General features: G+C 59.9%; 89 protein-coding genes, 3 tRNA genes and 1 pseudogene (1 of these 93 running past the window's edge). 30 read left to right on the top strand and 63 right to left on the bottom strand.

The window, feature by feature from the left end; genetic code table 11:
* Positions 1 to 172: 172 nt before the first annotated feature.
* Together GCT13_RS25145 and GCT13_RS25155 are read right to left on the bottom strand one after the other, a co-directional pair.
* Positions 173 to 1156, bottom strand: a pseudogene (locus tag GCT13_RS25145) (IS3 family transposase); the annotation flags it as partial.
* A gap of 1043 nt (positions 1157 to 2199) precedes the next feature.
* Positions 2200 to 2736, bottom strand: a complete 537-nt coding sequence (locus GCT13_RS25155; RefSeq protein WP_321574608.1) for an OmpA/MotB family protein — start codon at positions 2734 to 2736, stop codon at positions 2200 to 2202.
* Positions 2737 to 2847: 111 nt separating this feature from the next.
* On the opposite strand from GCT13_RS25155, the gene GCT13_RS25160 reads away from it, so the two are divergent.
* Together GCT13_RS25160 and GCT13_RS25170 are read left to right on the top strand one after the other, a co-directional pair.
* The gene (locus GCT13_RS25160) at positions 2848 to 3522 is read left to right on the top strand and encodes a DUF262 domain-containing protein (RefSeq protein WP_321574609.1); all 675 of its coding nucleotides are present in this window, start codon (positions 2848 to 2850) and stop codon (positions 3520 to 3522) included.
* A 206-nt stretch (positions 3523 to 3728) separates the two neighbouring features.
* Entirely contained in the window at positions 3729 to 5411 is a 1683-nt protein-coding gene (locus GCT13_RS25170; protein ID WP_152762723.1) for a site-specific integrase, read from the top strand.
* Positions 5412 to 5584: 173 nt separating this feature from the next.
* Here GCT13_RS25170 and GCT13_RS25175 read toward each other — a convergent pair whose 3' ends face one another.
* From GCT13_RS25175 to GCT13_RS25185, 3 genes are all read right to left on the bottom strand, one after another.
* Positions 5585 to 5920, bottom strand: coding sequence for a hypothetical protein (locus GCT13_RS25175; RefSeq protein ID WP_152762725.1), 336 nt, complete (start codon positions 5918 to 5920; stop codon positions 5585 to 5587).
* A 195-nt stretch (positions 5921 to 6115) separates the two neighbouring features.
* On the bottom strand, positions 6116 to 6292 hold the full coding sequence (locus GCT13_RS51270) for a site-specific integrase (protein WP_193727756.1): 177 nt from the start codon (positions 6290 to 6292) through the stop codon (positions 6116 to 6118).
* Positions 6293 to 7098: 806 nt separating this feature from the next.
* The gene (locus GCT13_RS25185; RefSeq protein ID WP_152762727.1) at positions 7099 to 7479 is read right to left on the bottom strand and encodes a hypothetical protein; all 381 of its coding nucleotides are present in this window, start codon (positions 7477 to 7479) and stop codon (positions 7099 to 7101) included.
* A gap of 437 nt (positions 7480 to 7916) precedes the next feature.
* On the opposite strand from GCT13_RS25185, the gene GCT13_RS25190 reads away from it, so the two are divergent.
* Complete coding sequence (locus GCT13_RS25190; RefSeq protein ID WP_152762729.1) at positions 7917 to 8969, top strand: hypothetical protein; 1053 nt, start codon at positions 7917 to 7919, stop codon at positions 8967 to 8969.
* Positions 8970 to 9306: 337 nt separating this feature from the next.
* Here the strand turns inward: GCT13_RS25190 and GCT13_RS25195 are convergent, their stop codons facing one another.
* From GCT13_RS25195 to def, 11 genes are all read right to left on the bottom strand, one after another.
* A complete protein-coding gene (locus GCT13_RS25195) occupies positions 9307 to 10035 on the bottom strand; it encodes an SIR2 family NAD-dependent protein deacylase (protein ID WP_152762731.1) in 729 nt (242 codons plus the stop codon).
* A gap of 409 nt (positions 10036 to 10444) precedes the next feature.
* On the bottom strand, positions 10445 to 12001 hold the full coding sequence (locus GCT13_RS25200) for a site-specific integrase (RefSeq protein WP_152762733.1): 1557 nt from the start codon (positions 11999 to 12001) through the stop codon (positions 10445 to 10447).
* A 348-nt stretch (positions 12002 to 12349) separates the two neighbouring features.
* A tRNA-Phe gene (locus GCT13_RS25205) sits at positions 12350 to 12425 on the bottom strand.
* 83 nt (positions 12426 to 12508) lie between these two features.
* Positions 12509 to 13198: a response regulator transcription factor EsaR gene (esaR, locus tag GCT13_RS25210; protein ID WP_152762735.1), complete on the bottom strand. Its 690-nt coding sequence runs from the start codon at positions 13196 to 13198 to the stop codon at positions 12509 to 12511.
* Complete coding sequence (locus GCT13_RS25215; protein ID WP_321574610.1) at positions 13199 to 15613, bottom strand: sensor histidine kinase; 2415 nt, start codon at positions 15611 to 15613, stop codon at positions 13199 to 13201. It lies immediately after the preceding gene.
* Positions 15603 to 16193: a DUF4390 domain-containing protein gene (locus tag GCT13_RS25220; RefSeq protein WP_321574612.1), complete on the bottom strand. Its 591-nt coding sequence runs from the start codon at positions 16191 to 16193 to the stop codon at positions 15603 to 15605. Before GCT13_RS25220 ends, GCT13_RS25215 begins: the two co-directional genes overlap by 11 nt.
* On the bottom strand, positions 16190 to 17617 hold the full coding sequence (gene rsmB, locus GCT13_RS25225; protein WP_152762737.1) for a 16S rRNA (cytosine(967)-C(5))-methyltransferase RsmB: 1428 nt from the start codon (positions 17615 to 17617) through the stop codon (positions 16190 to 16192). The genes GCT13_RS25220 and rsmB overlap by 4 nt, the downstream gene beginning before the upstream one ends.
* Positions 17618 to 17854: 237 nt before the next feature.
* Complete coding sequence (gene htpX / locus GCT13_RS25230) at positions 17855 to 18712, bottom strand: zinc metalloprotease HtpX (RefSeq protein ID WP_152762739.1); 858 nt, start codon at positions 18710 to 18712, stop codon at positions 17855 to 17857.
* A gap of 104 nt (positions 18713 to 18816) precedes the next feature.
* Positions 18817 to 19458: a LysE family translocator gene (locus tag GCT13_RS25235; RefSeq protein ID WP_152762741.1), complete on the bottom strand. Its 642-nt coding sequence runs from the start codon at positions 19456 to 19458 to the stop codon at positions 18817 to 18819.
* Positions 19459 to 19559: 101 nt separating this feature from the next.
* Complete coding sequence (gene fmt / locus GCT13_RS25240; protein WP_152762743.1) at positions 19560 to 20543, bottom strand: methionyl-tRNA formyltransferase; 984 nt, start codon at positions 20541 to 20543, stop codon at positions 19560 to 19562.
* 4 nt (positions 20544 to 20547) lie between these two features.
* Entirely contained in the window at positions 20548 to 21051 is a 504-nt protein-coding gene (gene def / locus GCT13_RS25245) for a peptide deformylase (protein WP_152762745.1), read from the bottom strand.
* Between the two features lie 245 nt (positions 21052 to 21296).
* Between def and dprA the strand changes: the two genes are divergently transcribed.
* From dprA to GCT13_RS25260, 3 genes are all read left to right on the top strand, one after another.
* The gene (gene dprA / locus GCT13_RS25250; protein WP_152762747.1) at positions 21297 to 22478 is read left to right on the top strand and encodes a DNA-processing protein DprA; all 1182 of its coding nucleotides are present in this window, start codon (positions 21297 to 21299) and stop codon (positions 22476 to 22478) included.
* Between the two features lie 53 nt (positions 22479 to 22531).
* Positions 22532 to 22909, top strand: coding sequence for a thioredoxin family protein (locus tag GCT13_RS25255; RefSeq protein WP_152762749.1), 378 nt, complete (start codon positions 22532 to 22534; stop codon positions 22907 to 22909).
* A gap of 332 nt (positions 22910 to 23241) precedes the next feature.
* The gene (locus GCT13_RS25260) at positions 23242 to 25902 is read left to right on the top strand and encodes a DNA topoisomerase III (protein WP_152762751.1); all 2661 of its coding nucleotides are present in this window, start codon (positions 23242 to 23244) and stop codon (positions 25900 to 25902) included.
* 145 nt (positions 25903 to 26047) lie between these two features.
* On the opposite strand, the gene GCT13_RS25265 is transcribed toward GCT13_RS25260, so the two are convergent.
* The gene (locus GCT13_RS25265) at positions 26048 to 27139 is read right to left on the bottom strand and encodes a LysR family transcriptional regulator (RefSeq protein WP_152762753.1); all 1092 of its coding nucleotides are present in this window, start codon (positions 27137 to 27139) and stop codon (positions 26048 to 26050) included.
* 47 nt (positions 27140 to 27186) lie between these two features.
* On the opposite strand from GCT13_RS25265, the gene GCT13_RS25270 reads away from it, so the two are divergent.
* Positions 27187 to 27414, top strand: coding sequence for a hypothetical protein (locus GCT13_RS25270; protein WP_152762755.1), 228 nt, complete (start codon positions 27187 to 27189; stop codon positions 27412 to 27414).
* Positions 27415 to 27472: 58 nt separating this feature from the next.
* On the opposite strand, the gene GCT13_RS25275 is transcribed toward GCT13_RS25270, so the two are convergent.
* Positions 27473 to 29329, bottom strand: coding sequence for a phosphoenolpyruvate carboxykinase (GTP) (locus GCT13_RS25275; protein WP_152762757.1), 1857 nt, complete (start codon positions 29327 to 29329; stop codon positions 27473 to 27475).
* Between the two features lie 349 nt (positions 29330 to 29678).
* Between GCT13_RS25275 and GCT13_RS25280 the strand changes: the two genes are divergently transcribed.
* Positions 29679 to 30692 carry a D-2-hydroxyacid dehydrogenase family protein gene (locus GCT13_RS25280; RefSeq protein ID WP_152762759.1) on the top strand — a complete coding sequence of 338 codons (1014 nt, stop codon included), beginning with the start codon at positions 29679 to 29681 and terminating at the stop codon, positions 30690 to 30692.
* Between the two features lie 50 nt (positions 30693 to 30742).
* Here the strand turns inward: GCT13_RS25280 and GCT13_RS25285 are convergent, their stop codons facing one another.
* Together GCT13_RS25285 and GCT13_RS25290 are read right to left on the bottom strand one after the other, a co-directional pair.
* Positions 30743 to 31609 (bottom strand): patatin-like phospholipase family protein, encoded by an 867-nt coding sequence (locus GCT13_RS25285; RefSeq protein ID WP_152762761.1) that lies wholly within the window; start codon positions 31607 to 31609, stop codon positions 30743 to 30745.
* A gap of 71 nt (positions 31610 to 31680) precedes the next feature.
* Positions 31681 to 32085 (bottom strand): PaaI family thioesterase, encoded by a 405-nt coding sequence (locus tag GCT13_RS25290; RefSeq protein ID WP_087732290.1) that lies wholly within the window; start codon positions 32083 to 32085, stop codon positions 31681 to 31683.
* A gap of 213 nt (positions 32086 to 32298) precedes the next feature.
* On the opposite strand from GCT13_RS25290, the gene GCT13_RS25295 reads away from it, so the two are divergent.
* Positions 32299 to 32374: transfer RNA gene (locus GCT13_RS25295), tRNA-Lys, on the top strand.
* 86 nt (positions 32375 to 32460) lie between these two features.
* Here the strand turns inward: GCT13_RS25295 and GCT13_RS25300 are convergent.
* From GCT13_RS25300 to GCT13_RS25345, 10 genes are all read right to left on the bottom strand, one after another.
* Entirely contained in the window at positions 32461 to 32730 is a 270-nt protein-coding gene (locus GCT13_RS25300) for a DUF4148 domain-containing protein (protein WP_152762763.1), read from the bottom strand.
* A gap of 188 nt (positions 32731 to 32918) precedes the next feature.
* The gene (locus tag GCT13_RS25305; protein ID WP_152762765.1) at positions 32919 to 33764 is read right to left on the bottom strand and encodes an anti-sigma factor family protein; all 846 of its coding nucleotides are present in this window, start codon (positions 33762 to 33764) and stop codon (positions 32919 to 32921) included.
* Entirely contained in the window at positions 33761 to 34279 is a 519-nt protein-coding gene (locus tag GCT13_RS25310) for an RNA polymerase sigma factor (RefSeq protein WP_152762767.1), read from the bottom strand. Before GCT13_RS25310 ends, GCT13_RS25305 begins: the two co-directional genes overlap by 4 nt.
* Positions 34280 to 34435: 156 nt before the next feature.
* On the bottom strand, positions 34436 to 35173 hold the full coding sequence (locus GCT13_RS25315) for an anti-sigma factor family protein (RefSeq protein ID WP_152762769.1): 738 nt from the start codon (positions 35171 to 35173) through the stop codon (positions 34436 to 34438).
* 212 nt (positions 35174 to 35385) lie between these two features.
* Positions 35386 to 36177 (bottom strand): ABC transporter substrate-binding protein, encoded by a 792-nt coding sequence (locus GCT13_RS25320; RefSeq protein ID WP_152762771.1) that lies wholly within the window; start codon positions 36175 to 36177, stop codon positions 35386 to 35388.
* A gap of 23 nt (positions 36178 to 36200) precedes the next feature.
* Entirely contained in the window at positions 36201 to 37043 is an 843-nt protein-coding gene (locus GCT13_RS25325; protein WP_152762773.1) for a carbon-nitrogen hydrolase family protein, read from the bottom strand.
* A gap of 10 nt (positions 37044 to 37053) precedes the next feature.
* Complete coding sequence (locus GCT13_RS25330) at positions 37054 to 38208, bottom strand: pyridoxal phosphate-dependent aminotransferase (RefSeq protein ID WP_152762775.1); 1155 nt, start codon at positions 38206 to 38208, stop codon at positions 37054 to 37056.
* Between the two features lie 316 nt (positions 38209 to 38524).
* Positions 38525 to 39916, bottom strand: coding sequence for an ATP-dependent RNA helicase DbpA (gene dbpA / locus GCT13_RS25335; RefSeq protein WP_152762777.1), 1392 nt, complete (start codon positions 39914 to 39916; stop codon positions 38525 to 38527).
* 15 nt (positions 39917 to 39931) lie between these two features.
* A complete protein-coding gene (locus GCT13_RS25340; protein WP_087732256.1) occupies positions 39932 to 40117 on the bottom strand; it encodes a hypothetical protein in 186 nt (61 codons plus the stop codon).
* 217 nt (positions 40118 to 40334) lie between these two features.
* Positions 40335 to 41342: a helix-turn-helix domain-containing protein gene (locus GCT13_RS25345; protein ID WP_152762888.1), complete on the bottom strand. Its 1008-nt coding sequence runs from the start codon at positions 41340 to 41342 to the stop codon at positions 40335 to 40337.
* A 355-nt stretch (positions 41343 to 41697) separates the two neighbouring features.
* Here GCT13_RS25345 and adh point away from each other — a divergent pair, with 355 nt between their 5' ends.
* A complete protein-coding gene (gene adh / locus GCT13_RS25350) occupies positions 41698 to 43218 on the top strand; it encodes an aldehyde dehydrogenase (protein ID WP_152762779.1) in 1521 nt (506 codons plus the stop codon).
* 78 nt (positions 43219 to 43296) lie between these two features.
* Entirely contained in the window at positions 43297 to 43695 is a 399-nt protein-coding gene (locus GCT13_RS25355; protein ID WP_152762781.1) for a DUF779 domain-containing protein, read from the top strand.
* 62 nt (positions 43696 to 43757) lie between these two features.
* On the opposite strand, the gene eutC is transcribed toward GCT13_RS25355, so the two are convergent.
* The 3 genes from eutC to eat form a co-directional block, all read right to left on the bottom strand.
* Entirely contained in the window at positions 43758 to 44549 is a 792-nt protein-coding gene (gene eutC, locus GCT13_RS25360) for an ethanolamine ammonia-lyase subunit EutC (protein WP_152762783.1), read from the bottom strand.
* Positions 44546 to 45940 (bottom strand): ethanolamine ammonia-lyase subunit EutB, encoded by a 1395-nt coding sequence (locus GCT13_RS25365; protein ID WP_152762785.1) that lies wholly within the window; start codon positions 45938 to 45940, stop codon positions 44546 to 44548. Before GCT13_RS25365 ends, eutC begins: the two co-directional genes overlap by 4 nt.
* Before the next feature lie 83 nt (positions 45941 to 46023).
* Positions 46024 to 47427, bottom strand: coding sequence for an ethanolamine permease (gene eat / locus GCT13_RS25370; protein WP_152762787.1), 1404 nt, complete (start codon positions 47425 to 47427; stop codon positions 46024 to 46026).
* Positions 47428 to 47899: 472 nt separating this feature from the next.
* Here eat and GCT13_RS25375 point away from each other — a divergent pair, with 472 nt between their 5' ends.
* Entirely contained in the window at positions 47900 to 48376 is a 477-nt protein-coding gene (locus GCT13_RS25375; protein WP_152762789.1) for an AraC family transcriptional regulator, read from the top strand.
* Between the two features lie 365 nt (positions 48377 to 48741).
* Here GCT13_RS25375 and GCT13_RS25385 read toward each other — a convergent pair whose 3' ends face one another.
* Both GCT13_RS25385 and GCT13_RS25390 read right to left on the bottom strand, forming a co-directional pair.
* A complete protein-coding gene (locus GCT13_RS25385; protein ID WP_152762793.1) occupies positions 48742 to 49644 on the bottom strand; it encodes an SDR family oxidoreductase in 903 nt (300 codons plus the stop codon).
* A gap of 137 nt (positions 49645 to 49781) precedes the next feature.
* Complete coding sequence (locus GCT13_RS25390; RefSeq protein ID WP_152762795.1) at positions 49782 to 50552, bottom strand: glucose 1-dehydrogenase; 771 nt, start codon at positions 50550 to 50552, stop codon at positions 49782 to 49784.
* Between the two features lie 351 nt (positions 50553 to 50903).
* Here GCT13_RS25390 and GCT13_RS25395 point away from each other — a divergent pair, with 351 nt between their 5' ends.
* From GCT13_RS25395 to GCT13_RS25415, 4 genes are all read left to right on the top strand, one after another.
* Entirely contained in the window at positions 50904 to 51242 is a 339-nt protein-coding gene (locus GCT13_RS25395) for a hypothetical protein (RefSeq protein ID WP_227747003.1), read from the top strand.
* Between the two features lie 1203 nt (positions 51243 to 52445).
* Positions 52446 to 54011: a recombinase family protein gene (locus tag GCT13_RS25405; RefSeq protein ID WP_152762797.1), complete on the top strand. Its 1566-nt coding sequence runs from the start codon at positions 52446 to 52448 to the stop codon at positions 54009 to 54011.
* 29 nt (positions 54012 to 54040) lie between these two features.
* A complete protein-coding gene (locus GCT13_RS25410) occupies positions 54041 to 54910 on the top strand; it encodes a plasmid partitioning protein RepB C-terminal domain-containing protein (RefSeq protein WP_152762892.1) in 870 nt (289 codons plus the stop codon).
* Complete coding sequence (locus GCT13_RS25415) at positions 54907 to 55881, top strand: plasmid partitioning protein RepB C-terminal domain-containing protein (RefSeq protein ID WP_152762799.1); 975 nt, start codon at positions 54907 to 54909, stop codon at positions 55879 to 55881. The genes GCT13_RS25410 and GCT13_RS25415 overlap by 4 nt, the downstream gene beginning before the upstream one ends.
* A gap of 740 nt (positions 55882 to 56621) precedes the next feature.
* Here GCT13_RS25415 and GCT13_RS25420 read toward each other — a convergent pair.
* The 6 genes from GCT13_RS25420 to GCT13_RS25445 form a co-directional block, all read right to left on the bottom strand.
* Positions 56622 to 58574, bottom strand: coding sequence for a patatin-like phospholipase domain-containing protein (locus GCT13_RS25420; RefSeq protein WP_321574613.1), 1953 nt, complete (start codon positions 58572 to 58574; stop codon positions 56622 to 56624).
* Positions 58575 to 59026: 452 nt separating this feature from the next.
* Positions 59027 to 60469 (bottom strand): FAD-dependent oxidoreductase, encoded by a 1443-nt coding sequence (locus GCT13_RS25425; RefSeq protein ID WP_152762800.1) that lies wholly within the window; start codon positions 60467 to 60469, stop codon positions 59027 to 59029.
* Positions 60466 to 60927: a hypothetical protein gene (locus GCT13_RS25430; RefSeq protein WP_152762802.1), complete on the bottom strand. Its 462-nt coding sequence runs from the start codon at positions 60925 to 60927 to the stop codon at positions 60466 to 60468. The genes GCT13_RS25425 and GCT13_RS25430 overlap by 4 nt, the downstream gene beginning before the upstream one ends.
* A gap of 128 nt (positions 60928 to 61055) precedes the next feature.
* Positions 61056 to 63683 carry a helicase-related protein gene (locus tag GCT13_RS50925; protein WP_193727757.1) on the bottom strand — a complete coding sequence of 876 codons (2628 nt, stop codon included), beginning with the start codon at positions 63681 to 63683 and terminating at the stop codon, positions 61056 to 61058.
* Complete coding sequence (locus GCT13_RS25440; protein WP_152762806.1) at positions 63680 to 65689, bottom strand: phospholipase D-like domain-containing protein; 2010 nt, start codon at positions 65687 to 65689, stop codon at positions 63680 to 63682. The genes GCT13_RS50925 and GCT13_RS25440 overlap by 4 nt, the downstream gene beginning before the upstream one ends.
* Entirely contained in the window at positions 65686 to 67038 is a 1353-nt protein-coding gene (locus GCT13_RS25445) for a hypothetical protein (protein WP_152762808.1), read from the bottom strand. Before GCT13_RS25445 ends, GCT13_RS25440 begins: the two co-directional genes overlap by 4 nt.
* Before the next feature lie 341 nt (positions 67039 to 67379).
* Here GCT13_RS25445 and GCT13_RS25450 point away from each other — a divergent pair.
* Positions 67380 to 67455 (top strand) — tRNA-Ala (locus tag GCT13_RS25450).
* Positions 67456 to 67661: 206 nt separating this feature from the next.
* Here GCT13_RS25450 and GCT13_RS25455 read toward each other — a convergent pair.
* Positions 67662 to 68777, bottom strand: coding sequence for a tyrosine-type recombinase/integrase (locus GCT13_RS25455; RefSeq protein ID WP_152762810.1), 1116 nt, complete (start codon positions 68775 to 68777; stop codon positions 67662 to 67664).
* Between the two features lie 774 nt (positions 68778 to 69551).
* On the opposite strand from GCT13_RS25455, the gene GCT13_RS51275 reads away from it, so the two are divergent.
* Together GCT13_RS51275 and GCT13_RS25465 are read left to right on the top strand one after the other, a co-directional pair.
* Complete coding sequence (locus tag GCT13_RS51275; RefSeq protein WP_407670855.1) at positions 69552 to 69761, top strand: helix-turn-helix transcriptional regulator; 210 nt, start codon at positions 69552 to 69554, stop codon at positions 69759 to 69761.
* A 105-nt stretch (positions 69762 to 69866) separates the two neighbouring features.
* Positions 69867 to 71045, top strand: coding sequence for a hypothetical protein (locus GCT13_RS25465; protein ID WP_152762812.1), 1179 nt, complete (start codon positions 69867 to 69869; stop codon positions 71043 to 71045).
* 59 nt (positions 71046 to 71104) lie between these two features.
* Here the strand turns inward: GCT13_RS25465 and GCT13_RS25470 are convergent, their stop codons facing one another.
* The 9 genes from GCT13_RS25470 to GCT13_RS25510 all read right to left on the bottom strand — a co-directional run bounded on the left by GCT13_RS25470 (position 71105) and on the right by GCT13_RS25510 (position 80727).
* Entirely contained in the window at positions 71105 to 71605 is a 501-nt protein-coding gene (locus tag GCT13_RS25470) for a phospholipase D-like domain-containing protein (protein WP_152762814.1), read from the bottom strand.
* A gap of 65 nt (positions 71606 to 71670) precedes the next feature.
* Positions 71671 to 72459, bottom strand: a complete 789-nt coding sequence (locus GCT13_RS25475) for a type IV toxin-antitoxin system AbiEi family antitoxin domain-containing protein (RefSeq protein WP_152762816.1) — start codon at positions 72457 to 72459, stop codon at positions 71671 to 71673.
* A gap of 1 nt (position 72460) precedes the next feature.
* Positions 72461 to 72718 (bottom strand): TA system antitoxin ParD family protein, encoded by a 258-nt coding sequence (locus GCT13_RS51280; RefSeq protein ID WP_152762819.1) that lies wholly within the window; start codon positions 72716 to 72718, stop codon positions 72461 to 72463.
* 1 nt (position 72719) lies between these two features.
* Positions 72720 to 74114, bottom strand: a complete 1395-nt coding sequence (locus GCT13_RS25485) for a hypothetical protein (protein WP_152762821.1) — start codon at positions 74112 to 74114, stop codon at positions 72720 to 72722.
* A 658-nt stretch (positions 74115 to 74772) separates the two neighbouring features.
* Complete coding sequence (locus GCT13_RS25490; RefSeq protein ID WP_193727758.1) at positions 74773 to 76278, bottom strand: TniQ family protein; 1506 nt, start codon at positions 76276 to 76278, stop codon at positions 74773 to 74775.
* Between the two features lies 1 nt (position 76279).
* Positions 76280 to 77218, bottom strand: coding sequence for a TniB family NTP-binding protein (locus GCT13_RS25495; RefSeq protein ID WP_152762825.1), 939 nt, complete (start codon positions 77216 to 77218; stop codon positions 76280 to 76282).
* A gap of 12 nt (positions 77219 to 77230) precedes the next feature.
* Entirely contained in the window at positions 77231 to 79147 is a 1917-nt protein-coding gene (locus GCT13_RS25500) for a Mu transposase C-terminal domain-containing protein (protein WP_152762827.1), read from the bottom strand.
* Between the two features lie 11 nt (positions 79148 to 79158).
* Positions 79159 to 79830 (bottom strand): hypothetical protein, encoded by a 672-nt coding sequence (locus tag GCT13_RS25505; RefSeq protein ID WP_152762828.1) that lies wholly within the window; start codon positions 79828 to 79830, stop codon positions 79159 to 79161.
* Between the two features lie 453 nt (positions 79831 to 80283).
* On the bottom strand, positions 80284 to 80727 hold the full coding sequence (locus tag GCT13_RS25510) for a helix-turn-helix domain-containing protein (protein ID WP_152762830.1): 444 nt from the start codon (positions 80725 to 80727) through the stop codon (positions 80284 to 80286).
* Positions 80728 to 81196: 469 nt separating this feature from the next.
* Here GCT13_RS25510 and GCT13_RS25515 point away from each other — a divergent pair, with 469 nt between their 5' ends.
* Genes GCT13_RS25515 through GCT13_RS25540 form a run of 6 tightly spaced genes read left to right on the top strand, consistent with a single transcriptional unit; the run spans position 81197 to position 86782 of the window.
* A complete protein-coding gene (locus GCT13_RS25515; RefSeq protein WP_152762832.1) occupies positions 81197 to 82132 on the top strand; it encodes a hypothetical protein in 936 nt (311 codons plus the stop codon).
* Positions 82133 to 82139: 7 nt separating this feature from the next.
* Positions 82140 to 83261, top strand: coding sequence for a DGQHR domain-containing protein DpdB (gene dbpB, locus GCT13_RS25520; RefSeq protein WP_152762834.1), 1122 nt, complete (start codon positions 82140 to 82142; stop codon positions 83259 to 83261).
* Positions 83258 to 84553 carry a tRNA-guanine transglycosylase DpdA gene (gene dpdA, locus GCT13_RS25525; protein ID WP_152762836.1) on the top strand — a complete coding sequence of 432 codons (1296 nt, stop codon included), beginning with the start codon at positions 83258 to 83260 and terminating at the stop codon, positions 84551 to 84553. The genes dbpB (GCT13_RS25520) and dpdA overlap by 4 nt, the downstream gene beginning before the upstream one ends.
* Positions 84550 to 85626: a DGQHR domain-containing protein DpdB gene (gene dbpB / locus GCT13_RS25530; RefSeq protein ID WP_321574619.1), complete on the top strand. Its 1077-nt coding sequence runs from the start codon at positions 84550 to 84552 to the stop codon at positions 85624 to 85626. The genes dpdA and dbpB (GCT13_RS25530) overlap by 4 nt, the downstream gene beginning before the upstream one ends.
* Positions 85627 to 85639: 13 nt before the next feature.
* On the top strand, positions 85640 to 86374 hold the full coding sequence (gene queC / locus GCT13_RS25535) for a 7-cyano-7-deazaguanine synthase QueC (RefSeq protein ID WP_152762838.1): 735 nt from the start codon (positions 85640 to 85642) through the stop codon (positions 86372 to 86374).
* 33 nt (positions 86375 to 86407) lie between these two features.
* On the top strand, positions 86408 to 86782 hold the full coding sequence (locus GCT13_RS25540) for a 6-pyruvoyl trahydropterin synthase family protein (protein ID WP_152762898.1): 375 nt from the start codon (positions 86408 to 86410) through the stop codon (positions 86780 to 86782).
* Between the two features lie 278 nt (positions 86783 to 87060).
* On the opposite strand, the gene dpdD is transcribed toward GCT13_RS25540, so the two are convergent.
* The 11 genes from dpdD to dnaA all read right to left on the bottom strand — a co-directional run bounded on the left by dpdD (position 87061) and on the right by dnaA (position 110288).
* Positions 87061 to 89199 carry a protein DpdD gene (gene dpdD / locus GCT13_RS25545; protein ID WP_152762840.1) on the bottom strand — a complete coding sequence of 713 codons (2139 nt, stop codon included), beginning with the start codon at positions 89197 to 89199 and terminating at the stop codon, positions 87061 to 87063.
* On the bottom strand, positions 89196 to 89723 hold the full coding sequence (gene dpdK, locus GCT13_RS25550; protein ID WP_152762842.1) for a phospholipase D-like domain-containing protein DpdK: 528 nt from the start codon (positions 89721 to 89723) through the stop codon (positions 89196 to 89198). The genes dpdD and dpdK overlap by 4 nt, the downstream gene beginning before the upstream one ends.
* The gene (gene dpdJ, locus GCT13_RS25555) at positions 89723 to 94258 is read right to left on the bottom strand and encodes a protein DpdJ (RefSeq protein WP_193727759.1); all 4536 of its coding nucleotides are present in this window, start codon (positions 94256 to 94258) and stop codon (positions 89723 to 89725) included. The genes dpdK and dpdJ overlap by 1 nt, the downstream gene beginning before the upstream one ends.
* Positions 94259 to 94262: 4 nt before the next feature.
* Positions 94263 to 94976, bottom strand: coding sequence for a hypothetical protein (locus tag GCT13_RS25560; RefSeq protein ID WP_152762846.1), 714 nt, complete (start codon positions 94974 to 94976; stop codon positions 94263 to 94265).
* Positions 94966 to 97992: a protein DpdH gene (dpdH, locus tag GCT13_RS25565; protein ID WP_152762848.1), complete on the bottom strand. Its 3027-nt coding sequence runs from the start codon at positions 97990 to 97992 to the stop codon at positions 94966 to 94968. Before dpdH ends, GCT13_RS25560 begins: the two co-directional genes overlap by 11 nt.
* Positions 97989 to 98885, bottom strand: a complete 897-nt coding sequence (gene dpdG / locus GCT13_RS25570) for a protein DpdG (protein WP_152762850.1) — start codon at positions 98883 to 98885, stop codon at positions 97989 to 97991. Before dpdG ends, dpdH begins: the two co-directional genes overlap by 4 nt.
* Positions 98882 to 101374 (bottom strand): protein DpdF, encoded by a 2493-nt coding sequence (gene dpdF, locus GCT13_RS25575; RefSeq protein ID WP_152762852.1) that lies wholly within the window; start codon positions 101372 to 101374, stop codon positions 98882 to 98884. Before dpdF ends, dpdG begins: the two co-directional genes overlap by 4 nt.
* Positions 101367 to 104531 (bottom strand): protein DpdE, encoded by a 3165-nt coding sequence (dpdE, locus tag GCT13_RS25580; protein ID WP_193727760.1) that lies wholly within the window; start codon positions 104529 to 104531, stop codon positions 101367 to 101369. The genes dpdF and dpdE overlap by 8 nt, the downstream gene beginning before the upstream one ends.
* Positions 104532 to 104788: 257 nt before the next feature.
* Complete coding sequence (gene gyrB / locus GCT13_RS25585; RefSeq protein WP_152762856.1) at positions 104789 to 107260, bottom strand: DNA topoisomerase (ATP-hydrolyzing) subunit B; 2472 nt, start codon at positions 107258 to 107260, stop codon at positions 104789 to 104791.
* Between the two features lie 113 nt (positions 107261 to 107373).
* Positions 107374 to 108477, bottom strand: a complete 1104-nt coding sequence (dnaN, locus tag GCT13_RS25595; protein ID WP_090873625.1) for a DNA polymerase III subunit beta — start codon at positions 108475 to 108477, stop codon at positions 107374 to 107376.
* Between the two features lie 254 nt (positions 108478 to 108731).
* Positions 108732 to 110288 (bottom strand): chromosomal replication initiator protein DnaA, encoded by a 1557-nt coding sequence (gene dnaA, locus GCT13_RS25600; RefSeq protein ID WP_227747004.1) that lies wholly within the window; start codon positions 110286 to 110288, stop codon positions 108732 to 108734.
* A gap of 384 nt (positions 110289 to 110672) precedes the next feature.
* On the opposite strand from dnaA, the gene rpmH reads away from it, so the two are divergent.
* From rpmH to yidC, 4 genes are all read left to right on the top strand, one after another.
* Positions 110673 to 110807: a 50S ribosomal protein L34 gene (gene rpmH, locus GCT13_RS25605; protein WP_004198824.1), complete on the top strand. Its 135-nt coding sequence runs from the start codon at positions 110673 to 110675 to the stop codon at positions 110805 to 110807.
* Between the two features lie 26 nt (positions 110808 to 110833).
* Entirely contained in the window at positions 110834 to 111334 is a 501-nt protein-coding gene (gene rnpA / locus GCT13_RS25610; RefSeq protein ID WP_407670854.1) for a ribonuclease P protein component, read from the top strand.
* A gap of 73 nt (positions 111335 to 111407) precedes the next feature.
* Positions 111408 to 111638 carry a membrane protein insertion efficiency factor YidD gene (yidD, locus tag GCT13_RS25615; protein WP_090873624.1) on the top strand — a complete coding sequence of 77 codons (231 nt, stop codon included), beginning with the start codon at positions 111408 to 111410 and terminating at the stop codon, positions 111636 to 111638.
* Between the two features lie 30 nt (positions 111639 to 111668).
* The gene (gene yidC, locus GCT13_RS25620) at positions 111669 to 113321 is read left to right on the top strand and encodes a membrane protein insertase YidC (protein ID WP_152762862.1); all 1653 of its coding nucleotides are present in this window, start codon (positions 111669 to 111671) and stop codon (positions 113319 to 113321) included.
* Positions 113322 to 113424: 103 nt separating this feature from the next.
* On the opposite strand, the gene GCT13_RS25625 is transcribed toward yidC, so the two are convergent.
* Positions 113425 to 113847, bottom strand: coding sequence for a transcriptional regulator (locus tag GCT13_RS25625; protein WP_090873622.1), 423 nt, complete (start codon positions 113845 to 113847; stop codon positions 113425 to 113427).
* 358 nt (positions 113848 to 114205) lie between these two features.
* Between GCT13_RS25625 and mnmE the strand changes: the two genes are divergently transcribed.
* Positions 114206 to 115343 carry the 5' portion of a tRNA uridine-5-carboxymethylaminomethyl(34) synthesis GTPase MnmE gene (gene mnmE / locus GCT13_RS25630; RefSeq protein ID WP_152762864.1) on the top strand. 263 nt of this gene lie beyond the right edge of the window, so the window shows 1138 of its 1401 coding nt (coding positions 1-1138); its start codon is at positions 114206 to 114208; its stop codon lies beyond the right edge, outside the window.

Raw genomic sequence — 115343 nt, forward strand, 5'->3', positions numbered from 1 at the left:
TGAGGTTGACCCGGTTCAGCGGACCGATCTGCAGTCAGAGATTGAATGTGATTTAGCCTCCATTGGGCGTTGAGCAGCGGGTTGTCCACGGACGGGCAGCGGGGCGCTTCTCTCGCCCATGACGCTGCCCGGCGGTGGGCAACCCGCGATGCGATGTCGGTTGATGTGGCGCATGCAGGTTTTCAAATTCGAGCGGCGAGCAATAACCGATGCTGCTGTGCAGGCGGCGTATGTTGTACCAGCCTTCCAGGAATGAGAACACACGTCGACGCGCCTGTTCATGCGTTGCGAAGTGCTCGCGCGACAGCAGCTCTGCTTCAAGTGTGCCGAAGAACGACTCACACATCGCGTTGTCATAGGCGTCGCCGGCCGTCCCCATTGACGGTTGCACACCGGCCTCGCGACAACGTCGGCCGAAGGCAATGGAGGTGTACTGACAGCCTTGGTCCGAATGCAGAATCACACCCTCGTGCTGTCGCTGCAGCAGTGCCATGTCGAGCGCACGCAACATCAGTTCCGTGTACAGATGGTTCGACATCGCCCAGCCCACGATGCGCCGGCTAAACACATCGAGTACCACAGCCAGATATAGAAACCCCTCGCCGGTCGGAATGTAGGTGGCATCTGCCACCCACAGCACGTTCGGCGCGTCGGCGCTAAAGTGCCGGCGTACCAGATCGGGCGCACGTCGTGCCCCCGCACGCGGCCGTGTGGTACGTGGCCAGCGCCGTCGGCTGGCGCCACACAGACCAGCCATGCGCATCAGACGCGCTACCCGCTTGCGCCCAACGTGCACGCCTTCGCGCGCGAGTTGCGCATGGATACGTGGTGCCCCGTACGTGCCGCGCGAACTCGCATGCAGCGTGCGGATACGCGCCAGCAGCTGCGCATCACTGCCAGCATGCTGCGATGGCTCGCGTATCAGCCACGCGTAATAGCCGCTCGTCGAGACCCCGAGCAGCCGCGCCATCGTGGCTATGGGCCAACGGGCCTGGTTCGCCCCAGCATCACGTTCGGCTTGCGCAACCCAGTTGGTGATGGTCTGCGCCGTCGGTTCGAACTCGCGAGCGAGCTCCTGCGGTGTGCGCCCGGCCTTGACCAGTTCCACCATCTGCGCCCGGAATTCCGCCGGGTACGGTGTACGAGTCTTGCCCATTTCGGCACCTCCTGTAAAAGGATAGGTGTCCGTTTTGCCGGGTCAACTTCACGGTTAGGAGACGACGTCTCTAGCGGGCGTCGCATCTGTGGGAGCTTCGTAGATACCATTCCAGGTAAAGATTTGAGGAATACTGCCGTAAAGCCGGTTGGCAAACAAAAAAACTTGGCGACGAAAGCATGGCGGTTCTACCGCTGTGTATTCCGATATCGGTCAACGAACGCACGATAATCTGGAAGGCCCTTCATGTGCATGTGGAGAGGTTCGTCGGCGTGGCAACCAATGCATAAAACCTCGAGATTTCCATCACTGTTGTCATGCTTCTGTCCATTTCGATGATGCACATGCAGATACTTGGACTCCGCGCCCGCCAGGACGATGCTGCACTTCTCGCACCTGAATCCGCGGCTGTGACGCGTTCTAGCTGACACCTCGTCCCAGTCCTTGCTGTACACGTTTAGCGGAGCGGTATCGGATGTGTGTTTCGGTGTGACCGCCATCAGGTCCTTCGGATATTTGGCGAAGAACTCCGGGAGCCTGAACTGGTCGACAATCGAAAGGCGGCTCGGCCGCGCCATCTGCATGTCAAATCCCTTCCAGGGAAATGTGAGCAAGGCAATTCTGGCAGACATCCAACCGCACCGACCTAGGCGTTACGCCTCCGTCCGAGACGTTTACCTGAAAGAGACCCGAGTCAGAAATCGCGACCACATACCGCTCCGCCCGTTGGTTCCTGTACATCGTTTCAAGCGTTCGGCAGTGCGCGAAATGGTACTTCGGCATGCCTCCGCGATTTCCGATGGCAGGAACGTCTCGGATATAAACAAGAACACGGTAGCCCCTATACGCGAGCGTGCCGTCATCCAGTACCTGAATCTGGTCAGCAGTAACATCAATGCCAGCGCCTTTCAGCCTGTCGATTACGGGCAGTTCTATCTCGGTAACTTGATGTCTCGCACCGAATCGCTCAACCAATGGTGCACCCATCTTTCGGCGCAACCCGTTAAACGCGGACCAAATCAAGAAATCAGGTAACTTTATGGTCATTTTTGAAGCTTCTGGGCAATGAGGTCCATCTTGTCGCTGGCATTGGTGACAATGCGGAATTCGACGCGTTGATTGGCAGTCTGGGCGGCAGCGGAATGTTCATCCGGCGATATCGGGTGCGAAGACGACAAGCCATTCGCCGTGACATGTTGAATCAACCAGTTCTCCTCCGGCCGCACCTTTTGAAGCGACAGCAAATATTCAAGCGTGCTGCGAGTGCGAGCCTGGGATAGCTCCATGTTCTTGAAGTACGCGGTACGTTCGTCAGTGGTCCCGGTCCAGGCTGCACTGGTATGCCCTTCTATCCGGATTTCCTTGACCGCGCCCTTGAACTGCGGCGACGTAAGCAGGGCCACGTAGCGAGGAAAGAATTGCCCCAGCACTTCCCTGAAGCGTGGGCGAAGCTCCGACGACCCTGTTGCGAACAGCACCGTCGGGTCATTGAACCTGATGGTCATATCGCCAAGAATTTCCGCATTCCACTGCTTGAGGTCCTTCTCAAACTCCCTTTGCAGAGCCAGCTTCGCAGCCACTGCGGCGGCGCTTGAAACCACTTTGAGAGGTCTTGCGCAGCAGCATCAACAGATTGACCAGTCGCAGCATTCAATGGCTGAAGTTCTGCTTCAGATGACATCACTGACCGAGTGGACGCCTTGATTGCGCACAAAAAGGCGCAGGAGAGCGGTCTCCGGCTTGAGAAACTGCAAAGCCATTTCCTCGGCTCCGTCGTCCTGGAGCGCCGTGACGACGACATGAACTTCGGTAGGGTCAATACGTGGGAAGTCATCGACGGCCAGCAACGAACCACCACACTTTATCTCCTGATGCTCGCGCTACGGGACGTTGCTGCTCGTCTGCCAGAGAAAGGTTTTGCGTCCATGCTCGCGATGTCGACGCGAAATGAGGGAGCCTACAGCGACCAGAACGACTGCTTCAAAGTGTGGCCAACTGAAGCCGGACGCGAGGACATCCAAGCACTCACGGAAGCGGGCAGCGCGGACGAAGTCTGCCGACGCTATCCGCTGAGGGCCAAGGATGCTCCGAAACGAGCGCCGAAACAGGACCGGCCGCTCATGGTGCGCAGCTACCTGTATCTGTACCACGCCATCCTTGCATACATGCGTGGCCTCGACTTGACCGACTCGCCGGTCGAAGAGCCAGACGCGACGCTGTCGAACGAGCTGATTAAGCGAATCGATGACCATGAGTGCGTCGAGGAACTGAGTCCGACCATCGAATTCGATGCTACGAGGCTCTATGCAATTCATAAGGCGCTCGACAGCTACCTCCAGCTAGACCGTGTTAGGAACTTTTTATAGAACCTGGTACCCTGGAGGGATGACAAAAGAAAGACGCAAACCCTACCCGACAGACGTGTCCGACGAAGAGTGGAGAATTGGGCGATGATTTTTTAAGCCAATTCAGATATTTTCAGGACGAATACGCCACGCAGGCATCACCGCGAACATGCAAGGACCGGGCTGAGCAGATACTGCTTTGGAAACGACACTACGAAGACTGTCTCTTGATTGACAATCTCCCTGCGTCGTTTACGGCTGCGTTGATTCAGGCCGTGACTCAAAGCGGGCTCACAAAAGCGGAGATTTGCAGGCGCAGTGGTGTGCCAAAGGCGGGCCTGGAAAATTGGCTCAACGGCGATGTGCTTCTCCCGCCCGCCAGCGTCGCCCGATTACCTCCTCTGGAAGACGCGCTGAGTCTGCCTCGTGGTACGCTCTCGAAACGCCTGCCAGCCAAAACGCGCGCACGTTATGAGCGGTCGAAAGGTGCACTCCCGCCTCAGCCCACCACGTTCGGCCAGCGAGTCAGCGAAAACCGCAGGCGTAACCCGATTCCCTCGCTGCCGCCGACGGAACGTTTCAAGGCGCAGTGGATAGATTTGATTCGCTTCAAATCGGATATCACCCGAGCAGAAGCGGACATGCGCAATACGTGGAGAATGAAATCACCTGCGGCAGTCGGACATCACGTGGTGTGGACGATGCTCTGCGACGGGCAAGTTTGTGCGACCGCCGCGGTTCATTACGGATTCATCTCACGCTACCTTGGGTTCCTGGCAGCCCCTGCGCCATTGGGTCGTGGTAAACCGCAAGCATCGTGCGATACGCTCGGGTGGCTCGCATCCGTGCCGAACGTCACCGCTTACACCCAAGTGCTGCGTCGACGTGCCGGCAACATCACGCATCACGGAGTTCTGACATTCATTGCTAATGTGCGTTCGCACCTCAGACCTGTTACCGGATTTGTATGGTGCCGCTCCGACCTCTGTTACGAGCTGGCCTCGGCCGGAGAGCCGTTCGCTCGAGTGTTAGCCGAGCGCGACTGGGGGGCGATGGAAGCAGGCTGGCGAGAACACTGCGAGAAACCGTATAAAGCGCTGGTCGAACTCGAGAAAACCTATCTCCGCACTGCCAATGTCGTACATTCCCGCGACCCGGCTGAGCCTTTGAGCGATATCCTTGCGGAGCCTTCTCCGCTGAAGGTATTAATACAACTCATTGCACGACTGGAAGCAGACGAGCCGCCGATGGCGCACCATCGCGATTATGTCGCGTGGATTCGCGACGTCTGTCTGCTCAAGATGCTCGTCGGCAATCCGCTTCGCGTCAGTCAGCTTTGCTTGATGAGCTTCCGGGGGGCGAAGCCCAACCTGTATTGCAATGCGGAGGGAGAATGGCGCCTGCGATTCGAACCGTCCGATTTCAAAAACGAGAAAGGGGCCGCGCGCGAACGCTACGATTCAAGCGTTGAGCCGTCCTGTTTTCTCTGGATTCGTCGCTATCTGGCGGAGGCGCGTCCGTATATGTGCGGCGCTGAAACGGACCGCTTTTTCCTTCCTTCGGTGAGTGGTCCGAGACGCGGCAATGGCGCACTCAAGGAACAGGGCATCGAAGCGGCCATTCCCTGGACGGGCGATGGGATGACGAAGCGCCTCAAAGTCGTCACGACTCGGTACCTTCCAGAGACTCCCGGCTTCGGTGGCCACGCGTTTCGCCACATCATTGCCACCGACCACCTGAAACGACATCCGAGGGATTACCTGACTGTCGCGCATCTGCTGCACGACACGCTGGCTACCGTGATGAAAGACTATGCGCACCTGGAGGTGGATGATGGTCTTCGGACGCTGCACGCGGGCGTCGCCGAGGCCATGCGCGAGGTCGAACGAGAGCGACAGCCCCGCACCTGAGCGTTCCGCGGAGCGCGCGTCGTGCTTCCGGGCTAGGCAAAGGAAACCGCCCGCGCGTACGCGGGCGGATGCAGATTCGAATGAGCCGCCATCGCTCACTCGCCGCCGGCATCCTTCTTACGATTACCTGAGAGTGCACATGTGCTGCGCCCAGAACCATGCCTGCACGCTTATCAACGGCGTGCCTCGAAACCGAAGTCGAGCATCAATCCGGCAATCAGCCGCTCGCCGTCACCCTCGAAAACGTCGACGAGGTCGCGACGACCTGGCAGGTCGCGAAACCATCGCATCACTGTCATGACATCCTCGAACTGTGCATCGTCGATGTAACCGCTCAACAGGTACATATCCGGACACGCTATCCTGGCGTTGTGCAGGCTCAGCAGAAACGCCGCGACAGGCCGCGTGCTGTATTCGGCAAACCGGGCACAGATTTCGAATAGCCGCCGGGCGGCCTGGGCGCCAGGGTCCGTGGAAAAATCCGGCGACAAAGCGGGGACTTCTTGCATATCGGTTGGAACTCCGTTCGGTGTAGTGACGCTCCTTTTTGGGCGTCGTGTAATGGGCGTACAGGGTCAGGACGTTCGGCGCCCGACTGTCACGGCCCGGTGCGTCATGGGTGATGATGCGTGAGTCTTGCCTGGCGGCGCGCGCGACAAGGCACGCGCTCGCCTGGTTCTCAGCAACTTGCCAATGACCGGCAGTCAGTCATGCATGATTGCTGGATTCTCTTCCGGCTCCGTCCAGAGCCACGTGTTTCTCGCATGGTTGAAAAATGCCCGCAGAATCAAAAGCTCACGCACGATAGTGTGCTCGGACAGGCGCTCCCTTCGCAAGGCGTCCACTAGCTGCCGAATGTCGTCTCGCGTAATGTTCGACACGGTCGTGCAAGCGAGACGTTGGCGCAGCTTGTCTGATTTTCTTTAGCACTCCGTTTTTTTGTATTGAACTTGTTGCAGCTCGCGCGGCTTGAGACAAACGTGAGACCTGAACACCCGCTTCGTCGTACTCGCAACCGTGTCGCGCCCATGGTCGGACTCGAGCGTGTGAAGCAGGACGCGTTCAACGGTGTAAATGGGCAGTTGAGCGTGCCGAAGATAACGGTTGATGTGCCCACACAAGACGGTGCCTGCGCGGAAAGTGACCTGTTGGGGTACAAAGTCAAACAGGGCCGCAGCGAGCGTCGTTTCGCGCGGGCCGGGGCCAAAGGACGTACCCCGCTTCGTCGGCTCCGACCGGGGGCTGGGATGGGTCGCATCAATGGACCGGTGCGCCGACGTGCCGGTTGGGGCACAGAGAACTGCGGGAGAACGAAACTGAAACATGGCAACTCCTGTTAAGTGGAGTTGCGTGTAGTGCGCGTGACGACGGTCGTTTAAAACGTCTCCCGCTTTCTCCAGCCCGCGTTTTTAAATTGAGCGGGGGTTGTCCCGGTTAGCTGGTCTCTCACTGTCGGCAGCCCGCCTTTCCACCGATGACAGGCTTCATTAGGGATGCAGCCAGGGGCGCCTAAAAACCGGTTGGTACGCCCCTACGCCAGGCGGGAAAACCTTTAAAAAGCCGGCTCGTGCCCGGCGGTCGCTACACGTCGTCTCCCACCTTCTTTGAGACGATGACAATGAAGCTGTTGACGAAAGACGAAATCTGCACGCAACTGGGCATTTCCCGCGTTGCCTCGAAAACATGATTAACCGCGGTGAATTTCCCCCACCGACGCGCCTGGGCAAGCGCAACTTCTGGACGGAGGTGGCCCTGGAGGCCTGGCGCCAACGGTACTTTCATGCGCAGGAGATGTGGATGCCGGGCAGTGCCTGACGGTCTCGCGTTCGACGGCCTTCTGCGTGAGCGACACCTCGCGGGCGCCCACCTTCCCGTTCCACAGCTTGGGCACACGGCGCGTCCAGTCGATATCGCGCCATTGCGCCATGACGAGCAGCCCGGACTGGCGCATGGCAGTCGCCAGACAGCAGACAAAGTCCGTCACGCGCTCGCTCAGCACTTCGAGTGCCACTTCGCCCGCCAGCACGCGTGCACGATAGACGGGGGCAAGCGCGAACGTATTCCGCACGCACTGCCGACACATGGGCGCAATCGATTCCCGCTGGTCGAGCCACGACTGTCCGGCGAAACACGCGTTACGCAGGCAGGCTGCCCCTCGCAAGCCCGTCGAGGCCTGCACAGACGAGCGCCACGCCCTTCGAGCGATGTTGCACTGTGCAACATCGTTAGCATTCCAAATATTTTTGATAGGCTCTCACTCCCATTTTGCACCGCGTTGCGTGGTGGGCAGGACGCCTCCCGGCCTGCCAAACGCGCACGACGGACAGCGGACGTCAGCGAGAGGCGCGCGGCGGTGACTCGGACCTTTCGGCCGAACGCCAGAAAAGCGCGCAAACATATAAACATCGATTGATAAACGCAGAGAGTCTTGCGAGCGACCAAATGACCTGGCTGCAAGCGCGGGACACATCTGACCTAATTCAATTTGCATCAGGGACACCTGGCATGTATCAGAGCCGCATCAAGTTCGACCATTTCCTGCACGTCAGCATCGACTCGGGTCACACCTCTCCGGCCCAGTCGGAATCCGTTTCTGAGGAAGTGCGCGCGCATTTCGCTCCGCTGATTTCTTCTGCGCTGGCGAGCGGCAAACCGGTTGCGGTTCCACTTGTTGCGACGGATGCCTTCATGACGATTCGCGAGGAAGACGGCGCCTATCATGCGTGCCTGCTCGCTTCCGCGCGTGGTGCATTCGTGCCGGTGGTCACGTTCGGCGTATCACTCCTGCCGCCTGAAGGGGCACTTCTCTGGCACAAGCTCAATGCAGAGTCACTTCTCAAACGCACGAGTCACGCACCCGCCCCGGTATCACCGTGGATTGCTGCCCGGCTGGAAGTTGCCGCCCTCAGTCATTTCAACATCGTCGCCACCGCAGGTGAGTTTGAACGGAGCGTCGCCTGGACCTTGGCTACCCATATTGCCGAAGTGCGGGCGACCTCTCCGGGCGCAAACCAGTGCCATGCCACGGCGACGCCCGAGGCGGCGATGGTTGAACGTCGGCCGGTTCCGCCGTCCGACGGCCTTGTTTTCAATTGCACAACTGGCACTGGGCCGACGCTGTCGATATTCCTATCCTCACCGTCGGACGAGGAAATCGGTGACATCCGGCGAGGCGATGCACGGTTTGCCCTCGCCGGCCATGAGGCAACGAGTTTCATTCTCGCGAAGTTTGGCAGGCTTCCCTGGATGGATGCACCGTTTCACGCCGGGTTATATGCCGCAGAATCGCGTGGCATGCCAGAACAATGGCGCCCTGGCGTTCGTCTCGCACTTGCTGTGGAAATAGTTGACCGGGATACCGGTCTGCAACGGGGAGCACGCCTGCTGTCACTCAGCGCGCACTTCTGGGAGATGTTGGCAAAGCAGGTCACCCGACAGGCTGCATCGTCCATTTCCAGGCGCGAACATGATTCAGCCGTTGACGCGGCGTATCGGCTTTACCCAACGGCGGAGGCAATGCTGAAACGCGCTTTGGTGACGTCGAAAGCAGGTGACTGAGCAAGCAGCACGAGTCAGTTGAATTTCCGGAGCTGCGAGTCATCCTTCGCGAGGTGCGCTCATAGCAAGCCGTCTCCAACATATCTGCGCGATGTTGATTGGCCCGCCACACCGGCGGGCTCTTTCTTTCATTCCGGTCGAAGCGCAAACTCGTGCCGGCGCACGGTCCGCGCGCGAACGTCACGAGATTCAAGGCTGGGGCGAATGAAAGTTGCGGTGGACGGTAGTGGGTCCCCACTGCCTGGATTGTGCGATGAATTCGTAGCGCATTTGTGCGGACGCGGCCTCAGCATCGCCGCATCCGCCCAGTGCAGGACGCCGGGACAAGGCCGGCAGGCTATCCCATCAGGGCCGCAATCTGCCCTTCAAGGTGCTGCAGGCCTATCGTTGCCGGTTGGGCTTCTACGACGCCGAACATCTCACTTCGGCTCGGCGAGGGGTCGACAAGGAAGTTTCTCGCGTGCCCGTTTTGTCGGTCCCAGGGGAGCATTGCCTCGGGCGGTATGACCTCGAAGGCACTGCCAACCGCGATAAACAGGTCGCACGCACGCATTTCTGCCCGAAGCCGATGCAGGTTGAGATAGGCAGGTGCTGCCTCGCCGAAAAAAATGATGCCTGGTTTGACACTCTCATGATTTCCGCAAATCGGGCAGGCGGCCGCAGGGTCGAAATACAGTCCCTCCTTCGGAAAGGCGAAGTCGCACGCCGTGCAGAGCAACGAGTTCAGGTCGCCGTGCAGGTGAATGACGGCGGTGGCGCCCCCTTTCTCAAGCAGGTCATCCACGTTCTGGGTCAGCAGCTGCACGCGCTCGGCTCCCCAATTGCTCTGCCACTTGGCGAGAAGCTTGTGCGCCGTATTGGGCTCGGCGTCGTGCTTCTCGCGAATGAGGTCGTTGTAGAACTGGAAGACCGCCGGACGGTTTCGACGCCACGTGTCGATGCTACAGACCTCTTCGACGCTGTTGCGAGTCCAGATGCCGTCGCCTGTACGGAACGTTGAGAGACCACTTTCGGCGGACAGTCCTGCACCGGAAAAAACATAGAGCCTAGGTGCGTGGTGATTCATTGCTTGAGGCCGTTGATGCGGCTGGTGGTCAGAAACAAAGTATAACTACGGGCCCGAAAACACCCTCGCAACCCCCTTGTCGCCAAGAGAAGGCACTAAATAATGTCGATTCCCGGAACCATTCGGGTCCGACCGTCCCCTGCTGGGGCGGCACCAAGCTGTGCTGGCGACGCCCCCTGCCTTTTGAGTCAGAGTAGGCATGAACCCGTCTTCCGGTTGACCTTGAAAGACCGGCTTCCGCGCCCGTGACTTTTTCGAGCCTCCTCTGAAAGAAAGCGACGGGCCCGTTAGCGTCCGGCGCTTTCTTTTCATCAACGGCCTTCCGGGCGTCCATCACGCTGCATGACGCGCGCGCCACGCCGCGAACGAGATGACCTGGGCCGCCTCCGGCTCCCGCAGCCGCGCGACGTCATCCTGCTCGGAATCCGGTACATCGACGCAAGCGGAGTCCGACATTGCCGGCACGTCGACTGGTGCGGCCGGCATGTACGATGTCGCGGTAAGTGATGGGTGGCAACGCATCCGCCACCGGCGCGAGCGTGGCCTGTTCACTGGCGCCCGCAGCCGTCACCGGCAGCCACTCGGTGCCCTCATGCGTCGGCATCTTGTCGCTGACCGGGCCAGCCGCTGCCAGCGCATCAGGCGTCTGACGCGTCGACGACGACGCTTCAGACACGTCCAACGCTGCGGCCGCGTCCAGTGCGCTGAGCACATCGCCGGCCGAGGGATGCTTCGTGGGCCCACGGGCGTGCAGTGGTGCCTTCCGGGCCGCCTGTGCCGCATCGACCGCCTGGAGCGCATCCTCGACCTTCGGGTTCACATAGCGCACGAGCTGCGAAAGCGTCTTGTGCCCCGAGAAAACCTTCAGCAGGAAGATGTCGCCCTGCAGCAGCCCGGCGAAACGGGTTACTGCGCAATGCTTGAGGTCATGCTTGTGGAGATTCTCGAGGCCGGCGCGCTCAATCGCGCGATACCACGCGGCATTCAGCGCACTGAGGGTCATCGGAAAGACCCGGTCTTCCGCGGCACCGCGTGGCAGTGCGTTCAGGATGTCGAGCGCGCCCTGCGTGAGGGGGACGTCGCGCCCCCCGCTTTTCGCATCCCACAACCTGAGCACGCGACGGGACCAGTCGACGTCGCGCCATTGCGCCGTGACGAGCAGTTCGGACTGGCGCATCGCCGTCTCCAGCAGCAGACCGATGAAGGGCGCGACGTACGGGTTGCGGCATTCGCGCAGTGCCGCCTCCAGCCGCTCCTGTTCGTCGGGCGTCAGCACGCGGTCGCGGGCATTGTCGATGTCGGGCATCTCCAGCTGCGCCGCCGGATTTTCTGCAGGCGTGACCCAGTTCCACTGGCGCTTCACAAAGTTGAAGAATTCGCGCAGCACGGCCTGCTCGTGCGCGATGGTCTGCGCGGCCTTGCCTTCCTGCTGCAGGGCATGAATGAGCGGCTGGATGTGATGCCGGGTGATGTCGGCCACCTTCGTACACGCCAGCCGTTCGCGCACCCGCTCCGAGGTGTCGCCCTGCCGGGCCTGCGCCGCCCGGTGTGCACCAAGGCCCTGTGGAATCACGCGCACGGGGGTGTAAGGCACGCGTTCGAGCTCAAAATACACGGTCTTCCTGTCGCAGCTGTCGCGGGTCTCGTGGGTGCGTCGGGCCACCGGTATCGTCTGGTACGTCGGCAGGCGGCCGTACCGGATAAAGCGGTTGATACGGCGGCACAGCTGGTCGCCGCTCTTCAGGTACGGCACACGCAAGGGCAGGTAGTCGGCCAGCGCCTGGGCGAGCGTGGTTTTCTCCGGACCAAGCCCGAACGGCCTGCCGCGTTGCTCGATGGCCTTCTCACGCTTGTTAAGCCACGCCTGCGCCTTCGCCCGGGTCGCGAAACCCGCCTGATAGAAGGTGTCGTTGCGGGAGCGGTTGCGCACGGCCCAGCCCGCGCCTTCGGGATAGATGCTCGCCATCACAGCCCCCCGCCGACGATAAGCGCATTGGAAGGGCGCACCGGCGGGCAGGCCGGGGAATGAACGACAGCGGAAACGTGATGCATGGCAACTCCTGGTTGGTGGAGTTGCGTGTAATGACCGCGACCGGCGCGTTTAAAAGCGGCGCTTTTAAATTTTGCGAGGCACCGTGCCCGGTCGCCCGGGTGCGGCGTCGCGCGCCATCAGCCACCGTGGTGCGCAGTCGGGCGCACGCGCCCGCAGCGGCCGCGCCAGATTTTTGCCAGACAAACGCAAAAAAGGCCTCACGGGGAGGCCTTTTCTGTTCCTGCCACTGTGCTATCTGGTTGATAACGCAGCATTTTGTTCTGGTGGCCTGGGGCGGAATCGAACCACCGACACGCGGATTTTCAATCCGCTGCTCTACCAACTGAGCTACCGGGCCAACGAAGAAGCGAGAGTATAGCAAGCGATTTTCTGATTCTCAAGCCCTTCCCGAAAAAAACTCGTGCCAAAAGAGCTTTGCGCTTACTCGCCTTTGTTCTTGCCGAGATCGACGCCCAGCTGCTTGAGCTTGCGATACAGGTGCGTGCGTTCGAGCCCGGTCTTTTCCGCGACGCGCGTCATGCTGCCGTTCTCGCGCGCGAGGTGATACTCGAAGTACGCGCGCTCGAACGCATCGCGTGCGTCACGCAGCGGAATATCGAACGAAATCGACGCCGTCTGCGCCGACAGCATGCCGCCGCCCATGTTGTCCGCGGACATCATCGGCAGCGCCGCCGCCGATGCGACAGCCGACGCATTCCCCGCCATCGCCGGCTTGGCCGCCATGCCGCCCGCAGCGGGCGCTGCGCTGCCGCGCACAAGCCCCTGCTCGACGGCCTTCAGCAGCTTTTGCAGCGCAATCGGTTTTTCGAGGAAGTTGAGCGCGCCGATCTTCGTCGCTTCGACAGCGGTGTCGATGGTCGCGTGGCCCGACATCATGATGACGGGCATCGTCAGAAGCGCTTGCGCGGCCCACTCCTTGAGCAGCGTTACGCCATCGGTATCGGGCATCCAGATGTCGAGCAGCACCAGATCGGGTGCCTGACGAAGCCTGTAGTCACGTGCCTCCTGCGCGTTTTCCGCGACGTCCACGACATGTCCCTCGTCGCTCAGGATCTCCGAGAGCAATTCCCGGATGCCCATTTCATCATCTACCACCAGGATGGTTGCCATTTACGCTGCCCTTGTCTGCACTGTTGCTTTTGTCTTTCCCTGCGACGCACTGCCGTGCGCCGCCTGCGGCCCGCTTCCAGGCGCCGCAGCATTGTTATCTGCGAGTTGAAGGAAGAGGATTGAAATTTGCGCGCCTTCGATTACGTCGCCCGCTTTCAGACGGTTGCGTATATCGATTCGTGCGCCGTGTTCATCGACGATCTTCTTGACCATGGCCAGTCCGAGACCTGTACCTTTGGCCTTGGTCGTCACGTAAGGTTCGAACGCGCGCGTGAGGATGCGCGCGGGGAAGCCCGGACCATTGTCCGACACGGTCAATCGCACCGCGACGCTCACTTTGCCGTCTGCGTCGGGATCGCCATATTCTACTGTCCTCGTCTCGAGCAACACACGGGGGTGCTCGACATCGGCGACAGCATCCTGCGCGTTCTGCAGCAGGTTATGGATCACCTGACGCAATTGCGTTGCGTCTCCGCGTATAACGGGCAAGTCCGCCATTTCGACGACAATCGCGCTCTTGCCTTCTTCGATTCCATACAGCGTGAGCACTTCGCTCACGAGTTCGTTCAACTGCAGATTCGCGAGCACGGCAGGCGGCGTGCGCGCATAGTCGCGGAAATCGTCGACCATCTGCTTCATCGCCGCGACCTGATTCACGATTGTAGTGGCGCCACGTTTCAATACTTCGGCATCCGACGGCGCGAGCTTGTCGGAGAGCTTCATCTGCAAGCGCTCGGCGGAAAGCTGGATCGGCGTCAGCGGATTCTTGATCTCGTGCGCGAGACGCCGCGCGACTTCGCCCCATGCGATCGAGCGCTGCGCGGAGATCACGTCGGAAATATCGTCGAACACAACGACGTAGCCGGACGTCTCTTCATCGTCGCTGTCGCTGCCCGCCGCCGATACGAGCCGAGCGCCGCGTGCAAGCAGCGTCAGCGGATCGGTTTCGCCCGGTATTTGCAGGGCCATCTGCTGCTGCCAGTGGCCCGTATCGTCCTGACCGCCGCCCGCCGCTTCGAGATCGGCAAACGCCTTGCGCACCATCGCGCCGAATTCGCTCAACACGCCGATGCGATCGAGCGACGAGCCGAGCATCGACGCGAACGGCTGACGGAAGATGCGTTCCGCGCCGCGATTGACCGTCATCAAGCGGAACTGCCGGTCGAACACGAACACGCCCGCCGTCAGGTTCGCGAGAATGCTTTCGAGGTAAGCCTTCGAATGTTCGAGCGCGATGCGGTTGGCCTCGACGGCTGCGCGCGCTTCCGACAACTGGCGCGTCATCGCGTTGAACGACTGCGTGAGGAAGCCGAGCTCGTCGCGCGACTTGATTTCGCGCTTCGGCGTGTAGTCGCCTTCCGTCACTTCTTTCGTGCCTTGCGCGAGCAGGAAGAGCGGCCGCGCAAGCTGATTGCCGAGCGCGAGCGCGAGCATCATCGCGATGAAGGTCGCGAGAAAGAGCGCGAGCGTCAGCGTGCCGATGTACATCTTGCGCAAACCCGTGCGCCCGATCGCCTTCTCCTGGTACTCGCGATACGCGCGCTGCACGGCATCCGCATTGCGCGCCAATGTCTGCGAGACCGGCTGCGTGAGTTGCAGGAAGCGCTCGGTCGGCTGGAGCAGCGACGCGTTGCTGTCGGGAATGCGCTGCACGATGCGCAGACGCAATGCGCCCTTTGCGCCGCGCGCTTTCGGATCGCCGTCGACTTCGCCTTCGATCGATGCGAAGCCGCGGCCACGCGCCTGATCGATCATCATCGACGTCGGCAGGTCGCTCGGCACGAGCGATGCATAGTTGCTCGTCGCCTGCGCGACGACGTGCATGTCCGGCGCCGCGCCCGACATGCTGCGCGTCGGCTCGACGATCGTCGCGTCCTGCACGCCGAATTGATCGCGCAGACGCAGCAACGTGAGCGTCGTCCCCGCGGAATCGGCACTCGCAAGTTGCTCGGCCATCAGGCGGCCCTTGGTCTGCAGATCGGACAGCGACGCGTCGAGCATCCCGCGTCCGAGATTCAGCCCCGACGTGAGCGCGGTTTCGACGTTCACGTCGAACCACGACTCGATACTGCGCGACACGAACTGATACGACACGATGTAGATGATGCCGCCCGGCACCACGCCGACGAGCGCGAAGAAGAACGCGAGTTTCGCGAGCAGCCTCGTGCCGAATTTGCCCTTGCGTAATCGCGTGACAATGATCACCACGAGCACCGCGACGATCAGCATGAAGATCAGCGCAACCGCGACATTGGCCGCGTAGAGCCAGCCATAGTAGCGATCGAAGAACTCGGTGTTCGCGCTCGCCGCCGCGAGCAGCACGAGCAGCAGGACGGCCGTGACGGCCACCGTCGACACGAGCAACCGGACGACGATGCTGCTGACGCTGGTGGCGCGGCGCACTTTATTTAGCACGTTCGGTCACCGTGAAAGTAAAACGCTTCCAGTCGGAAGCAAGGTTCCAGTCGCGGTTGTTGACCGCGTCGATCTGGAACGGCTTGGGCATCAGTGCGATATCGAGCTGCATGCGCACCGATGCGTTGTACGTTTCTCCCGCATGAACCTGGTTGCGATCGATCACATGCCACGACGTGACATGCTTGATGACGGCGAGCGCCTCGTTGAGCGAGGCGAAGCCGAGTTGCAGGCCGCCCGTCGATACACGGTACTCGCGCGTGAGGGGCTGGAACGATAGTCGAATGCTTTGCGATACGCTCACCGGCTGTTCATCGAACCAGTACCAGCGCGGCCGGCTCAGTTCGAAGTCCGTTGTGAAGTAAAGCGGTATGCCCTTGTTGACGGCATCTTCGAGATTGCTGTTCAGCTCGAAGTCGAAGCGCGCGTCGAGGCTCCATCCGCTGCCGTCGGATTGCAGGGACGCGCGCTGCACGGCGATCGATTCGGCACTCGCCGGTCCGGCTGCCGTCAGGCAAAGTGCCAGCGCAATCCAGAGCGCGGCCGCAAGCCGTAGCGGAAGAAAGCGTTTGATGATCACCGTTTCTGAAAGCGCGCGTAGAAGAATCCGTCGTGGTCTAAGCTCGAACCAGTGCTTTGTCCGGCGCGGGAACCAGCCGAAACGTCGGCGGGCGCGCGGGCGACTGCTGGGAGCAGTTGCCCCGGCGCGTCCAATCGTACCGCATCCGCGTGTCGGTTTCCAAACCACTGGGCCTGCAACTCGCCTTCTTCGGGAAAGATCGAGCACGTTACGTACAGCAATTCGCCGCCCGGTTTGACGAGCGGCCACAGCGCTTCGAGAATGCGGCGCTGTTCTTCGACGAGCGAGGGAATATCCGACGCGCGGCGCAGCCAGCGAATGTCCGGATGACGGCGCACGATGCCCGACGCTGAGCAAGGCACGTCGGCGAGAATGCGATCGAATGGCTGATCGGCGGCGTCATGCCATTGCGTGGGATTGCCCGCATCGCCGATGCGAACATGAGCGTTCAGCTTCAGACGCTGCAGGTTTTCGCCGATACGCCGCGCGCGCGTCGCATCGCTTTCGAGTGCGATCAGGTCGATGTTCGCGAGTTCGAGCAGATGGCCCGTCTTGCCGCCGGGCGCCGCGCACGCATCGAGCACGCGCATGCCGTCGCGCACGCCGAGCCATTGCGCCGCGAGTTGCGCGCCCGCGTCCTGCACGGAGACGACGCCTTCGTTGAAGCCCGGAATGCGCTCGACGGGCATCGGAGCGTCGAGACGCACGGCGTGATCGCCGACCTGTGTCGCCGGAATCTGATGCTCGCGCAACGTTTGCAGATACGCATCGACCGTCGCGTGACGCGCGTTCACGCGCAGCGTCAGCGGACCCTGGCTGTTGCCAGCGGTGAGGATGTCTTGCCACGCATCGGGCCACGCTTTGCGAACGGCATCGATCCACCAGACGGGGTAGTTCCAGCGAGCGACTTCATCGTTCCGCGTGTCGGCGAGCAGCGTTTCGCGCTCACGCAAAAAGTTGCGCAGCACCGCGTTCACCAGTCCCTTCGCGAACGCAAACTCGCGCCGCGCGCCGATCGCGTCCACAGCCTGATCGACGACCGTGAAGGGCGCATACGCAGCGTTGCTCTCTTCATCGACGAGCAACGCGAGCGCACAGACCAGCACGTGTCCCACATGCGGCGGCGGAGGTTTGCGCACGAGCTTCGCGACCAGCCCCTCGGCCGTGCCGAGCCGGCGCATCGTCCGGTACGCGATGTCTTGCACGGCCCCACGCGACGCAGCCGCGACACCTTCCGGCAGCGACATGAAAATCGAATGCAGGGCTGCAGGCAGCGCAGCGCCCTGGCGAACGGCGCCGACGGCTTGGGCTGCGCAATCGAGCGCGAAGCCGAGCGATTCGGGCGCGAGATGCAACGTCGACAGGCGGGTGTCGCGTGAACGCGGTGGCGGTGAAATGGGACGCTGAGAAGGCTTTCGGGTCATGAACAGGCGGAAAACGAGCGCTTACGGAAAGTGTCGCGCAGACGCCACATTGTAACGTGACGCCGACCGTGGACCGGCGCGCGCGGCCTTCACGGTCTTCGAAAGCGCGTCTTTTCCTGATCGAGCCTTTCCCGAGATGGCGAGGATTTCGAGCCAGAAAGAAAAAGGGGCGAGTCGGTCTCGCCCCTCTTTGGCTGCCATCGCGGGATGCCCCACAGGACGATCCCGGCGTCAGTTTTATTCGAAGCGCCCCGTGTGGGCCATCTCCATCAGACGCGCAATGCGCTCCTCGGTGGACGGGTGCGTCGAGAACAGGTTCTGGATGCCGCCGCCCGACAGCGGATTCATGATCATCATCTGCGCAGTGGCCGGGTGCGCTTCGGCCGTCGGGAACGGGATGCCGTTCGCGTAGCGGTGAATCTTGTCGAGCGCCGACGCGAGCGCCTGCGGATCGCCCGAAATCTGCGCGCCGCCACGATCCGCTTCGAACTCGCGCGCACGCGAAATCGCCATCTGGATCAGTGCGCCCGCGATCGGCGCGAGAAGCGCAACGGCGATGCTCGCGATCGGATTGGCCGGACGGCCATTCTCGTCGCGACCGCCGAAGAACATTGCAAAGTTCGCCAGCGCGGAAATCGCGCCGGCCATCGTCGCCGAAATGGTCGAGATCAGGATGTCGCGGTGCTTCACATGGGCGAGTTCGTGCGCCATCACGCCGCGCATTTCACGCTCGGACAGCGCGCGCAGAATGCCCGTCGTCGCCGCCACGGCCGCGTGTTCGGGATTACGGCCCGTCGCGAACGCGTTGGGCTGGTCTTCGTCGATCAGGTAGACGCGCGGCATCGGCAGATTGGCGCGCGTCGCCAGTTCGCGAACCATCCGGTAGAACTGCGGCGCGCTCGTTTCGTCCACTTCCTGCGCGTTGTACATGCGCAGGACCATCTTGTCCGAAAACCAGTACGAAAAGAAATTCATCCCGAGCGCGATCAGCAACGCGAGCATCATGCCGCGCTGGCCGCCGATCATGCCGCCAATCACGACGAAGAGGGCCGTAATCGCGGCCATCAGCATCGCGGTTTTCACCCAGTTGAACATATCGAGAACTCCTTGCCCGTCACGCGGTTCGTTATTGCTGCCGCCAATTCGCGGCGAATGATTGTAAGCGAATTGTTAGATATGGACGAGCGGGAAAAATTCAATCACCGCGTTGCTGTGGCGAGCTTGATGCCAAGCCCCACGAATGCACTGCCGACGCCTCGGTCCAACCACTTCTTGATGCCCGGCTTACCGGAGAATTTGCGCGTGACGCTGCCCGCAATCCAGGCGACGAAGCTGTTCCAGACCATGCTCATCGCGACGAAGACAACACCGAGCGCCAGGAACGCGAAGGTCTTGTGATCGCTGCCTGCGGACACGAATTGCGGAAAGAACGACACGAAGAACAGCACGACCTTCGGGTTCAGCACGTTGGTCCAGAAGCCTTGCAGGAAAAGCTGGCGCAGCGACTTCGGCGCGCCGGTCGCGCGCGCGGCGCCTGCTGCTTCGGCAGCTTCCGGCTTCGTCAGGATGAGACGCACGCCAAGGTAGATCAGGTAGATCGCGCCGACGAACTTGATCACGGTGAACGCGGTGGCGGACGCGGCCAGCAGCGCCGTCAGCCCGAATGCGCAGGCGAGCGAGTGCACGCAGCAACCCGCCGAGATGCCCAGCGCCGACATCAGCCCCGCGCCGCGCCCTTGCGCGACGCTTCGGCCAACGATGTAAGCGGTGTCGGGACCGGGCGTGACGTTGAGCAGAAAAACGGCGGCGATGAAGAACTCGAAATGGGTAATGCCGAACATGGAAACCTCTTCAGGCAGGGTTGCATTGAAGATTCTAACGCGCCGCGCGAAGCCGGCGTGACCTGGCCGAATGGCAGATTGCGCCGCCGATAACCTGTCGCTTATCGTGGCTGCACGAGGTCGAAATGCTGGCCCGCCGCAAGCGTCGACCCAGCGAGGAAATCGCGCACGGCAAGGCGCTTGCCGCCTGGTTTTTGCAGTTGCGCGATGCGCAGAGCGCCCTCGCCGCACGCCACGACGATGCCTTCCGGCGACACATCGATGATCGTGCCGGGCTCAGCGTTGCGTGGCGCTTCGACGGCGCACGCCGACCAGATTTTCAGCACCGTCCCGTCGAGCGTCGCCGCGCCGCCGGGGAACGGATCGAACGCTCGCACCTGCCGCGCGAGTTCCGCCGCAGGGCGGCGCCAGTCGAGCGCCGCCTCGTGCTTGCCGATCTTCTCGGCATAGGTGGCGCCGTCGGCGGGCTGAGACGTCGAATCGAGCTTGCCGTTGCGCTCCAGTTCGATCAGCGCATCGACGATCAGCTTTGCGCCCGCTTCGGCCAGGCGGTCGTGGAGCGTCGCGGTCGTGTCGGTGTCGTGGATCGGCATGCGCGCTTCGGAAATCATCGCGCCCGTATCGAGGCCCGCGTCCATCTGCATCAGCGTGACACCAGTTTCCGCGTCGCCGACCTCGATCGCGCGATGGATCGGCGCGGCGCCGCGCCAGCGCGGCAGCAACGAAGCATGAATGTTGATGCAGCCGTGCGTCGGAATATCGAGCACTTCCTGCGGCAACAGCAGGCCGTAAGCAGCCACTACCATCACATTGTGCGGCGTGGCGCGCAACTGATCGATGGCAGCCGCGGCTTCAGCCGGAAATTTGCCTGTACGGCGCAACGAAGGCGGCTGCGCGACTTCAATGCCGTGCTCCTGCGCATAGCGCTTCACAGGGCTCGCCTGCAATTTCATGCCGCGGCCCGCCGGACGGTCAGGCTGGGTGAGGACGAGCGGCACCGGGAAGCCCGCCTCGTGAATCGCAGCGAGCGCCGCGGCGGCGAATTCCGGCGTGCCGGCAAAGATGACGCGCAACGAATGGCTCATGGCGTCACATCGCGTGCGCGAGCTTTTTCATCTTGCTCTTGATGCGCGTCTGCTTGAGCGGCGACAGATATTCGACGAACACGCGGCCCATCAGGTGATCCATTTCGTGCTGGATACACACGGCGAGCAGCCCTTCGCAGTCGATCTCGAACGTTTCGCCCTTCTCGTTCAGCGCTCGCACGCGCACTTTCTCGGCGCGCTCGACGTTGTCATAGATGCCCGGCACCGACAGGCAGCCTTCCTCGTTGATCTTCTTTTCGTCGCTCGACCAGAGGATTTCCGGATTGATGAACGCGCGCAGCTCGTCGTGCGCATCGGACACGTCGATCACGATCACGCGCTCGTGCACGTCGACCTGAGTTGCCGCGAGACCCACGCCGGGCGCGGCGTACATCGTCTCGGCCATGTCCGCGACGAGCTTGCGGATACGGTTGTCGACCTTTTCGACGGGCTTCGCGATCTTGTGCAGACGCTTGTCCGGGTAATTGAGGATGTTGAGTAAAGCCATGGTCCTGAAATTGATTGGGCGCCGACGCAGTGAAACACAGTCGCGCAATAGCCATTCGGCCAGGTTGTTCGCCGATCGCGACACGCACAGGATAGATGGTGACCGAACCGAATCGATTCAATGCCCAAACGCATGTCGGCCGGCGCGCGCGAACACCGCGCCGCAGTGGTTTCGGTTTATTTCGGATGATGAAAATTTTAGCATGGCGACCGCCACGCCGGTTGCCGCGCGCGAGGACGCAAGCGATGCAGACTCTTCCCCTCACTGACGACGAACTGTCCGCCTGGCTGCGGCTCTCGATGGCGCCTGGACTGAAGCCGGCGGCGCTGCGTCAGATGCTGACCGCCTTCGGCCTTCCGGACGCGGTGCTCGCGCAATCGTTCGCCGCGCTCGCTCAGGCAACCGACGAAGCCTCCGCCCGCGCCGCCCTCGCGCCGCGCGCACCGGACTTCGCCGCGCAGCTCGATGCGGTACGTGCATGGCGCGAACTGCCCGGCAACGCGCTCATCACGCTCGACGATCCCGTCTACCCGCCCGCGCTCCTCACCATGCCCGATCCGCCGCCGCTGCTATATGTAAAGGGACGCATCGAGTTGCTGCATGCACGCAGCGTCGCGGTCGTCGGCAGCCGAAGCGCGACGCCGCAGGGCCTGGAAGACGCCGCCCGCTTTGCGCGCACCCTGTCCGACGCGGGATTGACGGTAGTGTCAGGGCTGGCCTTGGGCATAGACGGCGCGGCACATCGCGGCGCGCTTCAGGGGCGCGGCAGCACGATCGCCGTCATCGGGACGGGCGCCGATATCGTCTACCCGCCTTCGCATCAGGCTCTCGCACAACAGATCGCCGAGCGCGGCGCGATCATGTCGGAATGGCCACTCGGCACGCCAGCCCGCTCCGCGCATTTTCCGCAACGTAACCGGCTGATTGCGGGGCTCGTGAGCGGCGTGCTGATCGTCGAGGCGGCCATGCGCTCGGGCTCGCTGATCACGGCCCGGCTTGCCAACGAAATGGGCCGTGATGTGTTCGCGATTCCCGGTTCGATCCACGCACCGCTGGCACGCGGCTGCCACCGGATGATCAAACAGGGAGCGAAGCTCGTCGAAACGCCCGAAGATGTGCTCGAAGAATTGGGATTCGCCATACCGCCGCCCGCGCCCGCACCTGTGCCCGCGCGTCGGCTGCGGGCCCTCCGGCAAACGCCTTCCGCCGACGAATCCACACGCCGTGAAGGCGATCACGGATTGACTGCCGAGGCGAGGCGCCTGCTCGACGCGCTGGGCCATTCGCCCGCGACGCTTGAAATTCTGGCCGAGCGCACCGAAATGGACGACACGCTGCTGCAAAGCACGCTGCTGCGTCTCGAGCTGGCCGGCGAACTGTGTGCGCTGCCCGGCGGCCGTTACGTTCGCGCTGCGCACAGTGCGTAACGCGTCGTGCTACATTCGCGCGAAATAACCCATGTCATGCCGAAGGAACCGCCATGCCCGCGTTTAACCTGGACACAGACTCGAAACGGATCGCTGAGCGCGTCAATGACCGCGAGACGCTTTTCGTTGCGTGCCTGTGCGCGGAATGGTGCGGCACCTGCCGGGAGTATCGCTTCGCCTTTGACGCGCTGGCGGACAAGCATCCCGACATTTGCTTTGCGTGGATCGATATCGAAACGCACGCGGACCGTTTTGACGACCTTGATGTTGAAAATTTCCCAACAATTCTTATCGAAGACGGCACGACCACCCGCTTCTTCGGAACGGTCTTACCGCAAGCGTCGATCGTCGAACGGATGCTCGTCGATCTGACGGCGCTGCCGGGCGTCAAAGGCGCGCCGAAAATGCGCCCAGCGTTGCTCGAAGCCTGATTCGTACCCGAAACGCAACAAATCACGCCTGTTTGCGCCACGCGCGGCCGCGGCGGGCGCGGCGGGCGCGGCGGCCGCCGGATCGGCACGGCGATTGCGGAAATCGCTGCCGGACGCGGCAAAAATCGCACGACGCGCCCTCGAAAGGCACGCCCGACAACGGCCGTCACACGCTTGCCCAATCGATCTGCGCGCAATTATGATGACCCGCTTTTTTGGGCCAACCGATTGCCGCTGCTGTGGCGTGTGCTATAAAGCGGTCGTTAATGGGTGCCAAACCCGGGCGGGAAAACCCGAGGTACCAACCCGAATCCACCAATTTATTTTCAGTCATGTCCAAAGCACTGATCATCGCCGAAAAGCCATCCGTCGCGAACGACATCGCGCGGGCTTTGGGCGGTTTTACCAAGCATGACGAGTACTTCGAGAGCGACGATTTCGTCCTCTCGTCAGCGGTCGGCCATCTGCTCGAGATCGCCGCGCCGGAAGAATATGAAGTCAAACGGGGAAAATGGAGTTTCGCCAATCTCCCCGTTATTCCGCCCCATTTCGACCTGAATCCGATTGCAAAAAGTGAATCCAGGCTGAAGGTGCTGAACAAGCTGATCAGGCGAAAAGACGTCGACCGACTGATTAACGCATGCGACGCGGGGCGCGAGGGCGAGCTGATTTTCCGCCTGATCGCGCAGCACGCGAAAGCGAAACAGCCGGTGCAGCGTCTGTGGCTGCAGTCGATGACGCCCGCCGCGATCCGCGAAGGCTTCGCGCAATTGCGCAGCGACGTCGAGATGCAGCCGCTCGCGGACGCCGCGCGGTGCCGCTCGGAAGCGGACTGGCTCGTCGGCATCAACGGTACGCGCGCGATGACCGCGTTCAACAGCAAGGGCGGCGGCTTCTTTCTGACCACGGTCGGACGCGTGCAGACGCCTACGCTGTCGATTGTCGTCGAGCGCGAAGAAAAGATTCGCCGCTTCGTGCCGCGCGATTACTGGGAAGTGAAGGCGGAATTCGTGTGCGGCGCGGGCTTCTACGAAGGCCGCTGGTTCGATCCGAAGTTCAAGAAAGACGAATTCGATCCGGAGAAGCGCGATTCGCGTCTCTGGAGCCTGCCGGCTGCGGAAACGATTGTCGCCGCGTGTCGGGGACAGCTCGGCAATGTGACGGAAGAATCGAAGCCGTCGACGCAGCTGTCGCCGGCTCTCTTCGACCTCACCAGTCTCCAGCGCGAGGCCAACGGCCGTTTCGGCTTCTCGGCGAAGAACACGCTCGGGCTCGCCCAGGCGCTGTACGAAAAGCACAAAGTGCTGACCTATCCGCGTACCGACGCGCGCGCGCTGCCGGAAGACTACCTGGAGACGGTCAAGCACACGATGGAGATGCTCAAGGAGAGCAACAACTATCTGCCGCACGCGAAACAGGTGCTCGACAAAGACTGGGTGAAACCGAACAAGCGCATCTTCGACAACTCGAAGATCAGCGATCACTTCGCCATCATCCCGACGCTGCAGGCACCGAAAGCGCTGTCGGAACCCGAGCAGAAGCTGTACGACCTCGTCGTCAAGCGCTTCCTCGCCGTGTTCTTCCCGGCCGCCGAGTACCGCGTGACCACGCGCATCACGGAGGTCGTCGGCCATCATTTCAAGACCGAAGGCAAGGTGCTCGTCGAAGCCGGCTGGCTTCAGGTGTACGGCCGCGAAACGGGCGGCGAAGACGCAAACCTCGTCCCGGTGAAGAAGGACGAGAAGGTCAAGACGGACAAGATCGCCGCGCAGCAACTCGTCACGAAGCCGCCTGCACGCTACAACGAAGCGACACTGCTCTCGGCAATGGAAGGCGCGGGCAAGCTCGTCGAAGACGACGAACTGCGCGAAGCGATGGCCGCGAAGGGGCTTGGCACGCCGGCCACGCGCGCGGCGATCATCGAAGGTCTGCTCGGCGAAAAGTATCTGGTCCGCGAAGGCCGCGAGCTGATTCCGACCGCGAAGGCTTTCCAGCTGATGACACTCCTGCGCGGCCTTAGCGTGAAGGAGCTGACCGCGCCTGAACTGACGGGCGAATGGGAATACAAGCTGTCGCAGATGGAGCGCGGCAAGCTGCCGCGCGACGCGTTCATGCAGGAAATCGCCCGCATGACGCAGACCATCGTCAAGCGCGCGAAGGAATACGATTCGGACACGATTCCCGGCGACTACGCGACGCTGCAAACGCCTTGCCCGAATTGCGACGGACAGGTGAAGGAAAACTACCGCCGTTTCGCCTGCACGAAATGCGAGTTCTCGATCTCGAAGATTCCGGGCGGCCGGCAATTCGAAATCGAAGAAGTCGAAGAGTTGTTGCAGAAGAAGGAAATCGGGCCGCTGTCGGGTTTCCGCAGCAAGATGGGCCGGCCGTTTTCCGCGATTCTCAAACTTTCGTTCGACGACGAAACGAAAAACTACAAGCTCGAGTTCGACTTCGGTCAGGATCAGGGCGGCGAAGACGGCGAAGCACCGGACTTTTCCGAGCAGGAGTCAGTCGGCGCATGTCCGAAGTGCGGCGGCAAGGTTTTCGAGCACGGCATGAGCTACGTGTGCGAGAACTCGGTCGCGAATCCGAAGACGTGCGATTTCCGTTCAGGCAAGGTCATCCTGCAACAGGAAATCGCGCGTGAGCAGATGGCCAAGCTGCTGCAGGACGGACGCACCGACTTGCTGACGAATTTCAAGTCGTCGCGCACGGGCAGGAACTTCAAGGCTTATCTCGTCAAGCAGAGCGACGGCAAGATCGGCTTCGAGTTCGAAAAGAAGGAACCGAAGGAAGGCGCAGCCAAAAAGGCAGCCGCGAAGTCCGCGGGCAAGGCAGCGTCCGCCGCCGCGGACGCCGATGCGGAGGCCGCGAACGAGGCACCCGTGAAGAAGGCAGCGGCAAAAACGGCCGCCGCCAAGAAAGCGCCTGCAAAGAAGGCCGCCACCAAGACGGCAACGAAGACCGCAACGCGCAAGACTGGCTCATAAGGCCCGCGCGGTTCGCACCGCAACCGTCCGCGCAACAAAAAACGCAGTCAGCCTTAACAGGCGACTGCGTTTTTTTATCTTCCGCGACAGCATGCCGCGCCTTTGCGCGGCATGCTCACTTCAACAAACCCGCACCATTCCTGAGTCAGTGCGTAGACGAGGCGACGCTGCGCGCGCGGTTCATCGTGCGCGTCGACGGCTTCGCTGGAATATCGGCGTCCAGCAGGCTCGACAGCGGCTCGGCGCCATCGAACGCTTCGGGCGGCATCGACATCGCCGCGGACTCCAGCATCGCCGGCGTCCGGTCCACGCCATCCTTGACCCACTGCTCGCCAAGCTGGCTGTTCGGCGTCTGGTTGAAATGCTCGACGAGGTGATCGATGAACGTGCGAACCTTGGCCGGCAAGTGGCGACGGCTCGGATACGCGATATTGATTTCGACCTGCGGCAGACGATAGTCGCTCAACAGACGCACCAGCTTGCCGCGCGTCGTATCGCGGCCGATCAGGTAGCTCGGCAGGATCGCGATGCCCATGCCAAGCAGCGCGAACTGACGCAGCATTTCCGTGTTGTTCGCAACGATCACGTTCGTCGGACGCACGCGCACTTCGCCGTCCGGGCCCGTGAACACGCGCTCGTCGCCCCAGTATTCGGACGGCAGCGACAGGCACGGATGCTCCAGCAACTGCTCCGGCCGCGTCGGCGTGCCGTGCTTCTCCAGATAAGCCGGCGTCGCGCAGACGGTCATGCAGCCAGTCGTCAGACGGCGCGTCACGATGCTCGCGCTGCGCATATGGCGCGCGATGACGACGCCCACATCAAAACCTTCTTCGACGAGATCGACCTGACGATCGACCAGCGTCACATCGGGAATCACCTTGGGATAGCGCTCGGCATACGTCTGTAGCACGGGCGCGAGATTGTGCAGCCCGAACACGACGGGCGCGACGATGCGCAGCGTGCCGACGGGCTCGTGATTGCGCGCGACGACCATCTGTTCGACGTCCTCGAGCTCGTCGAGGATCTGGCGGGCGCGTTCCAGATAAACCTGTCCGGATTCGGTCAGCGAAAGACTACGGGTGGTGCGGTTGAGCAGTCGGGTGCCAAGACGGCCTTCGAGATCGGCGACGTGACGGGTAGCAACTGCGTTTGAAATATCCATCGCGCTAGCCGCGCGGGCGAAACTTCCGAGATCCGCCACCTTGACGAATACTCGCATCGACTGCAAATGATCCATGGACAACTCCTGCCGTATTACAGCTCCCCTCGGAACAGGAAGCACACTTGGAATTTTCCTACGACCAGGGAAATCCTGCAGAAGTTGCCCAAGATTCCGGAAATTTTATAAAAATTCGAGTCAATATCTTCGGGGGCGGAATAGCGAACGGTCGATTGTTCCTCTCCGCGAAACAATTTGCTGCGTTGCGTCGAAAACGTCCAAAAAGTGTGAATAGCGAAAGCGCCACGGCGGCGGCACCAATGAGGTCGAAAGCATCGCTGCGGGCCGCGTGAGGACATGAAAAAGCCGCCCGAAGGCGGCCTGAACGTATGTCAGTGAGCACTCACGTGGCTACGCGACGAACTTTTTCTCCAGCGCGCTCCGCGTATCTTGCAGTGCCGCAGGCAGCCCCTGCTTCAGCTTGTCGAACAGTTCGGCGTGCAACTCCAGTTCCTTGCGCCACGCCGCGTCATCGACGGAAATGACCTTCTCGAACTGCTGGCGGGTGAAATCGAGTCCGCTCCAGTCGATGTCCTCGTAACGCGGCGAGATGCCGAACGCGTGCTCCTCGCCCTGTGCCCGGCCCTCGATCCGGTCCACCATCCAGCGCAACACGCGCATGTTCTCGCCGAAGCCGGGCCACACGAATTTGCCGTCGTCGCCCTTGCGGAACCAGTTGACGCAGAAAATCTTCGGCGCGCGCGCGCTCATCTGCTCGAGTTTCGCGCCCGTTTTCAACCAGTGGCCGAAGTAATCGCTCATGTTGTAGCCGCAGAACGGCAACATCGCGAACGGATCGCGGCGCACGACGCCCTGCTGGCCAGCCGCCGCAGCCGTCGTTTCGGAGCCCATCGTCGCGGCCATGTAGACGCCTTCCACCCAGTCACGCGCCTCCGTGACAAGCGGCACCGTCGTCGAGCGGCGTCCGCCAAAGACGAACGCATCGATCGGCACGCCCTCGGGGTTTTCCCAATCGGCGTCGATCGAAGGACATTGCGAAGCGGACGCGGTGAAGCGCGCATTCGGATGCGCTGCCTTGCGGCCCGTTTCCTTCGCGATCGCCGGCGTCCAGTCCTTGCCCTGCCAGTCGATCAGGTGCGCGGGCGGTTCATCCGTCATGCCTTCCCACCAGACGTCGCCGTCGTCGGTCAGCGCGACGTTCGTGAAGATCACGTTTTCCTTCAGCGTCGCCATCGCGTTGAAGTTCGTTTTCTCGCTCGTGCCCGGCGCAACGCCGAAATAGCCGGCTTCCGGATTGATCGCGTAGAGGCGCCCGTCCTTGCCCGGCTTGATCCACGCGATATCGTCGCCGATCGTCGTGATCTTCCAGCCGTTCATCCCTTCCGGCGGAATCAGCATCGCGAAATTGGTCTTGCCGCACGCCGACGGGAATGCGGCCGCGACGTGATGCTTCTTGCCTTCCGGCGACGTCACGCCGAGCACCAGCATGTGTTCGGCGAGCCAACCCTGGTCGCGGCCCATCGTCGACGCGATGCGCAGCGCAAAGCACTTCTTGCCGAGCAGCGCGTTGCCGCCATAGCCCGAACCGTAGCTCCAGATTTCACGCGCTTCCGGGAAATGGACGATGTACTTCGTGTCGTTGCACGGCCAGGGCACGTCTTTCTGGCCGGCAGCGAGCGGCGCGCCGACGGAGTGCACGCACGGCACGAACTCGCCGTCCCCGCCGAGCACGTCGTACACCTCGCGGCCCATGCGCGTCATGATCCGCATGTTCGTGACGACGTACGGGCTGTCCGTCAGTTCGACGCCGATATGCGCAATCGGCGAACCGAGCGGCCCCATCGAGAACGGCACGACATACATCGTGCGGCCGCGCATCGCGCCATCGAACAGGCCGTCGAGCGTCGCGCGCATTTCGGCGGGCTCGATCCAGTTGTTGGTCGGACCGGCGTCCTCGCGGCGCTTCGAGCAGATGAACGTGCGGTCCTCGACGCGCGCGACGTCGGATGCATCGGAGCACGCGAGGTAGGAATTTGGCCGTTTGGCCGGATTGAGCTTTATGAGGGTGCCGGCTGCGACCATCTGTGCTGACAGGCGGTCGTATTCCTCCTGCGATCCGTCGCACCAGACAATCCGCTCCGGCTTCGCCAGCGCCGCGATGCGCTGCACCCACTCGATCAGTTTTTGGTGTTTGACCCAGGCAGGCGCCTCGACGGTTGATTGGCCTGCAAATGCGGGATGATTCATCGAGCTGTCTCCGTTTTGGTAGAAGAAGAAAAACGGTGCTAGCCCAGCGACGCTGCATGCGAGAGGCGGCAATCCGCGCACGAGATTTTTCTGCGCGCGATAGTGCAGGTCGTAGGGGCCTTTGCAGCCTGTCGCAGGCACGTGAAACCGTGTGTAAAGCGGCTTGCGTGGACATGCAACAAACTGTTAAAAACTGGGGAACTTGCCCTACCATCGTGGCTCCGTCATAGCGGGTCCTTGTACGGTACGGCATTCAATACAAGCATCATGTGGTCCAGGTCACATGATGGGACACCCAAACAGACACTCCGTTCCGCACCTGCGTGGTGCGCCGCAAAACACATACGCCATGAAGATTGCCATCCTTGACGACTATCAAGACGCCGTCCGCAAGCTCGACTGTTTTCAACTGCTCGCCGACCACGAGGTCAAGGTTTTCAACAATACCGTGCGCGGCCTCGGTCAGCTCGCCAGTCGTCTGTCAGAAGTCGACGCGCTGGTCCTGATTCGCGAACGTACCCGCATCAGCTCGCAACTGCTCGACAAGCTTCCGCATCTGCGCATGATCAGCCAGACGGGAAAGGCAGGAAGCCATATCGATATGGCGGCCTGTACGGAACGCGGGATTGCCGTGCTCGAAGGCGTCGGGTCGCCCATCGCTCCTGCCGAACTGACGTGGGCTCTCATCATGGCCGCGCAGAGACGGATTCCGCAATACGTGGCAAACCTTAAGCAGGGGGCATGGCAACAATCGGGCCTGAAAACGTCGGCGCTGCCGCCGAACTTCGGTCTGGGTCAGGTGTTGCGCGGACAGACCCTCGGCATCTGGGGTTACGGCAAGATCGGTCGGCTCGTCGCCGGATACGGCAAGGCGTTCGGCATGAACGTGCTGATCTGGGGCCGCGAGCATACGCGCGAAGCGGCAGTCGCCGATGGCTACGCGGTCGCGGAAAGCCGTGAAGCGCTGTTCGAGCAGAGCGACGTGCTGTCGCTGCATTTGCGTCTGCACGACGACACGCGCGGCATCGTCACACAGGACGATCTGTTGCGCATGAAACCGACCGCGCTCTTCGTCAATACGAGCCGCGCCGAGCTGCTGGAGGAAAACGCGCTGATCGGCGCGCTGTCGCACAACCGGCCGGGCATGGTCGCCATCGACGTCTACGAAAGCGAGCCGATCCTGCAAGGCTACAGCCTGCTGCGGATGGAAAACGTGATCTGCTCGCCGCACATCGGCTACGTCGAAAAGGAAAGCTACGAGCTCTACTTCAGCGCGGCGTTCAAGAACATTCTCGCCTTCGATCAGGGCGACACGTCGAGCGTCGCGAATCCAGAAGCGTTGCAGGGCGGCCGCCGGAAGTGAGTTGCGAGTTGCGCGGTCCGTTCGCGGGCCGCCGCGCTGACGCGAACGCTTCAATCGTGCGCGGCGGCGTCGAGCAGTTCCGGAATCCGTTGTAGAAAATGCTCACCGTCTGCGCGACCGAGATTGTAGGCGTGCTGCATCTGTGACGGACTCGTGTAGTCCCAGCTCGAAATCGGCACCTTGCACGACGGCTGGACATACAGCCGCTGCTGCGCGCCGTTCGGCACGACGAACATCTGCGGGCGCGGATAAAGGCGCGTCACCATCACCAGCACGTTGCCGGGCGTCGGATCGAGCGCGCCGACGGGCACGTTGTCGACCATCCCGCCATCCAGCACAGGCCGCCCGTTGCGGCGCAGAACGGGCGTGAACGGCGGCGTGCAAGACGACTGGAGAATCAGGTCCGCGAGTTCGTCGACGCTCGCGCAATCCTGCGCGCGCACGAATTCCGGATGAAAGCCGAGCGTCTGACCGAGCGTCGGATGCAAGGTCTTGCGGATGTATTTCTCGATGTTGTACGCGATCAGCCCGGCGGCGACGGCGCTGCGCGCGCCCAGCCAGCGCGGCACATGCGACACGCCGATGCGTATTTCAGGCGCCTTCGCCAGCTGCGAAAACTTCTCGCCGTAGATATCGAGCAGCGCCTGACGGTAGATCCGGTAGTGCGGAAACACCGACTCGCCGCGCAGCAGGTTGCCCCAGTAGGCGTTCTTCGTATTGTTGCGCAGCGCGGCTTCGTAATAGCGCATCACCCAGTCGGCGTCGCGCGTGTAGAGCATGCACGCGGTGGCTGCGCCCGCCGAGATGCCCGCGATTACGCGCGGCCTGATGTCCAGTTCCGGCTGCACGATGTCCCAGAAGCCTGCTTGCCACCAGCAGCGGTTGCCGCCGCCGGCGAATACGACCTGATCGAACATCCGTTGATTTCCTTCCGTTGCCGAGGCGCGCGTTCGCGCCGTCGGCGGGCGCGCTGTCGCAATCGAGCAGCTCAGTCGAGCAGCGCGTAAGTCGTGGTGGCATGCACGGCCATTTTGCCGGCCTCGTCGAACAGCTCGACTTCGCCGAAGACGAGATTGCGGCCCATCCGAAGCACGCGCGCCGTGATGACGACATCGCCCTTGCGGACCGCGCGCATGAAGCTGATGTTCAGCGAGACGGTCGTCATCGGCTTGAATCCGCCGAGCGCGGCGGAAATGGCGACGACCATCGCCGTATCGGCGGCCGCCATGAAGACCTGTCCGCAGATCACGCCGCCGCTGTGCCGGAGCTCGCCCGAAAACGGCAGCGTCAGCGTGGCGCTTTCGTCGTCCACTTTTACTGGGGTCATCGACAACGCCCGCACCCACGGCGCGAGCACTCGATCGAGCAACGCCCGGACTTCGTTTTCGTCCATCATGATTTCCCGTTCGGGCCACGCGGAACGCCGCGTGGCATGGTGTCGCGACATGATACCGGGACGAACGCCCGTGCGCTTCGATGGTGCTTGCGGTGGCTTTCGTCCGGTTCGCTCGCTCCCGGCGATCACGAGACCGCGCAATGCTTTTTAAGAAATTTGCGAGATACGCTTGCCAAGCTAAAAAAACTCCTGCATAATTTCTCTTCTGTCGGGGCGTTAGCTCAGTTGGTAGAGCAGCGGACTCTTAATCCGTAGGTCGAGTGTTCGAGTCACTCACGCCCCACCAAGGAATCTGAAAGGCCGGTCTAGCGAAAGCTGACCGGCCTTTTGCTTTTCCAATCGTTTTCAACCGTTCCTCCGAACGGCTTCGATTCAATTCCCAGGTACCGCCGCATCCGAAGCCCCCTTCGCCATCCGGTTCGCGCTTTCGGCTTTCGCCATCGCCTGCTTCTTCAGATACTCGACCGTTCCTTGAAACGCCGGACTCACGTCCGGATACGAAGCGTCCGTGACGAAGTTCAGCCCGTTCTGCTGCGCCTCGATCAATTCCTGATACACCTGCGCGCGCGTCTTGCCTTGCGCGAAGACATTCGTCGAACTGAGGGCTGCGACGGATACGGCCAACATTGCAAGCATCTTCATTGCCAACTCCTTTGAAAAACGTGCGGTACGCACAGTGACAAACCACACGTCACTGCGATCTATTCCCGTCGATCCAAAAGAATCGCCAACCACAACGCACTCGGCCAAATAAATACGGATAGCTAACTATAAAGGCAAAAAACCGGCTGCATTCAACGATACAGCCGTCAGCGAAAACAGCTAAACGATCAACCCGGTGTCGCGCCCGTCAATTGTGCATAGACGTCGTGCGCGATCTGCAGCATCACCTTGCGATCGATGCCGCCCGACACCGCATATCCGAAATCGCCGTCGACCCAATAGAACACATTCACCGGCCCTTCCTGATACAGCTTGAACGCAGTCGTATTCGCACTCGCTTTGCGATGGGAAATGCAAAGCGTCACGCGCTCGCCTTTGGCGTTGTGATACATGAACTGCGCAACGGGCCCGTCGTCGCCCGGCAATACGCGGCCGCCGGCGAGCTGGAATCCGCTCTTGGTGAGCATCGGCGGATGCACATCGGTACCCAGCTTGTTCGCCAGGTACTGCACGAAATCTTCCTCGTGCCCCTCGCCGATATCCGTGGGACGATCGACAGCAGGCATATACACGACATGCGCCAACGCTGCCTTTCGCGCGAAGACTTCGGAAACATCGGCGCTCACTGGCCGCGTATTCGACGAACCCTGCGACGACCCTTGTGACGAACCCGCCCACGGCGCAAGCATGTTCTTGCCCATGTTCGTGCCGACGCCAATGCCGATGCCCAACACCAGCGCCGCCGCCATCCCCGCGAATTGCGGCCAGTTCGCCGCACTCAGCCAGCGACGCTTCTCGTGCACGCGCAGACGCGCAGGCACCGGCTCGTTCAGCACGCGGTCGTAGCGCTCATGGAACATGTTGTTCAGCGAGAAGTAATCGCTGACGCGCGCGGCCAGTGCGGGGTTCATTTCGAGCGCGCGCTCCACTTCTTCACGACGCTCATCGGACAGCGTGCCGTCCACATACGCGTGAATATCTTCTTCGCTGATCGGAGTCTGTTGATCGCTCATCGCACCACCTTCAGTTTTGCGCCGGGCTGAGCGCCCGCCATCAACGCACGCAAACGCTCGCGCCCGCGCGAAAGCCTCGACATCACCGTGCCGACGGGAATATCGAGCGCAATCGCCACTTCGGCGTAACTCATCTCCTCGAGCCCGACGAGCAACACGACTTCGCGCTGATCCGCAGGCAGCCGCTGCAACGCGTAATCGAGGTCGCGCACTTCGAGCGAGCGCGTCTGCTCACCCGACACCGCGAATTCGCTTTCGACAATGCTCTCGTCATCGACGGAAACATGGACCGCGCGCGTCGACGACTTGCGCACCTGATTGATGAACACGTTGTGCATGATCGTGAAAAGCCACGCACGCAAATCCGTGCCGACCTGGAACATTTTTGTGCGCGTCAGCGCGCGTTCGAGCGTGTCCTGCACGAGATCGTCCGCGAGATCGCGATTGCTGATCAGCGCCCTTGCGTAGCGGCGCAATCGCGGCACGTGCTCGATCAACTCGTTACGGATGTCCATTTCCTCTATCCATCAGGTATCGCTCGGCACGCATTCCACCGCGCGCGTCGCCTCTTGATGCAGAGAACACAACCTGTTGCATTTTATTCCGCGCGGTTTTCAATGGCCTCACGCGCGCGTGCAAATCGACAAGCCGTGCGTTTGCTCAACGTGTTGTTAGCGTACCGTCAACGCATCGGCGGCGCGCATCAGTCCGTGCGTCGTTGCGCGTCCTGCCAGCACGTAGCGCTTGCCGTCGGCGGTCCACATCAGAAGCCTCACGTCGCCAACGCGTTGCGCGAACCAAAGCGGCTTGTCGGCTGCGAACGGCGCCCACGACGAAACCAGCACGACGGCATCACCGTCCGCGTTCCGGTAGTCGAGTATCTCGATACGGGCGAATGCGTTCGGACGACGCGTCCTCGCATCGACGAGCCTCAGTCCCAGCGGCGCAAGATCGGCGGCATGCGGGTCCTTGAGAACAGTCACCGCTGCACCTGCATCTCGCTGACCCGACGCTCGCATCAGCGCCATCACGGCCGTCGCATCGAGCATTTCCATCGATACGCGTGACGCAAAAAACCACCCGCTCACCGACGATACAAGCAGCGCGATGCCGAGCAACGCCACGCCAATACGCCGCAGAAAGAACTTGCGCGCCCTCGAACGTAAATCGACAGCCTGCGTACGGTCGGCGTGCTGTGCCCGAAGGCGCTGCGCAAACACGCCCTCGAAGACGTCCCGCATCTGCATGTTCAGATGCCTGTAGAACGCAATCCGCTCGGCCTCGCGCGGCCGCGAGCCCAGATATCTGCGCACGCGCGCCGCCCGTTCGGGCGGCAGATTGCCGTCGGCGAACGCCTGCATGTCCGCTTCGGTAAGCGGCGGGTCGGTCGGCGTATGAGTGCGGGACATAGCGGTTCAGTCGTACAAAACGAGGCTCCTGCTGCGCTAACAGGACCATCGCGGACTTTATTCCAAACGCTTTCAACGATTCATTCGTCAGACGTTAGGCAAAAACAAACGCGCCGCATGACCAAAGCCATGCGGCGCGCAATGCAGAAATACAGCAGAAAAATACAGCAGAAAAATGCAGCAGAAAACCGAAAGCGAAAAACCGAAGCGGCTTACTTCGCCGAAACGTCGATATTGCCGAAGTACTTCTGCGCGAGCGTCTTGACCGTGCCGTCCGCCTGCACCTTTGCGATTGCCGCGTTCAACTGGTCGCGCAGCGCGGTGTCGCCTTTGCGGACGCCGAACGCGATGCCGCTGCCGAGAATCTTGTCGTCACGCACCGCTTGGCCGACGAACGCGAAGTCCTTGCCGTCGGGACGCGAAAGGAAGCCCGTTTGCCCCGCGGGCGCAAGCACGAGCGTTGCATCGAGACGACCCGCGACGAGATCCGCATACACCTGGTTCTGGTCCTGATACGGCACGACCGTCACGCCGGCGCCTTCCCAGTGCGCCTTCGCATACGTTTCCTGAATCGACGCCTGCAACACGCCGACGCGCTTGCCCTTCAGCGATTCGGGCGTCGGCAGCAGGCCGCTGTCCTTGCGCGCGATCAGTTGCGTCGGCACGCGGTAGATCACGTTGGTGAAGTCGATGGCCTGGCGGCGCTTTTCCGTCGCATTCATCGCCGAGTTGATCGCATCGAACTTGCGGCCTTGCAGCGCCGGAATCAAACCGTCGAACGACGTTTCGACCCAGCTGCATTTCAGGTTTGCCGTCTTGCAGACCGCGTTGCCGATATCGATATCGAAGCCCTGCAATTCGCCATTCGAGCCCTTCGATTCGAACGGCGGATATTGCGCTTCGAGTCCGTAGCGCAGCGTCGTCGCATCGGCGGCCATCGCCGACGCCGTCGCAACCGATGCGAACGCGCACGCCAGCATCAGCAGATTCTTCAAAAGCTTCATCGTCGATCTCCTTCCCTTTATGTTCAATGCACGTCAGACGGCGTAGCGATGCGCCGATGCGTCAGCACCGGCAGACGGTTGCGCGCTTCGTCGAGCGCGGCCTGGGTCAGCGTCGCGAGAGCGATGCCGGGTTCGTCGTCGTGACGCGCGAGCACTTCGCCCCACGGCCCGACGATCATACTGTGGCCAAAAGTCCGCCACCCGTTCGAGTGCGTGCCGCACTGCCCGGACGCGAGCACGAAGGCCTGATTTTCGACGGCTCGCGCGCGCAACAACAACTCCCAATGCGCGAGTCCCGTTGTGTGCGTGAACGCAGCGGGCACGGCGATCACGTCGGCATCGGGCGCAGCGCGATACAGCTCGGGAAAGCGCAAGTCGTAGCACACCGACAAACGCAGCGCGCCGAACGGCCCTTGAACAGTGCCGATGCTATCGCCGCCGACCATCGTATCGCCTTCGGCGTGCCGCTCGGCGCCCTGGTTGAAGCTGAACAGATGAATCTTGTCGTAGCGTGCCGCGCACTGCCCCGACGGATCGAACACGAGCGACGTGTTGTACGCATGCGTGCCGACCTGCGGACCCTGCGACGGCCGGATCGGCACCGTGCCGCCGATCAGCCACGCGTTCGTCTCGCGCGCCAGTGCGGATAGCGCGTGTTGAATCGGACCATCGCCGAATGCTTCGGCGAGCGCGACACGCTGCATTTCGTCATCGCCGATCCAGCAGAAGTATTCGGGCAAGCAGATCAGCGTTGCGCCTTCGCGCGCCGCCTCGTGCACCCAACGGCGCGCTTCGCCGAGATTCTGCTGGACGTCCGCGCTGCTGCTCATCTGCACGACGGCTGCCTTGATCGATTCCTGCATCATCGCGTGGTCCTCAAATCGAGCGCAGACGGCGCGCGCCTTCGATCAGCGTATCGTCGTCTTTCGAAAAACTCAGGCGAATGAGGCCGCCATCCGTGCCGTCCGTATAGAACGCCGACAGGGGAATGGTCGCGACCTTCGCATCGCGGATCAGGCGCAGCACGAAGTCGCTGTCCTTTTCGTCAGAGAAGCCGCGAAAACGCGCGAGCATGAAGAAGCTGCCTTCGCTCGGCAACAGTTCGAAGCGTGAGTCGCTCAGTTCGCGCGTCAACAGATCGCGCTTGTGCTGATAGAACTCGGACAGTCCCAGATAGCTCTGCGGATTCGCGAGCGCTTCGACGAACGCGTATTGCATCGGCGTATCGGCGGAAAACACCATGAACTGATGGACCTTGCGAATCTCGTCCATCAGCGCGGCGGGCGCGAGGCAATAGCCTACGCGCCAGCCCGTCACGTGATACGACTTGCCGAACGACGACACGATCACGCTGCGCTCCGCGAGTTCGCGATGACGCGCCATGCTGTGATGCTTCGCGCCGTCGAACACGACGTGCTCGTACACTTCGTCGGACAGAATCACGATATCCGTATTGCGCGTGACCGCTTTCAGGCGTTCGATATCGGCGTCGCTGAAGATCGTCGCGGTCGGATTGTGCGGTGTGTTGACGATGATCATCCGCGTTCTCGGCGTGATTGCGGCGGACACTTCAGCCCAGTTCACGCGGAAATCGTTCGATGAAAGCTTGATCGCGATCGGCTTCGCGCCTTGAAGGCGAACGATAGGCGCATAGCTGTCGAACGACGGCTCGAAGTAGATCACCTCGTCGCCGGGATGCACGAGCGCGCTGATCGTCGAGTACAGCCCTTCGCTCGCGCTCGCGATCACGGTCACTTCCGTCGACGGATCGTAGTGCACGCCGTACAGCGTCTCCACTTTCGCCGAGAGCGCCGCGCGCAATGCGCCGATGCCGGCCATCGGCGCGTACTGGTTGTGACCCGCGCGCATCGCCTTGGCCACACCATCGACCAGCGCTTCGTCGGGCGCGAAATTCGGCGCGCCTTGCGACAGGTTCAGCGCATTGTGTTCGGCGGCCAGTTGGCCGATGACCGTGAAGATCGTTGTGCCGACGTCCGGCAATTTCGAGCGGGCTTGCAAAGCGCTCTGCATGAGATTCCTCCTCCTCGCTGCAAATCGGCGGGCCATGCGTGATGCGTCGGTCCCGTCCAGTTTGAACGATTAGGCAACAACGCGTGCGTGAGAACAATCGAAAGTTTGTCATGCGCGGCATGCGTTTCGCTCATGCGGCGAATGCTGCGGCGCGAAGCGCGAGAGTACGCGAAGGCGCTTGCGCGAACGGAGTAAAGCGGAATGCGGACGACGGCAGGGTAATCCCGCAGGTATGAAACCACGTGATGCTAAGGAGGGTTGGCAGCAGCCTTGCAGAAGAGAGAGGCAGCGCGTGTCGCGCGCTGCCGTCACGCGTTCATTCGTCCATCAGGCGCACTTTCACCTTCTTGCCCTTGACCTTGCCCGCGCTCAGTTTGCGCAGCGCGTCACGGGCGATGCTGCGATCGACGGCGACGTAAGTCGAAAACTCCGTCACGTTGATCTTGCCGATCTGCGAACCGTTGAAGCCCGCTTCGCCCGTCAGCGCGCCGAGCACGTCGCCGGGGCGGATCTTTTCCTTGCGGCCGCCGAGTATCTGCAGCGTCTCCATCGGCGGCAGCAGCGGCTCGTCGCTTGCAGGCTTCAATTCGGCAAGCGGATGCCACTCGACGTCGCGCCCCTGCGCCTCTTCGATGCCGCCCACGCGCCCCATTTCGTTCATGCTCGCGAGGCTCAGCGCCCAGCCGTCCTGATCCGCCCGGCCCGTGCGGCCGATGCGATGCACGTGCACTTCCGGATCGGGCGTCACATCGACGTTGATCACCGCTTCGAGCTGCGCGATGTCGAGGCCGCGCGCGGCGACGTCGGTTGCAACGAGCACGGAGCAGCTGCGATTTGCGAACTGGATCAGCACCTGATCACGTTCGCGCTGCTCGAGCTCGCCATGCAGCGCGAGCGCGTGCAAGCCCTGTGCGCGCAGCACGTCGAGCAGATCGCGGCACTGGTTCTTCGTGTTGCAGAACGCGATCGTGCTCACAGGCCGGTAGTGATTCAGCAGCAGACCGACGGCATGCAGACGCTCGTCCTCCGTCACTTCATAGAAGCGCTGGCGAATCTTGCTGTCGCCGTGACGCTCTTCGAGCTTCACTTCCTTCGGGTTGCGCAGGAATTGCTGGCTCAGTTTCGCGATGCCCTCGGGGTACGTCGCGGAGAACAGCAGCGTCTGCCGTTCCTTTGGACATTGACGCGCGACCTTCGCAATGTCGTCGAAGAAGCCCATGTCGAGCATGCGGTCCGCTTCGTCGAGCACGAGCGTGTTGAGCGCATCGAGCGCGAGGCTGCCGCGCTCCAGATGATCCATGATGCGCCCCGGCGTGCCGACGATGATGTGCGCGCCGTGTTCGAGGCTCGCCGTCTGCGGACGCATCGGCGTGCCGCCGCACAGCGTCAGCACCTTGATGTTCTCTTCGGCGCGCGCCAGACGGCGGATCTCCTGAGTGACCTGATCGGCGAGTTCGCGCGTCGGGCACAGCACCAGCGCCTGCACCGCGTAACGGCGCGCATCGAGCCGCGCGAGCAGCGCGAGCGAGAACGCCGCCGTCTTGCCGCTGCCCGTCTTCGCCTGCGCGATCAGGTCTTGGCCGGCGAGCGCGACAGGCAGGCTCGCGGCCTGGATCGGCGTCATCTCGACGTAGCCGAGTTGTGTGAGATTCGCGAGCGCCGCCGGCGAGAGCGGCAGTTCGCTGAAGGGACGTGCATTGTCTGTCATGTTGTTGTGCGGGCTTCAGTTATACGGGCGGCCTTCGATCTGCTCATAGACGATCGTGCCGTCGTCGGCGTCGAAACGCTCGACATAGTTGCGGGCGCCGCACATCGGGCAGCGAAACAGCAGACCCTGCCCTTCGTTCTTGATGACGACGTCGGACTGTTCCCACTGCGCGCCGCAGCTCTGATTGATGCAAGTAAACACGTTGATTCTCCAGCTTGATCGGTTGAGCGCGTTCCGTCGCGGGCGAAGAACGCGAATGCACGCAAGGCGATGATCGATCGGTCCACGCAATGGAACCGATATAGCGCAGCCTGCTATGTCGTGGATGAGGATTGGTTGATCGGGCGGCGAAGGAAATTCGCGCATTCCGCGATTTTAACGGAAGCGCGCAGGCGAGCCCTGTGAGCGTTCGATGCGCCTAGTGAGTCAGCAGTGCGTTCACGGGCGCATGGACGGTTTTGAGCGTCTCTGAAGGAAGCAAGCCGAACAGCCTGCGATAGTCGGTCGCGAACTGGCTCAGATGCCAGAAGCCCCACGCAGCCGCGACGTCCTGCACCGTGCGCTCGCCAGGTGCGGCATCGCACAGATCGCGGCGCGCGCCATTCAGGCGGATCGCGCGCAGATAGCTCGCGGGCGCGAGACCCAGCACGTCCTGAAAGCAGTACTGCAACGTGCGGCGGCTGACGTGCAGATGCTCGCACAACTCGGGCACGCTGACGGGACGCTCGCGATTCGCGAGCACGTACTCGCGTGCGGCAGAGACGATCCATTGCCTGCGCGGACGCGCGGGAATCGCGGCGGGTTCGACGGATGCGGTCGTGCACAGGTCGAACAGCGACGACAGCACCGACGCTTGCAGGTTGGATCGGGCGCGTGTGGAAAGCGCGGCGCTTGCCGTATCGTCGAGTGCGCTGCGCAACAGCGCGCAGAATCGCGCCTTGTTTTTCGCATCGATCGGAACGACGCCTGTGTGCGTGGCCTGATCGATCATGTCGGCGTGTTCGACGGCGGCTGCATGCCGATGCAGCACGTCACGGCACACGACCACGCCGAAGATCGCGTAGCCGCCCGGCGTCAGCAGTTCGAATTCGACGCCGCCGCGTTGAAACGCGAGCGCATCGTCGCCGATCGCATGCGAGTCGATGCGGCCCGTGCTCGCGTCGTCGGCGGGAATGCCGAACCAGTATGCGTCTGCGGGCACTTCGCACGCCTGGCGCAATGTCTGGCTCGTCGTCTCGCAGAACACGTGCATCGCGTCGAGATGCAAGCCCGTCAGCTTTCCGACGAAGCGCCCTGCTGTGAGCTGGTCGTAAGTCTGCGTCCAGCCGCGAAGATTGCGCGCCTGTTCATCGGCGTCGTGCGCGACGCTCGTTTCGACGCGGCACACGGGCACGCGCGAGAACGGAGAGGAAAGATCGGTCGTCATATGGGCGTCGATGATGAACATGCACCTGCATGTGACATTGAACAAACAAGCGTACACCGACGCAAGTCCCATGCCGAAAGAACCCTCGGCGACTTTCCATTCCAGTGCACGTGCGCTGTTCATTCGATGAACACTCGCTCGTCGAACTGCTCATCGATGCAACGCCTGCTCTGAGCAATCTCTCGTGCATCGCGTGGGTGCATCGCGACAGTGCCGCGTGCACCGGCATCGGCGGCACGCATGCACTCGTTGGCACACTTCTGGCGATATGGACCCGCGGCAGCAGAAGACCGCTCAGCCGGGTGACATGCCCAAACGAATACATCGACTATCCGATCATGTGAGGAGCACGCAGATGAATCACGCAGAGATGAAGTTTCTGACCACCGAGTTTCCGTACAAGAAGCAATACGAGAATTTCATCGGTGGGGAGTGGGTGAAGCCGGCGGGCGGCGAGTACTTCGACAACGTCTCGCCGATTACGGGCGAGCCGTTCACGTCGATTCCGCGCTCACGCGAAGCCGACGTCGAGCTCGCGCTGGACGCCGCGCATCGCGCGAAAACGGCTTGGGGCAAGACCTCGACCACGGAACGCGCGAACATCCTCAACAAGATCGCCGATCGCCTGGAAGCGAACCTGCAACGTATCGCCGTCGCCGAGACGATCGACAACGGCAAGCCACTGCGCGAAACGATGGCCGCCGACATTCCCCTCGCGATCGATCACTTCCGCTATTTCGCCGGCGCGGTCCGCGCGCAGGAAGGCGGCATTTCGGAAATCGATCACGATACGGTCGCCTATCACTTTCATGAGCCGCTCGGCGTGGTCGGCCAGATCATTCCGTGGAATTTCCCGATCCTGATGGCTACGTGGAAACTCGCGCCCGCGCTCGCGGCAGGCAATTGCGTCGTGCTGAAACCCGCCGAGCAAACGCCCGCGTCGATACTCGTGCTGGTCGAACTGATTCAGGATCTGCTGCCTGCGGGCGTGCTGAACGTGGTCAATGGCTTTGGCCTCGAAGCGGGCAAGCCGCTCGCGTCGAGCAAGCGCATCGCAAAGATCGCGTTCACGGGCGAAACGACGACGGGCCGCCTGATCATGCAGTACGCAAGCCAGAACATCATCCCCGTGACGCTGGAACTGGGCGGAAAGAGCCCGAACATCTTCTTCGCCGACGTGCTCGACAAGGACGACAGCTTCTTCGACAAGGCACTCGAAGGCTTTGCGATGTTCGCGTTGAATCAGGGCGAAGTGTGCACGTGCCCGTCGCGCGTGCTGATCGAAGAATCGATTTACGACCGCTTCATGGAGCGCGCGTTGAAGCGCGTCGCCGCCATTCAGCAAGGACACCCGCTCGACGCGAAGACGATGATCGGCGCGCAGGCATCGAAGGAACAGCTCGAAAAGATCCTGTCGTATATCGATCTCGGCAAGCAGGAAGGCGCGCAATGCCTGATCGGCGGCGAGCAGAACAAGCTCGACGGCGAACTCGCGAAAGGCTACTACGTGAAGCCGACGGTATTCCGCGGTCACAACAAGATGCGCATTTTCCAGGAAGAGATCTTCGGGCCGGTCGTCTCCGTGACGACGTTCAAGAACGAAGAAGAAGCGCTCGAGATCGCCAACGATACGCTCTATGGCCTCGGCGCGGGCGTCTGGACACGCGATGGTTCGCGCGCCTATCGCTTCGGCCGCGAAATTCAGGCAGGCCGCGTGTGGACCAACTGCTATCACGCGTATCCGGCGCACGCGGCGTTTGGCGGCTACAAGCAGTCGGGCATCGGGCGCGAGAATCACAAGATGATGCTTGACCACTACCAGCAAACGAAGAACTTGCTCGTCAGCTATAGCGACAAGCCGTTGGGCTTCTTCTGAGCGTCGTGCTCCTGTTGGGCGAATCGCGCGATGCGGTTCGCCCGCTTTTTCAGCGGATCAAATGAAAGAGGAAGCGCGATGAATGAAGAAGAAAGCGTTGCACGTGTCGTGGCAACCGATGCGGCCGTCAAACTGATCCAGCAGTTGAGCGCCGAACACGGACCGATCATTTTTCATCAATCGGGCGGATGTTGCGACGGCAGCGCGCCGATGTGTTTTCCGTCGAACGAGTTCATGGTCGGCGCATCGGATGTATGGCTCGGAACGATTGCAGGCGTGCCGTTCTACATGAGCGAATCGCAATTCGAGTACTGGCAGCACACGCAGTTGATCATCGATGTCGTGCCGGGCAACGGCGGCATGTTTTCGCTGGAGCGGCCGACAGGGCTGCGATTCCTCACGCGCTCGCGTCTTTTCGATGACGAAGAAAACGCGTGGCTGGACAAGCATCCCGTGAGCCGTGCCGATGCGCTCTGATGTTGCGTTGGCGAAGTTGACGCAGTAAGCGCCCAGCCGCGAAATGACGGCTGGACGCTTTGCTACTTTCTTGAAGCGTCCGTGATGACCGATGCGGCTTCGGTCGTTTGAAGCAGCGCATCGCTATCGTCCTTCAGACCGACACCCGTCAGCCCCAAACGGCGCGCATGCGTCAGCAGATAGTGCAGCTTGTGGGCGGCTGCTTCGTAGTCGAGCCCTTCCGGCCGCACGTTCGAAATGCAGTTGCGTTGCGCGTCGCTGCATCCGACTTTCGGCGCATACGTCAGATAGATGCCCAAGCTATCCGGCGAACTGAGCCCCGGCCGCTCGCCGATCAGCATCACGACGAGCTTCGTTCTCAGCAACTCACCGATCTCATCGCCCAACGCGACGCGCGATTGACGCGCGACCACGACGGGGCCGATCTTCCAGTCCGCGAGCCGCTTCGTGATGGCCTGCAACAGAGGCATCGACTGCTTTGAAGCCGCAAACGCGGATAGGCCATCGGCGATGACGAAGACCACTTCGGGCGGATCGTCACTCGCGGCGTTGTTCAATAGATCGCGGCTCTCGTCCGCAAGACGCCGCCCCATATCCGGACGCCGCAAATAGTGCTCGCGATCCGGCGCGGCGCTATGCACGTCGAGCGATGCGAAGCCCTGCGCGCGCAACTGTTCGTGCAACACGTCGGCATCGAGCGGATGATGCACGGCGTCGCGCGCCTGCGCGTGCGAAAGATTGAACGCCAGCAACGGCGCAGTCGGCAGAGAGTTGCCCGCGCGGCCCAACGCAATGCGTGCATTCGTGAATGCACGCAACGCCTGCCACGCGTTCTTTTCGATCGAATCGCTCATGCGATACCCATCCATTCGCTTGCGCCTTCGAGCAACGGCTGACGCGCGGGCGCATTGAGCAACGCGCCGCGCGCATCGGTGATCTGCATCGACTCCAGCCACTCTTCGAACTCGGGCGCGCGGCGCAAACCCAGCACCTCACGCACATACAGCGCATCGTGAAACGACGTGCTCTGGTAGTTAAGCATCACATCGTCCGCGCCGGGAATGCCCATGATGAAGTTAATGCCCGCAACACCGAGCAGCGTCAGCAGATTGTCCATGTCGTCCTGGTCGGCTTCCGCGTGATTCGTGTAGCAGATATCGCAGCCCATCGGCACGCCGAGCAGCTTGCCGCAGAAATGATCTTCGAGACCGGCGCGCGTGATCTGCTTGCCGTCGTACAGATACTCGGGACCGATGAAGCCCACCACCGTATTCGTCAGAAACGGATTGAACTGCCGTGCGACGGCATACGCGCGCACTTCACAGGTTTGCTGGTCGACGCCATGATGCGCATTCGCCGACAACGCACTGCCCTGCCCCGTCTCGAAGTACATCACGTTGTCGCCGACAGTGCCGCGCTTGAGCGACAGCGCCGCTTCATAGGCCTCCTGCAACAGCGCGAGCGAAATGCCGAAGCTCGCATTCGCTTTCTCGGTGCCGGCGATCGACTGGAACACGAGATCGACGGGCGCGCCTTTTTCAATTGCCGCAATCGTATTGGTCACGTGGGTGAGCACGCACGATTGCGTCGGCACCTGATAGCGCGTGCGGAAATCGTCGATCATCACGAGCAGATTCGTGATCGCCGACAGACTGTCCGACGCGGGATTGATGCCGATCACCGCGTCGCCGCAACCGTACATCAGGCCATCGATCATCGATGCGGCGATGCCCTTCACGTCATCCGTCGGGTGATTCGGTTGCAGGCGCACCGACATGTGGCCCGGCAAGCCGACCGTGTTGCGAAAGCGCGTGACGACAGGCCGTTTGCGCGCCGCGAGGATCAGATCCTGATTGCGCATCAGCTTCGACACGGCCGTGACCATCTCGGGCGTGAGGCCTTTCGTGATACGCGTAAGCGCGGCCGTATCCGTCGAAGTGGACAACAGCCAGTTGCGGAATTCGCCCACGGTCAGATGCGCAATTTCCGCGAACGCTTCGGGCGAATGCGTATCGATGACGAGGCGCGTGACTTCGTCGCTCTCATAGGGAATCAACGCTTCGTTGAGGAACGTGCGTAACGGCACGTCGGCGAGCGCCATCTTCGCAGCGACGCGCTCCTCCTCGCTCGCCGCAGCAATGCCGGCAAGCTGGTCACCGGAACGCAACGGGCTCGCCTTCGCCATCAGCGTCTTCAGATCGGCAAACCGATACGTGCGGCTGCCAATTGTCTCCATGTAGCTCATATCGTGCACTCCGTCGCCGCGGCTACTGCGCGGCCTGTTGCGTGTACGTCAGCGTGTCCGCCGAATCTGGTGCTCGCACGCGTTCATTCTTCGAGCAGTACATCAGCCGGCGCGACTTCGCGTTGCTGACGCGTCATCAGGAAGTAGCCGTAACCGAGCGCGACGAACGCAGCGAACACGAGCGCGACGAGCAGATTGAAGTAGATCATCGTCGCGAGCGAAATCACGGCTGCCACGAGTGCGAACGCCGGGAAATACGGAAACAGCGGCGCGCGGAACGGACGCTCCATATCAGGCTCGGTGCGGCGCAGCTTGAACAGCGCGAGCATGCTGATGATGTACATCACGATAGCGCCAAACACCGACATCGTCACGATATTCGCAGTGAGCGTCTGCCCGCCGAACTGGATCAGCTCGTCGCTGTAGATGGCTGCAATGCCGATCACGCCGCCCGCGAGAATCGCGCGATGCGGAGTCTTGAAGCGCGGATGCACTTTCGACAGCCATTCCGGCAGATAGCCCGCGCGCGCGAGCGCGAAGATCTGCCGCGAGTAGCCGAGAATGATGCCGTGAAACGACGCGACGAGGCCGAACAGTCCGAGCCACACGAGCATGTGCATCCAGCCGCTGTTCTCGCCGACGATGTATTTCATCGCTTGCGGCAGCGGGTCGTTGATGTTCGCGAGCTTCGTCCAGTCGCCCGCCGCGCCCGCGAACACCATTACGCCGATCGCGAGCACGACGAGCGTCAGAATGCCAGTGACGTAGGCGATGGGAATCGAGCGCTTCGGGTTCTTCGCTTCCTCGGCGGCCATCGCGACGCCTTCGATCGCGAGGAAGAACCAGATCGCGAACGGAATCGCGGCGAACATGCCGTGGAACGCGCCCATACTGAAGGTATCGGAGCCGGCCCAGCCGCCCTTCGTGAAGTGCGCCCACTGGAAGCCCGGCGACACGACGCCCATGAATACCAGCAGTTCGAAAATCGCGAGCAGTGTCACGCATAGTTCGAACGCCGCCGCAATCTGCACGCCGACGATATTCAGCGCCATGAACACGAGATACGCCCCCATCGCCGCGTGCTTCGGTTCGAGGCCGGGAAACTGGACGTGCAGATACGCGCCGATCGCGAGCGCGATCGCTGGCGGCGCGAACACGAATTCGACGAGTGTCGCCGCGCCCGCGATATAACCGCCCGTGGGCCCGAACGCGTGTCGCGCGTAGGCAAAGGGGCCGCCCGCATGTGGAATCGACGTCGTGAGTTCGGTGAAGCTGAAGATGAACGTCGTGTACATCGCGGCGATGAAAATCGCGGTGATCACGAAGCCAAGCGTGCCCGCGCTCGCCCAGCCGTAGCTCCAGCCGAAATATTCGCCGGAGATCACGAGGCCGACGGCGATGCCCCAAAGCTGCCAGGTGCCGAGCGTCTGCTTCAACTCGTGATGCGTGACGATGCCTTTGTGCTGGGTTGTCGACTCTGCTTTCATCGGAGGCTCCCTTTTCGAAGTTGCCAGTTGATGGACCCGCGTCGTTGGCCTTCGCAGCGGGCCCGTTACCGACGGCATCTGGCGATGGTAGGAAGCCATAAATCGAGGTGTTATCGAAAATCGGCAAAGATGGATGCGATTGAGTGCGCACGCGAGCGGCCTGGGTTAAGTCGTCGCTGAATAACGCGGGGGTGAATGACGCGTCGTCTTGTGTGATCAGCACGCGGCCTGTGCGGAGGATGCGGAAAATCGCTGCGTGCTGTCGTGAACTTTGCCGCGCCTTCTTCTACGATTGATTGCCATGAGCGACCTCGGTCATCGTGCGCGACATGGCGCGCGGCGGGGTATGTCAGTTTTGCAGTCGTTCACGCGGGCGTTCAGCGCCATCTTATGCATGCCGCCCGTGCAGTATCGGAATGCCGGGACGCATCGCCTGTTCCGGCCGTCTCTTGCGGACCCAGGAGGTAATCAAATGACGATGAGAGATGTGGTGATTCGGGATATCGCGGGCTTCGACGTGCTCACCGTCGATCACGTCGGGCCGTATCTGCAGATCGGCAAGGCGTTCGAAACGCTGATGGGCTGGCTGGCATCGCGTGGACCGCTGTCCGGCGAGATGCGGATGATCGGGATCTTCTACGACGATCCGACCGCTGTCGCCGAAAACGAATTGAGGTCGAAAGCCGGCGTGTGGCTGCCTCGGGCCGTCGATGTTTCAAGCGGCGGGCCCGTCAGCGTCACGTCGATCGCTGGCGCCAAGTACGCCGTGTTGCGGCACAAAGGGCCTTACGAAGATATGGCGGCAGCTTATCAGTGGCTCTATGGCGAGTGGCTGGTGAACTCCGAACACGAGGCCGCGGACGCGCCTGTGTTCGAAGAGTATTTGAACAATCCGAAAGAGACCGCGCCGGCAAACCTGCTGACGGATATCTGTTTGCCGCTAGTTTAGGAATGGTTCGTGCTCTGTTGCATCGCGTCTGAGGTTAGACGCGTCGAGCGGGAGGCGAAATGCCGCGATATCGGGATCGGAGTGGCCGATCGGGCGTGGTCGCCTACGAAACCTGTCCGGACGCTATTGTTGTGGGATTCAAGGACGGCAAGGTCTATCTGTACGACTACGCGACCCCGGGTCAGCAAGACGTCGAGAAAATGAAGCGCCTTGCTGTCCGTGGTCGCGGGTTGTCGACGTATATCTCGCAAGTAGTTCGCGATCGGTACGCCAAGAGGTTGCGATGAGGTCACCGGCATTCAGGCGGTCGGTCCATCGCGGGGGCGGCGCCCCTTCATGCGCCGCACGACAAGCCGCAATGCCATTTATCCCTGTAACGTAGCGACCACCTTCGCCCGCATTTCCTGATTTTCGTTGAAAGGATCGTGAGGATTGCGCAAAGCGACGATGTCATCAAACCGCTGACGCACAGTGGAAAGCGTATCCGGATGCGGGCAGATGTAAAAGCGCTGCTCGCGAATACCGTCGAAGGTCTGCTGTGCCACCTGTTCTGCGCTGACCGTGCCCGCCCCTGTGCCCATGTCGAGAATAGCCTGGGCCGCCAGGTGCGAACGATGAAGCGGCCCTTCCGCCCCGAGCTCTGCCGGACGGTTGCGCTGCGATCGGTTGATACCCGTGGCGACGAAAGAAGGACACAAGACCGAGCATTTCACCCTGTCGGTCACAAGGCCCAGATCGTGGTAAAGCGATTCGGTCAGTGCAATCACGGCGTGCTTGGAGACCGTGTACGGGCCAAGCATCGGCGCCGTGACCAGTCCGCCGATCGACGCGGTATTCACGATATGCCCCAGGTAATCGCGATTCTTGTCAGCGGCCGCGAGCATCAACGGCGCGAAGATACGGACGCCGTGGATAACGCCGCGCAGATTGACACCCAACACCCAGTCCCAATCCTTTTCCGAACTCTCCCAGAGCAGTCCGCCAGATGCCACGCCCGCATTGTTGAAAAGCAGGCTGACTTCGCCGAATGCGGCAACGGCGGCGTCGGCCAAGGCCTGGACTTCGTCGGATCTTGAAACATCGGTGCGCCTGCCGATAACCTCGGCACCCGTTGTCTTCAGCTCGTTCACGGTTGCGTCCAGCGCGTCTGCCTGCACGTCGGCCAGCACGAGCTTCATGCCGAGAGAGGCGCCCAGGCGCGCAAATTCTCGACCAAAACCCGACGCGCCGCCCGTAATGACGGCGACTTTCCCTTTGAACTGAAGCATCCTGATCATCTCCTCGTGTGTATGCGATAGGGTGGCAAGAGCAATAAATTCGTATGCTCATCGCTGACCAACACTCCATTGCGTTGATCGTGATCGGCGTGGCTGCAGGGACGCCAGATCAACTATGTCGCCGCGTCTCAGTGGCAGGCGTAGCCGCCGTCGACCACCAGTTCGGTACCGGTGACATACACGGAATCATCGCTGGCAAGATATAGCACCGCACCCGCCACCTCATCAGGCGTGCCGCGACGCTTGAAGGGAATCTCGCCACCGATGCGCGAGCGCACGGTCAGTGCTTCGGCTTCGGACAACCGGCTCGGCGCGCCGGAAAGCAAAGGCGTGTCGATGTAGCCGGGATGCAGGCTGTTGACCCGAATGGCGTAGCCTTTCTCCGCGCAATGCAGCGCGACGGATTTCGACAGGAGCCGCACGCCGGCCTTCGATGCACTGTAGGCCAGTGCCGCCGGTTCGCCGCAAATAGCGGTAATCGACGACATATTGATGATCGATCCGCCGTTTTCTTTCATGAGAGCGAGGCCGTGCTTGCAGCCGAGAAAAACGCTTTTCAGATTGACTCCAAGTACCTTGTCGAAATCCTCTGCAGTGCAATTCTCGATGTTGTGCGACATCACGATGCCGGCGTTGTTGACCAGCACATCGAGGCGGCCTTCGCTGGCGCGGATGTGCTCGAGCACCCGGAGCCAGTCGGCTTCCAGAGTGACATCGTGAGAAAGAAAAATAACCGACAGACCGGTGCGTCGCATTTCGTCCTCGGCCTTTTTGCCGCCGGATTCGTTGACGTCCGTAAAGTAGATCTTCGCGCCTTCCTGCGCGAGGCGCCGCGTGAAGGCGAGTCCCATACCGGAGGCACCGCCCGTAACGAGCCCGATCTTGCCCTGCATTCTCATGGCTGTTCTTTCCCTTGAGTTGTATAGCTGAAGGTGGCGACAGCGAGCAAAATCTTTCTCCGTGCCTCACGGCTAACCAGATGGCGATCGGATCGCGATGTTGTTGCTTGACGAGGCGGAGGATTGTTCTCGCGGACGAGGGCCAATGTTAAGCCGGCGCTTTTGCCTGCGTTATGGCATATCCGGACAGGTTGTTGTCCTATTCGGAGAGTCAGCACTTTCCGGCCGCGAACTCACTCGGACTCGCGCACGCGGTTTCTAAACTCTTTCGGGGTAGTGCCCTTCCATCGTCGGTACACACCGTACAAGACGGCATTCAATATCGCCAAGTCGGACTTGGATGAAAAGCGTGTGGACAGCAAGGCGGCCAAACGCGCGCTGGCGAAATGGATGAACCTACACGCGACTAACGTGACACAGAAGGTGGAATTCATCGTCGAGCATTTTGCACACAACGTGGCGAAGCTCTTGAACGGCTCAGCCAAAGCAACGGTGGTGACATCTTCGCGTGCCGCCGCTGTGCGTTACAAAAAGGCCTTTGATGCCTACATCACCGCACATCCACAACACAAGCATTTGCAAGCCTTGGTGGCATTTTCCGGCAAGCTGACCGGAAAGGACATCAGGCACGCACGCTCGCACGCTTGTCCGTTCCTGCCATTCGCGCGGACTAACTCCCGATATATCTGACCTATTAGAAAAACGGACCCATAAGTTTCTCAACTTATGGGTCCGTTTTTCTCAGGTTATGCGGCTATCTACACGTAGGGCGCCATAGTTGATGATACGGCGCATACAAAGAATCAAAGACTTGCACGAGGCCGCGCCACAGTTGTCTTGTCGGGTGGGTCGGAGTTGGCGCGACTGACCTACGTTCGCGCCAAAGTAGTAGCGTTTTGGTACGACCCCAGTTGTACGTCGCGAAAAATCCAGGTTTCAGCAAGAGAGGGAAAGTCGGCGAGGGTTTAGCGGAGCCGATCAGGTTTTCGGCGCCTAGCCGCTTTGCGCGAACGGGCACTCGCGCGATATTGGCGCGGAGTCCTGCCATGAAGACTGACGTCACCGGCGCCGTGACGTCCGGAGGCGGATGGCTTGCTGTTCAAGCAGATCTGTCCGGATTTGTGAGGCGAATTCGTTAGACTGGCTTGCTCGCCTCCGTCACACCGGCTTCTGATCGACGTCCCGGATTCTCGCGGCGGGTTGGATGCCCGGCCGATCCAAACTTCCCGTTCTGACCGCGCTCCAGTTATAGCCAACGCATGGAGCGCATGATGAATCTCGCGCGTCGCTGTCTTGCCTGCGGAATTCTCTTCCAGCCTCGTCCGCAAATTCCAAGCCAACAGTACTGTTGCAATCCGACATGCCAACGCGAGCGCCGACGTCGCTGGCAGCGTGAGCATGTTCGCAACGACCCGGACTACCGGGAAAACCAGGCGCGGGCGCAGGCGGGGTGGAGAGCCCGCAATCCAGACTACTGGCGCCGGTACCGCGCCGCTCACCCAGCATATGTCGAACGCAATCGTTCCGCGCAGCGAGCGCGCAACGTCTACAGACGCGCTGCCCCGGTTGCAAAAATGGACGCGTCAAACGCGTCGAACCCAATCGTCACGGGGTTCTATGTATTACGGCGAGCGCTTAGCACCGGTGTTGCAAAGATGAACGCCTGCCTAGTCCACATCGCTGTCCTGTCGTGCCCCGACGAGGAGCGATATCCGATTGCAAAGAGATGACCTGATCGACATCGAGCACGCGCCTGCTACCTTGTTTCTATATCCCTCTCGTCGACCGTTAGCACCGCACGCCGCTGTGTGATTCTTTCATGAGATTCACCGAAGCCGTTCACCGGTCCAGCGTGTCTCGCGAGACATCGATGATTCTGCCTGGAGCAGGACCATGCCACCCGACAATGCAACTACTGATGGTATTGCGCAGGGCGCCGCAATGCGTGCGGTGGAATACGTGCGTATGTCCACTGAACATCAGCAGTATTCGACAGAAAACCAGCGCGAGAAAATACGCGAGTATGCGCGTCGGCACAATATAGAGGTCGTTGGCACGTATGCCGACGAAGGTAAAAGCGGTCTGCGTATCGATGGTCGCGAAGCGTTACAGCGATTGATCCGCGACGTCGAAAGCGGAGCCGCCGAGTTTCAAGTCATCCTCGTGTATGACGTAAGCCGTTGGGGACGGTTTCAGGACGCTGACGAGAGCGCCTACTATGAGTATGTCTGCCGACGCGCCGGCATTCACGTTGCGTATTGTGCGGAGCAGTTTGAGAACGACGGTTCACCGGTCTCGACAATCGTAAAGGGCGTAAAGCGCGCAATGGCAGGCGAGTACAGCCGGGAACTCTCTGCCAAGGTGTTCGCAGGTCAGTGTCGCCTGATCGAACTCGGGTTTCGACAAGGCGGCCCGGCCGGCTATGGCCTTCGCCGCGTCCTGATCGACCAGCACGGGTTGATGAAAGGTGAACTGGCTCGCGGTGAACATAAGAGCCTGCAGACGGACCGGGTCATTCTGATACCCGGTCCGGATAGCGAAGTCCGTATCGTCAATCTCATCTACAACTGGTTCATTGACGAATCGCTTAACGAGTACGAGATTGCCGGTCGCCTCAACGGTATGAATGTACGAACCGACCTCGGACGCGAATGGAGCAGAGCAACCGTGCGAGAGGTGCTGACCAACGAAAAATATATCGGCAACAACATCTACAATCGAGTTTCGTTCAAACTCAAGAAGGCACGTGTAACTAACTCGCCGGATATGTGGATCCGGAAAGATGGCGCGTTCCAACCAATCGTCCCAGCAGAGGCGTTCTATACGGCACAGGGCATCATGCGGGCGCGTGCCCGTCGCTACTCGAATGAGGAGTTGATTGAGCGCCTACGAAACCTGTACCGGGATCGCGGGTTCCTTTCTGGCGTCGTAATTGACGAAACGGAGGGTATGCCGTCGACGTCAGTTTACGTCTACCATTTCGGTAGCCTCATCCGTGCGTATCAAACCGTCGGCTTCACCCCGGGGCGCGACTATCGCTACATCGAAACGAACCGCTTCCTCCGCCGGCTACATCCGGAAATTATCGAACAAACCGAGCGGCGTATTGCGGATCTCGGTGGAGCAGTCGTGCGAGACACCGCGACCGACATGCTAACGGTGAACAGCGAATTCACGGTTTGCCTCGTGCTGGCCAGATGCCAGACGTACGATTCGAGTCATAGTCATTGGAAAATCAGGTTTGACACGAGTCTGCTGCCCGACATCACCGTCGCCGTACGACTCAATCACGCCAACTCCGGAACGCTCGACTACTACCTGCTGCCGCGACTCGACTTTGCGCAAGCGCGCATCCATCTTGCCGAGAGAAACTCCATCGAGTTTGAGAGCTATCGGTTCGATACCCTCGAATATCTCTACGGAATGGCCGAACGGGCACGGTTGAGGAGAGCAGCGTGAACCATCGAAATAACGCTGGTTGTGTCCAGATGATCCCGCTCGAGCAAATCGAGGTCATCAATCCGCGGGAGCGCGACGCGAAGGTGTTTGCCGAGATCGTCAACAACATCCAGCTTATCGGCCTGAAGAAGCCGATCAAGGTTACGCCTCGGCTTACCGCTGATGGCGTGCAGAAGTATCTACTCGTCTGTGGAGAGGGCCGATTGAAGGCCTACCAGATGCTTGGCGAAACAACGATTCCCGCCCTCGTTGTGGACGTCACTGATGAAGATGCATTCATCATGAGCCTCGCTGAGAATGTTGCGCGACGTTGCTATCGTCCGCTCGAATTGCTGGAAGGCATCCGGCAGCTTCAGGTTCGAGGGTATGGCGCAAAGCTCATCGCAGAAAAAACAGGCCTTAAACAGGAGTACGTGTACGGAATTCTAAAGCTGCTCAACGAAGGTGAGGAACGGCTGGTAATTGCAGTCGAATCCGGTCGCATCCCGCTCACTGCGGCGCTCATGATCGCGGGGGCCGGCGACAGCGACTCCGCAGTTCAGGCCGTGCTGCAGGAAGCATATGAATCAGGAAAATTGCGTGGCAAGAACTTGATGACCGCTCGGCGGATTATTGAACGAAGAAAAACTCTTGGAAGATCATCCAACCGGATCATGTCCAAGAAGGCGACGGACATCACGACCTCCAGTCTCGTTCGCGCCTACCAAACCGAAGTTGCCCGTCAAAAGGCTATGGTTAGAAAATCAGAGTTCGCGCAACAACGTTTAATGCTTGTAATAGGTGCGCTTAGACAACTGTTCGTAGATGAAAACTTCGTTAATCTCCTTCGAGCGGAAGGCCTCGCCACCTTGCCGAAATATCTATCCGAGCGCGTATGGCCTGGTGGGAGTACCGTATGACTGGTGTCACGCTGGGGTTCATTCCCGAACCGCTCTTGGTGGGCATTGACGACATACTCCCCTCCCGGAAGCTGCCAGCGACTGTCCTAGGATCAGCGAAATTCAAGCAGATAAAGGCGTCTATCGAGGAGATCGGCGTTATCGAACCATTGTCAGTAACACCGGAAGACAAGTCTACTGGGCAACATGTACTGCTTGACGGACACATTCGGCTGCTTGCAATGCAGGAGCTGCAGTTCCCAGAGGCCGTGTGTCTGATCGCCACGGACGACGAAAGCTATACATACAATAATCGCCTCAACAGGCTTCCGACAATCCAGGAACACTTCATGATCCGGAGAATGGTCGAAGGCGGCGTTTCTCCGGACCGCATTGCGAAGGCACTTGCCGTTAATGTCACCTCAATCATCAAAAAGATGACACTGCTCGAAGGTATCTGCGATGAGGCTGCAGAGCTACTTGGCGACAGACAGTTCTCCGCAGAGCTGTCCAGGGTTCTTCGAAAAATGAAGCCGACACGGCAAGTCGAATGCGTCGAGCTGATGGTCGCTGCAAATAATGTGACGGTACGGTATGCCGAAGCTCTGCTGGTGGCAACACCGGTCAACTCCTTGATTGCCGGCAAGAAGCCGGCCAAGGTCAGCGGCATCACGTCGGAGCAAATGCTCAAGATGGAAAACGAGATGGGCAACCTTCAGGAACAGTATAAGCTCGTGGAGCAGACATACGGGCAGGATGTACTGAACCTCGTGCTCGCTAAAGGGTATCTTGCGAAACTGCTGGAAAACGAATCTGCCTGTCAATACCTGCGACGGCACCATCCTGATCTGTTTTCGGAATTCGAAGCGATTGTGGCAACGATTTCCCTAGAGCAACAGCAGTTCGGGATCGCCAGTGCAGCTAGCAATTTAGTAGCAGCGCCGAAGAGAGCGCGCGAACGAGCAAGCGGTGACTCTGCGTCTCCCAAATGAACAGCGCCCCCGTATTCGATACCACTGGTGCCTCGCTCGCTGTGTTCCTACAGTGATTTTCTTCTCTTCGCGCAGCTTTCGGTTAAGACCAACAGCTGGCAGGCTTTTAGTGGGCGGTTGAACGCTCGGCCACAAAATAACTGATCGCCCCCTTGTTCTCAAACAAGCCGAGCCGAAGATTAGGACAGGGTTGCTTCTTAGTGACGTTGTGAATTTGCGAACCCGCAGGACGCGAGATTGGTGCGACGGGGAGCGCGCTCGGGCTAACGGCACCGAGATTGAAACGACTGACACTCCGCGAAAGTTGCAGACATCGCCGGAACGACCACACGACCAGGCATCCGACGTATCGCGATAGTAATCGCGCGATTGCAGCGCGAGCGGAACGCAAGGCGAAATGCTGGACGCATCGCAAAACTGACTGCGTCATCTCCCGTCAAACTGTGCGCATCGGCCTTCTGCCTCCTCTGCGACGTAGTCGGGGCCCTCATTGCAAAGATGAACCCGTGGACCACGAACATCGCCGTCCTGTCGGCCTCCTGCCTTCGCAGCCCCATTTGGATGGCCCTGTACGGTGGATACGGGAGCACAGCGCTCGGGCGTCGTGAATGCCGGAGCGCCGTCCGGTTGCGGACTTTGGCCAGCTCGAGCGGACTCAGGGAAGTCTAGGTGCATCTGCTGCGCCCATTACAGCACATCCGATGGATGCAACCGCATCGGTAGCTGAAACATTGCATGCACTATGCGGCGACTGACGATGCCACGTCTGACGTTCCCCTGTCAGCAACATCGCGCCTGAATGCTTTCTCGCCACTTTCTTTCCCCAACGAGAAATAGGCTTGGACGAAATCGTCATCGACAAACTGGTTGACCGTCGGCTCATGAGGGAAACCGGCATCGTATGCCGCGCGCAAACGCAGAGGCAAAGAGTGCGATTCGAGTGCCGACAGCTTGATATAGATGAGCTCTGCCGGTATCGCCTTGCTTCCTTTCCCGTATTCTATCTTTCCGCGTGTCACCACAGTCGGTTGACCTCGTTTGATATCTAGATTGATATTAGCGCCGAAGTCCTCGAAGCAGCGGCGCGCTGCGATCGCGAGGTCAAAGTACTCGTAATTGGGATCATAGCCTGCGTCGACAACAATGATTCGTGTGCATTTGCGTGCCACAAGTTCATACAAACCAAGATTTTCGAAGTGACCGCCGTCGCTTAACCGAATCCACGCGTCCGACGGAGCATTCACTTCGAGGAAATTTCTGATATTGCACGTAAAGCTCGGCCACGATGTCGCAAGCTTCGCGGTTACGGCAGGATTGCGAACCCATACGCCCAAGCCAATATTCAAGAACGCAAGCGTCATACGCTTCAGTGGTGACATTCGCGTTGGATGTGTGTCCACCGCAGCGGCCGATGCTGCGACAAGCGTCCAGAATCGGTCTTGCGCGCTGGACGTGAACGTTCCTCGCGATTCCCATCGGGAAGTTGCAAGATAATCTGTCGCTCGCGATCCACAAAAGTGAGGCGTGCAAGCGAAGTTTACCCCGCCTCGACGCTTCATTTCATTGATTGGATCAACTGGCGCACCTTCAAATCTCTTCTTCAATACATCTCTTGATCGGCCATTTACGCGCGAAAATTGCGCAAAGCAGTTGATGATATGTATTGGGAATGTCTTTGTTGACGCGGTATCCCGTAACTTCAACCCGAAAAGCTTTTCCCATGATGGTTTAAATGTAAATCGCAAGCTGAATCGGTAGTAAAGCAGCGCGCCGTTCAGCGCGTTTGGGCTTACCCATACGATCAGCGCGCAACCCAACGCAATGAGGATAGTCAAAATCGACACGTTTTCGAGCCCTAACCACCGGCCGAACCCCTCGATGCGACCCCGTCCAGCGAGCAGACACAGCGTCACCGAGAGCATGGCCACTGGCAATACGGCGGGCTTGATCAACCTCTGACGCCGCCTGATGTGGGGTTTGTCAGGCGTGGCGCATAACAAGGCAAGAGCGACGAAAATCAGTCCGGCCGAGATCGAAGCATAGAGCCATAGGGCATTTGACGACGAAAATCCAAAAGAGCGGGCTATGAGGAACAGAGCTGAAAATACGAAATAGGTGATCGTAAGATCTAGAAAACTTGCAAATTTATCGCTCTTTCTAAAATAACAGACGAAGCTGCACACAAGAAGAATGAAAGTGCCAGCTCCAAAAGCAATTGCTGGCAGCCATAAGTGTTGTAGTGCGGCTACTGCCAACGTCGCTGCCACAAATAGAAACGCCGTGATCGGGAGGGCGACTGAGAATGCAAACGTGAGCAGAAACGGAATTACCGGTAGCAACCAACTGGACAGGAAGCCGCCTCGAGTCTTCATTCTTTCGAGACACTCACTGATCATCCGTTCGTTCAGACGTACGTTGCCTTTCATGCGTCGTGCGAGAGCTGCTGCTGTGTAACCCCCGCCGGAAACGCTGGAAACGTAATCAACTTCGTTCCAGCGTCCTTGCGTAAACATGGCCGAGATAACGCCTAAGCAGAAGCAAGCGGAACGTATCCCGCCGCCAGAAAGAGCGAGACCAATCCTACTGTCGGCCTTGGAATCTACACCCAATTCTATGCGCCGCGCGAGATAGTGCTTCTTCTCCTCAACCAAAATTTCATCAAACGTTGCTGTATTCGTTTTTTTTTCAGTCACTTATCTGCGCCCCGAAATCATGGTCTGTGCCTTTGTAAAGCCACGTCTAACTTGCTTTCTATTTGGGCGGGCAATGCGCTCACCTCTTTCACTGCCCGCTACGCGCCGATCGAGTGTATCACCCGTGATGGGGACTTCGAGCGGTCTATGGGAGTACAGAACGTACCCGCAAGTACACCATCCGTAAGCTAGCCGCTGCAATGGGCCGACACATGAGCGTAACGCGCGAGCAAATGTATGCGAAACCATGAAACGCAACTCCGGATTCGAAGGGCACCCTTTTTGCGATTTCAGTGTGGTGATGAGGTTGACGCAAATAGCTAGCGCCTCTTGTACCGGCCCGTCCGATTCTGACTCGATCGGACGCTCCGTAACCGTTCACGCTACCTTGCTAATCCGATTCGAGGATGCCACTCCGCTGTTATTGGGCCCGAACCTTGCTGATTGCTCCGTTAATCCGGAACCATGAGTGGCAGCGGAATAGCCGCCATACTCGTACGGTCGGCGCGGGTTTTTGGGTTCAACTTGACCATCTTCGACTGCGGTACGGTGTCGGAGTCGGCGCCATAGCGGACTGCGATCCAGCGGAAGAAATAATGCTTCGGGTCGTCCTCGAGGGAAATGAAGAACCCGCGTTTCCGATCACGAACGGTCGGCCTGGCGTCTGTGATGCTCGCTTCCCGATGTACGCGGTAGGTAAGTACGCGCCTGTATGCCCCGAGCTTCTGGCATTGTTCGATCAGGTGTACCACAAACCGGTTCAGCAGGTATGCCTTGCCAAAACACCGCTCCCGCATGACATGATGGACTTCACCTCGACCCTCGCGTAGTTGTCGCCGTACGGCCTCCCGCACAACGGCCTCCCCGGCGAGCGCCGCTGCAACCAATTGGCACCGCGTATCGATATCCTCGAAGCTTCCCGTTCCAGACCAGGTGGTCACAAGCCGACTCTGCCGTTCGAGCGCTTCGAGACTGGGCGCCCAACGATCAATCGCTTCTGCAACCGCCGTATCCAGCCTCAAATCGCGGATCAGCTGAAGCGGATGGTCGTGCTTCGTCAGAAGACGCAGGACGTCCTGCAGCGCGCCATCGCCACCACCAAAAACGCAGGAGTTGGCGTGGCGAGTTTTGTCCAACTTCAGCTCGTCATTGTCCCAGAAGGACTTCCCCCTGATGCGCGGAAAGCCAGGAAGTGCGACACGCTCATCTCCCATTCCCGCCGCGAGCACAATGTAGTCCGGGCGGAATGACGTTCCCCCATGTGCGGGCTTCCCTTGGTGATCAAGGCACCCTTTGGGAAGCACATACTCGGGACTTGGCGGCACACCCGCGACCGTCTCCGTACCATGGTACGCGACGAACGCACGCACGTAAGCTTCCACTTCCGCAGGTACGACACCAAAATAGAAGCGTGCCGTCCCCGGCAAAAACCGATGCGCGACCAACCAGTCGTCCAAATTTTCCGCGAATTTGGCTGCCGGAATCGGATGCGCAGCCGTCCATTTCGGCGTCGCATCGGACGGCTGACCTAGCGCACCCGGCGGCGGATAGTCTTGGCAGTCGTGCCCAAGCTCCGGCCATTCATACATGAACGGCCCGACAAATCGGCTCGTCACGCCAGCCTGCAGGCTGAACGGCTTGTTCTGGCTGTCAACGAGCACGACATCCATATCGAGTTCGCACGCCATCGTGGCTGCTGAAACCCCGCCGACTCCGCCGCCAACGATCAGGACGCGATTGCATGTCGGATCGTTTTCTTTCAAGTCGCGTATCAGCAATTGAGCGCGCACGATCTGATCGCGCATGCTGGCATGGACAACGCCCGTCGAGAGGTCGAACGTCCTTGCGGCGCACTTGTGCGCCAGCAGCGCAAGTCCATTGGTTCGCTTCGTCACGAGCGGCCTCCGATACGAGCGAGCAGGCGATCGAAATCGTCGGGCATGGACGAGAATAACAAAGGATGCGACAGCACTTCGCGATATCCGGCGCCCTCGCCGTCCCCACCACCACTGTCGGTGCCTCCCGGTGGCACATCTGGCGGCCGGTTGCCCGGCGGCAGCAGTTGTGGCTCGTCGTCCGACGCAGCATCGAGAAGTGAAGGGCGCGCGAGGTCGGATCTCGGCTCGATCGGGTGTATCAACTTGTAGCGGCCAGCGCCATCTCCTCTCACCGTCGCAGTGGATTCAAGCGTTCGCAGCACGGCGCCAACGAGCGGCTCCCAACGTTTCGGAAGCGGCGTCCAGTCTTCGGAGTGCCGGGAATGGGCGTCCCTGATCTGGTGGATCGTGAACTCAGTCGATCCGTTGGCGTGAAGCTGCCGGATTATTTCAACGATCTGCTGCTCTCTGGACATGTCTAGTCTCGAAGAATGTTCAGTTTTCTTGTTATCTCACGCGGCGGCGCTCGCGCAATTCGCGGCACCGCAGTCGGGCTTGCTCAGGTTCGACGCCGCGGTCGGCTTCAACGATGAAGGTCCCATTCTTACGCGCTGTGTTCAATGAAGGGTCCAAATAGTCCCGCCGGCCGGAAGTTCGGCGCGGCCTCGTTGATCTCGTCGACGACCAACTGCGGAATACCTGCTTCCTGCGCCATGCGAGGTGAGATCACTACACCGTGCAGTTGTGCACGCAGATCGTCCCAGCGCGTTCGTAGCACGTACCAGTTCCACTCGTCGTAGGTGCCCGTGAAGATCACCGGCCGCACGATGATGCGCGGCGTGTCTTCTGCGCTGGTCGCCTCGGCGACGGCCTTGTCGAGCGACTTCTGCCACAGACTCCCGATGCGGTCGACACGCCCGATTTGCTGCTCAACCACGCCTGGATTCCATTCGTGATGCAGCAGCACGACCGTCTTGCAAGCTTTGTGTAGATTGAGCCCCTCGCGCCCGACCATCGATTGAGCGACCAGCACCCTTGGAAAACTGTGATCGCGGTTGAACGCTAGTTGCAGCAAACGGCGCGTGCGCTGCGCGGTGTCGCCGTTCATCAGGCGCGCGAAGCCGCCCTGGGGCGCCCTGAGTTCGCTCGAGATGCGCTGCCACAGTGGCATCGCGTCCTGTTCGTCAGCGTCTGTGTCGTCAATATGCTCGCCGCGATCCACCGACGCATCCACGAACTCGACGAACGCGCCCGCGATCGCCGCGGGCTCCACGGGCGCGTCCGCCGCGTTCAGTAACTCTTGCAACGTGCGCGCGACCTGCGCGAGCGGCGAGGCTTCGTCGCTCTCTTCAGCAGCGGTCACGGAGCGCTGGAAAGCATCGAAGAGACGCAGGGCGAGCGCGTGCTTTGGTACAGCGCCGAGACCTTCGCCCAATTGTTTGATGAGCCGCGTGCGGAACGAACGCCGCTGATTTTCGATTTGCCGGTATTGATCGGCGAGGCGGATCTTGAACGTCTCATAGGCAAGATCGTCGGTACGTCTGAGTTGCCGGTGAGCCGCTTGCACCGCGGTCCATTCGCTATCCGACAGTGTGGCCTGCGGCCACGGACGGCCCGCGTCAAGGCTCTTAAGCATCGAGCGTGCATTCAGCAATTCGGTCAGCGCGCGCAGCGGCGCGGTGAAACGCCCGAACACGAGCACTTTCTCGCCGCGGTCGCACACCTGCTCGATCTCCTTGACGGCCTCCAGAATCGCCGGGTGATCGAAAAGGGGATGTGAGTCATCATCGCGGAACGCCGCGCCAAGCACGCCTTTCCACCAAGCGGCGCGTTGCTTGCGTTTGTCGGTAACCACATCGGGCGGATCGGCGCCGTCGTCAGTCGGTGGCGGTGTCGCCTCATCTACGGTCTCATCCTGCTCGGTCTGCCGAAGCCAACCCGCGATGCCGTGCCCGTTCGCAAAGGTCAGATACAACCGGTTGGCGCCCGCGTCCTCGGCGCGCCGCGTGGTGAGCGACAGTGATTCCGCTGCGCATACCGCGCGACGCCATGGCAGCGAAAGCTTAGCCGTCTCCACGAAAATTTCTTGGATCGCGCGATAGGCATGATGCGGCTCACCCGTGTACCGTTCGAAGTCGCTTACATGTCGATCCTCGCGTTTGTCACGCCTGAGCAGATACGGCGCGAGCGCTTCCTGGAACGCTCGCGCAGCATGTTTGTACACATCACGCGTGGGCCGATCCATTGGCGTTTCACGCACACGCTCGACCGCGCGCGCGTATTCATCGATGCGCGCGTCGATCTCGGAAGACGCCACTTCTAGGCGCGCGAGCGTAGATTTCCAGTCCTGCACGCTCAATTCGACGGGCGTCGCGCTTAGAGCGAGGCAGCGCGCGTTCGTATTGCGCTGGATGACGCGCCCGAACAGCGATGACAGCACCGACTGTTCGCCGCGACTCTTGTGCGCTTCGTCGAGAATGATCAGGTCGAAGACGCCGAGGCCGAGGCCGATCGAGCCTTCGAGCGCGCCGCGCATCGGCCCGTCGCTGCGATAGGCGTCGGCGTGGCAGGAGCGCCGCCAATCGGTGATGGTGCCGAACAACGCATCAGCAAGGCGGCGCGGCACGGCGCGCGGCGGCGAGTACATGGCCTGTGCGATGTACTTCGCCACGGTCGCCTGCCGTGCGCGCTGCGCGCGCTTTTCGCCGTCGGCGGAGTAGCCATAAGGGAGGCGCTTGTTCGTGTGCAGATGCCATTGCGCGTACAACTCGGGCATGAGCGCCCAACGCCACGTGTCGCTGCTGCCGCCGAAGCGCCAGTTGGCGAACGCGTGGGAGATCACGATCGCGTCGTGGTCAAACCACGGGCGTTCCGGTCGGTCGCTGGCCGGGAACCACGCGTCCATATACTGCCGCAGGCTGCGCAACAAGGGAACGTCGGCGATGCCGGCCTCATCGAGTTCTGCTTTCCACTGATACGGTAACGCGGGCGGCACCAGAATCGCGACCCGACCGCCCGCACGAATCACCGCGCTCGCCAAGGCCGCCGCGATGCGGGTCTTGCCCATGCCTACCTCATCGGCAACCAGCAGCCCATTCTGCGCGACCTGTTCGGCGATACGCGCGAGGCTCGCGCATTGCCCATCGTCAAGCCAGGACGAGCTACGGCTCTCGCGCGCGATGTCCCCAAGCCCGACCGCTACCGCCGCCCAGCCTTTGAATTGCTGCTTCACGATGCCTCCCCGATTGGTTCTGCACGCGCCATCTGCCATCTATCGCCGATGCGATCGAGTAACGCTTCGTACGTTTGGCCATGCGGCGTCGCACCGCATTCGGCATATGTCGGCCGAAACGATTCAACGCGCAACGCCGCGAGCGGATTGAGTTGCATCTCGCGGAACGCGCGCACGCCGTCGCTGTCGGAGAGCAGCGCGAGCGTCTGTTCGAGGCGGCAGCACCACGCGCTCCAGTCCGTTTCAGCGACGGCCGTCTGCCGTTCGGCCAGTCGCTCGATGAAGTTCATCATTTCGCGTACTGCATAGCGCGCGTGTAAATGCTCGCCACTCGGCGGCGCCGGGTTCGGCGAGCCGTCGATGTCGGTGTCGCCACCATCAACGTCATCGCCGGGCGGCTGGGGGAAGCTGGCGAGGTGCCACCACGCGTCCTCCAATTCGAGCGCAGGCAGCGCCGCAGCCGCGACACGGCCGAACTCGTCGACTACCGGTATGTCCGCGATCCCAACGCGATCGCCCGCCTGCCAGCGCACGGTGACGACGCGCGGTCGCGGCCCGTGCCAGAGGAATATGTTTGCGCCGCTCTTGCGCGCGCAGGCTTCGCCCGACACGCCTATAACCTCGAACGATCCTCGAGCGTCGTCGCTGACGGCGAGTTCGCCGCTGTCGTCGCTTGTCGGATGCCACGCGAGCCAGGCCACCGGGGCTGCAAGATAAGCGTCCTCGCGCTCGGGCATGTCGCCGCCCACGGTCAGCGCGTCGGGTTCAAGGGTGTCCCGCCTATGCACCGGCAGCACGTTCTCCACAAAATGATGTGGCTCAAATTCCCGCTCGCGCGACCAGATCAAATCGGACGTGGAGAACACGACGCCCGCTTCGAGATTGCCGCCTTGCCGCGCGGCGCGCTGGAAGCCCGGCCCGGTCAGATTGCCTGAGCCGAGATAGACCCACGCGCTCAGGCAATAGGGCGAATCGTTGCGTGCTCTGTAGCCGAGCAAGAATTTCGCGTGCAGCGCGCGGGCCCGTCCGTCGCCGAAAATCGTAGCCGGCTGCGCTGCCGCACGGATCGTCATGTTGGCCTTGTTCATCGCTTTGGCGCTTTGTGCGACGGCTTGGCACGCGAGCGGATTGACGAACACGTCCACCGCCGGATTCGTGGATAGCAGTTTCTTGGTCTTCAGTCGGGCGACGATCGCGGAGAGCGTCGTGGGCACGGCGTTCGACTGCGCGGCGCTTTCGTAAAAGCCCGAGCCCATTGCTAGGCGATTGCTTGCCACGTCGATGCCCGCCTGTGCGATCCGTTCGGGCAACTGGTCAAGCAGCGACTCATCCTCACTATGAACAAACCGCGCGACGCCGCTCGGCGCGTGTTTGACGCACTGCGCGATCCACGCCGATACGTCGTCGATGGCGAGTCCCGTGTCGCGCTCTCGTACGGGCGCAGCGGCGTCCAGCAGACGCGTGTCGAACAGCAGGGAAAGACGTTCGAGCATGCCGCGCGCCGCTTGGATGTCCGCGCAACGATGCAGCGTTTCCGCGTCGGGCGAATGGGCTTCGCGCAAGTCGTGCGAATATACGTCGACGCACCACGCGAGATCCAGGCTTTCTTCGACGGTCTGCCGCGTCCAGTTGCCCGTCGAAACGATGAGCCGCACCATCCACTCGCCCGCGCGGTCACAATGACGAAAGCCAAGCAGCGCGACCTTCGCATGCAGCAATGCAAATCTCTTTTCTATGTCGGCACGGATCGGCAGATGCGCAACGCCAGGCGCTTCCAACATCGAAATGGCGGGATTGCCGGGATCGAGCATCACGCCAAGCGCGATGCCGCCCGCATGCGCGCGCTGCGGCGCGGTCTGACGCGTGAAGAGTTCGGCGGCGAGATCGAGAAAATCGGCGTCCGCGGAATAGCCGCACAGCCAGCCGAAGCGGCCTACCCAAGCCTCTTCCGGACCCGCGAACCATTGTGCAAGCGACGGTGGGTGAAGTTTCTCGTCGCCTCTCATACGGCTTCCTCCAACTCGCTTTCGCTCATGGGCGTGACGGCATTCTCCCTATTCAACCAGCGTTCAAGATCACCGTGCAGGTCGGCGTTGAGCAGGAACAGGTTTCGAACTCGGAACGAAAGGCCGACCGGCCAATCGATCGACGTGTCCGGCGCAGCGGATTCGCCGTCGCCTTCATTGCGCGCCGGTCCGGCTTCGCGCTGCTCCCGGCCCTGATAAGCCGAGCCGGGCACAACGTCGTCGCCACGCAACCGGAGCACCCGACCATCGCGTTTAACGAGTTCGCGTAAGAGGCGTTTGTCGTCAGGCAAGAGGCAGTCGTCGCAAAAATGGTTCGCCTCGGATTCGGTGCGCTTTTCGTCATGGAAGCGTTGCGCGGCGCCGCGCAGCGCGTCCAGCTTGGGGCGGATTCCGCCGGGAAGAACGTCGCGTAGCGACAGGGCCTTGCCGTTGCCGCTCTTCTCGTTCTTGCCGATTTGCGCTTCAAGCGCGTCGAGCACGTCAATCGCGGCATCGCGGGCAAGCGTGAAGAACGCGCCGGCGCGCAGGTCATTCCAATGCGCGTCGCTCTCGATCTCGTACGGCCGATCGTCCCAGCCGATCAATACCGAAGGTCTGAGGCGAATCGCCTCGACCCAATCGAGCGCTTCGCAACGGCGCTTCTGTATGTTGGCGGACTCGTTGCGGCCGCGACTCCTGAGGCGCTCGGTCAGCAATGCGCGCGCGCGTTCAGGTAACGGCAGGGTCGGCATGAGGGCAATGCCCAGCGTGTCAAGAGAGCCGATCGAACTCCCGTCACCGGTCCAGCCGATCAGGTGATCGGCCACTGTGCGGTTCTTCGGACGCGCGTGAGCGCACGCCGCCTCGATGAAGGCCTGTCCCGCCTCTGAGCACGCGAAGGTGTTGAAACGCGTGCCGTTGGCATCGACGAGACCGAGCGCGGGCAGCGCCTCAACGGTCGACATGCGCATCGGCTGCGTCACATAGAATTTTTGCTCGCGAAGGCGGCGGAACGTCAGCTTTTCCTTAGTCACGCCGCGCATCTTATTCACACCGCGCAGGCGCGGCACCGCCTGCCAGCGGCTCCTTTCGAATCCGAGCCAGCACGCAAGCGCCTCGATCGCATTTGCCGTCTCGATGTTGTTGACCTGACGCTGATACTCGCGTGCGCCCTGCGCGACCATCACGCCGAGAGTGGCGAGCATTACCTGCTTGCCGAACCACACTCCGCCCAAACCCGGCACGGCCAGCTCATTGAAATGCCGCACGGATGCGGAAACACCAAGCGTTCTTACACGCCTTTCGGCTGCCAGTTCGCCCGGGCCGAGTAGCCCCCAACTCAAGGTCATGACTGATTTCCCCGATGTTCTTTTCTTTTCGATGTTTCCCGCCGTCGCGGGCTCTCAGGTTTGCCGCATTCGAACCGGTGCCCGCGAAGCGACGGCAAAGTAGCGCGTCGCGGCACGACCTCCCGACGCGAGCGCACCCGAATCACACACGAAATTGCGGCGTCCGGCCGGTATAGCACGCTCACATGCGCCAATCGAGACGGTGCACACTAGGCAGTCCGAGCGTTTTATCGGCTTGCCGGTGTGAATCTGAAGCCTTGTGAGAGATTTACCTCGCGCGAATCAGAGTGCCCCCGCTGTTCGCAAGTTAAAAACGGCTTGTGCTAGAATCGTTTCGCAGTGGGGCGGTAGCTCAGCTGGGAGAGCGTCGCGTTCGCAATGCGAAGGTCGGGAGTTCGATCCTCCTCCGCTCCACCAAGAAATTGTCTTTAAAAACAGCGCACTACGTTTCGAATGTGGTGCGCTGTTTTGCATTTGAAGTGGCACGCGGCGGCTACCACGCCCGCCGCTTCAGTCCTACGCGCTACGAGACCGTGTTGCCCGCCATGCGGGACGCTGCAATCGTCGGCGTCCCGGGCCTGTCATACCAGTGGATGCGCCAATCAAGACGAAACCCCTGGACGTTACGGAAGCCTCTTCGCAAGGGCCTCGGCGCTTGAGTGGTAGTAGCGCATCAGCATACGCGGGTCCTTATGGCCCGTAATTGTCGTCAACTCATGCAGCGAGAATTGTGACGCCAGCCGTGAGACCGCCTCATGGCGCAGGTCCTGAAAACGAAGATCAACAAGAAACCTTGTGTCTGGCGTCCCTTTTGCCTCCCAGCACTCCTCTTCGTAACGTTTCCGCGCTCTGGCTACGGCCCGTTCGAATGCCCGGGTTACGGCGTCGCTCCGCATGTCAAAGATGGGGCCGGTCCAGTCCGCTACGGCGTCGGCCTTCGCAGCGCTAGCGGTGTCTTTCAACGATTGGAGTACGGCGATTGCACGGGAAGAAAGCGGTACGTCGCGGGCCGTGCCGCCTTTTGTCCCTGGTAGATGCAATACCCTGTGCTGCAGGTCCACATACTCCCATCGTAACGACACGATTTCGCCGCGACGCATGGCGGTTTCGACCGCCAGCCAGACAATGGACGGCAACAGTGCGGATTCGCTGGCTGTTACGACCCGCTCAAGTTCACTGTCGCACGTGCCCCTAGCGGCATCGCGGTCCTCTTCAGTCGCCTTGTGAGCCGAGCCTCCAATCAGGCGTCGCTCACGGGTGTTGTCCGGCTCGGGCTTGCGCAACAATTCCACGGGGTTAGAAAGACTTTCGATTCCCCATTCCTTACGTGCCACACTGAAAACGTGCGACAAGACCGCCAGTCGCCGCAGCACAGTCGCCGCCTTGTAGTCTCCCAGCCATTCGTCTCTCAGCTTTGCTACCTCAACGCTACGAATCGACGCGATCGGTCGCTTGGCCAGTGGTAGCGCCATCCAGACTTTGAGGATGGATGCCTCTTGGACCCAGCCTCTCTTTTCTCGGGATATTTCAGTCTCATAGCGTCGCAGAGCCTCGAGGAGGGTGGCAGCCTTCGCCCGACCTCGGCTCACCCACACGCCCCAAGCCATTTCCGATTCGATCATCCCGGCCCAGGCTTCCGCTTCCGCCTTCGTATCAAACGTTTTGCTTTGCGCCGGGTGGCCGCGTCGCCGCACTTGGACGCGCCACTGAGAAGGTCCTCGTTGCGTAATTGTCGCCATCGTGTTGAAGGGAAGGGTTGTCGCGTGTTGCGGGTCTCAATTTTTGCAATAAAGCCCCCTTCGCAGGTTTTGATTCTGATTCTCGCAACGCGAAAGTCGAGAGGTGATGACCCCAGATACACCGGTCACTTCTCGATGAATGCGACTGGGGCGGATATTCATACTCGCGACGACCGTGTCGTAACATAGCTTGCCTGCAAACAGGAGACAAAATGTTTTGCCTGACGGAGACCGGGTTGGCTTATCACGGGGTACGCCCTTCGACCCGGCCGTAGCCGTGCCTCATCTTGCATTTCCGTTCGTCTCTTCCCGACTCTACTCCAGTGTGCCACTCAAAAAATGCCCGATGCACACTCAGTTTGGCATACCTACACTTCTTCTATTCACGGAAAACCGAAGGAGGTCGGTATGCGTCAAGAGAACCAACTATCCGGACAAACAGGGCGCGAAGCTGCGCATCTTCGAGGTGCACATCGAAAAATCAAGTCGTATGCCGCCGAGGCAGGGATTTTGGCACGTCTGTCCCTATCGGCACTAGCAAATTGGCCAGCCGTAGCCAGACAGTTGTCCGATGCAGGTGTGCTGGATTCCGTTGGTGGCGAATCTCTGGTTTGCTATTGCGAAGCATACGCGCGATGGCGTGCAGCCGGGGATCAACTTGCAACGATGCTGATTGAGCTTGGTTTGACAGCCAGTCGCCGGACACATGCGCCAACCGATCTCCCGCAAGCCGCGCCACGACCCGCTGCGACTACAGAAATCAGGCCGGAGCCGATTCGACGTGCGTCTAACGCGATCATACGTCGAGCTGAGGTCGAAAGTGAAACGGGCTTGTCACGATCAACCATCTATCAGCGTATCAAGGCCGGAACCTTCCCACCGCCCGTGCGCCTCGGCGCCCGTTCAGTGGGATGGCGTGTCGCTGATATTGACGCGTTTTTGGTCTCGCCTGCCGACTACGTGGCGAATACCGGAGCCTTCTAGGTCAAGTACGATTTCCATAAACGCGGCACGCAGTTGGCGCTGTCGGAGCCGGCTCGGTCTGCATCTTGGTGCATCGTTGTTTTGACCATGGATCAAGGGGTGATCATGGGTTACTCGTTCACGCGCCAGCAACTTTACGAGTTGGTGTGGACTGTGCCAATCTCGACGCTCGCGAAATCGTTGAAGGTATCCGACGTCGGGTTGGCAAAGGCCTGTAGGCGCGGCGACATCCCGTTGCCACCGCGAGGCTATTGGGCGAAACTGCATGCCGGCCGACGCGTGACACGTCCGCCGCTGCCGCCTCGCGGACCCGGCGCGTCACATCGCGTCAATATTGGAGTCGGGGCGCCCCATGCGTATCGGGCCAACAGTGTCGATGACTGCGCGAAGCTGGAAGATACGCCCCCTGAGCCACCGATCTATGACGAAACACTCGACGAAGTCGAGGTGCGCATCCGACAAGCGCTCCCGTCGAAATTCCGTTACATACGCGCGCTCGACAATCCTCATCCGCTCATTGCTCGCCTCCTACGCGAAGACGACGCACGCCGCGAAGCCAGGATGAAATCGGGTTATAGCTGGGATAAGCCATGCTTCGAAAGCAGCTTTGAGCAGCGGCGACTCACATTTTTGAGCAATCTGTTCACGTTGCTCGCAACGCTCGACGTGTACGCTACTGTCCGCGGACGGGAAGCGCGGGAGCTTCTCGTGCAAGTAGGCTGTCAGCATGTCGAATTGAAGGTTGACGCACTGGAGGCGCTGAGACCTCGTAAAGGTCGAATTGCCGGAAGACGCGGCGAGCCGATGGCGATCGAAGTGCGTGTTGGGCGCTGGAAACACGACGAAGCCGAAGAGCGATTGTTCTGGAGCGACGGTGACACCGGGAGGATCGAAAACCAACTACGTGACATTGCTGTGGCTCTTGTGCTGACTGGAGAACGACAGTATCGGAAGGCGCGCCAGTTTGCCCATGAATGGGACAAACACGATTTTGAAGAGCGCCTCGAAAGAGCCCGGCAGGCGCGCGAAGCTGCCGAAGCACGTGAATGCGAAGAGCGGGCACAAGCCGAACGCGACCGGGTCGGGCGGCTGCTCGCACAAGTTAATGCTTACCAGCAAGCGCAACAGATCCGCGAGTACGTTGGGAAAGTTGTGGCTTTTCCCCTTGCGATCCAAGGGCGCGCCTTCGACGGAGACCGCGAAGCCTGGGCTCGCTGGGCATTAGCGGTCGCCGAGCAGCTCGACCCGTTAGCTCCGTCGGCAAATGGCAGGGCAAACGAGTGAATAAGTTGCGGCGCACACGGTAGGATTGAACACTTCCTGGCCAATGGAAATATTGCGCATCAGCGACGTATGGCAAACCGGATGGCAGCAGACATGCCGACTTTCGATCGCTCCGATAAGTGATCGAGATAAGTCTGCAGTTCCTTCTGGATAGGCTCACCGATCAGACCAGTGATCTTTACAGATAGTTCTTCATTCGTTGTCATCGCGCCGTGCGTTATGTTGGCTGATCCGACAAACGCAGTGAACCGATCGCACGTTTCAAAGTAGTAAAGTTTTGAATGCATATAGCAAGTGTCGACGACAACAAAGCGAAGGTTCATTGCCTTAAGGGTCTTGCGAGCTTTGGAATCCTTCGAAGTCTTGTCGTTGACGTAAATAGCAATTTCAGCCCCGTTCGAAAGCGCGGTTTGAAGCTGGGGAAGCAGACACTGGAGACCGCCCATTTTCAGCCAGCCCGAGCATATGACGATCCTGTTGGCGGACAGAATTGATTGCGTGATCGCCTCCAGATGTCGTGGTTCGGCGTCGGTGTTGTATACGAGGTCGATGTCGGCCATATTTTTGTGTTTCTAATGAGCGATTTTTGAACCCGTCAAAGCGATGCCGGTCGGAGTTGCCTTAACTAACTGTCGCTGGAGATCGATCTTCTCATGGCGATGAGATGTCGCGCCAGTTCTGGCAATTCGGATGCCCACGCATACCCAGTTCCTTGGCTCAGACGACGCACCAGATCAATCGTTTTGATCTGCCTGCAATGTGACAGCAGAAGCTTGAGCACGTCGAGTCTCATGTTTCGGAGCCCCTCTGTAAGGTTCGCAGCATGTTCATAGGTGAGACCTTTGCCGATTTCACTGACGAGTTCCAACAGTGCTCTTTCTGGCGTCGAAACGAGAACGCTCGGGTCGCTATTGGGCATAGGTTTGAGTTGGAACATGTAATCCATATCAGCATCGAATAACCGCGTCGTCTGGTACGAATAGAGCATCGTATCGGAGACCCATCCCGGGATCACGTACCGCCTCGTTCCCCAGAGAACCACTCTCTCCCGGTAAGCGATGTAGTGCCGCACGCCATACCATGCCAGCGCGGTCTGGCCGCCGACATGAAGTCCGTGAATGCGGCGACCGAGGAACGATATAACTCCGTCCCGAGTCGCAGCGTCGCCCGTCATGAGATACGCGCCCCTTGATAACCGGACCATCCATCCGCCGTCGACAAGCTGGTTCGCAGTTTTGATGCTTAACCCAAAGGTCCGCAAAGCCGCTGCGTCCATCGGTCGGCCTTTAGGTGCCGCCCTTAGAAGGTGCTGCACGACATCCGCTACCGAAGCGGTTCCTACCAAGCATTGTCTGCAGCCGCTCTTTATAGGGTAGTTGATATCGGCGCGGTGTCTCCTTGGCTTAGGTTGCATGTTAGTCTTTCCCGGTTGGCCCAAGGTCTACGTCTCGGTCCGCTTCGATGTCGGCTGATCGCGCGGCTCTACCCTTCCACGCCCAGAGTTCGATTTGTTGTTCGACCGTCCGGTGCTCGTTCGCCGCAACTTCTTTCGCTGCCGCGAGGAGCTCTCGCGACAAATGAACGGGTCGGTCTGCGACCGGGCGACTTGCCAGCCAAACGCCGCCACCGATGAAAACGGCACCTAGCAAGGCGATCGTTATGGTCAGTGTCATTTCAGTCCTCGCCTTGTAGTTCGCTTGCTGCCGGATGGTCCACTTTCATCAGTTTCCCGCGGCCCCGGCGTGCCGGTTCACCATTCGGGGGGACACACCTAACGAAATATTGGCGGCCGTTGTCGATCGACGGACCGGAAATCAGGTCGATACCGTTCGCCCGCGCCCACCGAACCGCCTCACGTGTGCCGACTCCGGCGCGCGACGCCGCCTGCACTAGGGGTTCAATCTCCTCTGTGAAGCGCAAGATTTCTGACTGTTGGATTACTTTCGCCGACCTGCGGCCCAGTCGAGCGACGACCGTCCGAACAAGCCCTACCTTGACCAGGTGATACATGACTTCCTGCTTCAGACGAAGCACCTTGGCCGCCTCGGGTATGGATACCGCCTCGCCTTCCTCGGCTTCGACGTTCCCCATGAAAGCTTGCAGGGCTGACGAATTTAGATGTAGCGTTTTGATATGAACAACGTCACCGTTCATCCTCGTGAAGACTGGCAGGCGACCCTCGCATACTGCGTCGAAAAACTCCGTTGTTCGAGAAACAGGCACCCGATATCTGAGAGCTTCCGTGACAGATATTAAGTCGATTTCGGCACCGTCAGGACAAGGTATTGCATGTTTCCCGGTCCCCTTCTGTAATAGGTCGATGGAACTGCGACGAACACGACCACGGTCCAACGCCAGAATGCCGGCTTCCGCCAGGGAGCGCAAACGGTTCGTGGAAAGGCCGTATTGTCTGACGGTGGCCTTGAAAGACAAGGAATCGTCTCGCAGCCCCTTCAGACCGATCAACTGCGATTCCCCGACGATAACTTTGGTCCGACCGGACCGCGTGGTCCGCACCCGTGGAGTGATGCCAGCGCGAGACAACATCGCGATCATGCGCCGAGAGCGAGCCTTTGTCTTCGCCATTCGTTTAGACGGTGAGGGCGTCTTGCGATCGAACTTCCGTTCCCAGATGACAGGCGTGTCACTGTCGATTGTCTGATGAGCATAAGAGGCAACGAGGTCAAATATCCACTGACGTTCGACGGGAGAAAGTTGCTTCCTTGCCATGACCAATAGCTGCGGAAAGGCCTGAGACAATAACTGTAGATTTCCGTCGGCGTGAGTCGGAGCACGAATTGCGGCAAGAAGTCGGTGTCCCGCTGCGACACCCTCCATCAATAGCGAAGCGCCAGCAGTCATAACCCGCCGTTCGACTTCGACAGAGGATGAAGAGGCTTTCTTGAGTGGCTTCCCGCGAAGACCGTACGTTTCCAACGCCCCAACGAAGCCAGCAAGGCGCCATCGCTGATTCGCATCTAGCGGACTCAGCCATTCATCGGGACCGGCTTCTCCCGCGGCCAATTGAACGACTTGCGCCGATAGGTACTGCGTTTCAGCTTCTGACAAGAGCGCACCGCACGCGCACGTCAGAAAGCGCAAGCGCTTCCAGGTCGTAGCGCGGCCACAGCGAGCGCATGTGTCCGTCAACCAGCACCCATGTTCCCAACATGCCCCCGCTCCCGAGTCCCAGCTTTCCTTCCAGTAGGCGTCGGCACCTGCAAGGCAGAGCTGACACCGTCGAGCCTTGCCTGAACTATTGCGCCTGGATCTCGCGACGTCACGTGACTGCAGCCACGCTGGTCTCACGAGCCCGTTGGCGTGGGCCACGCGAAGCCGGTAGCCGTGGTACGCCTCGTCTGGATTCACTCGCGGGCGAACAAGCAGCCCTCCCTCGAACAGGTCGCTGCCAGCGCGACGCCAGGCGTCATCGACGTTTGATTTCGGCATGATTTATCCCCAGTGCTCGTCGCTTCGATCTTGTCCGCCGCATATCGGCCAACATCCGCGGTAGCGTGAGCGGTAAGTGCGCTTCGTTTTGTTCCGCTGGAAGTCGCAGCCTTTGACGCCGATGGCGAGGTGAGCGGAGCGTGTATCAATTCGAAAGCGTTCCATCGCATTAGCATACGAAGAGAAGCTCGCCTGCCCAGACTGCGGTCCAATAGGCAACACTGGCAGAGTCTGAGCAGGCTTGAGTGATTGAGGCAAGGAAGAGCCAACTCAATTGTCATCCCGGCAACTCCAGCGTGAGCTGACGATCCACAATAAGCGCCCGCAGCGCCCGCGCCTTATACGCAGCGCTGGCACGACGAACGCCCTCCAAAGTCTCGGCATCAAGGAAGAACGCCGAAAGTCCCGGCTCGCCGAGCTTCTTATACAGCCGTCGTCGGCCACTCACGAGGTCAACGAACGCATCTTTGAATGCTCCATCCGAGCACCCGCGACGATTCGCCCAAAGGTGGGACAACGGAAATAGATGAGCGCTTTGATCGGAGATAGCGCACGACACATCCTCGAGCTTCGCGAGAAACGCTTGCGCGTCGCACCGATGGAACCAAGCCCTGCAGGCGATATTCTGCGGTCGGAGAATGCCCATACGCAGGAGGAACCAATAGCCGACACGATCAATACCAAAGTGCGCAAGGATTTCGTCGATTGACATCAAGGAGCTGAACCATCGGCGACATGCGAGCACCTCGTCGTAGCGGATGAATTTGTACCGCTTGCGGCCATGTTCGATGCACTGAACGTTTGAGAACGCGCCCTTTCTCACCAACTCGTACAGCATACCCGGCGGACAGCCAATCGTTGCCTCCGCCGCTTCGAGGCTCAAATGCCCCGCAGGATGCGCGGGCTTGGGCAACGCGCCGAACCCGCGGATCCGAAGGCTTTCCGGATGGGCCGCCATGAGCCTGTCATGCAACGTCTGGAGCGGCAGTGAAGAAAGACACGTTCGTCTCCGCGATTCTTCCTTTATCTGATATGCAAGGAACCTCAGTGCCGCCCGTCGATGTGCTGGCAAGCGAAGTCCGTCAAGCATGGCAACAACGGCCTCCTTCGTCGGAGTCGCACTCAAGCCGAACTTCTTCGACCAACTGGCTCGATGGGCCAAGCGAGCAATGTCCTTCGGCGGATAATCTATGCCTCTGATCGATGTTGCGAGAGCATCGAGCAACCGCTCAACGAGCAGCGTCCACCCGAGGTGTTCAGCCGCTCTTTCTTCGTCACCTGCCACCACAGCCTTCTCGAAGGGACGCCAAAGCTCCATCACATGGTCGAGTTCGTCGTAAATCGGGCATACGGCTCCCTCCCATAGTTGCTCGACTGTCGCATCGCAGATGACGTATCGTCCCGGACGCGCGTAATTGCCCGTGAACGCTGGTTCGACAAGGTCGTCTTTAAGCCGGATGTGATGAACTGTGCATACCTCCATGTATGGCATGCGCCAGCGAGCGCGGATGTATTTCGCTTCCGCCATACAGGCCGGGCAATAGCGGACCTTCGCGGCGCGTCCGGCGACTGCCCAACCAGGCGAAGGCAAGTGCCCGTACTGAGGAACACCCTCCGCCGCGGACGGTGGATCGGGGAAAAGTAATCTGCGAAGTACATCGAGATCGTTCCGCCATGGACGTTTGACGCCCATAGCGCGGGCAACACGGCCCAAGTATGATTCCGTCCATTCGTCCGGTCGACGCCGTGGACGCACCGGCAGCGATGCGTTATGAGATTGCATGCTAACGCTCCACCGGCGCGAACGGTTCGCCGACAATGGTGAGCGGAACCGCCTTAAACGCGGCTTCGAACGGATTCCGGTCTGGCGGTGCATCCGCATAAATAGCGCTGCGAAAAGCTTGTGAAAGTATGCTCATCGTGAGCCGTGGGCTCGGCAGCGCGAATGCCAGCTCCACCGATCTGACAAGAAGCGAGCGTATCTCCCGCAGACGCCCGTCCGTTGCGAAGGCGAATGCACGCGTGAGTTCGCGGCTCGAGAGGTCGATCGAATCAAGGTTGCAGAACAACCGTTGAAAGCTTTTAAGGACACCTCTGAAGCGCTTCTCCGCCTCCTGGTCAGCTACCGAAAAGCGGTCGATTGAGATCACCTCGCGGAATCGACCGCGCAACTGGTCGTTCGTCTCGAGCAGACGAATCGTGCGAGGAATGCCAGCTAACACAAAGGAGATACCCGCCGCATCTGCGACGGTTTTAAGCCAGTCCGCAGCGTTATGACGCGTCTTTTCGCCTCCTCGGTCCACCAGATGGTTCGCCTCATCGAGGATAACGAGGCGAACCTTGCACGCACGTAGCAGGGATAGGAGCTGCACCTTGCGCTCCACAGCGTCCCCTTTGTTCCAGAACGGCGATTCCATGGCCTTCAGCAAAATTCCGGCGAGCGTCTTCGGCGTCGGTGCTTCGTCCAGCCTGACTAAAAGAATGGGGATTTCGGTGTAATCCTCGTGAATGATCCTCGGATGGGACTTCTCGTATCGATTTAACAAGGTTGATTTACCTACGCCCGACTCACCGATGATGAAGAGGTGCGCGGGCTCCTCGTGCTCGCACTCGTACGAGTACAGTCGATCCAAGGCAGCGACGGTTGATTCGACGTGCGGGAAATTCACGAAGCATCGACGGATGGCCGCTACAATGACCGAAACATCGCTGTTTCCTTTCATTTCGTCTCCTGGTTAAAGGACATCGATATTGAAGTCTTGAACGTCATCGTTTTCATTCCCGACCACAACGCTTCGCGGCACCGAAACGTCGCGTTGCTTCATTGGCTTATTGATGTTTCGAGACGCAGTGTCTGCTGTCCGTGCTCCACGCTTGCGCTTCTTGAGTTCCTTCGAGGCCATGGCTTCTTTTGCCTTCTGCCGGATTACCTCCTTCGCGTTCGCGCGCGTCCTGCGATACTCATCCTCGATGGCTTTCTTTGCCAATTTCGCCTGCTCAACTGTGAGACCGACGTAATCGTCCTCTTTGTTGTCGGCGCGTATGTATGTATTGGCGATGGGGTCCCATACATGGATGTGACCGGCGTCGTGAAGCGGGTACTTGACGGTTACTCGCGATTTCGGTGGTAGCAGACGCCGAAGACCCAGCAACTCAGGCGAAACATAGGTGAAGGTGTTCAGGTCAATGCCATAGTGTTGCAAGGCCGACTCCGCCAGTGCGCCCAGTTCTACCTCTACCTCGTCTGCATCAAGTTTCAGTTGTGGGGGGAAGGCTTGCGCACTCTCGTTCCAGACTTGAATTGGGCTGCGCCGGTTGAGCCCGCGATGAGGTCGAAGGTGGTAGTAGCTGGTGATCCATATGTGAATGATCTCGTTCACCTGGCCGAAGGTCAGACAGGCATCCTCTTCCGCTTTAAAGCCAACACGCTGGTGGATTTTTGCAAGAGTTGTCCCGGGCAGTTTATGGAAGAGGGAGTAGTTGAGCGTCTTCAGGAAGCGCTCGACGTGCGGTTTGTCATTCGGATCTCTGGACGCGGCGAATTCGAGAACTATGCCCAGACTAATCATTGCGTCTCTGAACGCGTCGGCGTGAAACTCTGTACCATTATCCGCGAGGATGCGCTCGAACCATCCGTAGCAATCCCAGCTTAGATGCAAGTCGGGAAAAAGTTCGGAAAGGTACGTCTTCGGCATCAGCGCATGACGGACGGCCTCGAAGACGCTGTGTGTGCCATAGCCGGCCAGGCTAAGCGAAAAGCCCAGCACGCAACGCGAGAACCTGTCCAATACAACAGTGATGATTGGCCTTCCAATTGCGACGCCGTTTTCATCGGCCACCATGCAGTCGATGGGCGTATGGTCAATCTCAACCAGTTCGAGGATACGACTGACTTTGCGCGCGTACTTCTGATCGGCAAATCGTCGTTGGGCTTCCCGCTCACCATATTTCGCGACCGCACGGTCGTAGGCGCTGATCTGGCTGATGCGTCTTTGAATCGTCCGAAAGGAGGGGACTCGCAGCCACTCGGATTCAACGCGTGTCGTATTCGCGTGCTGGATGACGAGGAAGACGGCATCGTACACGTCCTCCGCATTACAGCTCTTGCTGGCGAGATAGACTGACTCGATCTTCTCCTCAATAAGTGCCTCGACCGTGTCCAGCAGCCGCGATTTTCCGCGTCCGCCACGACGGTCGACGTTTGCAATGAGTGATCGGATGTCCGCTTGCGCGATGATGTATCGTCGGCGCCAGCGATAGACCGTCGTGATGTGCGGTGGGCGCGGATCGTTCAACTCGATTGAGACGCTCTGTATCAGCCTGCGCAACTCCTTGTGATTCGCGCCAAACGCCTTCAGTCGTTCCAGGCGAACGAGATATTCGACGCGACGACGAGTATCAATCTTGCCTGGATCGCACGCAGCGTCTGGCGAAACGTCTATGCTCGCCCTGATTGACGGCGCCCGAAATGTCCTCCCGATGCCTACGCGGAGATACCCGCGCATGTACTCTTCGCAGAGTTCGTCGCTAGTGCTCTTGACGTATTCGCCGGTAGCAGTGTTTTCGAGCTGGACAGTGCCTTCGATGGACCTGATGATCCGAAACTTCGCATCGCCACGAAAAACGATCTGGTCTTTCAGAAAAGTGCTCATCGATTCCTCCCTCAGCGCTGTTCGGCAGGAAGCAGGTCGTCGGGATCCCGGCGCATGACTCGTGCGAGCAACTCGTCGCACTGTCGCTGGGCGGACTGCCATCGTTCAAGCATCGCGGGGCCAGGGCTGGTTCCGCGTTCTGGATCCCAAAGCGTCGGGTCGATGTTGGACCGATAGCGGCCTCTCGGCGGGCGGGCGCGTAGCAACTCGCGGATCTCGTTCAGCAGGTGGCTCGCTGCGAGTTCGCTCTCAAGTAGGAATCGGAGTACGTGGCCTTCGCTTCGTAGATGGTCGACTGCGCGTCGCAGTCGGGCAACGGTGTCACCGTCGGACGTCAACGCCTTGTCGTATTTCACTTCGAAGTAGGTCGTGCCTACGGCTGACCGAGTGGCGATATCCGGGGTATATCGGCGTGACGCATCGCTGTCACAGAATTCAAAGACCGTCGGTTGCGTCTCGATATGCGTGATCGATGTCGCGATCTCCAGTACGAGCAGCGCCATCTCTTCGGCGAGGCTCTCGAACTCGGCCGGCTTCGCGGCTTTCCGGCTAGGAAACACACCACGGACGCCGCGACCTGATCGGGTCACGATTCGACGCACGCGACGGGGCTGCGCGATTTGCCACTCCGAAATCATGTCATTGCGGATTTCACTGCAGGAACGTTTGCGGTTCGTAGGCATGAGCATGCTCCTGCGCACCGAGCAACGGCGCGCAAATGAAAAATGGCACTTGGAGGCAATTGGTGGTCATCGCGTAGCAGTCCGTCTACGCACGCGTCTGACAGCATTCCCTCGGTGAAAGCGTCGCGATGGCTTGTAGACCGCCGCGATCACGTTCTGTTGGCTAGTCCAAAAGTTCGTTCCTCCCCTTCGTGTCTGACGCAATGACTTGGCGGCACCGAACAGACATGTGTTTCGCGCGCCCGCAGTGCTGAACGGGGGCGTACAAATGCCTGCCTCTGGCAATGCAGACGCGCGCGGTCACTGGACGAACAAGAGGGGAGTTGACTTCGGGACAGCCGGGAGCAATACTCAATGCGCCAACAGTGAGTATTAGCTCTACGGAGCCCGGAGCAACGTCTCTTGTTCTCCACGAAAAGGCGAGCGCTTAGCTCGCCTTTTTGCTTTTCTGTCTCACTCCATTTCCGTGTCCTCCATCTGTTTGATCGGTCGGTCTCTACGCCGCTTGATACGAAGCCTGTCGGGCTTGTGATCATCGAGCGACTCGCCAGTCATTCGCGCGGTTTGGCGGAAAATCTCGATCTGAGCTGGGCAAAGGTGGTCCATCGCCCTGCGAATTTCATTCAGGGCCTCATACAGCGCTCGCGGCGCGTCAGCAGGGATTTCGATCGTTCGGCATGAGTCTTCCCATGCCTGTAGCAATTCTTCAGCGTCTTGATCGCGCAGGCTCAGAACTTCGACAAGCTTCAGCACAAATTCGCGCGTCGGCCGCCCTTTGCGCCCCACTTCCAGAGACGAGAGGTACGACTGTTCGTATCCGAGCTTTTCGGCGAGGTCGGATTGCCTTAGGTTGCTGCGCAGGCGGAACTCGTGAAGAAGGATGCTGAACGGACTCATGTAACCCAGTGCGGTGATCAGTTGGTCTAGGAATGGTGCTACAAGTTTTTCTGTTAGTCCATCATAAGTTGTTGATTTTTAAGTGCTTTTTTATTGATACGTGTTATGTATTGTCAGCAGCGACGACAAGCTATTGATTTTCTGGGATTTTTTCAACGCTTCTATCCATGGCAGCTTTCCATCGATTCTTTCAGTATCGATTTATTGCTCGATCCAGCGGACCCAGACGCAACGCGGTACCCATTGTCTGGCACATCCCCCGCCAAGACTCAGCACCAGGCCATATCGCCCTTTCTGTCTGCTGGACTAGTCCCGCAAATTTTTTCGGCACCGTTGCGTCGGAGCTGCACACCAGCTTGACATTTTGATAATTTTGAGCGTTGCTGGTACTTGTTCGTGATAAATGCGACACTGTCAAACTGATAAGTTTGCAGTTTTCTGGAGAGAAATTACAACCGTGGGTGCAGTTATGAGTCGCAAATTGATTGTTGTTACTAACTGCACAAACCGAAAGCGTGTCGGTGGCGACGCTATCACCCTTACCGCTACGAAGATGAAAGGGTCTCTGTCATCGGTAGCAACTCTTTGGGCCAAGGCGATCAGGCAAGCGCGCCCCTCAGGGCAAGCCCAAGACATCTACATGGGTCGTGCCTTTTCTGAGGCTCGACAGGTTACTGCCATGCTGGATGGCAGTCTGCACGTTATTTCTGCGGGACTCGGTGTCATTCGAGGCGAGGACGCGATCCCTGCCTACAATCTGACCGTCGCTGAAGGTGCTAATTCACTGAAGCCGCTGCTAGCACATCTGGGCAAGAATCCGAGTGACTGGTGGGCCGCGTTGACGGCAGAACTGGGTGAGCCTCGCTCTGTCCGCGCATTGCTCGAAAGCAATGCGGACGCTCTCGTACTGTTCGCGCTACCCGGAAGCTACATAGCGCTGATCACTGAAGAACTTTCATCCCTGAAGCCAAATCAACTCCGTCGCCTCAGGATCGTTACGTCTGTTCGTGGCCAGTCACTTGTTCCCGAGCGTGCTCGCCATGTCGTACTGCCCTATGACGAGCGCCTGGAAGGCTCGTCATACGCTGGTACGCGCACCGACTTCCCGCAGCGTGCGCTGCGCCATTTCGTTGAGGTCCTGTCCGGGCATCGTCTTCCTCTAGATGACGCTAGGGCAGCTGTATCTGCAGCGATGCTCGCACTAAAGAAACCTGTCATTCCGGTGCGGGAACGCAAAACTGACAGTGAAATTCTGGCGCTACTACGTAAAAACTGGCGTCGGTTTGATGGCACATCTTCACGGTTACTCCGATATCTACGAGATGAGGCACTCGTTGCCTGCGAGCAGTCGCGGTTCCGGGCTCTGTGGAGCCATCTCCAACAAGATCTGAGCACTAAGGGCTGACGCCACCATGGCCAGAAAGGAAATCGTCGTACGTGCCTTGCGCACGACCCAAGGCGAAGGACTGGACGTTTATGCCTTTTTCATTCAGGGCGCAGACATAGTCAAAGTCGCAGACATTTCGCGGGTGGAGCGTGACGAGTCTGACGAACTCAAGGGATTTCAGCGCCCGGAGATCCGTTCACATGTGAAGGGCATCGTCGACTACCTGAATCAGGGAAACGTACTTTTCCCGAACGCGATTATCTTGGCAATGTCTCCCGCGATTCACTTCGCAGCAGCTCGAGGCACGAAACCGACCGGCGACCAAGGCATTGCGCAAGCGGGTACTTTGACAATCCCTGCTTACGACGAGGGGCAACGAGTCGCCTGGATTGTTGACGGACAGCAACGTTCGCTTGCTCTAGCTCAGACAGAGAGAAAAGGCATTCCCGTACCGGTCATTGGCTTCGTTTCCGATAGCCTGGAAATTCAGCGCGAACAGTTCATTCTGGTTAACAAGGCCAAACCGCTACCGACCCGACTGATCAACGAACTACTCCCAGAAACCCGCGGCATTTTACTGCCCCGGGAATTGAGTGCGCGTAAGGTTCCGTCGGAAATTTGTAACCTGCTCAACCGCGATCCCGAGTCCCCCTTCTATAAGCTGATAAAGCGCATTTCGGAAAAAAGCAGCAGTACCAGCGTGATTACTGACACAGCAGTTATCACCATGATCCGCAACAGCATGAACAATCCGCTGGGTGCGCTCGCCCCCTACAAGTCAAGTGGTCGGGATGGCGTGGATGTTGAAGGTATGTACCACGTCCTCATGACCTATTGGTCCGCTGTGCGGGACGTATTTCCAGAAGCGTGGGGCGCCGATCCGCGACGCAGTCGCCTGATGCATTCGGCGGGTATTGAAGCGATGGGAGTGTTAATGGACCGGATCTACGCCCGTCTATCAGGACTTGGCGAGGATTACAAGACGGTGCGCAGGGAGTTGGAAAAAATGGCATCGGCCTGTCGCTGGACCAAAGGCACGTGGGAATCACTGGGTCTTGGTTGGAATGAAATTCAGAACACGCATCGCGATATCAGAAAACTACAGGACGCGCTCGTCCGAGCTTACACCGGCACCATGAAACAATGAAATTTCTTTACTCCGATACTCAGGACTATGTTGATCCAGGGTATGACTTCATAAACGATGTGAATGCACCCGGTCGGCGTCGCTACTGGGATGACATGTATGCACATGAACTCATGGCACCAGCTCCCTACGATGGACTGTTGGTCTCCATGAGCGCCGTCCGTCAAGCTGCCGGCGTGGCAAAGTCCAAAGTGCGTTATTCGACTGCCGAAGAACAGCGGATGTTGCGCGATGGCGTACGCAAATTCTTGCGATACGGTGGGCCCAAATTCAAGGACGCGATGGTTCTCGGCGACTGCGGGGCTTTTGCCTATGCTGACAGCAAAGCCCCTGCCTATCCCCCACAGGAAGTAGTCGAGTTCTATTCAGATGCAGGCTTCACCCACGGAGTGTCGCCGGACCATATTATTTTCGACTGTTTAACGGACAACCCTCCAGCCAGCGAAATGGCTCCAGGAATCTTAGAGCGCTTCGAGATCACTCTTGGGAATGCGGAGGAATTTCTGTCCCTCACGGAAGCCGAGAATTGTCCCTTTGAACCTCTGGGCGCGGTCCAAGGCTGGTCGCCGGCGAGTATGGCGGATGCCGCAGTCCGTCTTGAAAAGATGGGATATCGCTATTTGGCGATTGGAGGGCTTGTTCCGCTTAAGGTCGATGTCATCAAGCATGTTTTGCGTGCACTGCGCGATGCCATCAAGCCGGAAACGAACATACATCTGCTCGGATTCGCCAAGGCTGACAGTATTCATCAGTTTACGAACTTCGGAATAACCAGTTTCGACTCAACGTCTCCGCTCATCCGAGCTTTCAAGGATGCCAAGGCGAACTACTACATGGAGTCCCCAAAAGGAGGACTGGACTATTACGCGGCAATCCGCATCCCGCAGGCAATCGAGAATCCGCGACTGATGCAGGGCATCAAGCGCGGGATCTTTAGTGCTGAGGATCTCCAGAAGCGGGAACAGAAAGCCCTAGCTGCATTGCGCAAGTTCGATAGCGGCAGCGGGAAGGCCACCGAGGCCCTCGATGCGGTCATGGATTACCAGCAGTTTCTGACACTCGGTGACGGTCTCCCGATTGAAAAGCACGAGAAGGAACTCATGAAAATGCGAACGCTCGTCGAACGCACGCTCGATGAGGCGCCGTGGAAACGTTGTAACTGTTCAGTTTGCATCAAGGCAGGCGTCGAAGTCATCATCTTCCGCTCGAGCAATCGAAACAAACGCCGAGGGTTCCATAACCTAGGCGTTTATCACAAACACGTACAACGTACTCTGGAGAATCATCGGTGAGCGTCTACCGATTCAAGGCAATTCGTGCATCACAAGCTCCCCAGCACGATGTCTTCACATTTGCGGCTACCCCTGAACAAATCTGGTCTTTTGCGGAGATCGAACGCGTAGGCCGGGAAGAGGACGGCCAATTGCGCGGCTTTCAACGCCATCAGATAGCCTCGCATATCAAAGAGATTCGGGATTATCTGAGGCGTGAAGATGCGCTTCTCCCGAACGCACTTATCGTTGCTTTCATCGGCGGTGTCAAGGTGAAGGACAAAGGTGACGGCGTTGTGGACATCGAGATCAAAGTTGCTGATAGCAAACCTGGCTTCGTCGTGGACGGCCAGCAACGACTAAGCGCATTGTCAGGAATTACGAAACCCGGCTTCCAAGTTTTCGTGTCCGCGCTTATTTGCAAAGACTACAACGAACTGCGGCAGCAGTTTGTCTTGATCAATAACACCCGTCCACTGCCCAAGACACTCATTTATGAGTTGCTGCCGACCGTCGAAGGCTTACCGGAGCGCTTTACCGCACGTAAGTTTGCTGCACGCATTGTCGACAGACTGAACTTTACTCGTGGTTCCTCGCTATACGGAGAAATCCGTCAGCATACGAACCCCAAGGGGATTTTAAGCGATACGGCTATGCAGAAACTCGTGATGAACTCAGCCTCCGACGGTGCGATTCGCGAGTTCATCAAAGACGGAGATTTCGAGAATCGGGCGTACAAATTTGTGAATGCCTTCTTCGAGGCAGTTATCACTGTCTTTGGAAGCGAATGGATTGGTATGAGCCCCAAGACGTCCCGCCTGCGCCACGGTGCTGGCGTCGTAGCGATGGGATTCGTGATGGAGTTTCTCTATTCCAGTGAGGGTGCCACCACGCGGACGGAGTTTGAGCATGGTCTCACACTTCTGAAGGAGTACACCGCATGGACGAGCGGTCAGTGGAAACTCGCTCCGGACGACGAACGTCCGTGGAATGGTATCCAGAACACGCCGAGCGACATCGATCTGCTAACCAACTATCTCGTTCGCTCCATGAAGCGTGCGCTGCGCAAGCCACGCCAAGTTGCCAACTCGTAAGCGAGGTGCACGGATGAAACCCCACGCATTGGTACTATTCTCCGGTGGGCAGGATTCAACGACCTGTCTCGCATGGGCACTCGACCGCTATCAGCATGTGGAAACTATTGGATTCGACTACGGGCAGAGGCATGCCATCGAACTCGAGTGCCGACCGAAGGTGTTGGCCAGCCTGCGCGAACGCTTTCCGGCATGGGCCGGCAAGCTAGGTGACGACCACATGCTTGATCTCTCCATTCTTGGTCAGGTCAGCGATACGGCACTTACTGCGGGTAAGGCCATTGAGATGCAAGCAAATGGGTTGCCGAATACTTTTGTGCCCGGTAGAAATTTGCTGTTTTTCACGCTCGCAGCCGCAGTGGCCTATCGGCGGGGTTTGCAGGTGCTGGTCGGTGGCATGTGTGAGACGGACTACTCCGGCTACCCCGATTGCCGCGACGCCACGCTGAAGGCGCTTCAGGTCGCGATCGGACTCGGCATGGATACGCCACTCGTCATCGAAACGCCGTTGATGTGGATCGACAAAGCCGAGACTTGGCACCTAGTGGAGAGGCTGGGCGGGACGGCGCTTGTCGATCTAGTCTGCGAGCAGACTCATACGTGCTATATAGGCGATCGTTCGGCGCGTCACGTCTGGGGCTACGGATGCGGTCAGTGTCCAGCATGTAAATTGCGCGAGAAGGGCTTCGACTCGTTTTCGGGTTGGCGGTCCGACAAGCGCGGCGCCGCCGAGCTTGCGCGCGAGTAACAGTTGCGGGACATCAAAGTGAAACCAGAACTGATGAACTATGAGCTCAGCCAGAAGTTCTATTTTGAAGCCGCGCATACGCTTCATCGAGAAATCGACGCCGAGGGTAGCCGTCGCGTTCACGGTCATACGTATCACGCGCAAGTGTTCGTACGCGGCTCTCCAGATCCCACGACGAAAATGGTTGTCGATCTAGGTTTACTGCGTCGGGAAATTGACCGCGTTCGAGACCTACTCGATCATCGCTTTCTCGATGAGGTACCCGGACTCGGCGCTGCGACACTCGAAGGGCTATGCGCCTTCATCTACCAGCACCTGTCGTGCACATTACCCAATATCTCTAAGGTTCGCGTGGAGCGCCCTGCGAGTGGGGATTGCTGCGATCTTGGGCAAGTAATGATGGCTTGAAAGAATGCACTCGCTGTCTAACTAGCAACACAAAGCCATGGCAAATTGAGGGCGTCCATATGCCCCGACGCTCGACCAGTTTCGCTTGCAGATTATGTTGCCTGTTGAGCGAGTACCTCCTCAAAATGGCGCGGATTATAGCCCCGATTGTTAAGTGTATGCGCCTTAGGTTCTACAAGTCATCAATGAGAATCGACCTTCGTTACTCCGGGGCGGGTCGGCTGCTTTTTTTTCAGAGAGTGGCCCCGCATATACCAGTCGGGCGGAGAAACTCGTGTTCAGTGTTGTCGCGATTGCCCGCTGAAGTAGTCCTCCACGGCCCGCAGTAGACTGCTAACGCCCTTCCCATCAGCGTACACCATTGGCCGCCCATTGCGATGAGCTCGAATAAAGTCGGTTGCCGCATGCTTGGCCGCTGCCCAAGCGACAACGAACAAATCACTGCTAGTCGCGAGGGTGCGGAGTTGGGATGAACCGACCGGATCGGCATTGCACTGCACGTCAATGTCGCTAGCGATGGCTTGCAAGGCAGCCTTGGCTTGGCGACTCGCATTCTCAACGAGGGAGTAGATGGCGATTGTCTTCCCTTGCATTCGAGCAGCAAGCTCATCGCTGTGGGCATCCTGTCTAGCAGGCGACACACCGAGCCTCCATCCAAACTCTTCGGAAAGATTGTGGAGCGCAGCCTGTTGAAGGCTGCTTAGCCGTGTGCGGATTGGAATAAGCCGAGCCAAAACGGAGTGAATTAGACGATCCCTCGCTGAGGAATCAGGGGCGGGTGAGCGCATGAATGTTTCAATCATTTCGAGTGCCCAGTAGACCATCCTCGCACCGAAACCCTCACCCGCAATCTCATCGACGTCCGCGGCAAGTTCCCGGTAATCAGTCGCACTGACGCCGGCCGTCAGAAGCGCATCAACGAGGATCAAACTCGAATCGAAAGTTGATGCTCCTCGAGCATTTCCCAGTGCAAGCAGGGTGAGAATACCGGAGTAAATCGGCGTCATGCCGGGATTTGGAAACAGCGGGTCCTTTCGTAACGCGGCAACGAGGTATGGGAGCGCCTGCGCAGTGCGCTCTGCCGCAAGCGGGTTACTTTGCGCGTAGTTCAGCCCATCTAGAAATGACGAAACCGAAGCAGGGTCGGCGACGTCTTCGGCAACAAGCCATTCTTCTGCGCCTAGGCGCGCGAACGCGAGAGCGTTCGTAAATGTCGGATCCGATGTTCGGGCGAGCCATGTCGGCCATGACGTTGGCACATTGGCGTTGCCGGCTTCATGTTGCAGTCCACGCAAGGCCGAGCGGAAGGGCTCCGCTTGCGCAAGTTCTGCGCGCTGCTCATCGTTCAGGCGCGTCAGCGCAGCAAGGGCTGCCGCCATGGCATCGACACTCTCCGTCGCCTCAGTGGCAATGAGAAGCTCGCGAGCGTCGTCGGCCGCCCCATGATGGAACAATCTCTCTGTACTCGCGAAGGATGCAAGATGATTAGCAAGCCACCCGAGTTGCTCGTGCCGATTGGCCACCGCATACCTTAGGTCTGTGCGTCCAGGTGAGATGAGTGCCTCAATTCCCGCGATCCGCCATCCACCGATCCGGAGCGATGCGGGAAGAGGAGACTTCAACAGAGGCGCGGCAAGCGACCTTACCTCCTCCACATAGACCTTTTGGAGCACCTCTTCATCGCCAGCCACAAAAAACGGCGCCAAGCAACTCTGATAGAGAGCTTCGAGCAGAATTGCGGTGGTAGCAGGTGTCCGTCTCGCCAGCGTCAGATTCGTGAATCCGGGGAGACTGAATATTTCGCGCCACTCTTCGAAGGTGGCGAGCAGTTGAACTTGGAGGAAGCGTAAATTGAGGGCGTCGAGCCGGAGTTCGTTGCGAAGCTGATCGAGAATCGCAGTTGCCGCATCTCGGCGGCCAACATTGAGAAAGTCCTGGAAGCGAGCAAGAAGCCAGCTCGTCGGCTCTGGCGCGGTACGGGTCAGAGAAGGTGCTCGGACGACAGTGTCACGCGCACGTACGAGAGCCCGTAGCGCCATCTCCTGGTCTCTAGGGGCGGACGGTAACCTGATCGTTGCAGTCACGTGCGGACCTACGGCCGCGATCACGGCGGCAAGGTCACCCTCTGCCGGATCAGTAGCCGGCAAGCCGTCGAACGACGTCAGCGTCGGCCCGGCGAAGGCAAGCAGCACTGGGCAGAGGCGACGCCAGGCGGCAGGCTCCGCGAAAGCTATTACAACAAGCTCACCATCAGCCGTTAACTCTGGAACCAGTGCACCTGGGAAACTCGCACTGTCGACTGTCTCAAGCAGTTGGTCGCACAATGTTTGAGTGCCGTTAGGAAACGTGACGCCTTTCGACCGTTCCCGTAGCTGCGATGCAATGCTCAGTGCAGCGCCCGAGTCAGCGGTGATCATGCGAGCCTGCCTCCCCACTGAAGCTCAAGTTGCTCAGCTTGCTCAGCGATCGCGGCTGGATCGGTCCTTAGAACCAGATGTTCGCCATTGACTGAGATCCCGTTCAGAGTAAGGTTCATTGACCCACTAAGAAAGTAGTCGTCCCCGAGTAGACCTTTTGCATGGAAGTCTTTCTCGACTACCCACTTCAATTGGTCTCCGAATCGTTCCTTCAGAGTCTGCAGGCGTGCGACAAAGTACCCGTTGTGTCCGTGCTCGCGGACTACCAATCTCACTTGCGAGCCTCTGGCCAGCAGCGCGCCGAGAACTTGCGATAGCCTAATCTGCCCAGCCGGCCAGTCTGGTTCAATCGCGGCAAAATGGCGAGCTGAATTGTCGACAACCTCAATATCTGAGATCCAGGCAAAGCACAACCAGAGCTCGCGGCTTGGACTGAGTAACTCAGCTGTGAATAGCGTTTGGAAGAGATCGCGGACACCGCGAGCCTGCGACGGGCCATGAAGGTCGCGGGATGGATATTCCATTAGACGTGCTCGCGCAAGAGAAGATCAACAAGTATACGGTCCTCTCGACGTTCTACCCGTTCAACAACTGGGAAGAACTGTAGAAAACCGACATCGACCGCTTTCGCCGCGAGTAAAACCAACTCCGCACGAAGCCTTCGCGCCTCGGCCCCGGTCGCGCTCAGTCGACATGCCCCATCCTCTGCGAAGGCAGCCAAAAGAGCCTCCTTCCAACCGGGCGTGGATAGCTCAACCGTCTTCAACGTCCGTCTCAGGAGCAACTCCCGAACAACAGCCGGATCGGTGGCACGACCTGTGCGGTAGGGGTTGTAGGAATGAAGGCTCGCTTGCCGGACTTCAGATTCCCGTGGCCACAGTATGCTGAAAACTGCTGCAAACACAGAAACGTTTGCAGCGGCATTACCGGGAAGACTCGTGTTGAGGTAGGCACGCACACGATCGCGCCACACTTCGCTTTGACAGACAGCATAGGAGAACTCCCGAATGCCAACTGCTACCCCAAGCCGCTGCTCTAGGCTATCCCAGTGCGCAGTCAGTGCGGCAAGAAGACGGTCGAGATCCTGGTTTGCCCCGGGGCGTAGCAGGCGATTGTTCAATGCGACTACGAGCGCGTGACTCAGGTCAACGCCTCCGCGCTGCATCAGCGTTTGGGAGAGCTCGCGCCACACAACAGTGGATGCCGCGTGCGACTCCGTGCCGCGCAGCCGACTCATATTATCGCGTACGCTCGCATCACTGCCGGCGAGTTCCAAGATTCGCCGCAATCCAATGTCGACCAACTCCAAGTCAGTCGGCGCTAGGGCCGCTTCAACTGCGTCGAAGAATATGTTGGGCTCCGCAGCAAAACGCTCGGCAAATGATTGCAACGCCCCCGCGCCACCCAAGGTGGTCTCCGTGATCCAAATGGATGCAGACCCATCCTCGCATGCCGCCCGGATATCTACTAGAAGACTGTCCAGTGTCGCCTCCCTGGGCGCGGCGGCGATACAGGCCTGCAGCATCGCTTCGCCCAATGTCTCCAAGATCAGTCGGCGGAGCCAACGGTTGAAGGCCGCCGGATCCGGCGCTAAGGCCTCCCTAGAAATGGCACGAAGCCGTTCACGAACCTCAGCACGCGCAATTTGGGAAGCGAGAGCCCGCTGAAGTCGACCCGCACCGCGTTGAGTTTGCGGTTCCTCACGCTGTTCCTCTTCCTCGTTCCCTTCGCTCCAGTCCTCGTCACCGCCTTCATCCGCGTCGTCCTGAGCCTCGGAAGTTACAAATCCAAAGTATTCGGTCATCACGTCACGGAAGATGTCGTCGATGTGTGCGTCGCTGAGAAGTTCGTCTACACCCCTCGCAAGGCCCCTTTCTTGGGAAAGGTCCGCGGCGATCACCGCGCAGAGCATCTGGAACAGCCAATCCCGCTGGAACGGATTGACGTCATCCGGCAGGTCAGCGTCTTCCCTGAACCGCTCCCGAAGGTAAGAGAGTTTCGAAGCGCCGAGTAATTTTGGACTGAGGAGACCCGCGGTGATTTGGTCTCCTGGTAACGTTAAGTCCAGACGAAAGCCATCAACCTCAAGCTCGAAACCTATCGCGGCGGGTCGACCGTCGTCGCTGCGAAAGTGCAGTACAACCGGGAACTCATCTTGAAGCGTTCGGACGGTCGCGTGCGCAGTCGGTGCGAAGCGACGAACTGCCACGCCGGCACGAAATCGGTGTAGATAGAACTCGACGCTGGACACGAAAGGGCGCCACGCCGAACGAGGCGCAACCGGCACGCTAATCGGGTTGCCTCTACCGACGATGTCGCTCCGCCAAATCAAGTGTGCATTGCTGCTTGGCAGAGCCTCGGTGCGCGCCACTTTTGCCAGCCGAACGGTCCACGGCCGAAAGACGAGCAGGGGGCCGTCATTGGCTTCATCATTGAAAGTGTCCGTGAACTCACCAACAAACTCGTGTTCCTCTGCGTAATCGCTAATCCGGCGCTCTTGAACTGGCATCGTCGGATCTACCGGCACCCAGTGCGACAACCCGCCGCGCTCGAATGCAAACCGCCTCGTTACTCGACCGGGCACCAGTTGCCGAAGAGCTTGGAGCACTGGCATAGCGTCCGTTCGCCAATCGTGGTTTACCGTTGCCGGCGGTACGAGTACTCGCACCTCGGGCAAGCTGAGTTCGCTGAACAGGTTTCGCGGCACAAAATCAGGCAACGGGTGATAAGGCTCGTGGAGGTCCAGATGGGCACCCCCCGTGGGCAGCGCAAGTCGCCACTGTCGAAATAGGCGTCTGACGAGAGTTGGCGCAACCTCCAGGAGGATCGAACGCGGCGCCTCCCAAAGCAATCCTTGGGCTATCTCCTGATCGACTCGAAGTGCGCCCATCAAGTGACCCCGAAGGCTAGCGATTACCGAATCATCCCCCTTTACTAGCTGAGACAGCTTAACCTTTACGCGTTGAATCACGGCCGAAACCTGCGCTGATGGCTTTTCTATAGGTCGGCTGAGTATGTCCCACGCCCACGCCTTCTCGTAGCCCGCCGTTTCAGCGGCGAGCCAATCGAAAAACGCGAACGTCGCCTGAATTTTGAGGACATACGGGTTACCAAACGGAAGGTACTGTGGCTCAAGTTGCGGATCGAAAAGCCTCTCGTAGGACTCGTAAGTCGTGCGGTCTCGACCATAGTCGGAGAGCACCGTTACGGTAAGTGGCCGCATGGCACGATTGCGACCCGCACGACCTTTCCTTTGAAGGAAGGAAGCCATCCCTCGCGGCGCCTTGTGCTGGATGACCGCGCCCACCATCGGATCATTGAAGCCCACTTCCAGCGCGGCGGTGGCGACCACGATGTTCGCGTGCGAGGTGACGCCAGCATCCTGGGACGTAGTACGGCCGACAATCAGTCGCGCATCGAGCGGATGACCGATGTCTTCGCACATTCGCCACCGTTGCCCCTCGAGATCTCGGCTTCGGTCGTCTCTCCCGGCCCCGCGAAGGGCAGCGAGCGGCTGGCGGCTTGGGTCTGGCCGGCCAAATATTGTGTAAGCCTCCGCATCGCGCAGGTCGTCGAACAGGCGATTGGTGACATCGAGATCGTCGGTGAACAGAAACGCTCGGCGACCGTAGGCACCCGAGGTGGAGTTCGCACTAGGTGGATCGAGTACGCGTGCGACCAGCATGGCAGTCTGAATTGTGGTCGAGAGTAACGAGGCGCGCGAAGCCGGATCGCCACGCAAAAGCAGTTGGTACTCAGCGCCAGACTCTTCGAACTCGTCTGACCTCGGACTGATCTCAACGACTCGTTCAATGGGTGCACCGGTGAGTTCGGCAAAAAATCTAGCCGCGTCTCCGAGCGTTGCTGATAGGCCTGCCCAATGCACGGGTGCGCCGAGTAGATGGCGCCAGCGCCGCAGTGTCAACGCCGCTTGAGCCCCACTAGTGCCCGTATAGGTATGCACCTCGTCCAGGAGCGCGAGAAATGGCTTACGGCCACCGCCGACTCCGAAAACGCTTCGGGTCCATTGGTCCGAAAGCCGCTGATTCAAGATTTCGGTAGTTGTGAACAGCAGATCAGGAGGGTGCTGCTGAATTCTCTGGCGAGTTAGGACCAAATGCCGTTCGTCCGTTTGCGAGCCACAACCTGGCCGCGCACAATTTAGCCGCTCTTGGGCTCTTTCAAGTTCCGGACCTCGCCAGAGCATCTCCTCACCGCAGGACGGACAACGCATCCAAGGACAAGCCCAATCTCGGCCGCGTTGAGTCCATCCGTGCCCCTTGAGTTCCTGCGCGGACGCATGACGAGGAGTTGCGCGAAACAACGCTCCGATAGTGAGTGGCCGCTTTCCGTGTGATGCAAGAGCACCGTCTATAGCGCGCGCCATTCGAAACGCCTCGGCGAACTGATCCTTTAACAGTTCGACCCTTGGGTAGATCGCTAACGCTTTTACCCAATGCTCTGTGCTGATCGCCTCGCCGATGGCAGACATCGCTGGTAGATAAAAGGCGATGGTCTTACCGCTACCTGTTCCGGCAGTAACAATGGTGCCGCCATCCTCGACTAGTTGCGCTAAGCGGATGGTCGCGCGCTCTTGGAAGGCCGCCAATCCCAAAGTGGCGCCCGTCAATGAGTCCCAAATCGCGCGACGGAAAGCTGTAGGCGCAATGGTGTCTTCACTATCGGCCAGTATCTCGCTTGGTGGTCGGTCGCGGCGGGGAAAACGACGGCACCGGCGATCGATGCGGAAGTCGGCTACTAAGCGCGGCGCACCTTGCCAAGGCTTGCCGGCAAAAAGTTGGCGATTGGCAGCAATAAGGCGAACGGCCTCAGCGAAGCGCGATCGGTAGCGCCTGCCGCCGCTCACGCTTGCCTGTTCGATAACAAGTCGTGCCTCGATCAACTCTTCCAACGCATCTTCCGCACGGCCGCCACCTTCAAGAAGACCCAGCACCTCGTCTTCTCCCAAGGACCCAGAAGTGAAACCCCACGCCAGTGAGCGCATCTCGAGCGCTTCAATGCGGTCGAGCAGTAAGAGCGCGTCAGCAGAAACAGTCATTTTGTTAGCCGATCCGAATGCGCAACGATCCGAGGAGGTCCCTCGTTTCGAGCCAATTGCGTACATCTACGGTAAGTGCGGCTACCTGCGCGCCTTCTCCTGCGCATGCTCGCAAGAACCTGATTACAGCGTCAGGGACGTTGTCTGAGGTCAACTCCGTCCAGGCCGTTCTGTGCTCCGCCACCAGTTCCCTCAACTCGTCAATCGCTCGCGCAGGTTCCGTAGGCGGAGTGGCGGCCAAGGCTGCAATCCTCTGACGACATTGACGAATTCGGGTGACACCGAGGCGAAGTTGAGGAAGCTTGCCAAGCGCATCCAGCACCTCCTCTGAACCGCCTGGCGAGTTCGCTTCAATATAGCGGCGCCAGCCGTCCCGAATCGCGGCATCCGCCCGAAGCGCGATACCACTTAGTCTGTCGGTGAAGTCATACGCAATGTTAAACGGCGGATCGGCTAAACCGGCTGGCGTTTCAGCGGCTATGGTGCGGAGCACGCTCGCCTTTTCCGACAGATCGTCCGCATTGGCGGGGGCGAATTGGATCGCTACGCCCGCGGCTTTGAAGCGATCGATTGCCTCCCTGGCGTGCGCGATGAGCGCCGCTGCTTTCCCGATTTGATCGGTGCGGGTGCGGACGATATCTGCCGCTTTGGCTGCAGCCTTCAGTTTCTGGTAGCGATCAATCTTCCCAGTGAGGCCAGTCGCGCGTTCAAGCAACATTTCCTGCCTCCATCGCCGCCAGATCACTGACTATGTTGCCGAGCGCTTCGTCAAGGGTGGCCATGTTCATGGCTACCTCACTAGTACGCGCATCTTGGTCACCACCGAAACTCTCCAAGTCGCGCTCGACCGAATCAACAAATTTCTCTGCAGCCAGACGAAGCGCCGTGCCAGCAGTCACCGCGTTTGCTCGGCCTCGACCATATTCGGGTAGCACTGCGACCGCATCTTCTGTCTCAAGCAGCGTCCGTGCGGCGCTTATAGATGCATCGAATTGGGTGGTCTGAAACGCGTCCAGCGCGTCCTGCAATGGTCGCGAACTGTTCTGCGCAGGGATACCAGCGTCCAAGACTGCTTGTCGAGCGCTAGTAAGAGTCGCGACGATCGTTGCACGAGTGGCACCGTCTCCGAAGGTACGAAGCATCTCCTCTAGCCATCGGAGGCGCTGCGATCGCTCGGCTGCTGATGCGCCGGGGAGCGTTTCTGCAACCTCGCGATACAGCGATGCAAGCATGCTCGAATCGTCCTCGGGCGGTTTCAAGCCGAGACGCCATTTCGCCCGGCGCAATTGACGTATCGGACTGAGGATCCGCCGTGGATCAAGCATCGCCCCATATCGCCCACCCTTAAGGCTCGAAGCCTGAGATCGTGCCGTATCGATCAGTTCTTCTCGGTGCCGTAGCAACTTCGCGTAGAGGGAGCGCAATTGCCCTGCAGCCGCGGCCGGATCGTCTGGCCAGTTGCCGAATGCTGCTTCGATCAGCTCAGCAGTGGTTGGGGTGGCTTTGAGTCGTCCGCCGATCGCGGCACCGATACAAAGCAAACTGATCGCTGCGTCGGCTTGACGCCATGCATCGCTAGGCGCGCTCAACTTTTGAAGTTGTTGCTCAACTTGCTTAGCCCAACGCTCAACGCAATCCAAAAAGCTTGTCAGTGCCCGGTCGGCCCCATCGAACCGCCATCGAAAACCATTTTTCGCCGCATGTAACAAGCCTTGCAATGCCTGGCCTGTATGCGGGTCCGCGTCGATCTCAAGTTGAACCTGCGCGTACATGGCGCGTTTGGTGTTCTGGCGGACGAAATAGACGCCGGTCCTTTGCTGGAAGGCCCTGCCTGTACCTGCAAAATAGGTGCGTGAAAGTCCCAGCATGTCCCAGTCGATTGCTTCCACAACTGCTGCGTAAATGAGTTCTCGGAGCTTCTGAGCCACTGTCGCATCAAGGCCGTCACCACGGATCCAAGTTTGGATCGCGAGGTTGTCGGCATCCACGGTGACCTCTGAAACAGACGTCTGCCGTGCCGGTGTCGAGAGTGGCACGTCCGCCAATGGGGATTCACCAGCCTCAGAGATCTTCGGCACAGTGAAAGCATCGCGAAGCGGCTCAGGGAGGTTGATGACCGCGCCCGTTCCGTCGTACAACTCAAGTAGAGCCATCCAGCGTTCCGCCACCTGCGGATTCTGACGCTTGAGTTGCGTTTCTGCAGCAAGTGACAATTGCTTCACGCCCCCAAGCTTCTCGAGAATCCGAAACGGCGGATACTCGCCGGCCGCGATGGAAGGCGCAAATGTGTCCAAGACCTCCACCAGCAAATCGTTCTGAACGGTCCGCGGATTCAGCCTGCCCGATTGCGATCGATCGACTCGGTCCGCCCCGATCCAAAGAGCTCGCTCAGTGAAGGGGTACAGCCCATAGCCATCGACATCACCGAAAGTGGCGTGGCACTCGACAACTAATGGGCATTGCGTGCATTGCGAAGGTGCCATTTGGCCGGGCTCTGCCGACTCGCTCCATCGCTCGATCTTTTCTCGCCCCAGCCGGACCGCATTCAGATACTTGGCAGAGAAAGAGGCTAGAGATGCCGATGTGGGTGCCTGCCCGTGGGTGTGTCCGGCAGACCGATTCATATCTACGATGTGTGTGGTGCGTCGATAAGCTGTGTCTTCGACGCTTTCGAAGAAGCCCGGCGTCACCGCGATCGCCGTCCGCATTCGACAAAGGCCCGTTTCGCCTTGCCCGGAGTCACCCTGCGTCGTGATCGCCTGGAGCAAGGCGCGGTCTATGCCTTGGAGGCGCGCAAACTCCTCAATCAGCAACACCAATTCGCGACCCTGCGATTTGAGATGTCTCCGCAACCCCGCCATCAACTCCTCGACCCGATCCCCAGAGAAGCTGAGAGTGCGTGCGACGGCCTTGTCGAGATTGCGATTGATGACCCGAATGGCAGCGGGCAGATTCTCTGGATCCGCTTCGATCAACTGAATGGCGTGTTGCGCCAATTTGGTCGCGTTCAGATAGTCTTGCCCGCCAAGAACCAAGTCATCCGCCGCAAAGACCCGTCGTCGATCTGGCCGGTCGTCAGCACGGGATTGTTCGAAAATGTGATCAACGATTTCGGCGGCTACCCTTCCGTCACGAAGAAAATGCTCCTTCTGCATGTACGGGTCCTGGAAGAGGTTGGGCAGCACCTCAATGAGCGCTTCCTCAAGCTCGTCCGCGCTTGATGTTGGCTTGTCCTCACGTATAGCTTGACCGAGGTGGTGAAGGAGTTCGCGGCGTCGACCTTCAGGAGTTGTGGCCCCATCACCAGCTAAGTTGAACGTCTCAAGGAAGCCGCGTTGTTGATCGGGGGGGAGTTTGCCAATGATCTCGCGGACGATTGCGCGGAGGCTAGTTCCGGACTTGCGAACGACCAACACCATTCGCTGGGCTTCGTCGCGCACGTGTAGTCTCATCCAGTGGACTAGGTGCGACTTGCCGGACCCCGTATCTCCCAGTATCACGGCAAGCGCATGTGGGCGATCTTGACGCAGGAAGTCAAAAAGGAATTCCGCCGGTGTCATTTGTGCCCAAGCGGCAGCGGTGACATCCTGGTACCGTTGGCCAACCGGCGGCGTGACCTGTAGATCCCACTCGCTGTGCACCGCATGGAACAAGCTATCGGGGATGTGTTCGGCGAAGGGATTGATTACCTGGCGGACTGCCGACGGCTCCCAGCAGAGATGGTTCCGCATCATTCGGTGGCTCCTAAGTGGACGTGGCTAGCGCGCTTCGCGCCGCCACCGAAGTCCAAAATGCGGGACTTCGCATCTGCGATCGCGTCCAGTGAAATCGAACCCCGATCGGCCAATCGTTGCAGCGCGAAACTCAAAGAGATTGAGAGTCGATCGTCGGCAGCCGGCTGCGTAGTGCGCATTGCCTCCAACTCCTCACGCACGCTCCCACCGTCGAGGACTGGGTATATCGCGGCCAATCGCGATAAGAACAAATCGATTTCTATCCAACCTTTATTTGGCAGAACTTGCTCGAGCACCGCAGCGATGGCCCGGCTGGGATCAGGAAATGCGCGTCGAGTCGATGCATCTCCGACCACCACCGCAAATCCGAGATATCGCGCCCAATAGAGTAGGTTCTGGTAGCTGCTCGTGCTTCCGAGTTCAGCCTTGACAGCGAACTCGCCGAGATCCTCTCGCAACTGGTTTTGCGGGGCATCGCTGAAACCGACCGGCTCAAGCGGGCTCTTGGTAAGTAGCCATGCCAATGCGTAGAGAACACCGATCTGCCCAGCATCAGCCGCGCGCTGTGTGTCGAATAGCACCTCACGCATTCTAGATAGGAATTCGGCCTGTAAGTCGGCATTCCTACGACCGCCGCCGACGGCAGCTTTGGACACACACAAACGATCGCCGTCGTCTTCCACTAGACCCAGGCGGCGCGCCTCGTTCAGTGAGTTGGAAAACAATGCAGTCGAACCTCCATCTTCTTCGTTACCTCCGCGCTTAGGCAAGGAAGGGGGCGTCGCCCAAGCCTCTAGCTGCTCACGTAGCAGCCCATTTTCGGCTTCGGCGACCGCGGCATAGACGCTGAACAGACGGCTGGGCACAGCTTGAAAATTGGTCAGGATGCTCATTCGGAGACCCTCGCATGAAGTTCATCAAGTGTCAGAATTCGGCCGCCAAAAACCTCGCGTAGCAAGTGCCCGCTTTGAGATCGCAGATTCTCTGGTACCAGAAACAGGCGCACGCGACCCGGTAGCGGGGCATATGCCGCTTCACCGAGTGGCTGGTCGCGGCCCACAAGTACCACCTCCGGTCCGGTCGGCAACCGAGAGTGAACGGGGGATGGCAATTGGCTTACGAAGAAAGGACTAGTCTTCGCAAACCGCAGCACGCGGTCCAGATCGAACGGCGCTTCGCCCATCAGGATGAGCTTAGCTAAGCCCATGCGGCATAGCCGCTCGAGCGTGTCACCTAGTCGTCGGGACTCTGCCTTTCCGAAGACCTCGCCGTACGTGACGAGGAGTCGCCCCTCAGCATCGAAGAGTCGCGCCAGCAAATGTGGCGTGGGAAGGTGCCACGGAGATTTAGGTTCAGCGGTTGGAAGGTTTAGTTGGCGAGTTGACTCACAAGGCCGGCAGCGTGAACAGCTACTGCAGGTTCGAGCCACCTGGTCACGTCCATAAAGCCGTTCTAGGATCTCAGCCGGACACTCTGTGTCTGCCATGAACCGCTGCATCAGTTCGAAGTTGCGCAACCCGGAGGCCTGCCCTCTTATGCGAACTGGCCCAACCCTCCGATTCCAGGTTTCGCGTCTAAGGTGCTCGTCGTCAAGCAGTTCGATTTCAAGCCAATCACCGGGCTCGGACATCAATGACAGAGGGGCACCGAGCAGCCTCACCATCCCCGAGCGTGCCATAAGCGCAAGCGTGCGCAGGTTCCAGTCGGCGTTCCAGTCGCCGGTCATGTCGATGTCGCCCTCGGTGACCCCAGGGCTTCCATCGACCCTCACCGCAAAGCGGTTGCCTCCCATTGATCGTTTGCCAGCGAACAGCGCCGTCCAGCGTTCAAGCCCCCGATCAACTGTGATGACCTTCTGCAGACTGATGCGTTCGGCGATTGGAAAATCGGATGGGGCAGGCACGATAAGCGAAAGGGACGCTTTACCATCGCGGCCGCCACGTCCAACCTCCTGATAGAAGCGGTCCAAAGTCTCCGGCACGCATGCGTGAACCACACTGCGTGCATGAGCGTAGTCGATGCCCAGCCCAAACGCAGATGTGCCGATCACTACATCGAGCGCACCTTCCCGCCAGTTTGCTACAATCCGCTCGCGGGCCTCACGGCTCGTTTTACCGTGCAACATTCCCACCCGATTGAAACCCACATCGCGGAGCTTCTTCCGCCAGACTTCAGCATGCTCTACCTCCGTCACATACAGGACTGCCGGTCTAGGCACGTGATGAAGAGCTTCCATCACTCTGCTGTGGCGCGCGGACTCGTCAGCTTTAGCGACCCAATAATCCGGCTCCGACCGCAGTCGCACTGCAGAAATGCTCTCAAACGCACCGCCGATGCCAAACAGCGCTTTTAACGTTTCCCGCGATTGAGCTGTAAGCGTCGCCGACAAAAGCACCGTGCGAGGCTCCCTGCCGGCTGGGGACGCGGCAAGCAATTCCTGCCGAAGTCCACTGAGCTCCTGAAACTCCGTACGAAACCCTGTCCCCCATTGATCAACAAGATGAGCCTCGTCGACGACCATCGCTCGGAGTTGCCCAGCACTGGCTGCCTTTCGAAGAGCGCCGCGCAAAGGACCGCACGCAGCCTCCGGCGACGCGAAACACAGGCCTTGCGTCCCTTCTGCGATTCGCTCCGCAAGCGCTGCGTTTGCTGCAGAGGCCCCGCCCTGATAAGCGAGCGGCCGCGCAAGTCCGCACACATTGAGGGCTTCTTCCTCATGGTTCACCCCGAGGGCGACGGTCGGTACGATGACCAGCGTGACTCCGCGACTTGCAGAGGCCGCCTCGCCGACGAAGCCAACGGCATGTAGGAGTTGGAAGACCATGCTCTTCCCCTCGCCCGTGGCCAGCGCAATCACCAGCGTCGCTCCCGGCGGTGTGGAAAGCGCCGCACGCACAGCGGCGCGCTGGCCGAGGCTGCGGTAGCGGACTCGCCCGATGGCAGCAAGAAATGGGTCGCCGGCGCAATCCTGTCCGCCGAAGGAGCGCCGTACTACCTCGCTTGCGGCAATATCATCGACGCCGAGTGGCCCTGTTGCTCCAAGCCAATCAGGACGCCACACGTTTGCAAACACCCGGAACCCGCCGGAGATAGGGTCGCCCGCAAGCCCCACCTGCTCCCAAGCCAAGAACTCGGACAGACGTGGATGCTTCACAATGACGCGCGGGCTAACCTCATAGCCACGCCGAGCGTCCTCACGCCGCAGGGCTTGGCGCAACATTACAGCTAGATCGAGTTCGCTGGCCTGAGGAGTAACTCCTCCGAGTGCTAAACGCAACCGTTCGATTGAGGGTTCACCCGAGGCACGCCACTCCTCTTGCGACTCAACCGCGAGGAGGCGTCGGAGCGCATCGAACGCCTCGGCACCATCAAGTTCACGCATATGTTCCAACCGAGGGGGGGTCCCGAGAGACTAGAAAACAGCCCATGGCATCCAGCCTCACAACCGGCTTTGCGATCGCTGGAAGGATCGCTTCAATGCCCTCCAGGTCGGCCCGAGCTGAAAAGTCGCCAGCCGAATACCTTTGTCGCAAACGATTCCGCCGGCGCTCGACCTCAAGCAAGGCAAGGCGCTCCGCAGCGTCGATGGCGTCCGCCAACAATCGTTCGGCGAGCAGCGCACCGCGACTGCGGTCCCGGACGGTTCGGCAGACACTGCCGAAAGTAACTGGATCGATGACGCTGTTCAGGATATGCGGTCGGCTGGACAGGTTGATGTCAGCGTCGGTCTCCCCAAGCGCGTTGGCCTTCCGATATGGCCTGGTCAGGATAGACAACAGCCCTGCGTCCTCGACTATGTCTCCATCGCTATCGACGTGTACGCATATCGCACGCGGGGACAGGTAGCGCTGAGCGCGCCGAAGGTTCGCAAGTTCTGTCATGCTCGGTGCGAACATATCGGAAATGGCAATATCGGGCTCGACTACGAAGCAAAGGCGAAAGCCAAGCCATGGGTCATCAGACCATTCCGAGACTGTGCGCCAGGTGATGAATGCGGTACCACGATCGTCCCAGCGCGTAAAGCGCTCGACCACGTCTATCAAGGGAGTTCCAGGCCTCAAAAGCATCGTACCCGGGTCCCCACTCGCGATTCGGCGGCGCCAAGTCAGCGCTTGCGTATCCTCGAGAGCGAATGCCTGCAGCCAAGGCCGACTTGGGATGAGCGTCGCTTTCGTTGAACCGAGTTTGAACGGGTCCTGCGCAGGCCACGCTACAGGCCACTTCTTGAGGAACAACGCACTCACAAGCCATTGATCGACACCGTCCTCGAGGGCGCCCTCGTCTTCCTCTGCCTCCTCCAACCCTCGAATGAATGTCTCGACCGGTTCCTCGGTAAGCGCAATTCGATCGAGTGCATACTGTTCATCCTGCGATCGACGCTCTACCTTTACCGCCTCGCCGACCTCGGCCCACAGTGCCTGGACGCCACTTGGTCCTTGTTCAAGCAGCACCCGAAAGACTTGTTTCTCGAAGTCTTCAAGCAAGAACTGAACGTCGCTTATAGAACGATGAAAAATCGCGAGTCCGTGGGAGAGGAAGTCTGACCAGCCTGTCCATGGACTGTCATCCTCATCGACGGGCAGGACGATTCTGTGGCGGATCATTCCGTGCCGCCTTCCAAATCGATCCAATCGACCGATTCGTTGCTCTACGCGAGCGGCTGACAGCGGTAGGTCGAGGTGGATGATTGCATCAGCAAAAGCGAGATTAAGGCCCTCCTCTCCGTTTCGATCGCAGATCAACACGGCGGGCGTTCGAGATGACGCGAAAACACCAATGGCCTCGTGATCGCGCATGGTGCCGTCGCCAGTCAGCAGCAGAATCTCGCAATTCTGCTGCGTGGCGCGCAGCGCGTTATGAAAGGCGGTTGCACCCGCCGCGGATGAGGAGAAAGCGACGATCTTGGGGAGGCGGCCTTCGCTGCGAAGACTACGAATCAGGCGCAGTGTGCTTTCGCAAGCCGTCGCATGATCGTTGTCAGTGGAACGGTCGTCAGCATGCATACAGAGACGCCCGAGAATCGATGGCTCATCGGCGAAGGCAGGGCGCGCGCGTTCATTGGCAATCCAATCAATCAGCATTGAACGGCTACCACCAAGTGCGGTCAGCAAGTCAGCGTAACGAAGTGCCGCCTCTTCGAGCGCGCATTTGTCCCCGCTTGCCGCCTCAAGTACGCCGAATCGCCACTCCTCCAAGATAGGAAGCAACGGCTTGACCCAAGAGGTAGCTTCAGCCTCAACGCGAACGTGGGCAAACGAGGGCTCCCCTTGATCTGTTGGCCCTCGTGGACTGAACTCCCAACCCTGCGCGTCGGCACGACGCGATCGGATCAAGCGCTGGTGGATCCGGTAACTATCGGCGATGTGGCTTCTAAGCGCGGTACACAGCGCGGGCAACTCGTGCGGCGCGTCCCTTGTTGCTTGGACCAACCTGGGTGCCAAATCATTGATCGCCTGGTCGTCGGGAAATAGTCGCTCCATCTCGGCTCCCCGCTGCCTAAGGACAAGCTTCGGTGCCTCAGGATCCAGCGCAAGGAGCAGTCGCCCAATATCACGCCGTCGTTCAAGCTTGCGCCGAAAGCCCGGGACGTCGTCGAGCGGATGAGATATCGGGTCGAGTAGATTGAGCAACGCGAGGAACCGTGCTTCGTCGCCTAGTGCAGGGGTCGCCGACAGCAGCAGTACAACAGGCGTGTCGCTCGTCATGGCGCGAAGCTTTGTGGCGGCGAGGGCGAGGGGACCGGAGTCGATCCCTACTAGATGATGGGCTTCGTCGACAACAAGAATTGCGGGAGCAACTGCTATGTTCGCTAAGTCGGCATGAGGCACAACCTTAACAGTGTCAAACTGATCGAGCCGAAGTTTGGTCCCAAGCTCTTCCCGCCACTGCGCACACAAGTGAGCAGGTACTGCCACGAGCACACTGGTTTCGGGACTGTCGATCAAGTGTTGTCGTACTATCAGGCCGGCCTCGATCGTCTTTCCAAGGCCGACCTCGTCCGCGAGAAGGTAGCGTTGCACTGGATCGGAGAGAACCCGACGCACGGCTGCTACTTGGTGAGGAGCCAACTCGATACCGGCGGAAACAAGCGCCGTCATACCTTGTGCAGCGCTACGAAGTTTTAGGAGCGGCAGTAGGGCTGCTTGGCGACGATCATGAAGATATTGGCTCTCCGCACCGCCACTGGCCAGGATCTCGGCTGGATCATCTGGCGCGCTCCAAGGGCGTATATATAGACAAAGCTCGCTGAAATCCGCACGTTCGCCGTTTGGAAACCTCACCTCGTAGTCGACTAATCCCCTCTCTCCAATGAGGAAATCGGCGATTCGACCAACCCGAAATCGCCCCTCATGACGAACATAGACGCGGGTTTGCGGGCTCAAATAGGCGTGCGAAACTTTCGCCACCGGCATTCGAATGACGTCGGATCGAATAATCGATCGAAAGATGGAAACTGAGCACGTGTCTCCGCTTACCCCCTCTAGCTTTCCCACGCCTTTGTCGTCGGGCAAAGACACCAACATGCCGTCGATTAGCACACACATCCCCTAAGCGTGTCTCTCATTTGTATTGTTTGCTCTTCGGGCCAATCGACCGAATTGAGATCCCCTCAGAGGCACTAAATCTGAAATGCCACCCTTCGGCCAGTCGCAGTAACTTTTTCCGCAGGTTGCGTTTGTGTGGTGCCGGTAGGAATCACTGCCCCATTTAGGTCAGTCGCATTAATTTTGTCACCCAGTAGCAAAACTGTGGCGCCAGTCGCAATTACTCTGGCGCCCTACGCTACAGACACAACTCAAACGTCGATATTCCCCGCCCGCAGCGCATTGCTCTCGATAAACGCCCGGCGCGGCTCCACCTCGTCGCCCATCAGCGTCGTAAAGATTCCATCCGCCGCAATCGCGTCCTCGATCTGCACGCGCAACAGGCGTCGCACGCTCGGATCCATCGTCGTTTCCCAGAGCTGTTCGGGATTCATCTCACCGAGTCCCTTGTAGCGCTGCTTCGACACGTTCCGTTCTGCATCGGCGATCAGCCACTTCATCGCGCTCTTGAAATCGCCCACGGCCATGCTGCGCTCACCGCGCTTGATCACTGCGCCCTCGCCGATCAAGCCCTTGAACGTGTTCGCGGTATTGACCAGTTGCTGATAGTCGGCCGTCAGCTGGAATTCTTCGTCGATGACCGAAACCTTCACATTGCCATGATGACGGCGCTCGACGCGCAGCGATCGCAACTCCCGCACCGGGTCATACATCGCGATCACGTTGATCTCCGGCTTGAGCGGATCGTCACGCAACTTGGCTTCGAGCGCGCGCGCCGACGCTTCCGTCGATTCCTCGCTCGACAGATCGATCGTCGCGCCGTCCATGACGGCCTCGAGCGCAGCTTCGTCGTAAAGCTTGCTCAGACGATCTACGACAGCCTGCGCCAGCAGATAGGAACGAGCCAGTTCGCCCAACGCATCGCCTGCAATCGGCGTCGCGCCTTCGGACGGGATCAACTCAGAGCCGTTCAGAGCCAGGCGCAGCATATGCGCGTTCAACTCCGCAGTGTCCTTAAGATAACGCTCGTCCTTGCCCGCCTTCACCTTGTACAGCGGTGGCTGCGCGATGTAGATGTACCCGCGCTCGATCATCTCCGGCATCTGACGATAGAAGAACGTCAGCAGCAGCGTGCGGATGTGCGCGCCATCGACGTCAGCATCGGTCATGATGATGATGCGGTGATAACGCAGCTTGTCGAGGTTGTAGTCGTCCTTGCCGATGCCGCAACCGAGCGCGGTAATCAGCGTAACGATCTGTTCCGACGACAGCAGCTTGTCGTAACGCGCCTTCTCGACGTTCAGCACCTTGCCGCGCAACGGCAGAATGGCTTGGAATTTTCTGTCGCGGCCCTGCTTTGCCGAACCGCCCGCCGAGTCACCCTCGACGATATAAATCTCAGACTTGGCAGGATCTTTCTCTTGGCAGTCTGCCAGCTTGCCCGGCAGACCGACGCCGTCCAGCACGCCCTTGCGTCGCGTCATCTCGCGCGCCTTGCGTGCGGCGTCGCGAGCACGCGCTGCATCGACGATCTTCCCGCAGATGATCTTCGCGTCGATCGGCGTTTCCAGCAGGAATTCTTCGAGCGCCTTCGCGATCACTTCTTCCACGGGCGCGCGTACTTCGGACGAGACGAGCTTGTCCTTGGTCTGCGAGCTGAACTTCGGCTCGGGCACCTTCACCGACAGCACGCACGACAGCCCTTCGCGCATGTCGTCGCCGGACGTTTCGACCTTCGCCTTCTTCGCGATTTCGTGATCGGCGATGTACTTGTTGATCACGCGCGTCATCGCCGCACGCAGGCCTGTCAGGTGCGTGCCGCCGTCGCGCTGCGGAATGTTGTTCGTGAAGCACAGCACGTTTTCGTTGTAGCTGTCGTTCCACTGCATCGCCACTTCGACGCCCACGCCGTCCTTCTCGCCGACGATATGGAAAATCGCCGGATGCAGCACGGTCTTCGTCTTGTTGATGAACTCGACGAAGCCCTTCACGCCGCCGACGAACGCGAAATCGTCTTCCTTGCCCGAGCGCTGATCGGTGAGACGAATCCGCACGCCGTTGTTCAGGAACGAGAGTTCACGGATACGCTTCGCCAGAATGTCGTAGTGGTATTCGACGTTGCCGAAGATCTTCTCATCGGCCATGAAGTGCACTTCGGTGCCACGGTTTTCCGTCTCGCCGACAACGGGAATCGGCGACAGACGCTCGCCGTCCACTTCTTCGATCACGCGGTTCTGCGGCACACCACGGTGGAATTCCATGAAGTGCTTCTTGCCGTCGCGGCGCACGGTGAGGCGCAGCCACGACGACAGCGCGTTCACGCACGACACGCCCACGCCGTGCAGACCGCCCGACACCTTGTAGCTGTTCTGGTCGAACTTGCCGCCCGCGTGCAGCTCGGTCATCACGATTTCAGCGGCGCTGCGCTTCGGATCGTGCTTGTCGTCGCGTTTGATGCCCGTCGGGATGCCGCGGCCGTTGTCGGTCACGGAAATCGAGTTGTCCGCGTGGATGATGACCTGGATGTCGTCGCAATGACCGGCGAGCGCCTCGTCGATCGAATTGTCGAGCACCTCGAACACGAGGTGATGCAGACCGGTCCCGTCCGACGTATCGCCGATATACATACCCGGCCGCTTGCGCACGGCCTCCAGACCTTCGAGGATCTGAATGGACGAGGCGCCGTAGCTGTTATCGGGTTGCGAATTGTTCAGTTCAGTCATGGATTTCTTCCGGTTCTGCGTTACCGCTTCGTTGCTGCTCGAGGCTTTTCAAAACACCATAAAAACACCAAAGGGGCGCTGCGCCCCTTGGTGTGTTCTTCGTGTTGGACGCGTCAGATGCGCATCGGCATCACCACGTATTTGAACTGGTCGTTCTCGGGAATCGTGATCAGCGCGCTCGAGCTGGCGTCGCCGAGGCTCACTTCGAGCATGTCGACCTTCAGGTTCGCGAGCACGTCGAGCAGATACGTGACGTTGAAACCGATGTCGATGCTGTCGCCCTGGTAGGCGATTTCGAGTTCTTCCTGCGCTTCTTCCTGGTCCGCGTTCGTGGACATGATCTTCAGCTGGCCCGGCTCGACGATGCAGCGCACGCCCTTGAACTTGTCCGAGGTCAGAATGGCCGCGCGTTGCAGCGAGCGCTGCAGCTCTTCGCGGCCGATCACGAATGTGTTCTTGTGCGACTTCGGAATCACGCGCTGAAAGTCCGGGAACTTGCCTTCGACCAGCTTCGACACCAGTTCGACGCCGCCGAACGTGAACTTCACCTGCGTCGGCGCGATGTCGATCTTGAGCACGTCGTCGATGTCTTCCAGCAGGCGTTGCAGTTCGAGAATCGTCTTACGCGGAATGATCACTTCCTGGCGCGCGAACGAGCCTTCGATCTTCATCGACGAAAAGGCAAGACGGTGACCGTCCGTTGCGACGGCCATCAACTGATCGCCATCGACCACCAGCAGCATGCCGTTCAGGTAGTAACGGATGTCCTGCTGCGCCATCGCGAAGTGAACCATGCCGAGCAACTGGCGGAACGTCTTTTGGGGAACCGCGAGGTTCGCACCGAAGTCTTTAGCTTGAGCGACCGTAGGGAACTCGTCTGCCGCGAGCGTTTGCAGCGCGAAACGGCTCTTGCCGGACTGCACCGTCAGACGCTTGTCGTTCAAGGTGAGCGTGACCTGCCCGTCGGGCATCGCGCGCAGAATGTCGAGGAGCTTTCGCGCCGCCACGGTCGTGGCCACGGACTCGCCGCCAACGCCGAAATCGGCATGCGTGGTGATTTGCAGTTCGAGGTCGGTGGACAGGAACGAGACGTCCGGGCCGTTCTTGGTAATCAGCAAATTGGCGAGGATCGGCAACGTATGACGGCGTTCGACAATGCCGCTCACGGTTTGCAGCGGCCTGAGGAGGTTATCGCGTTCGGTCTTGACCAGTTGCATAGAGTTCCTTCGTTGATGTGTCGGCCTGCGCGCCTTGCCCGGCAATGTTGAAACGCGCGGCCCCGGCCCCCCGCCGGCGCCGTACTGCGCCAGTCACGGCGTGAAATCCCGCCCGCTTTTGCCGGGCGGTTAAACCTGTATTGTGCCTGAAAATGGAAGCACTTCCCTAAATTGGGGGTGACTCGCGCAATAAACAGATTAAATTTTCCGACAGGTTCGAGAAACCCTTCGGTCAGATCCGGCCCCTACCCCGTTCAGCCTTTCAGCGTCTGTTCCAGCACGTGCAGCTCGTGGTTCAGCTGCGCGTCCTTGCTGCGCTCGTCGGCGATCTTGCGCACCGCGTGCAGCACCGTCGTATGGTCGCGCCCGCCGAACAGCTCGCCGATTTCCGGCAGGCTCTTCTGCGTCAGCTCCTTCGCCAGATACATCGCGATCTGGCGCGGTCGCGCGATATTGGCCGGCCGCTTCTTCGAATACATGTCGGCGACCTTGATGCTGTAGAAATCGGCGACCGTCTTCTGGATGTTTTCCACCGAAATCTGCCGGTTCTGCACGGTCAGCAGGTCTTTCAGCGCTTCCTTGGTCAGCTCGATTGTGATTTCGCGGCCGTGGAACTTCGAATACGCGAGAATCTTGCGCAGCGCGCCTTCCAGCTCGCGGACGTTCGAACGCAGATGCTTCGCAACGAAGAACGCTACGTCCTCGTTCAGACTCACGCCTTCCGACTGCGCCTTGCGCATCAGAATCGCGACGCGCATCTCAAGCTCGGGCGGCTCGATTGCGACGGTCAGCCCGGAATCGAAGCGCGAGATCAGACGGTCATCGATACCTGAGATTTCCTTCGGATAGGTATCGCTGGTGATGATCACCTGCGCCTTGTTCGCAACCAGCGCTTCGAACGCGTAGAAAAACTCTTCCTGCGTACGCGATTTGCCCGAGAAGAACTGAATATCGTCGATCAGCAGCAGGTCGAGCGAGTGGTAGTAGCGCTTGAAGTCGTCGAACGCCTTGCGCTGGTACGCCTTCACCACGTCCGACACGTACTGCTCCGCGTGGATGTAGCGGATGCGCGCGCCGGGCTTGTCCATCAGCAACTGGTTGCCGATCGCGTGAATCAGGTGCGTCTTGCCGAGGCCCACGCCACCATAGAGAAACAGCGGGTTGTACGAGATGCCGGGGTTGTCGGCGACCTGGATCGCGGCCGCGCGAGCCAACTGGTTCGCCTTGCCGGTCACGAAGTTGTCGAAGGTGAGCACGGGGTTCAGCTTCGAGCGCTCGTACATCGAGTCGCTTTCGCCGCTCGCCGCCGGCGCGGCCACACCCGGACGCCACGTGCGGCGCCCCGCCGCGGCCTCGTTGGCGTCGAGGCTGGGCAGATCGAGGTCGGCGGCATCGTCGGTCAGCTGGGCTGCGTTCGTGAGCGCGCCGAGGCCGCCCATGCCGCCCGCGCGGGCCGACTGGGCCGCTTGCACGGCGCCGACGGCGGCATCGACGGCCGCAGCGGCGCCGTTCGCGCCGACCGTCGATGGCCGCGGCGGCGCGGCAGGCGCTGGGCGCACACCGGCTTTCGGATCGAGGACGAACTGGACGTCGACGGGAGAATGCCAGAAGTCGCGCGCAAGGTCGGTGATGCGGCCGGAAAACTGGCTCTTGACCCAATCCAGCTTGAAACGGTTCGGCGCGGCGATGCTCAGGGTATTCGCATCGGCGTCGAAGGCGACCGGGGCCAACGGTTTGATCCACGTCACGTACTGCTGAGGCGTCAATTCGCGCTCCAGCAGTGCGGAACAGTGTTGCCAGAATTCGTTCATCAAGTTGCTATCGTTATGTTTGCGACGCTTTTCCGCCGGCGCTCTGGTCGCTGGATACGCGACGAGGCCCGAAGCTGCCAGGCGGAAAAGCCCCAGACGCTTGTGCCACAAAGGTTTGCGGGTCAAGCGGGCCGGGGCGGCGTGCAGGATTCTTGGGAAGTAAGGCGAGATTCTACCGCCAAAACGGCAGGCCAAGTGAGTTATCCACAGGGCCCGATCAAACAACACAAAATGATGCCGCCTGTGGATCATCTGCCTAAGCTATTGACGAGTCAGAGAAAACCGGTTTAAATAGCGGGTTCCGCGAAAACCAATTTCCGAACCTCCGGCCATTGCACTTTCAGCGATGCTCGCGCGGTTATTTCTCAAACAAGTGAGAGCAACATGAAACGTACCTACCAACCTTCCGTGACGCGCCGTAAGCGCACCCATGGCTTCCGCGTTCGCATGAAGACCGCTGGCGGCCGCAAGGTCATCAACGCACGCCGCGCGAAGGGCCGCAAACGCCTCGCCATCTGAGGCAGGCAGAAACGCGGTCAAGCCGAGTGCGCGCTGTGTCCGACCCCCGCGACGCTGCGGGAACGGCAGACGCGCCGCATCAGAACGTCGTTCCGGTGCAGGCGTCCGCAGCCTTTCCCAAAGCCGCAAGGCTGCTGAAAACGGATGAATTTTCATCCGTTTTTCGTTTGCGCCCGTGGCGCCGCACTGCACACTTCGTCGTGTACGCGCGGCCGACAGGCAATGAAGCGCGCCTCGGCCTCGTGATCGGCAAGAAGTACGCGCCGCGCGCGGTCACGCGTAATCTGGTGAAGCGTCTCGCGCGCGAAGCATTTCGCGTGCGCCGCGCGGAATTCGGCGGCTGGGACGTGCTGCTGCGTCTACATACGAAATTCGACCGGAAGGCGATGCCCAGCGGATCGTCGCCGCCGTTGAAAGCGTTGTGCCGTAGTGAAATCGACGTGCTGCTCGACAAGGTGGCACGCGAAATCGCCCGGCGCGAGGGGCCGGCAACGCAACGGGCGGATACGCCGCCCACCACGCCATGACATCCGCACAGCCTCGAAGCGCCGCTGCCGTCCAGCGCTTCACAACGGGCGGTGCAGTCCCGCCGCACTGGTCATGCAAACGGTACTGATCGCTTTACTGCGTTTCTACAAGATTGCCGTGAGTCCCATGCTCGGCAATCGGTGCCGCTTTTATCCCTCCTGTTCGGATTACGCGCGCGAAGCAATCCAGTATCATGGCGCCGCGCGTGGTACTTACCTCGCCGCAAGGCGCCTGTGCCGCTGTCACCCGTTTTCGGCGGGCGGCATCGATCTTGTCCCGCCTCCAACTCCTAAGAAGCGCTGACGCGCTGTGCCATCGACACTGAGACAACGCATGGATATCAAACGCACCGTCCTATGGGTCATCTTCTTCATGTCAGCTGTCATGCTGTTCGACAACTGGCAGCGCGACCACGGACGCCAGTCGATGTTCTTCCCGAGCGCGACGCAGACCAAGACGGCGAGCACCGCAGCACCGGGCTCGTCGACGACGGGAACCCAACCCGCGGAGCTGCCGCAAACCAACGCAGCCGCGCCGGAATCGACGGCATCCGCCGCGCAGCAGGCGCAGCTGGTTTCGTTCACCACTGACGTTTACCGCGGCCAGATCGACACGCGTGGCGGCACGCTGTCGAAGCTCACGCTGTTCAAGCCGGGCGAGGGCAAGCAGCCGGCTCAGGTGATCACGCTGTTCGACCATACCGCCGATCACACATATCTGGCGCGCACGGGCCTGCTCGGCGGCGACTTCCCGAACCACACCGATGTGTTCACGCCCGTTGCCGGTCAGCCAACCGACATGACGGGCAACACGTTGAAACTGTCGTTCGAATCGCCGGTAAAGGGCGGCGTGAAGGTCTTGAAGACCTACACCTTCACGCGCGGCAGCTACGTGATCAACGTCGACACGAAAATCCAGAACGTCGGCTCGACACCCGTCACGCCGACCGCCTACATGGAACTCGTGCGCGACAGCCAGCCCGTCGAGACGCCGCGCTTCTCGCACACGTTCATCGGGCCGGCTGTGTACACGGAGCAGCATCACTTCCAGAAGCTGACCTTCGAAGACATCGACAAGCACAAGCAGGACTACGCGAACTCCGCCGACAACGGCTGGATCGCGATGGTTCAGCACTATTTCGCGTCGGCGTGGATTCCGCAGCAGGGCGTCAAGCGTGACATCTACGTCGAGAAGATCGATCCGTCGCTGTATCGCATTGGCGTCAAGCAGCCGCTGAAGACCATCGCACCCGGACAGTCGATCGACGTGTCCTCTCGCCTGTTCGCCGGTCCGGAAGAAGAGCGCATGCTCGAAGGCATCGCGCCAGGTCTGGAACTGGTGAAGGACTATGGCTGGGTGACGATCATCGCGAAACCGCTCTTCTGGCTGCTCGAAAAGATCCACAGCTACGTCGGCAACTGGGGCTGGGCGATCGTCCTGTTGACGCTGCTGATCAAGGCTGTGTTCTTCCCGCTGTCGGCGGCAAGCTACAAGTCGATGGCGCGCATGAAGGAAATCACGCCGCGCATGCAGGCGCTGCGCGAACGCTTCAAGGGCGATCCGCAGAAGATGAACGCGGCTCTGATGGAGTTGTACAAGACTGAGAAGGTGAATCCGTTCGGCGGCTGTTTGCCCGTCGTGATTCAGATTCCAGTGTTTATCTCGCTGTACTGGGTGCTGCTGTCGTCGGTGGAAATGCGCGGTGCACCGTGGGTTCTGTGGATTCACGATCTGTCGCAACAAGATCCGTACTTCATCCTGCCGGTGCTGATGGCCGTCTCGATGTTCGTTCAGACGAAGCTCAACCCGACGCCGCCAGACCCGGTCCAGGCCAAGATGATGATGTTCATGCCGATCGCGTTCTCGGTGATGTTCTTCTTCTTCCCGGCGGGTCTCGTGTTGTACTACGTCGTGAACAACGTGCTGTCGATTGCCCAGCAGTACTACATCACGCGCATGATGGGGCAGAAGAAAAAGGCTGCCTGATCGGAAGTTCGGATCGGACGTCGGACAGTCCGATCCGAAGCCTACGAAAAAAAGAAAAACCGCCCGGCTAACGCCGGGCGGTTTTTTTGCGTCTTCGCTTTTCTTACGAGTTGTCGGCGTCGCCGTATAGCTGCGCGATCAGCTCCTGCACCAGATAGCGATGATGCGGCGTCAGCGATTCGATCTTCGACGCCAGTTCGAGCGTCTCCGGTGAAAGCGGATATTTCTCGCCGCGAACCAGAGGCTTCGGAACGGTTCTCGTCGATCCGCTCGGCGAAGGTCCATAGTGCAGCCAATGGATATCCACTTCGAACCATTCGGCGAGCGTCCGAAGCTTGTCGTCGGTAGGAATCGTGCGGCCGCTCAGCCACTTGTGTACCGTCTGTGGCGAGACGGGCTGGTCGCCGTGATGGCGCAGATTGAAGTGCAGCGCGAGATCGGTCCCGCCCTTGAGCTTTTCCGGGGCGCGTCTCATCGCGAACTTCAGTCGCTCGGCAAAGGCCGCTTTTTCTTCGAGGGTTGGCATCCGCAAATTGTGCAGTCCGACGCACCACAGGTAGACAACCGTACACGCTACATTTAGCGTGTCCTAGATTTGCCTATCTCGTGGCAGCACACGATCGGATTCATCTCCTTGAAGATTCGCAGACCCGAAAAGCCTTTAATTGTAAGGATGAGACCTACATGAGAAGTCGGAATTTTTCTATATCGATGCTGAACGAGGCTTATCTCATTTGAGATAACCTCAGGCTCGCGGTATGAGCAAGTGGAGCGCATTGTCTGCGCGAGGCCAACTGAGGCGCGCGTTACAATGCCGGCGGTTCCGCGCACCGTTCGCGCACGTTTTTCCAGCCGATTCCTCCCGCTTCCTTCCGTTTTCCATCATGCTCGCCACCGATTCCGATCCCATCGTCGCCATTGCTACTGCCCCCGGCCGAGGCGGGATAGGCGTTGTGCGGATTTCGTTTGGCCGCGCAGGAGAAGTGGCCGCGCAACCGATGATGCAGGCGCTGACGGGGCAAACACTCGCGCCGCGTCATGCCAGCTATGTGCCATTTCTCGACGACGGCGGCAACGCACTCGACCGCGGCATCGCGCTGTATTTCCCTGCGCCGCATTCCTACACGGGCGAGCATGTGCTCGAACTGCAGGGGCACGGTGGTCCCATCGTGCTTCAGCTGGTTCTGCAGCGCTGCATCGACGCGGGTCGCTCATTCGGCCTGCGTCTTGCGGAGCCGGGCGAATTCACGCGGCGGGCGTTCCTCAACGACAAGCTCGACCTGGCGCAAGCCGAGGCCGTCGCCGATCTGATCGAGGCGAGCACGGAAGCGGCCGTACGCTCGGCGGGGCGGTCGCTGGAAGGCGCGTTCTCGCGCGACATTCACGCGCTCGTCGAAGAGGTGATCACGCTGCGAATGCTCGTCGAGGCGACGCTCGATTTCCCCGAGGAAGAAATCGATTTTCTCGAAGCAGCAGACGCGCGCGGCAAGCTCGCGCGCATCCGCGAGCGTCTCGCACTCGTGCTGAGCGAAGCGCGACAAGGAGCGCTGCTGCGCGAAGGTTTGTCGGTCGTGCTGGCCGGGCAGCCGAATGTCGGCAAATCGTCGCTGCTCAACGCGCTTGCAGGCGCCGAGCTGGCGATCGTCACGCCGATTGCGGGCACCACGCGCGACAAGGTCGCGCAGACGATTCAGGTCGAAGGCATTCCGCTGCATGTGATCGACACGGCCGGCTTGCGCGAGACGGAAGACGAAGTGGAAAAGATCGGCATCGAGCGAACCTGGGGCGAGATCGAGCGCGCCGACGTCGTGCTGCATCTGCTCGACGCGCGCTCGGGCGTGACGCTCGACGACGAATCGATCGCCGCGCGCTTTCCATCAGGTGTGCCGGTCGTACGCGTGCTCAACAAGACAGACCTGACGGACGTCGCGCCGGGCGTGGTTGGGCTGAACGGCATCGGCGATGCCGACTTGTGCGAGGTTCGCCTGTCGGCGAAGACGGGGAACGGAATCGACCTGCTGC

The organism is Paraburkholderia franconis (assembly GCF_009362735.1).
Classification (GTDB): Bacteria; Pseudomonadota; Gammaproteobacteria; order Burkholderiales; family Burkholderiaceae; genus Paraburkholderia; species Paraburkholderia franconis.

Coding starts and splice junctions, on each gene's coding strand:
- GCT13_RS25175 (WP_152762725.1), bottom strand. CDS start 5,920: ATGCAAGAAGTCCCCGCTTTGTCGCCGGATTTTTCCACGGACCCTGGC.
- GCT13_RS25190 (WP_152762729.1), top strand. CDS start 7,917: ATGTATCAGAGCCGCATCAAGTTCGACCATTTCCTGCACGTCAGCATC.
- GCT13_RS25195 (WP_152762731.1), bottom strand. CDS start 10,035: ATGAATCACCACGCACCTAGGCTCTATGTTTTTTCCGGTGCAGGACTG.
- GCT13_RS25200 (WP_152762733.1), bottom strand. CDS start 12,001: ATGGCGAGCATCTATCCCGAAGGCGCGGGCTGGGCCGTGCGCAACCGC.
- esaR (WP_152762735.1), bottom strand. CDS start 13,198: ATGGCAACCATCCTGGTGGTAGATGATGAAATGGGCATCCGGGAATTG.
- rsmB (WP_152762737.1), bottom strand. CDS start 17,617: ATGACCCGAAAGCCTTCTCAGCGTCCCATTTCACCGCCACCGCGTTCA.
- htpX (WP_152762739.1), bottom strand. CDS start 18,712: ATGTTCAACTGGGTGAAAACCGCGATGCTGATGGCCGCGATTACGGCC.
- GCT13_RS25235 (WP_152762741.1), bottom strand. CDS start 19,458: ATGTTCGGCATTACCCATTTCGAGTTCTTCATCGCCGCCGTTTTTCTG.
- fmt (WP_152762743.1), bottom strand. CDS start 20,543: ATGAGCCATTCGTTGCGCGTCATCTTTGCCGGCACGCCGGAATTCGCC.
- def (WP_152762745.1), bottom strand. CDS start 21,051: ATGGCTTTACTCAACATCCTCAATTACCCGGACAAGCGTCTGCACAAG.
- dprA (WP_152762747.1), top strand. CDS start 21,297: ATGCAGACTCTTCCCCTCACTGACGACGAACTGTCCGCCTGGCTGCGG.
- GCT13_RS25255 (WP_152762749.1), top strand. CDS start 22,532: ATGCCCGCGTTTAACCTGGACACAGACTCGAAACGGATCGCTGAGCGC.
- GCT13_RS25260 (WP_152762751.1), top strand. CDS start 23,242: ATGTCCAAAGCACTGATCATCGCCGAAAAGCCATCCGTCGCGAACGAC.
- GCT13_RS25265 (WP_152762753.1), bottom strand. CDS start 27,139: ATGGATCATTTGCAGTCGATGCGAGTATTCGTCAAGGTGGCGGATCTC.
- GCT13_RS25275 (WP_152762757.1), bottom strand. CDS start 29,329: ATGAATCATCCCGCATTTGCAGGCCAATCAACCGTCGAGGCGCCTGCC.
- GCT13_RS25280 (WP_152762759.1), top strand. CDS start 29,679: ATGAAGATTGCCATCCTTGACGACTATCAAGACGCCGTCCGCAAGCTC.
- GCT13_RS25285 (WP_152762761.1), bottom strand. CDS start 31,609: ATGTTCGATCAGGTCGTATTCGCCGGCGGCGGCAACCGCTGCTGGTGG.
- GCT13_RS25290 (WP_087732290.1), bottom strand. CDS start 32,085: ATGGACGAAAACGAAGTCCGGGCGTTGCTCGATCGAGTGCTCGCGCCG.
- GCT13_RS25300 (WP_152762763.1), bottom strand. CDS start 32,730: ATGAAGATGCTTGCAATGTTGGCCGTATCCGTCGCAGCCCTCAGTTCG.
- GCT13_RS25305 (WP_152762765.1), bottom strand. CDS start 33,764: ATGAGCGATCAACAGACTCCGATCAGCGAAGAAGATATTCACGCGTAT.
- GCT13_RS25310 (WP_152762767.1), bottom strand. CDS start 34,279: ATGGACATCCGTAACGAGTTGATCGAGCACGTGCCGCGATTGCGCCGC.
- GCT13_RS25315 (WP_152762769.1), bottom strand. CDS start 35,173: ATGTCCCGCACTCATACGCCGACCGACCCGCCGCTTACCGAAGCGGAC.
- GCT13_RS25320 (WP_152762771.1), bottom strand. CDS start 36,177: ATGAAGCTTTTGAAGAATCTGCTGATGCTGGCGTGCGCGTTCGCATCG.
- GCT13_RS25325 (WP_152762773.1), bottom strand. CDS start 37,043: ATGATGCAGGAATCGATCAAGGCAGCCGTCGTGCAGATGAGCAGCAGC.
- GCT13_RS25330 (WP_152762775.1), bottom strand. CDS start 38,208: ATGCAGAGCGCTTTGCAAGCCCGCTCGAAATTGCCGGACGTCGGCACA.
- dbpA (WP_152762777.1), bottom strand. CDS start 39,916: ATGACAGACAATGCACGTCCCTTCAGCGAACTGCCGCTCTCGCCGGCG.
- GCT13_RS25345 (WP_152762888.1), bottom strand. CDS start 41,342: ATGACGACCGATCTTTCCTCTCCGTTCTCGCGCGTGCCCGTGTGCCGC.
- adh (WP_152762779.1), top strand. CDS start 41,698: ATGAATCACGCAGAGATGAAGTTTCTGACCACCGAGTTTCCGTACAAG.
- GCT13_RS25355 (WP_152762781.1), top strand. CDS start 43,297: ATGAATGAAGAAGAAAGCGTTGCACGTGTCGTGGCAACCGATGCGGCC.
- eutC (WP_152762783.1), bottom strand. CDS start 44,549: ATGAGCGATTCGATCGAAAAGAACGCGTGGCAGGCGTTGCGTGCATTC.
- GCT13_RS25365 (WP_152762785.1), bottom strand. CDS start 45,940: ATGAGCTACATGGAGACAATTGGCAGCCGCACGTATCGGTTTGCCGAT.
- eat (WP_152762787.1), bottom strand. CDS start 47,427: ATGAAAGCAGAGTCGACAACCCAGCACAAAGGCATCGTCACGCATCAC.
- GCT13_RS25375 (WP_152762789.1), top strand. CDS start 47,900: ATGACGATGAGAGATGTGGTGATTCGGGATATCGCGGGCTTCGACGTG.
- GCT13_RS25385 (WP_152762793.1), bottom strand. CDS start 49,644: ATGCTTCAGTTCAAAGGGAAAGTCGCCGTCATTACGGGCGGCGCGTCG.
- GCT13_RS25390 (WP_152762795.1), bottom strand. CDS start 50,552: ATGAGAATGCAGGGCAAGATCGGGCTCGTTACGGGCGGTGCCTCCGGT.
- GCT13_RS25405 (WP_152762797.1), top strand. CDS start 52,446: ATGCCACCCGACAATGCAACTACTGATGGTATTGCGCAGGGCGCCGCA.
- GCT13_RS25410 (WP_152762892.1), top strand. CDS start 54,041: ATGATCCCGCTCGAGCAAATCGAGGTCATCAATCCGCGGGAGCGCGAC.
- GCT13_RS25415 (WP_152762799.1), top strand. CDS start 54,907: ATGACTGGTGTCACGCTGGGGTTCATTCCCGAACCGCTCTTGGTGGGC.
- GCT13_RS25430 (WP_152762802.1), bottom strand. CDS start 60,927: ATGTCCAGAGAGCAGCAGATCGTTGAAATAATCCGGCAGCTTCACGCC.
- GCT13_RS25440 (WP_152762806.1), bottom strand. CDS start 65,689: ATGAGAGGCGACGAGAAACTTCACCCACCGTCGCTTGCACAATGGTTC.
- GCT13_RS25445 (WP_152762808.1), bottom strand. CDS start 67,038: ATGACCTTGAGTTGGGGGCTACTCGGCCCGGGCGAACTGGCAGCCGAA.
- GCT13_RS25455 (WP_152762810.1), bottom strand. CDS start 68,777: ATGGCGACAATTACGCAACGAGGACCTTCTCAGTGGCGCGTCCAAGTG.
- GCT13_RS25465 (WP_152762812.1), top strand. CDS start 69,867: ATGGGTTACTCGTTCACGCGCCAGCAACTTTACGAGTTGGTGTGGACT.
- GCT13_RS25470 (WP_152762814.1), bottom strand. CDS start 71,605: ATGGCCGACATCGACCTCGTATACAACACCGACGCCGAACCACGACAT.
- GCT13_RS25475 (WP_152762816.1), bottom strand. CDS start 72,459: ATGCAACCTAAGCCAAGGAGACACCGCGCCGATATCAACTACCCTATA.
- GCT13_RS51280 (WP_152762819.1), bottom strand. CDS start 72,718: ATGACACTGACCATAACGATCGCCTTGCTAGGTGCCGTTTTCATCGGT.
- GCT13_RS25490 (WP_193727758.1), bottom strand. CDS start 76,278: ATGCAATCTCATAACGCATCGCTGCCGGTGCGTCCACGGCGTCGACCG.
- GCT13_RS25495 (WP_152762825.1), bottom strand. CDS start 77,218: ATGAAAGGAAACAGCGATGTTTCGGTCATTGTAGCGGCCATCCGTCGA.
- GCT13_RS25500 (WP_152762827.1), bottom strand. CDS start 79,147: ATGAGCACTTTTCTGAAAGACCAGATCGTTTTTCGTGGCGATGCGAAG.
- GCT13_RS25505 (WP_152762828.1), bottom strand. CDS start 79,830: ATGCCTACGAACCGCAAACGTTCCTGCAGTGAAATCCGCAATGACATG.
- GCT13_RS25510 (WP_152762830.1), bottom strand. CDS start 80,727: ATGAGTCCGTTCAGCATCCTTCTTCACGAGTTCCGCCTGCGCAGCAAC.
- GCT13_RS25515 (WP_152762832.1), top strand. CDS start 81,197: ATGAGTCGCAAATTGATTGTTGTTACTAACTGCACAAACCGAAAGCGT.
- dbpB (WP_152762834.1), top strand. CDS start 82,140: ATGGCCAGAAAGGAAATCGTCGTACGTGCCTTGCGCACGACCCAAGGC.
- dpdA (WP_152762836.1), top strand. CDS start 83,258: ATGAAATTTCTTTACTCCGATACTCAGGACTATGTTGATCCAGGGTAT.
- queC (WP_152762838.1), top strand. CDS start 85,640: ATGAAACCCCACGCATTGGTACTATTCTCCGGTGGGCAGGATTCAACG.
- GCT13_RS25540 (WP_152762898.1), top strand. CDS start 86,408: ATGAACTATGAGCTCAGCCAGAAGTTCTATTTTGAAGCCGCGCATACG.
- dpdD (WP_152762840.1), bottom strand. CDS start 89,199: ATGATCACCGCTGACTCGGGCGCTGCACTGAGCATTGCATCGCAGCTA.
- dpdK (WP_152762842.1), bottom strand. CDS start 89,723: ATGGAATATCCATCCCGCGACCTTCATGGCCCGTCGCAGGCTCGCGGT.
- dpdJ (WP_193727759.1), bottom strand. CDS start 94,258: ATGACTGTTTCTGCTGACGCGCTCTTACTGCTCGACCGCATTGAAGCG.
- GCT13_RS25560 (WP_152762846.1), bottom strand. CDS start 94,976: ATGTTGCTTGAACGCGCGACTGGCCTCACTGGGAAGATTGATCGCTAC.
- dpdH (WP_152762848.1), bottom strand. CDS start 97,992: ATGATGCGGAACCATCTCTGCTGGGAGCCGTCGGCAGTCCGCCAGGTA.
- dpdG (WP_152762850.1), bottom strand. CDS start 98,885: ATGAGCATCCTGACCAATTTTCAAGCTGTGCCCAGCCGTCTGTTCAGC.
- dpdF (WP_152762852.1), bottom strand. CDS start 101,374: ATGCGTGAACTTGATGGTGCCGAGGCGTTCGATGCGCTCCGACGCCTC.
- gyrB (WP_152762856.1), bottom strand. CDS start 107,260: ATGACTGAACTGAACAATTCGCAACCCGATAACAGCTACGGCGCCTCG.
- dnaN (WP_090873625.1), bottom strand. CDS start 108,477: ATGCAACTGGTCAAGACCGAACGCGATAACCTCCTCAGGCCGCTGCAA.
- dnaA (WP_227747004.1), bottom strand. CDS start 110,288: ATGAACGAATTCTGGCAACACTGTTCCGCACTGCTGGAGCGCGAATTG.
- rpmH (WP_004198824.1), top strand. CDS start 110,673: ATGAAACGTACCTACCAACCTTCCGTGACGCGCCGTAAGCGCACCCAT.
- yidD (WP_090873624.1), top strand. CDS start 111,408: ATGCAAACGGTACTGATCGCTTTACTGCGTTTCTACAAGATTGCCGTG.
- yidC (WP_152762862.1), top strand. CDS start 111,669: ATGGATATCAAACGCACCGTCCTATGGGTCATCTTCTTCATGTCAGCT.
- GCT13_RS25625 (WP_090873622.1), bottom strand. CDS start 113,847: ATGCCAACCCTCGAAGAAAAAGCGGCCTTTGCCGAGCGACTGAAGTTC.